Annotated in this window: 96 protein-coding genes (1 of these 96 only partly in view); 64 read left to right on the top strand and 32 right to left on the bottom strand. The window is 67.0% G+C overall.

Features of this window, described 5'->3' with window-relative positions:
* Nucleotides 1-78 precede the first annotated feature (78 nt).
* The gene (locus BRO63_RS14265; protein WP_088140429.1) at nucleotides 79-807 is read right to left on the bottom strand and encodes an IclR family transcriptional regulator; all 729 of its coding nucleotides are present in this window, start codon (nucleotides 805-807) and stop codon (nucleotides 79-81) included.
* A gap of 200 nt (nucleotides 808-1,007) precedes the next feature.
* On the opposite strand from BRO63_RS14265, the gene BRO63_RS34480 reads away from it, so the two are divergent.
* The 3 genes from BRO63_RS34480 to BRO63_RS14255 all read left to right on the top strand — a co-directional run bounded on the left by BRO63_RS34480 (nucleotide 1,008) and on the right by BRO63_RS14255 (nucleotide 4,222).
* Nucleotides 1,008-1,946, top strand: a complete 939-nt coding sequence (locus tag BRO63_RS34480; RefSeq protein ID WP_256943310.1) for a hydroxymethylglutaryl-CoA lyase — start codon at nucleotides 1,008-1,010, stop codon at nucleotides 1,944-1,946.
* A gap of 90 nt (nucleotides 1,947-2,036) precedes the next feature.
* Nucleotides 2,037-3,233 (top strand): CaiB/BaiF CoA transferase family protein, encoded by a 1,197-nt coding sequence (locus tag BRO63_RS34475; protein WP_256943309.1) that lies wholly within the window; start codon nucleotides 2,037-2,039, stop codon nucleotides 3,231-3,233.
* Nucleotides 3,234-3,235: 2 nt separating this feature from the next.
* The gene (locus tag BRO63_RS14255) at nucleotides 3,236-4,222 is read left to right on the top strand and encodes a Bug family tripartite tricarboxylate transporter substrate binding protein (protein WP_088140428.1); all 987 of its coding nucleotides are present in this window, start codon (nucleotides 3,236-3,238) and stop codon (nucleotides 4,220-4,222) included.
* Nucleotides 4,223-4,258: 36 nt separating this feature from the next.
* Here BRO63_RS14255 and BRO63_RS14250 read toward each other — a convergent pair whose 3' ends face one another.
* The 5 genes from BRO63_RS14250 to BRO63_RS14230 all read right to left on the bottom strand — a co-directional run bounded on the left by BRO63_RS14250 (nucleotide 4,259) and on the right by BRO63_RS14230 (nucleotide 13,144).
* Nucleotides 4,259-7,354 (bottom strand): efflux RND transporter permease subunit, encoded by a 3,096-nt coding sequence (locus BRO63_RS14250; RefSeq protein WP_088140427.1) that lies wholly within the window; start codon nucleotides 7,352-7,354, stop codon nucleotides 4,259-4,261.
* Nucleotides 7,351-10,431 carry a multidrug efflux RND transporter permease subunit gene (locus BRO63_RS14245; RefSeq protein ID WP_088140426.1) on the bottom strand — a complete coding sequence of 1,027 codons (3,081 nt, stop codon included), beginning with the start codon at nucleotides 10,429-10,431 and terminating at the stop codon, nucleotides 7,351-7,353. The genes BRO63_RS14250 and BRO63_RS14245 overlap by 4 nt, the downstream gene beginning before the upstream one ends.
* Nucleotides 10,428-11,594: an efflux RND transporter periplasmic adaptor subunit gene (locus tag BRO63_RS14240; protein WP_088140425.1), complete on the bottom strand. Its 1,167-nt coding sequence runs from the start codon at nucleotides 11,592-11,594 to the stop codon at nucleotides 10,428-10,430. The genes BRO63_RS14245 and BRO63_RS14240 overlap by 4 nt, the downstream gene beginning before the upstream one ends.
* Nucleotides 11,595-11,792: 198 nt before the next feature.
* Nucleotides 11,793-12,494, bottom strand: coding sequence for a hypothetical protein (locus BRO63_RS14235; protein ID WP_256943308.1), 702 nt, complete (start codon nucleotides 12,492-12,494; stop codon nucleotides 11,793-11,795).
* Nucleotides 12,495-12,580: 86 nt separating this feature from the next.
* Nucleotides 12,581-13,144, bottom strand: coding sequence for a hypothetical protein (locus BRO63_RS14230; RefSeq protein WP_088140423.1), 564 nt, complete (start codon nucleotides 13,142-13,144; stop codon nucleotides 12,581-12,583).
* Between the two features lie 369 nt (nucleotides 13,145-13,513).
* Here BRO63_RS14230 and BRO63_RS14225 point away from each other — a divergent pair, with 369 nt between their 5' ends.
* Nucleotides 13,514-14,362 (top strand): DUF4189 domain-containing protein, encoded by an 849-nt coding sequence (locus BRO63_RS14225; protein ID WP_088140422.1) that lies wholly within the window; start codon nucleotides 13,514-13,516, stop codon nucleotides 14,360-14,362.
* A 9-nt stretch (nucleotides 14,363-14,371) separates the two neighbouring features.
* On the opposite strand, the gene BRO63_RS14220 is transcribed toward BRO63_RS14225, so the two are convergent.
* Nucleotides 14,372-15,115 (bottom strand): hemerythrin domain-containing protein, encoded by a 744-nt coding sequence (locus BRO63_RS14220; RefSeq protein WP_088140421.1) that lies wholly within the window; start codon nucleotides 15,113-15,115, stop codon nucleotides 14,372-14,374.
* Nucleotides 15,116-15,346: 231 nt separating this feature from the next.
* Between BRO63_RS14220 and BRO63_RS14215 the strand changes: the two genes are divergently transcribed.
* The 7 genes from BRO63_RS14215 (at nucleotide 15,347) to BRO63_RS14185 (ending at nucleotide 24,152) form a co-directional block, all read left to right on the top strand.
* Entirely contained in the window at nucleotides 15,347-15,838 is a 492-nt protein-coding gene (locus BRO63_RS14215) for a hypothetical protein (RefSeq protein ID WP_088140420.1), read from the top strand.
* The gene (locus BRO63_RS14210) at nucleotides 15,835-17,199 is read left to right on the top strand and encodes a GAF domain-containing protein (RefSeq protein ID WP_088140419.1); all 1,365 of its coding nucleotides are present in this window, start codon (nucleotides 15,835-15,837) and stop codon (nucleotides 17,197-17,199) included. Before BRO63_RS14215 ends, BRO63_RS14210 begins: the two co-directional genes overlap by 4 nt.
* A gap of 111 nt (nucleotides 17,200-17,310) precedes the next feature.
* The gene (locus BRO63_RS14205) at nucleotides 17,311-17,778 is read left to right on the top strand and encodes a YMGG-like glycine zipper-containing protein (protein ID WP_088140440.1); all 468 of its coding nucleotides are present in this window, start codon (nucleotides 17,311-17,313) and stop codon (nucleotides 17,776-17,778) included.
* Nucleotides 17,779-17,885: 107 nt separating this feature from the next.
* Nucleotides 17,886-18,554 (top strand): RNA polymerase sigma factor, encoded by a 669-nt coding sequence (locus BRO63_RS14200; RefSeq protein WP_088140418.1) that lies wholly within the window; start codon nucleotides 17,886-17,888, stop codon nucleotides 18,552-18,554.
* Nucleotides 18,551-19,615 (top strand): FecR family protein, encoded by a 1,065-nt coding sequence (locus tag BRO63_RS14195; RefSeq protein WP_088140417.1) that lies wholly within the window; start codon nucleotides 18,551-18,553, stop codon nucleotides 19,613-19,615. The genes BRO63_RS14200 and BRO63_RS14195 overlap by 4 nt, the downstream gene beginning before the upstream one ends.
* 120 nt (nucleotides 19,616-19,735) lie before the next feature.
* Nucleotides 19,736-22,210 (top strand): TonB-dependent siderophore receptor, encoded by a 2,475-nt coding sequence (locus BRO63_RS14190; RefSeq protein ID WP_088140416.1) that lies wholly within the window; start codon nucleotides 19,736-19,738, stop codon nucleotides 22,208-22,210.
* 70 nt (nucleotides 22,211-22,280) lie between these two features.
* On the top strand, nucleotides 22,281-24,152 hold the full coding sequence (locus BRO63_RS14185) for a PepSY-associated TM helix domain-containing protein (RefSeq protein WP_088140415.1): 1,872 nt from the start codon (nucleotides 22,281-22,283) through the stop codon (nucleotides 24,150-24,152).
* A 38-nt stretch (nucleotides 24,153-24,190) separates the two neighbouring features.
* Here BRO63_RS14185 and BRO63_RS14180 read toward each other — a convergent pair whose 3' ends face one another.
* Nucleotides 24,191-25,108 (bottom strand): LysR family transcriptional regulator, encoded by a 918-nt coding sequence (locus tag BRO63_RS14180; protein ID WP_088140414.1) that lies wholly within the window; start codon nucleotides 25,106-25,108, stop codon nucleotides 24,191-24,193.
* Between the two features lie 138 nt (nucleotides 25,109-25,246).
* Here BRO63_RS14180 and BRO63_RS14175 point away from each other — a divergent pair, with 138 nt between their 5' ends.
* The 6 genes from BRO63_RS14175 to BRO63_RS14150 all read left to right on the top strand — a co-directional run bounded on the left by BRO63_RS14175 (nucleotide 25,247) and on the right by BRO63_RS14150 (nucleotide 29,667).
* Nucleotides 25,247-26,470, top strand: a complete 1,224-nt coding sequence (locus BRO63_RS14175) for an FAD-dependent monooxygenase (RefSeq protein WP_088140413.1) — start codon at nucleotides 25,247-25,249, stop codon at nucleotides 26,468-26,470.
* Nucleotides 26,471-26,527: 57 nt separating this feature from the next.
* A complete protein-coding gene (locus tag BRO63_RS14170) occupies nucleotides 26,528-26,992 on the top strand; it encodes a low affinity iron permease family protein (protein ID WP_256943307.1) in 465 nt (154 codons plus the stop codon).
* Complete coding sequence (locus BRO63_RS14165; protein WP_088140412.1) at nucleotides 26,989-28,071, top strand: flavodoxin family protein; 1,083 nt, start codon at nucleotides 26,989-26,991, stop codon at nucleotides 28,069-28,071. The genes BRO63_RS14170 and BRO63_RS14165 overlap by 4 nt, the downstream gene beginning before the upstream one ends.
* A gap of 39 nt (nucleotides 28,072-28,110) precedes the next feature.
* Nucleotides 28,111-28,377 carry a hypothetical protein gene (locus tag BRO63_RS14160; protein ID WP_088140411.1) on the top strand — a complete coding sequence of 89 codons (267 nt, stop codon included), beginning with the start codon at nucleotides 28,111-28,113 and terminating at the stop codon, nucleotides 28,375-28,377.
* An 84-nt stretch (nucleotides 28,378-28,461) separates the two neighbouring features.
* Nucleotides 28,462-28,668 carry a hypothetical protein gene (locus BRO63_RS14155; protein ID WP_143219475.1) on the top strand — a complete coding sequence of 69 codons (207 nt, stop codon included), beginning with the start codon at nucleotides 28,462-28,464 and terminating at the stop codon, nucleotides 28,666-28,668.
* A 171-nt stretch (nucleotides 28,669-28,839) separates the two neighbouring features.
* Complete coding sequence (locus BRO63_RS14150; protein WP_088140409.1) at nucleotides 28,840-29,667, top strand: hypothetical protein; 828 nt, start codon at nucleotides 28,840-28,842, stop codon at nucleotides 29,665-29,667.
* A gap of 3 nt (nucleotides 29,668-29,670) precedes the next feature.
* Here BRO63_RS14150 and BRO63_RS14145 read toward each other — a convergent pair whose 3' ends face one another.
* The gene (locus tag BRO63_RS14145; RefSeq protein WP_088140408.1) at nucleotides 29,671-30,921 is read right to left on the bottom strand and encodes an NnrS family protein; all 1,251 of its coding nucleotides are present in this window, start codon (nucleotides 30,919-30,921) and stop codon (nucleotides 29,671-29,673) included.
* Nucleotides 30,922-31,155: 234 nt separating this feature from the next.
* Here BRO63_RS14145 and BRO63_RS14140 point away from each other — a divergent pair, with 234 nt between their 5' ends.
* From BRO63_RS14140 to BRO63_RS14065, 16 genes are all read left to right on the top strand, one after another.
* Complete coding sequence (locus BRO63_RS14140) at nucleotides 31,156-32,433, top strand: MFS transporter (RefSeq protein WP_256943036.1); 1,278 nt, start codon at nucleotides 31,156-31,158, stop codon at nucleotides 32,431-32,433.
* A 10-nt stretch (nucleotides 32,434-32,443) separates the two neighbouring features.
* Nucleotides 32,444-33,832 (top strand): NarK family nitrate/nitrite MFS transporter, encoded by a 1,389-nt coding sequence (locus BRO63_RS14135; RefSeq protein ID WP_088140406.1) that lies wholly within the window; start codon nucleotides 32,444-32,446, stop codon nucleotides 33,830-33,832.
* 154 nt (nucleotides 33,833-33,986) lie between these two features.
* Entirely contained in the window at nucleotides 33,987-37,730 is a 3,744-nt protein-coding gene (locus BRO63_RS14130) for a nitrate reductase subunit alpha (RefSeq protein WP_088140405.1), read from the top strand.
* Complete coding sequence (gene narH, locus BRO63_RS14125; protein WP_088140404.1) at nucleotides 37,727-39,292, top strand: nitrate reductase subunit beta; 1,566 nt, start codon at nucleotides 37,727-37,729, stop codon at nucleotides 39,290-39,292. Before BRO63_RS14130 ends, narH begins: the two co-directional genes overlap by 4 nt.
* A 14-nt stretch (nucleotides 39,293-39,306) precedes the next feature.
* Nucleotides 39,307-39,954, top strand: a complete 648-nt coding sequence (narJ, locus tag BRO63_RS14120; protein WP_088140403.1) for a nitrate reductase molybdenum cofactor assembly chaperone — start codon at nucleotides 39,307-39,309, stop codon at nucleotides 39,952-39,954.
* Between the two features lie 18 nt (nucleotides 39,955-39,972).
* On the top strand, nucleotides 39,973-40,656 hold the full coding sequence (gene narI / locus BRO63_RS14115; protein WP_088140402.1) for a respiratory nitrate reductase subunit gamma: 684 nt from the start codon (nucleotides 39,973-39,975) through the stop codon (nucleotides 40,654-40,656).
* A gap of 28 nt (nucleotides 40,657-40,684) precedes the next feature.
* The gene (locus BRO63_RS14110) at nucleotides 40,685-41,446 is read left to right on the top strand and encodes a peptidylprolyl isomerase (protein ID WP_088140401.1); all 762 of its coding nucleotides are present in this window, start codon (nucleotides 40,685-40,687) and stop codon (nucleotides 41,444-41,446) included.
* On the top strand, nucleotides 41,443-42,441 hold the full coding sequence (gene moaA, locus BRO63_RS14105; RefSeq protein WP_088140400.1) for a GTP 3',8-cyclase MoaA: 999 nt from the start codon (nucleotides 41,443-41,445) through the stop codon (nucleotides 42,439-42,441). Before BRO63_RS14110 ends, moaA begins: the two co-directional genes overlap by 4 nt.
* A 1-nt stretch (nucleotide 42,442) precedes the next feature.
* Nucleotides 42,443-43,102 (top strand): carbonic anhydrase, encoded by a 660-nt coding sequence (locus BRO63_RS14100; protein ID WP_088140399.1) that lies wholly within the window; start codon nucleotides 42,443-42,445, stop codon nucleotides 43,100-43,102.
* The gene (gene mobB / locus BRO63_RS14095) at nucleotides 43,099-43,596 is read left to right on the top strand and encodes a molybdopterin-guanine dinucleotide biosynthesis protein B (RefSeq protein ID WP_088140398.1); all 498 of its coding nucleotides are present in this window, start codon (nucleotides 43,099-43,101) and stop codon (nucleotides 43,594-43,596) included. The genes BRO63_RS14100 and mobB overlap by 4 nt, the downstream gene beginning before the upstream one ends.
* A gap of 79 nt (nucleotides 43,597-43,675) precedes the next feature.
* Nucleotides 43,676-45,613 (top strand): type IV pili methyl-accepting chemotaxis transducer N-terminal domain-containing protein, encoded by a 1,938-nt coding sequence (locus tag BRO63_RS14090; protein ID WP_088140397.1) that lies wholly within the window; start codon nucleotides 43,676-43,678, stop codon nucleotides 45,611-45,613.
* A gap of 11 nt (nucleotides 45,614-45,624) precedes the next feature.
* A complete protein-coding gene (locus BRO63_RS14085; RefSeq protein ID WP_088140396.1) occupies nucleotides 45,625-46,296 on the top strand; it encodes a response regulator in 672 nt (223 codons plus the stop codon).
* A gap of 78 nt (nucleotides 46,297-46,374) precedes the next feature.
* Complete coding sequence (gene ubiU, locus BRO63_RS14080) at nucleotides 46,375-47,391, top strand: ubiquinone anaerobic biosynthesis protein UbiU (RefSeq protein WP_088140395.1); 1,017 nt, start codon at nucleotides 46,375-46,377, stop codon at nucleotides 47,389-47,391.
* Entirely contained in the window at nucleotides 47,388-48,281 is an 894-nt protein-coding gene (locus tag BRO63_RS14075) for a U32 family peptidase (protein WP_088140438.1), read from the top strand. Before ubiU ends, BRO63_RS14075 begins: the two co-directional genes overlap by 4 nt.
* Entirely contained in the window at nucleotides 48,278-48,700 is a 423-nt protein-coding gene (gene ubiT / locus BRO63_RS14070; RefSeq protein WP_088140394.1) for a ubiquinone anaerobic biosynthesis accessory factor UbiT, read from the top strand. Before BRO63_RS14075 ends, ubiT begins: the two co-directional genes overlap by 4 nt.
* Before the next feature lie 125 nt (nucleotides 48,701-48,825).
* Nucleotides 48,826-49,542: an SDR family oxidoreductase gene (locus BRO63_RS14065; RefSeq protein ID WP_088140393.1), complete on the top strand. Its 717-nt coding sequence runs from the start codon at nucleotides 48,826-48,828 to the stop codon at nucleotides 49,540-49,542.
* Nucleotides 49,543-49,576: 34 nt separating this feature from the next.
* Here the strand turns inward: BRO63_RS14065 and BRO63_RS14060 are convergent, their stop codons facing one another.
* Both BRO63_RS14060 and BRO63_RS14055 read right to left on the bottom strand, forming a co-directional pair.
* Nucleotides 49,577-51,730: an ABC transporter permease subunit gene (locus BRO63_RS14060; protein ID WP_088140392.1), complete on the bottom strand. Its 2,154-nt coding sequence runs from the start codon at nucleotides 51,728-51,730 to the stop codon at nucleotides 49,577-49,579.
* A 71-nt stretch (nucleotides 51,731-51,801) separates the two neighbouring features.
* Nucleotides 51,802-52,824, bottom strand: coding sequence for an amino acid ABC transporter substrate-binding protein (locus tag BRO63_RS14055; RefSeq protein WP_088140391.1), 1,023 nt, complete (start codon nucleotides 52,822-52,824; stop codon nucleotides 51,802-51,804).
* 168 nt (nucleotides 52,825-52,992) lie between these two features.
* On the opposite strand from BRO63_RS14055, the gene BRO63_RS14050 reads away from it, so the two are divergent.
* The 4 genes from BRO63_RS14050 to BRO63_RS14035 all read left to right on the top strand — a co-directional run bounded on the left by BRO63_RS14050 (nucleotide 52,993) and on the right by BRO63_RS14035 (nucleotide 57,533).
* Nucleotides 52,993-54,132, top strand: coding sequence for an aminotransferase class V-fold PLP-dependent enzyme (locus tag BRO63_RS14050; RefSeq protein ID WP_088140390.1), 1,140 nt, complete (start codon nucleotides 52,993-52,995; stop codon nucleotides 54,130-54,132).
* 37 nt (nucleotides 54,133-54,169) lie between these two features.
* Nucleotides 54,170-55,465: an O-acetylhomoserine aminocarboxypropyltransferase/cysteine synthase family protein gene (locus BRO63_RS14045; protein WP_088140389.1), complete on the top strand. Its 1,296-nt coding sequence runs from the start codon at nucleotides 54,170-54,172 to the stop codon at nucleotides 55,463-55,465.
* A gap of 3 nt (nucleotides 55,466-55,468) precedes the next feature.
* Nucleotides 55,469-56,296 (top strand): alpha/beta fold hydrolase, encoded by an 828-nt coding sequence (locus BRO63_RS14040; RefSeq protein WP_256943306.1) that lies wholly within the window; start codon nucleotides 55,469-55,471, stop codon nucleotides 56,294-56,296.
* Between the two features lie 124 nt (nucleotides 56,297-56,420).
* Nucleotides 56,421-57,533 carry an acyl-CoA dehydrogenase family protein gene (locus BRO63_RS14035; protein ID WP_088140388.1) on the top strand — a complete coding sequence of 371 codons (1,113 nt, stop codon included), beginning with the start codon at nucleotides 56,421-56,423 and terminating at the stop codon, nucleotides 57,531-57,533.
* 29 nt (nucleotides 57,534-57,562) lie between these two features.
* Here the strand turns inward: BRO63_RS14035 and BRO63_RS14030 are convergent, their stop codons facing one another.
* Nucleotides 57,563-58,120 carry a surface-adhesin E family protein gene (locus BRO63_RS14030; protein WP_088140387.1) on the bottom strand — a complete coding sequence of 186 codons (558 nt, stop codon included), beginning with the start codon at nucleotides 58,118-58,120 and terminating at the stop codon, nucleotides 57,563-57,565.
* 119 nt (nucleotides 58,121-58,239) lie between these two features.
* The gene (locus tag BRO63_RS14025) at nucleotides 58,240-58,929 is read right to left on the bottom strand and encodes a GntR family transcriptional regulator (RefSeq protein WP_088140386.1); all 690 of its coding nucleotides are present in this window, start codon (nucleotides 58,927-58,929) and stop codon (nucleotides 58,240-58,242) included.
* Nucleotides 58,930-59,052: 123 nt separating this feature from the next.
* On the opposite strand from BRO63_RS14025, the gene araD reads away from it, so the two are divergent.
* Genes araD through BRO63_RS14010 form a run of 3 tightly spaced genes read left to right on the top strand, consistent with a single transcriptional unit; the run spans nucleotide 59,053 to nucleotide 62,596 of the window.
* Nucleotides 59,053-60,783: an L-arabinonate dehydratase gene (gene araD, locus BRO63_RS14020; RefSeq protein ID WP_088140385.1), complete on the top strand. Its 1,731-nt coding sequence runs from the start codon at nucleotides 59,053-59,055 to the stop codon at nucleotides 60,781-60,783.
* Nucleotides 60,784-60,837: 54 nt separating this feature from the next.
* Nucleotides 60,838-61,548 (top strand): ribonuclease activity regulator RraA, encoded by a 711-nt coding sequence (locus BRO63_RS14015; RefSeq protein ID WP_088140384.1) that lies wholly within the window; start codon nucleotides 60,838-60,840, stop codon nucleotides 61,546-61,548.
* 58 nt (nucleotides 61,549-61,606) lie between these two features.
* A complete protein-coding gene (locus BRO63_RS14010; RefSeq protein WP_088140383.1) occupies nucleotides 61,607-62,596 on the top strand; it encodes a Bug family tripartite tricarboxylate transporter substrate binding protein in 990 nt (329 codons plus the stop codon).
* 52 nt (nucleotides 62,597-62,648) lie between these two features.
* Here BRO63_RS14010 and BRO63_RS14005 read toward each other — a convergent pair whose 3' ends face one another.
* Both BRO63_RS14005 and BRO63_RS14000 read right to left on the bottom strand, forming a co-directional pair.
* Nucleotides 62,649-63,614, bottom strand: coding sequence for a Bug family tripartite tricarboxylate transporter substrate binding protein (locus tag BRO63_RS14005; RefSeq protein ID WP_088140382.1), 966 nt, complete (start codon nucleotides 63,612-63,614; stop codon nucleotides 62,649-62,651).
* Nucleotides 63,615-63,630: 16 nt separating this feature from the next.
* Nucleotides 63,631-64,533, bottom strand: a complete 903-nt coding sequence (locus tag BRO63_RS14000; protein WP_088140381.1) for a dihydrodipicolinate synthase family protein — start codon at nucleotides 64,531-64,533, stop codon at nucleotides 63,631-63,633.
* 278 nt (nucleotides 64,534-64,811) lie between these two features.
* Here BRO63_RS14000 and BRO63_RS13995 point away from each other — a divergent pair, with 278 nt between their 5' ends.
* On the top strand, nucleotides 64,812-65,540 hold the full coding sequence (locus tag BRO63_RS13995; RefSeq protein ID WP_256943305.1) for a GntR family transcriptional regulator: 729 nt from the start codon (nucleotides 64,812-64,814) through the stop codon (nucleotides 65,538-65,540).
* Here the strand turns inward: BRO63_RS13995 and BRO63_RS13990 are convergent.
* Genes BRO63_RS13990 through BRO63_RS13980 form a run of 3 tightly spaced genes read right to left on the bottom strand, consistent with a single transcriptional unit; the run spans nucleotide 65,537 to nucleotide 68,729 of the window.
* Nucleotides 65,537-66,487: a PDR/VanB family oxidoreductase gene (locus tag BRO63_RS13990; protein ID WP_088140380.1), complete on the bottom strand. Its 951-nt coding sequence runs from the start codon at nucleotides 66,485-66,487 to the stop codon at nucleotides 65,537-65,539. The two genes, BRO63_RS13995 and BRO63_RS13990, sit on opposite strands and share 4 nt — an antisense overlap.
* Before the next feature lies 1 nt (nucleotide 66,488).
* Nucleotides 66,489-67,556, bottom strand: a complete 1,068-nt coding sequence (locus BRO63_RS13985; protein WP_088140379.1) for an aromatic ring-hydroxylating dioxygenase subunit alpha — start codon at nucleotides 67,554-67,556, stop codon at nucleotides 66,489-66,491.
* A gap of 15 nt (nucleotides 67,557-67,571) precedes the next feature.
* Complete coding sequence (locus BRO63_RS13980; protein ID WP_088140378.1) at nucleotides 67,572-68,729, bottom strand: ABC transporter substrate-binding protein; 1,158 nt, start codon at nucleotides 68,727-68,729, stop codon at nucleotides 67,572-67,574.
* Nucleotides 68,730-68,836: 107 nt separating this feature from the next.
* On the opposite strand from BRO63_RS13980, the gene BRO63_RS13975 reads away from it, so the two are divergent.
* Nucleotides 68,837-69,781: a LysR family transcriptional regulator gene (locus BRO63_RS13975; RefSeq protein WP_256943304.1), complete on the top strand. Its 945-nt coding sequence runs from the start codon at nucleotides 68,837-68,839 to the stop codon at nucleotides 69,779-69,781.
* Nucleotides 69,782-69,791: 10 nt separating this feature from the next.
* Here BRO63_RS13975 and BRO63_RS13970 read toward each other — a convergent pair whose 3' ends face one another.
* The gene (locus BRO63_RS13970; RefSeq protein WP_088140376.1) at nucleotides 69,792-70,778 is read right to left on the bottom strand and encodes a Bug family tripartite tricarboxylate transporter substrate binding protein; all 987 of its coding nucleotides are present in this window, start codon (nucleotides 70,776-70,778) and stop codon (nucleotides 69,792-69,794) included.
* Nucleotides 70,779-70,971: 193 nt separating this feature from the next.
* Between BRO63_RS13970 and BRO63_RS13965 the strand changes: the two genes are divergently transcribed.
* From BRO63_RS13965 to BRO63_RS13930, 8 genes are all read left to right on the top strand, one after another.
* Complete coding sequence (locus tag BRO63_RS13965; protein ID WP_088140375.1) at nucleotides 70,972-71,853, top strand: LysR family transcriptional regulator; 882 nt, start codon at nucleotides 70,972-70,974, stop codon at nucleotides 71,851-71,853.
* Nucleotides 71,854-71,870: 17 nt separating this feature from the next.
* On the top strand, nucleotides 71,871-72,782 hold the full coding sequence (locus BRO63_RS13960; RefSeq protein ID WP_088140435.1) for a LysR family transcriptional regulator: 912 nt from the start codon (nucleotides 71,871-71,873) through the stop codon (nucleotides 72,780-72,782).
* 120 nt (nucleotides 72,783-72,902) lie between these two features.
* Nucleotides 72,903-74,102 (top strand): CaiB/BaiF CoA transferase family protein, encoded by a 1,200-nt coding sequence (locus BRO63_RS13955; RefSeq protein ID WP_088140374.1) that lies wholly within the window; start codon nucleotides 72,903-72,905, stop codon nucleotides 74,100-74,102.
* Nucleotides 74,103-74,160: 58 nt separating this feature from the next.
* Complete coding sequence (locus tag BRO63_RS13950; RefSeq protein ID WP_088140373.1) at nucleotides 74,161-75,120, top strand: Bug family tripartite tricarboxylate transporter substrate binding protein; 960 nt, start codon at nucleotides 74,161-74,163, stop codon at nucleotides 75,118-75,120.
* A 53-nt stretch (nucleotides 75,121-75,173) separates the two neighbouring features.
* On the top strand, nucleotides 75,174-76,379 hold the full coding sequence (gene acdA, locus BRO63_RS13945; protein ID WP_088140372.1) for a 3-sulfinopropanoyl-CoA desulfinase: 1,206 nt from the start codon (nucleotides 75,174-75,176) through the stop codon (nucleotides 76,377-76,379).
* A gap of 66 nt (nucleotides 76,380-76,445) precedes the next feature.
* Nucleotides 76,446-77,183, top strand: a complete 738-nt coding sequence (locus BRO63_RS13940; RefSeq protein WP_088140371.1) for a 3-oxoacyl-ACP reductase family protein — start codon at nucleotides 76,446-76,448, stop codon at nucleotides 77,181-77,183.
* A gap of 34 nt (nucleotides 77,184-77,217) precedes the next feature.
* Entirely contained in the window at nucleotides 77,218-77,535 is a 318-nt protein-coding gene (locus BRO63_RS13935; protein ID WP_179215096.1) for a DMT family transporter, read from the top strand.
* The gene (locus BRO63_RS13930; protein WP_143219474.1) at nucleotides 77,532-78,161 is read left to right on the top strand and encodes a TetR/AcrR family transcriptional regulator; all 630 of its coding nucleotides are present in this window, start codon (nucleotides 77,532-77,534) and stop codon (nucleotides 78,159-78,161) included. Before BRO63_RS13935 ends, BRO63_RS13930 begins: the two co-directional genes overlap by 4 nt.
* A 46-nt stretch (nucleotides 78,162-78,207) precedes the next feature.
* On the opposite strand, the gene BRO63_RS13925 is transcribed toward BRO63_RS13930, so the two are convergent.
* Both BRO63_RS13925 and BRO63_RS13920 read right to left on the bottom strand, forming a co-directional pair.
* Nucleotides 78,208-78,468, bottom strand: a complete 261-nt coding sequence (locus BRO63_RS13925; protein WP_088140369.1) for a DUF2798 domain-containing protein — start codon at nucleotides 78,466-78,468, stop codon at nucleotides 78,208-78,210.
* Nucleotide 78,469: 1 nt separating this feature from the next.
* The gene (locus BRO63_RS13920) at nucleotides 78,470-79,366 is read right to left on the bottom strand and encodes an NmrA/HSCARG family protein (RefSeq protein ID WP_088140368.1); all 897 of its coding nucleotides are present in this window, start codon (nucleotides 79,364-79,366) and stop codon (nucleotides 78,470-78,472) included.
* A 109-nt stretch (nucleotides 79,367-79,475) separates the two neighbouring features.
* Between BRO63_RS13920 and BRO63_RS13915 the strand changes: the two genes are divergently transcribed.
* Together BRO63_RS13915 and BRO63_RS13910 are read left to right on the top strand one after the other, a co-directional pair.
* Nucleotides 79,476-80,369 carry a LysR family transcriptional regulator gene (locus tag BRO63_RS13915; protein ID WP_088140367.1) on the top strand — a complete coding sequence of 298 codons (894 nt, stop codon included), beginning with the start codon at nucleotides 79,476-79,478 and terminating at the stop codon, nucleotides 80,367-80,369.
* 72 nt (nucleotides 80,370-80,441) lie between these two features.
* Nucleotides 80,442-80,852: a VOC family protein gene (locus tag BRO63_RS13910; RefSeq protein ID WP_088140366.1), complete on the top strand. Its 411-nt coding sequence runs from the start codon at nucleotides 80,442-80,444 to the stop codon at nucleotides 80,850-80,852.
* A gap of 26 nt (nucleotides 80,853-80,878) precedes the next feature.
* Here the strand turns inward: BRO63_RS13910 and BRO63_RS13905 are convergent, their stop codons facing one another.
* A complete protein-coding gene (locus BRO63_RS13905) occupies nucleotides 80,879-81,781 on the bottom strand; it encodes an alpha/beta hydrolase (protein ID WP_256943303.1) in 903 nt (300 codons plus the stop codon).
* A gap of 326 nt (nucleotides 81,782-82,107) precedes the next feature.
* A complete protein-coding gene (locus BRO63_RS34195) occupies nucleotides 82,108-83,163 on the bottom strand; it encodes a hypothetical protein (protein ID WP_179215095.1) in 1,056 nt (351 codons plus the stop codon).
* 403 nt (nucleotides 83,164-83,566) lie between these two features.
* Between BRO63_RS34195 and BRO63_RS13895 the strand changes: the two genes are divergently transcribed.
* On the top strand, nucleotides 83,567-83,749 hold the full coding sequence (locus BRO63_RS13895; protein WP_088140364.1) for a hypothetical protein: 183 nt from the start codon (nucleotides 83,567-83,569) through the stop codon (nucleotides 83,747-83,749).
* 42 nt (nucleotides 83,750-83,791) lie between these two features.
* Nucleotides 83,792-84,310, top strand: a complete 519-nt coding sequence (locus BRO63_RS13890) for an O-acetyl-ADP-ribose deacetylase (protein ID WP_088140363.1) — start codon at nucleotides 83,792-83,794, stop codon at nucleotides 84,308-84,310.
* Nucleotides 84,311-84,343: 33 nt separating this feature from the next.
* Here BRO63_RS13890 and BRO63_RS13885 read toward each other — a convergent pair whose 3' ends face one another.
* From BRO63_RS13885 to BRO63_RS13845, 9 genes are read right to left on the bottom strand one after another with little or no spacing between them, the layout of a single operon-like run.
* Entirely contained in the window at nucleotides 84,344-85,123 is a 780-nt protein-coding gene (locus BRO63_RS13885; RefSeq protein WP_088140362.1) for an SDR family oxidoreductase, read from the bottom strand.
* On the bottom strand, nucleotides 85,120-86,664 hold the full coding sequence (locus BRO63_RS13880; protein ID WP_088140361.1) for a class I adenylate-forming enzyme family protein: 1,545 nt from the start codon (nucleotides 86,662-86,664) through the stop codon (nucleotides 85,120-85,122). The genes BRO63_RS13885 and BRO63_RS13880 overlap by 4 nt, the downstream gene beginning before the upstream one ends.
* 24 nt (nucleotides 86,665-86,688) lie before the next feature.
* Nucleotides 86,689-87,570, bottom strand: coding sequence for an ABC transporter permease (locus BRO63_RS13875; RefSeq protein WP_088140360.1), 882 nt, complete (start codon nucleotides 87,568-87,570; stop codon nucleotides 86,689-86,691).
* A gap of 1 nt (nucleotide 87,571) precedes the next feature.
* Nucleotides 87,572-88,543 carry an ABC transporter permease gene (locus tag BRO63_RS13870; RefSeq protein ID WP_088140359.1) on the bottom strand — a complete coding sequence of 324 codons (972 nt, stop codon included), beginning with the start codon at nucleotides 88,541-88,543 and terminating at the stop codon, nucleotides 87,572-87,574.
* A 9-nt stretch (nucleotides 88,544-88,552) separates the two neighbouring features.
* Nucleotides 88,553-90,196, bottom strand: coding sequence for an ABC transporter substrate-binding protein (locus BRO63_RS13865; protein WP_088140358.1), 1,644 nt, complete (start codon nucleotides 90,194-90,196; stop codon nucleotides 88,553-88,555).
* A gap of 28 nt (nucleotides 90,197-90,224) precedes the next feature.
* Entirely contained in the window at nucleotides 90,225-90,674 is a 450-nt protein-coding gene (locus BRO63_RS13860; protein WP_088140357.1) for a PaaI family thioesterase, read from the bottom strand.
* Nucleotides 90,671-91,684: a quinone oxidoreductase family protein gene (locus BRO63_RS13855; RefSeq protein ID WP_088140356.1), complete on the bottom strand. Its 1,014-nt coding sequence runs from the start codon at nucleotides 91,682-91,684 to the stop codon at nucleotides 90,671-90,673. The genes BRO63_RS13860 and BRO63_RS13855 overlap by 4 nt, the downstream gene beginning before the upstream one ends.
* A 31-nt stretch (nucleotides 91,685-91,715) precedes the next feature.
* Complete coding sequence (locus BRO63_RS13850; RefSeq protein ID WP_088140355.1) at nucleotides 91,716-92,825, bottom strand: DUF2817 domain-containing protein; 1,110 nt, start codon at nucleotides 92,823-92,825, stop codon at nucleotides 91,716-91,718.
* Entirely contained in the window at nucleotides 92,825-93,694 is an 870-nt protein-coding gene (locus tag BRO63_RS13845; RefSeq protein WP_088140354.1) for a VOC family protein, read from the bottom strand. Before BRO63_RS13845 ends, BRO63_RS13850 begins: the two co-directional genes overlap by 1 nt.
* Nucleotides 93,695-93,813: 119 nt before the next feature.
* Here BRO63_RS13845 and BRO63_RS13840 point away from each other — a divergent pair, with 119 nt between their 5' ends.
* The 10 genes from BRO63_RS13840 to BRO63_RS13795 form a co-directional block, all read left to right on the top strand.
* The gene (locus tag BRO63_RS13840; RefSeq protein WP_088140353.1) at nucleotides 93,814-94,716 is read left to right on the top strand and encodes a hypothetical protein; all 903 of its coding nucleotides are present in this window, start codon (nucleotides 93,814-93,816) and stop codon (nucleotides 94,714-94,716) included.
* Nucleotides 94,713-95,405, top strand: coding sequence for a hypothetical protein (locus BRO63_RS13835; RefSeq protein WP_088140352.1), 693 nt, complete (start codon nucleotides 94,713-94,715; stop codon nucleotides 95,403-95,405). Before BRO63_RS13840 ends, BRO63_RS13835 begins: the two co-directional genes overlap by 4 nt.
* A gap of 195 nt (nucleotides 95,406-95,600) precedes the next feature.
* A complete protein-coding gene (locus BRO63_RS13830; RefSeq protein WP_088140351.1) occupies nucleotides 95,601-96,437 on the top strand; it encodes a transporter substrate-binding domain-containing protein in 837 nt (278 codons plus the stop codon).
* Nucleotides 96,438-96,450: 13 nt separating this feature from the next.
* Nucleotides 96,451-97,188: an amino acid ABC transporter permease gene (locus tag BRO63_RS13825; RefSeq protein WP_088140350.1), complete on the top strand. Its 738-nt coding sequence runs from the start codon at nucleotides 96,451-96,453 to the stop codon at nucleotides 97,186-97,188.
* On the top strand, nucleotides 97,178-97,987 hold the full coding sequence (locus BRO63_RS13820) for an amino acid ABC transporter permease (protein WP_088140349.1): 810 nt from the start codon (nucleotides 97,178-97,180) through the stop codon (nucleotides 97,985-97,987). Before BRO63_RS13825 ends, BRO63_RS13820 begins: the two co-directional genes overlap by 11 nt.
* Nucleotides 97,974-98,840 carry an amino acid ABC transporter ATP-binding protein gene (locus BRO63_RS13815; protein ID WP_088140348.1) on the top strand — a complete coding sequence of 289 codons (867 nt, stop codon included), beginning with the start codon at nucleotides 97,974-97,976 and terminating at the stop codon, nucleotides 98,838-98,840. The genes BRO63_RS13820 and BRO63_RS13815 overlap by 14 nt, the downstream gene beginning before the upstream one ends.
* A 62-nt stretch (nucleotides 98,841-98,902) precedes the next feature.
* Nucleotides 98,903-100,117, top strand: a complete 1,215-nt coding sequence (gene metC, locus BRO63_RS13810) for a cystathionine beta-lyase (RefSeq protein WP_088140347.1) — start codon at nucleotides 98,903-98,905, stop codon at nucleotides 100,115-100,117.
* 122 nt (nucleotides 100,118-100,239) lie between these two features.
* Nucleotides 100,240-100,590 carry a hypothetical protein gene (locus BRO63_RS13805; RefSeq protein WP_088140346.1) on the top strand — a complete coding sequence of 117 codons (351 nt, stop codon included), beginning with the start codon at nucleotides 100,240-100,242 and terminating at the stop codon, nucleotides 100,588-100,590.
* Nucleotides 100,591-100,598: 8 nt separating this feature from the next.
* Nucleotides 100,599-101,528, top strand: coding sequence for a CysB family HTH-type transcriptional regulator (locus BRO63_RS13800; RefSeq protein WP_088140345.1), 930 nt, complete (start codon nucleotides 100,599-100,601; stop codon nucleotides 101,526-101,528).
* A gap of 82 nt (nucleotides 101,529-101,610) precedes the next feature.
* Nucleotides 101,611-102,762, top strand: the 5' portion of a protein-coding gene (locus BRO63_RS13795; protein WP_256943302.1) for a rhodanese-like domain-containing protein. It continues 993 nt past the right edge of the window; the window shows 1,152 of its 2,145 coding nt (coding positions 1-1,152); the start codon lies at nucleotides 101,611-101,613; its stop codon lies beyond the right edge, outside the window.

Here is a 102,762-nt window from a genome sequence, read left to right as displayed (position 1 = left end):
GGCGAGCATCGGAATCCCGCAGTCCGGACGCCGGCGACTCAAGAACCCTTCCTCAGTGGAGCTCCGGCTCCGGGGCCACTAACCGACTTTCCCCGTCAGGCGCCGCGCCGCGTCCTGTACCGCTGCCAGATGGGCGGCAACGTAACGATGGACGGGCGCGGTCAGCGTCACTGCCGCCGCGATCTCGCCATTGAGCAGAAAGACGGGAGCGGAAATGCCCGCCACTTCCGCCAGACGATCGCCCATGGCTGCGAAATAACCGTCGGCGCGGATGCGCGCATGCAGTTCCTGGTCCGGTCCCGGCGCCCGCCCCAGCACGGGATCGTAGGCCGTCAGGACGCGTCCGCCGCTGCCGCGGTCCAGCGGCAGCAGATCGCCCGCACGGATGTGGTCGCGCACCGGATGCGGCGAATCCACGCGGTAGAGGCACAGGCGCGCATCGCCCTGGCGGACGTGATAGGCCGCGCTTTCGCCGGTTGCGGCGACCAGGTCGCGCAATACCGGCATGACCACATTTTCCAACGAAAACGAGGCGGCGTAGATGCCGTGCAGGCGCGCGATTTCTCCGCCCAGGGCATAACGGCCGTCGTCCAGACGCTGGATCCATCCGGCATGCTCCAGCGACGCCAGCAGTCGCAGGACCGTGCTCTTGTACAGGCGCGTGCGCTCGGCCAGTTCCCCCAGTGACAGGGCCTTGTCCCCAGGCGCGTAAACCGACATCAGGCTAAGCGCGCGGTCCACTGCGGCCACGCCGCCCTGGGCGGCATCGCTATCGGCCAGGGATTCGGTGGCGGCTTTACGGGGCATGCGCGGCTCCGCGGGGTTGACTCCAGGGCAGGGCCATATTCCATCCTTTAGAACGAATGACGGCATTGTAGGCGCGGGCTGGCGTGCGGCTCGTGGTTTTCCCGGGCGAGCCGGCGCTTGACACTTGCGGCCGGTGAATTTCATAATTCTATCTAAAGAAACAGCGTTCTATAAGATAGAATTTTTGGAGACATCAGACCATGGCCCATCCCTGCGACCGAAACCCCGACGTCTTGATCAGTGAAGTGGGCCCGCGCGATGGCTTGCAGTCCGTCAAGGCGACCATGCCCACCGCCGACAAATTGCGCTGGATCGATGCGCTGGTCGCGGCCGGCGTGCGCGAAATCGAAGTGGCTTCCTTCGTGCCGGCGCGCCTGTTGCCGCAGATGGCGGATGCGGCCGAGGTGGTGCGCCATGCGGCGGGACATCCCGGCGTCACGGTGATGGCCCTGGTCCCCAATGTGCGCGGCGCCGAAGCGGCGCTGCGGGCAGGCGTGCACAAGCTGACCCTGCCGGTCTCGGCCAGCCGCGAGCATTCGCTGGCGAATGTGGGCAAGACGCCCGAAGAAATGGTGGATGAGGTCCGCGCCATCGCGCGGCTGCGCGACGAGCTGGCTCCCGCCGTCAAGTTGGAGGCCGGCATTTCGACGGCTTTCGGCTGCACCTTGCAGGGCGCGGTGCCGGAAGACGAGGTCATCCGACTGGCCGCGCTGTGCGTGGCCGCGGGCGCCGACGAGTCCGGGCTGTCGGACACCGTGGGCTATGCCAATCCCGCGCAAGTGCGCAGGTTGTTCCGCCGCTTGCGCGCCGAAATCGGCGAGCAGGCTGGCGCGGCGCACATGCACAACACGCGCGGCCTGGGTCTGGCCAACTGCCTGGTGGCCTGGGAAGAGGGCGTGCGCACGTTCGACAGCTCCCTGGGCGGGCTGGGCGGATGCCCGTATGCACCAGGCGCGTCCGGCAATGTCGTGACGGAGGATCTGGTCTTCATGTTCGAGGCGATGGGCGTGCGTACCGGCATCGACCTGGATGGAATCATTGCCGCGCGCGCGCCGCTGGCCGCCGGCCTGCCCGGCGAGCCGTTGTATGGCATGACCCCCGACGCCGGCTTGCCCAAGGGATTCGTCCAGCGGACCTGATCGGCCATTCCCCGCGAGTCCACACACCAGATACATGCGGCCGAACCGGCCTTGGCCGGATCAGCCCTTACTTGCAGAAGATTCACGCCCATGTCCAGCCACGTCCATCCGCGCCTTCCGTACGAACATATCCGCGTCGTCGAATTCACCCACATGGTCATGGGTCCCACTTGCGGCATGCTGCTGGCGGATCTGGGCGCCGAAGTCATCAAGGTCGAACCGGTAGGCGGCGACAGCACGCGCCGGCTGCTCGGGTCGGGCGCGGGCTTCTTCCCCATGTTCAACCGCAACAAGAAAAGCATCGCCCTGGACCTGAAGCAGCCCGAGGGCATAGAGGCCGCGTTGCGCCTGATCGATTCCGCCGACGTCGTGAGCGAGAACTTCAAGGCCGGCGTCATGCAGAAGCTGGGCCTGGACTACGCCACGCTCAAGAAGCGCAATCCCCGCCTCATCTACGTGAGCCACAAGGGCTTCCTGCCCGGACCCTACGAACACCGCACGGCGCTGGATGAAGTCGTGCAGATGATGGGCGGCCTGGCCTACATGACGGGGCGCCCCGGCGATCCGCTGCGCGCGGGCGCCAGCGTCAACGACATCATGGGCGGCATGTTCGGCGCCATCGGCGCCATGGCGGCGCTGGCCCAGCGCGAACAGACGGGCGAGGGCACGGAAGTGCAGGCCTCGCTGTTCGAGAACAACGTCTTCCTGGCGGGCCAGCACATGATGCAGTACGCCGTCACCGGCCGGGCCGCCGCGCCCATGCCCAGCCGCATTTCGGCCTGGGCCATCTACGACGTTTTCACCGTCAAGGGCGGCGAGCAGATCTTCCTGGCCGTGGTCAGCGACAAGCAATGGGGCATCTTCTGCCGCGCTTTCGGGCTGGGCGAACTGCTGGCCGACCCCCGCCTGGCCAGCAACAACGATCGCGTGCAGGCGCGCGATTGGTTGATGCCGCAGTTGCGCTCGCATCTGGCGGACCGCAGCGCGGCCGAGCTGGCGGCGGTATTCGAGCGTGAAGGCCTGCCTTTCGCGCCGATCACGCGGCCCGAACAGCTGTTCGATGATCCCCACCTGGCGGCCACCGGCGGCCTCGCGCCCATCGTCTTGGAAGACGGCCGCGAGTCCCGCGTGCCGCTCGCGCCCTTCACGCTGGGCGGCGCCCAGCCCGGAATACGCCTGCAGCCACCGGCGGTGGGCGAACACACCGACGCGCTGCTGCGCGGCGTCGGCTATCGCGACGATGAAATCGCGGCCTTGAAAGCAAGGCAAATTACACAAGGAGACTAACCATGATCACGCTATCCCGCCGCGCCTTCCTGGGCGCCGCGCTTTGCGCCGCCGCCTTGCCGCTGCGCGCCCAGACCGCGGGCGGCTATCCGAACGGCCGGCCCGTGCGCCTCATCGTGCCCTATACCCCGGGCGGCGGCACGGACTCGGTGGCGCGCGCCATCGCGGCCAAGGTCACGGCGATGGTCGGCTGGTCGGTGGTGGTGGAGAACCGTCCCGGCGCCGGCGGCAACATCGGGATGGACTTCGTGGCCAAGGCCAAGCCGGACGGCTACATGCTGGGCTTGGGCCAGACCGCCAACCTGGCCATCAATCCCGCCCTGATGCCGCAGATTCCCTTCGACGCGGAAAAAGACTTCGCGGCGGTTTCCCTGATCGCATCGCTGCCAGTCGTGCTGGTGGTAAAGGCCAACGCGCGTTGGCAGACCTTGGCCGACCTGATCAAGGATGCGCGCAGCGACCCCGGCGCCATCAAGCAAGCCTTGGCAGGTTCCGGAACGGTAGGCCATCTGGCGGGCGAACTGCTCGCCTATCAGGGCAAGTTCCAGGTGCTGAACGTGCCATACCGGGGCGCTGCGCCCGCGCTCAACGATCTGCTGGGCGGCAATACCGACTATATGTTCGCGACGCCGCAGGCCGCCCAGGAAATGCTCAAGGGCAAGGTGCTGCGGCCCTTGGCGGTCAGCTCGCGCGCGCGGCTGGCGATCCTGCCCGATGTGCCCACCGTGGCCGAGTCCGGCTACGAGGGATTCGAGGCGTTGGATTGGAAGGCGCTGGTGGCGCCGGCCGGCACGCCGTCCGAGGTCGTCCGGGCCGTCAATGCGGTCGTGGAGAAGGTGTTGGCCGATCCAGCCACCGTGGCCATGTTCACCGCCGAGGGCAGCACGGCCATGGGCGGTTCGCCCGAGGCCGCGCAGCGCTACATCCAGGAAGAGCAGAAGAAGTGGGCGCGCCTGATCCGCGAAGCCGGCATCCAGACGGCGGCGTGAGGCGTTCGTTCGTTGCGCGCAACGGGGGGCGGACGATCATGGCGGCGGATAGCCTGCGCGGCCGGGCTTGGCCGCCTTCCATTTCAACCGCAACCGCTCCAACGCCAGATACACGATGGGCGTGGTGTACAGCGTCAAGAACTGGCTGATCATCAGCCCGCCGACGATGGCGATGCCCAGCGGGCGGCGCAGCTCCGAGCCTTCGCCCAGGCCCAGCACCAGGGGCAGGGCGCCCAGCAGCCCCGCCAGGTTGGTCATGACGATGGGCCGCAGCCGCAGCATGGCGGCGCGGTGGATGGCCTGTTCCGGCGTCAACCCTTCGCGCCGCTCCAGGCTGAGCGCGAAGTCGATCATCAGGATGGCGTTCTTCATGACGATGCCCACCAGCAGGAACAGTCCCAGGAGCGCGATTAGCGTGAATTCGATGCCGGCCAGGCGCAGCGCCAGCAGCGCGCCCACGCCGGCGGAGGGCAGGGTCGACAGGATGGTGAGCGGATGCAGCGGGCTCTCGTACAGGATGCCCAGCACCAGGTAGATCGCCACCAGCACTGCCAGGATCAGCCAGGGCTGGTCCTGCAGGCTTTGCTGGAAGTTGCGCGCGTCGCCGCCCAGGCGGGTCTGGATGTACGAGGGCACCATCAGCTCGGCCATGGTCTTGTCGATGGCGGCCAGGGCCTGTTCCAGCGACACGCCCTCGGCCAGTGAAAAGCCCACGCCCACGGCGGCGAACAGGCCGTCGTGGAACACGCGGTCGTTCACCAGTCCGTAGTCATAGGTGGCGAAGGCCGTCAGCGGCACGCGGGTGCCGTCCGCGGCGACGACCTGCACCTGCTCCAGCACCTCGGGATCCTCGGTGTAGCGCGGGTCCAGCTCCAGCACCACGCGGTACTGGTTCATGGCGTCGTACAGCGTGGCGACCTGGCGCTGGCTGAAGGAGTTGCTGAGCACGCTGCTGATGGTGCCCATGTCCACGCCCAGGCGCTGCGCGGCGGCGCGGTCTATGTCGATCACGACCTGTTGGGTGGCGCCGTCGCCTTCCGCGTCGACGTCGCGCAGTTCCGGGATCTCCTGCATGGCCTTGGAGATCTTGCGCGACCATTGCCGCAGCGCCGGCACGTCGCTGGCCATGATGGCCAGTTCATGGTCGCCGGAGTTGCCGAAGCCGCCGGGCATGCGCAGGTCCTGGTCCACGTTCAGGAAGAACATGCCGCCCGGCACGGCCGGGGCATGGGTGCGCAGCCAGTTGATGACCTCGGTCGACGATTCGCGGCGCTCGGCCGCGGGCTTCAGGCGGATCAGGAACAACGAATTGCTGATGCCCAGGCTGCCGCCGTTATAGCCGATGACGTCCTGCACCGCCGGATGCTTGAGCACCAGCTGGCGGTACTGGTCGATCTTGGGCTGCATCACCTGGAACGAGAAACCGTCGTCGCCGCGCACGAAGCCCACCAGCTGGCCGGTGTCCTGCACCGGCAGGAAGCCCTTGGGCGCCTGCACGTACAGATAGACGTTCAACCCGACCACGCCGGCCAGCAGCAACAGCGTCAGGCGGGCATGGCCCAGCACCCGCCACAGGGTGTTGCCGTACCAGGCGTGCAGGCGTTCGAAGGCCGCCTGCATGCGCGAGGCGCGTCCGCCCGCTTTGGGAGCGGCCGGGCCGGCGGGCTTGAGCCAGCGGGCGCACAGGCTGGGAATGATGGCCACCGAGACCACCAGCGAGATGACGGTGGCGGCGACCAGGGTGATGGAGAATTCGCGGAACAGCCGCTCGACCAGGCCGCCCATGAACAGGATGGACACGAAGACCACGCTCAGCGCCACGGTCATGGCCACCAGCGTGAAGCCGACTTCGCGCACGCCGCGCAGCGCGGCCTTGCGCGGCGAGAGGCCGCGCTCGATATGGCGCGAGATGTTCTCCAGCACCACGATGGCGTCGTCCACCACCAGGCCGGCCGCGACGATCAGCGCCATCAGCGACAGATTGTTCAGCGAGAAGCCCCACAGGTACATGACGGCGAAGGTGGCGATCAGGCATACCGGAATCGCCACGCTGGGGATGGCCGCGGCCCGCGCATTGCCCAGGAACGCCCACACCACCAGGATCACCAGCGCGGTGGCCAGCCCCAGCGTGATGTGCGCTTCGCGCAAGGTGGCGTTGATGCCGGGCGAACGGTCCAGCGCCACGGTCAGGTCCACGTCGGCCGGCATCAGCGCGCGCAGGCCGGGCAGGGCCTGGTTGATGGCGCCTATGGTTTCGATGATGTTCGAACCGGGCTGGCGGCTGATGGTCAGGACCACGGCCGGGTTGCGGTTGTGAAAGCCGCTGCTGTAGCGGTTTTCCACCGAGTCGCTGACGCGGGCGATCTGCGACAGCCGGATCACCGCGCCGTCCTGGTGGCGCACGATCAGGCTTTCGTAGTCGCGCGCGGCGCGGGGTTGTTCGGGCGTGCCGACTTCCCAGCGCCGGCTGGCGGAATCCAGCTGGCCTTGCGGCCGCATGGGCGCGGCGTCGGCGATGGCCTGGCGCACTTCATCCAGCGCCACGCCGTAGTGGGCCAGCGCGTTGGAATTGACCTGCACGCGTACCGCGGGCAGCGAGCTGCCGCCCAGGGTCACTTCGCCCACGCCGTTGATCTGCGAAATCTTCTGCGCCAGCACGGTCGAACCCAGGTCGTAGAGTTCGCCTGCGGGACGGGTGGGCGAACTGAGCGCCAGCGCCATGATGGGCGCCTGGGACGGGTTGACCTTGCGATAGCTGGGATTGCCCGGCATGCCGGCGGGCAGCTCGGCGCGGGCCGCGTTGATGGCCGCTTGCACGTCGCGCGCGGCCTCGTTGATGTCGCGGTCCAGGTCGAATTGCAGCTGCACGCGGGTCGCGCCCTGGTTGCTGGAGGACGTCATGGCGCTGACGCCGGCGATGCTGCCCAGCGCGCGTTCCAGCGGCGCGGCCACGGTGCTGGCCATGCTTTCGGGACTGGCGCCCGGCAGCTCGGCGCGCACCTCAATGGTGGGAAAGTCGACCTGGGGCAGCGGCGCCACGGGCAGCAGCCGCCACGCGACCGCGCCCAGCAAGGTCAGCGCGATCGCCAGGAAGATGCAGGCGATCGGGCGGTGCAGCAAGGCGCGGATCATGGCGCCGGGCCTTCAATCCCGGGTTGCGCGGCCGCGGCGCCGCGGCGCTGGCCCAGGCGGTGGAAGAACAGGTATACGGCGGGCGTGGTGAACAGGGTCAGCACCTGGCTGACCAGCAGCCCGCCCACCATGACCCAGCCCAGCGGCTGGCGCAGTTCCGCGCCCGAGCCCGTGGCCAGCATCAGCGGCAGCGCGCCGAACAGCGCGGCCAGCGTCGTCATCAGGATGGGACGCAGGCGCAGCAGCGCGGCTTCGCGGATGGCGGCCTGCGGCGTCAGGCCGCGCGAGCGCTCGGCCTCCAGCGCAAAGTCCACCATCATGATGCCGTTCTTCTTCACCAGCCCGATCAGCAGGATGATGCCGATGACCGCGATCAGGTCCAGCGGACGCCCCGTAAGCAGCAGCGCCAGGAAGGCGCCGACCGCGGCCGAGGGCAGGGTGGACAGGATGGTCACCGGATGGATGGCGCTTTCATACAGCATGCCCAGCACCAGGTACATGGTGACCACCGCGGCCAGCATCAGCCACAGCGTGTTCGACAGCGAGGCCTGGAAGGCCGCCGCGGCCCCCTGCAAGCTCAGCTCCACGCTGACCGGCATGCCGATCTCCTGCCGCGCCGATTCTATGGCCGCGATGGCCTCGCCCAGCGAGCCGTCCGCGGGCAGGTTGAAGGACAGGTTGACCGCGGGGAACTGCGACAGGTGGTTCACGGCCAGCGGCGCCGTCCGCTCGCTGACGGTGGCCAGCGCCGACAGCGGGATCGCCTGTCCGTCTTCGGTCTGCAGATGGATGCGTTCCAGCGCATCCGGGTTCAGCGCCAGCTTGCGGTCCACTTCCAGCACGACCCGGTACTGGTTGGACTGCGTGAACAGCGTGGCCACCTGGCGCTGGCCGAAGGCGTTGTAGAGGGTCTGCGCCACGTCGTCCATCGTCACGCCCAGGCGGGCGGCGGCGTCGCGCGAAACCTGCAGATAAGCCTGGCGGCCATCGCCTTGCAGGTCGGTGGAAACGTCGGCCAGCTCGGGCGCTTGCGCCAGGCGTTCGGCCAGCGCATGGGTCCAGCGCGTCAGCAGCGCGCTGTCCGGCGAGGTCAGGGTGAACTGGTACTGGCCGCGGCTCACGCGGTCCTCGATATTGAGTTCCTGCACCGGCTGCAGATAGAGCGAGATGCCCTGGACCTCGCGGGCGCGCCCATCCAGCCGCGCCATGATGTCCGTCAGCGGCGCGCTGCGCTCCGACCAGGGTTTCAGGTTGATCAGCAGCCGGCCGGTGTTCAAGGTGGTGTTCATGCCGTCGATGCCGATGAAGGACGACAGGCTGGCCACGTCGGGGTCCGTCAGCAGTGCCTCGGCCACCGCCTGCTGGCGCCGCGACATGGCGTCGAACGAGGTGCTCTGGGACGATTGCGTCACCCCTTGCAGCGTGCCGCCGTCCTGGGTCGGGAAGAAGCCCTTGGGCACGGCCAGGTACAGCAATCCGGTCAGCGCCACCGTCGCCAGCATCACGGCCAGGGTCAGCCGTTGATGGCGCAATGTCAGGTCCAGCAAGCCGGCGTAGCGCGCCTGGACGCGGTCCAGCAGCCCCGGGCGGGTCGCTTCGTGCGCGGGCAGCAGCCGTGCGCACATCATCGGCGTCAGCGTCAGCGACACCGCCAGCGATATCAGGATGGCGACCGCCAGCGTGACCGCGAACTCGCGGAACAGCCGGCCCACCACGTCCTCCATGAACAGCAGCGGGATCAGCACCGCGATCAGCGACAGCGTCAGGGACACCAGCGTGAAGCCGATCTGGCCGGCGCCCTTGAGCGCGGCCGACATGGGGCTGTGGCCTTGCTCGCGGTAGCGCGCAATGTTCTCCAGCATCACGATGGCGTCGTCCACCACGAAGCCCGCGCCTATCGTCAGGGCCATCAGCGTCAGGTTGTTGGTGGAGAACCCCGCCAGGTGCATGAAGCCGAAGGTGCCGATCAGGGACAGCGGCACCGCCAGGCTGGGGATCAGCGTGGCGGGCAGGTTGCGCAGGAACAGGAACGTCACCAGCACCACCAGGCCCACGGCGAAGGCCAGTTCCCATTGCACGCCGCGCACCGACGCGCGGATGCTCTCGGTGCGGTCCGTCAGCACGCGGACCTGGGCGGCGGCCGGCAGGCTGGCCGTCAGCTGCGGCAGCAGCGCCTTGACCTGGTCGGCCACGGCGATGACGTTGGCGCCCGGCTGGCGCTGGATGTTGACGAGCACGGCCGGCTGCTTGTCGACCCAGGCGGCCAGGTAGCGGTCCTCGGCCCCGTCCTCGACCGTGGCGACCTGGCCCAGCCGCACCGGCGCGCCGTTGCGCCAGGCCACGATCAGCTCGCGGTATTCCTCGGCGCTCTGCAGCTGGTCGTTGGCGTCCATGATGACCGAGCGCACCGGCCCGTCGAAGCTGCCCTTGGGCTGGTTCGAATTGGCCTTGGAGATGGCTTCCTGCACGTCGGCCAGTTGCAGGCCGCGCGCGGCCAGCGCCATGGGATTGACCTGCACCCGCACCGCCGGCCGCTGGCCGCCGGCCAGGCTGACCATGCCCACGCCGGACAACTGCGACAGGCGTTGCGTCATGCGGGTGTCGACCAGGTCGTAGACCTGGGGCAGGGGCAGGGAATCGGACGTGACCGCCAACGTCAGGATGGGCACGTCGGCGGGGTTGACCTTGCGGTACACGGGCGGCGTCGGCAGGTCATTGGGCAGCAGCGCGCCGCTGGCGCTGATGGCCGCCTGCACTTCCTGCTCGGCCACCCCCAGCGATACGTCCAGCGAGAACTGCAGCGTGATCACCGAGATGCCGCTGCCGCTAGTGGAGGACATCTGTTTCAAGCCCGGGATCTGCCCGAAGCGCCGTTCCAGCGGCGCGGTGACGGTGCGCGCCGTCACGTTCGGACTGGCGCCGGGATACTGCGTGGTCACCTGGATGATGGGATAGTCCACCTGCGGCAGCGCCGCCACGGGCAGCATGCGCCACGCCAGGATGCCCGACAGCAGCAGGGCGATCATCAGGAAGGACGTGGCGACGGGGCGCAGGATGAAGGGGCGCGACAGGCTCATGATTTCTGCGGTTCGACAATTTGCACGTCGCGGCCGTCATGCAGGCGGTCCACGCCTTCGACCACCACGCGTTCGCCTTCGGCCAGGCCGGCCTGCACCACGATGCGGCCGGCATTGGCCGGGCCCAGCTCCAGCACGCGGCGCGTGGCGCGCGTGTCCTCGCCGATCACGAACACGAAGGCGCCCTCGGAGCCGTATTGCACCGCGGCCGTGGGAATGGAAATGACGTTGTCCTGCTGCACCACCGCCAGCCGGATGTTCACGAACTGGTTCGGAAACAGCGATTCGTCGGCGTTGGCAAAGCGCGCGCGCAGCCGGACAGTGCCGCTGGCGGCCTGGATGCGGTTATCCAGCGCCTCCAGAGTGCCTTCGGCCAGCAGGCGGCGGTCGTCCGCGTCCCAGGCCTGGACCCGCAGCGCGGCGTCGCGCGCCTGGGCCTGGCGCAGGATGTCCAGGCGCGTTTCGGAAATGCTGAAGAGCGCCGAGATCGGCCGGGTCTGCACCAGCGTGGTCAGGCCCTCGGCGTCGGCCGCGCGCACATGGTTGCCGGCGTCGATGCGGCGCAGCCCGATGCGGCCGTCATGCGGCGCGACGATACGCGTGTGGTCCAGCAGCCGCGTGGCATCGGCGACCTGGGCCTGGTTGCGCAGCCGCTGGGCTGCATAGGCGCGCACCTGCGCTTCGGCGGTATCCAGCTGCTGGCCCGATACCGCTTCCTGGCGCGCCAGTTTGCGGTAGCGCTGCAGGTCGGCCTCGGCGTTCTCCAGCAAGGCCTGGGTGCGCGCCAGTTCGCCTTCGGCCGAGGCCAGCGCCGCAAGATAGGGACGCGCATCGATCTCGGCCAGCAACTGGCCGCGCGTCACGGCCTGGCCCTCGGTGAAATGCAGCTTCAGCAGTTCGCCATCGACCTGGCTGCGCAGGGTCACCTGCGCCAGGGGCGTAATGGTGCCAAGCGCGTGCAGGTCGCGCTGCAGCGGACCGGCGCTGGCGGCCTCGACCGCGACGGCAACCGGAATCTGCCCGTACTCGGGCGGACGCGCCGTGGGAGAACCCTTGGATCCGGCATACCAGAGCGCCAGGGCAGCCAACATGGCCAGCGCGGCGGCGATCAGGACCAGGCGTTTGCGTGGGAAATGAGGGCCCGTGGAAGGGGGCAGGGACATCGGGACTGCCAGTCTAGGGGGTTACGGACAGTCCGGATTCTATATGAATAATAACTATTCGCGTTTTTGCGTCAGTGAAATGTCAGCTTCGAGCAGATTCGCGATCAGGGCTCGCAGCAGTCCCCGCGGTAATCGGCTCGCGGCGCGCGTTGGGATGAAGGCGTGCCTTACGCCTCTTTGGCCGGCCTGCGCTCGGGTTCAAGGACGGCTGGGGAGCGCCTGCGCGGCGGGTTCGCAGGAATCGCGATAGGCAACCGCATACATCGCCGTCACCACAAATACGAGCGGGACGCAGGGCAGGGCGCTCATCGCTGCCCGCGCGAATCCAACATCCGGGTAGCCGTACGCGAGCATGCCCAGGATGTAGGCGGCATGGCCGGCCGCCGCGATCAACATGAGCAGCGCCAGCATCAGCGGCCAGGGTTTGTATGGCATGGCGGCGCGCGCGGCGTGGAAACCGTACTCGCCGGTTGCCGCCGCGCGCGGCAGGCTCAGGCCATACATCGCCAGCGCGTACAGCGTTGGCACCCAGATCAGCGCCAGCGCGGCGCACAAGGCGCTCCAGAACACAGCGTCATTCGATCCGGCCAGCACCATGTAGATCACATAGGGCAGGTCCCCGGTGGCGCGAGCCATCGCAGTGGCTGCAATGACGAGCGCGCTGAGCAAGGCCAGATGACGGGCCTGCGCCGCGCTGCCGCGGGTGGCGCCGCCGCCCCTCAGGTCGCCTGGCTTGACGGCGCGATGCCAGGCGCAGGTCATGCGCGCCAACGCAATCAGGTTGATCAGCGCCAGCGCCATGAACAGCCCATTCCCGTACGGAAACAGGTTGGCGATCAGCAAGGCGAAAGGCAGCGACACGATGAACAGCGCCAGCGACCAGGGGGCTGCGGCCAGCATGGCGCGGCCTCGCTGGCGTATGGCGTCAGCCGTCGCCGCAACGAATTGGCGGGCTCCGAGTTTGCTCGACAAGAGGATGCGCTGCCTTACTTGCTGCGATAGTTGTTGGCTTCGCGCTCACCCGCCCACTTGCGCAGCGCGGCGATGAACTCGGGGCAGACGTTGCCGTCCACCTGGCTGTCGATGATGACGCTGTTCTGCATGCGCATCACCACGCTGCACTCGTAGACCTTGGTGCGGCCGCTGTAGTAGCCGTGGTTGGTATTCTGGAACACCGGCGTGGCGGCGCTGGTCGAGGTGGCCGGGATCATGCCGACCACCTGCTGCGAGGTGCCGGTAGAGACCCATTCGGTATAGGGCGCAGTCTGGTAGTCGGACCAGATCAGCTCCATGGTGTTGCCGACGCCGCGCTTTTTCGACGGTTCGCCCAGCGCCGTGATGGCGTCGGCCACCGGCCGGCCCTTCATGTTCTTGGCCACGTTCACGCTGGGTGAGAACGACAGCCCGGACGAGAAGATATTGGTCAGCGACGGCAGCGTCGAACTGCCGCCCGTGGGCATCGGCGCGCAGCCGGCCAGGGCGGCCAGGGCCAGCGACACCGGCAGGGCGCGGCCCAGCAACCAGGTCGAACGGAGTCGCAATTTATTCATGCTGAGCCCTAGCTCCCTCAAAGATCCGGCGTGCCGCAACATAATTCAGCGGCCGCAAGATTTTGTCTTGTTTTGGTTTCGGTTCGTGACGAGTCGTATCGTGGTGCCGGGAGCCTTGCACGGGCGGCGGATGTGTCCGCTCGCCCGAATTGCCTTGCGCCGAGAGGGGCCGATGTTACCGAAAAAATAGTGGCGCATCAGCTTCGGGGCGCTGAAAAATTGGTTACGTTATGGGCGGAAACGCGTTCACACAGGGCATAGAAGACAAACTGTAACGTGCTACGATCCGCGCGTTCTGCGCCCCGGGGCGCCTTGGCGATCAGGCATCGCGGGGCGCGCGGCGCCACCACCATTGGATATTGCACACCCATGATGCTCGCGCGATTGCTGGTTCAGTTCCGTTCCACCGTGGCCGCACTGGCCGGCGCAGGCGCGCTGGCCCTGGGCCTCGCCGCCGCGCCGGCGGCGCACGCCGACACGCTGTACGGCGCCGTGGCCACCGACGAAGCTCACGCCAAGCTGTATTGGGTCATGCCGGAAACCTCCACCAAGGAAGCGCAGGACGCCGCGCTGGCCAAGTGCAACAAGGCGGGCGGCAAGGGTTGCAAGAGCGTCACGTCGTTTTCGGACAGCTGCGTGGCGTTCTCGCGGAATTCGCGTAGCGACCTGTTCTGGGGCACCAGCGTGTCGTCCGAGGTCGCCGCGAAGAAGGCCATCCGCACCTGCACCAACGACAGCGCCGACGGCAAGTGCAAGCTGGCCGTCATGCCCTTGTGCGTCGGTCCAGGCTACAGCGAAGCTGAACTGAAAGCGCCCGACACCGCCACGCCCGCCCAGCTCGAAGCCCTGTCGGCCAAGCTGGACTCGCGCGGCTACTGGGGCTCCGTGGCCGAGAAGGAAACTGGCCAATTGACGTACGCCGACGGCTATCCGAGCGAGAAAGAGGCGGTCGACGCCTTGCTCAAGTGGGAAGACTGCGTCGGCTGCCGCACCGTGCTGACCTATACCGACACCTGCGTCGGCATGGCCTGGGGCAAGGGCAGCAAGGGCCGCGGCACCAGCTTTACCGCGAAGAATCCCGATCCGGTGGCCGCGCGCAACGAAGCGCGCGCCACCTGCGACGCCAAGAGCGGCGGCCTGACCTGCGTGGCCTTCGTGCGCTGCTCGGGGCGGGCTTATATCAGCGGCTACAAGGGCGAGGACGAAAAGGCGAATTGATCGCGGCCTTCAGGCCACGATCCGGACGGGAGCCTCGACCGGTGTCGGGGCTCGGGTCAGCTTGACCCAGTCCTCGTGTGCCAGGTGGGGCCGCACCGCGTCGAGCACGGCGGCGTAGACCGGGGCGGGGGCGACCGCCTGTACGCCTGCCAGCAATTCGGCGCGTTCGGCGGGCGTCATGGCCGGAATCATCCAGCGCATGATGCAGAGGTTCTCGGCCGGCGGCAGCGATGCCACGATGGCGCCCTCCAGCGCGCGCAGTTCCTCGTCGCTGTAACAGGACCATAGCACCTGGTTGTGCTGCGTTTCCTCGACGTGCATATGGGCGAAGTTCTCGCCGACGAACAACGCCAGTTGCCGGTACAGCCGCAGCGCGGCCTGGGCCTGGGTGGCGCCGCAGCCGGCGGCGAGCAGCGCGGATGCCGCGGCGCGCAATCCGGCGATCGCCGCGAGGTGCTCGACATGCTCCGCGGCGATGCGCCCGCTGGCACCTGGGCGGCGCGCTTCCATCGCCGCGTGCACAAAATCGTTTTCATGCCCCAGATGGCTGACGCAGATGTCGGCCAGTTCCTGCACGCGCTCGCATGCCGTTCGCGTTTCGGCGGGGTCGTCAACGTCGACGCGGCCCACGGCCTGCAAGGTATCCAGCATCATGGCGCGCAATGCCTTGTGGATGCCGACATAGATGTCCATGCGCGGCGCCGCGCCGGCGCTGGAGGTAGGGAAATACTGGGCTTCGGTAATGCAGTTCATGGTGCAGGCCTTGATAAGTGGAATGGCGAGGCGTTTGCCGGCTTCCCCGGCAATGGCCGGATTCGGTGTGGAAACCGGGCAAGGAAAGTGTAGGAACGCCGCGGCGCGCGCGTTGCTAAGAGTTTGTTAATCAAGCGCTAAAAAATCGCTAAACGGCATGCGATCCGGGCGCGGGCCTTGGGCTATGATTTCTGGCACCGTCGAGCTTCAACAGCCCTGAGGTTTCCTGCCGTGCCCATACTGCCCGCCGAATGGAGCCTGTGCCTGCCCATGCTGCCTTCGCTGCGGCTGGGAAGCTGCGATCGGGACGGCAATCCCCACGTTTGCCGGGCCTTGGCCGCGGATATGCTGCCGGATGGCCGCATACTGGTGCTATTGGCCGAGCATGCCGCGCCGCTGGTCGTGGCCGCCATCCGCGAGACCGCCCAGGTCGCCATGCTGGCCACCTCGCCGCGCACCAACCGCACGCTGCATCTCAAAGGCCGCGATGCGCGCGTCGAGCCCGCCCTGGCCTCCCATGCCGAACTGCTGGCGTTGCGGCGCCATACGCTGACGCAGGAACTGGCCGAAGTCGACGGCTTCGCCGGAGCCCCTTTCCTGGATCATTGGTACGGGGTAGCGGTGCATGAATTGGTGGCGCTGCGCTACACCGTGGCGGGAGCCTGGAACCAGACGCCGGGCCCGCATGCCGGGCAGGCCGTGGAACTGGAGCCTGGCCCATGAGCGCATTGACCCTGCTGGCCGTTCGCCGCGTGCTGGATGGCGGCATTCCGCCCACCTTGTGCAGCGTCTCGGCCGACGGCATCCCCCATGTCAATCTGCTGTCGCACGTGGAGTACGTGGATGGCGGCCACGTGGCGTTGACCTTCCAGTTCTTCAACCGCAGCCGGGAGAACATTCTCGCCACGGGACGCGCCAGCCTGATGGTGGAAGACCCCTGCACCGGGGGCAGCCTGGCCCTGCAATTACGCTATCTGCGCACCGAAACCGAAGGCCCGGTGTTCGAGCGCCTGCGCGCCAAACTGGCCGGCATTGCGGCGCATACCGGCATGGAGCATGTGTTCCGCCTGCGGGGCGCCGACATCTACGAGGTGCTGGATATCCGGCCCATGCACAGCGGCGCGCCGCTATCCACGCTGCAGCCGCGCTGCGACCTGGCTGCCGGCGCGAGGGCAGTGTCGGCGCGGCTTGCCGAGTGCGGCGAGCTGAGCCTGTTGCCTCAGGTCGCCATGGACGGCTTGCGCCGCGACCTGGCCGTGAACCACGCCATCCTTTGGCTGCTGGATGAGCAGCGCCAGACCCTGTATACCCTGGCCAGCATGGGTTATGCCCAGCAGGGCGTCGGTGCCGAAGTGCCGCTGGCCGAGGCCGGCCTGGCAGGCGTGGCCGCGCGCGAAGGCGTGGCGCTGCGCATCGGCCATATGGCGCGCATGTACCGGTATGGCCGCACCTTGCATCAGATGGCCAGCGGCCAGGGGCCGATCGAAGGCGAACCCATCGCGTTGCCAGGACTGGCCACTCCCTGCAGCCAGTTGGCCGTGCCGTTGCGTGCGCGCGGGCGCACCGTGGGCGCGCTGCTGGTCGAAAGCGAGAGCGACCAGTTCTTCGGATATGACGACGAGGACGCATTGGCGGTGTTGTGCGCGCAGCTGGCTCAGGCGCTGCTCACGCTGCAAGGCGCCGAGCTGGATGCGGGTGCGCCGCTGCCGGACGATGCGCGGATTGGTCCGCTGGCTCAGCCGGGCGCGCCCCTCAGCCTGCGCTACTTTCCGCGCGATGGCACGGTCTTCATCGACGGGCAATACCTGATCAAGGGCGTGGCGGGAGCGATCCTGTGGAAGCTTGCCTGCGATGCGCAGCGTCACGGCCGCTGGGGCTTTTCCACGCGGGAACTGCGGTTGGCCGGAAGCGCTTTGGGACTGCCCGACGTGCAGGACAACCTCGGCGTGCGCCTGCTGCTGTTGCAGCGTCGCCTGGCTGACTGGGGGGGGGCCCTGCAGATCCGCAAGCTGCGCCGGGGCTGCTATGAACTGGTGCCGGGCAGGGCGCTGTTGCTGGAGTCCGCGGGCGGGCTAGCGGCTTGATTCCTGCCGGGGAGGTATCAGCCTTTTGGCTGCGAATCACAGGTGATCGCGACCCGGAATGCGGCGCTACACTGAAAGATCCAGGGTCCCTCGACATCAATGGAGTTTTTCATGAAAAAGTCCATACGCCCCTGTACCGCGACGCTTCTTTCCCTGTTCTGCCTGTGCGCTGCCGCACAGACGGTAACGCCGCTCAAAGGGCAGTCGCCCCAAACCACCCAGCAAGACATCAGCGCATGCCAGGCTCTGGCGGGCAGCGGCGCCAGCACCAGCACGAACGATCCTAAATCTGGCGGGCGCGTCCGTGGCGCAGCAGCCGGCGCGGCAGCGGGCGCGGCGGTAGCCGGCGCGCGCGGCAATCAGCACGAGGAGGTCTACGACCGGATGAGCGATGACGCCAAGCAGCAATACCGGCAGAACCAGGCCAAGGACGCGGCGGCGGCAGGGATGGTCGTGGGCGGTTCGCGGCAACGGCAGGACCGCCGCCAGGATCGAGCCGAAGCGTCGCAGCAGAACGCGGCAGCCGCCTCCACGTATAGCACTTGCATGCAGCAGCGCGGGTATCAAGTGGCGCCGTGATCCGCGAGGGTTGCAGGACTGACCGATGAACGGCGCGGGGCGGCTTTGAATTGCGACTGAGAATAAATCTCAGTACAATCCGGCCACTTTCAAACGACCTGCGCCGCATGAGCCGCAACCCTTTGCTGGCGTCCAACACGACGCCCGCATCCGCCGACGACACGAACGGAAACGCCAGCGCGATCGCCAAAGCCTACGCGCGCTGGCGGCTGCCGCTCATGCGCGGCCTGGCCCGATTCAAGGGCAGCATTGGCAGCGCCGAAGATGCGCTGCACGATGGCGTCGTCAAATGGGTGGCGGCCAGTCCTGCGTTGGAGTCCACGGATGAGCAGGGAGCCTACTTGCGCAGGACGGTGTTGAACGGCGTGGCCGACGAGTTCCGCGAGCGCAAGGCGGGCCGGCGGCTGCAGACGGTGTCGTTCGATGAGGCCGAAGAGAACGTGCAGGCGCTGGCGGCGGGCGAAGCTTCGTGTCCCATGCGCGCGGCGGCGCATCAACAGCGCCTGGAGCGGCTGGGCGCTGCCTTGCAGGAACTTCCCGAGCGCCAGCGCGAAGCTTTTGTGCTGTGCCGTTTCGACGGGCTGACACAGGACGAAGTCGCGGCCCGCATGCAGATATCGCGGCGCATGGTCGTCAAGCATCTGGCGCGCGCCATCGCCTACTGCGAGGTCCGGGTGCACTATGCTACGGTTGCGCAGATGCAGCAATTGCATCGGCCCGCTGGCGATGACGCCGGCCTGGACAATAACAACAATAGCGATTCCGCCTCGTCATGACCGACCCGTCTTCCTCCGCTACGCCGGACACGCTTGCCTTGCACGAGGCGGCGGCCGAGTGGCTGGTGCGCCGCCAGGACGCCAGCTGGTCGGACGCTGACGAGCAGGAGTTGCATGCCTGGCTGGCTGCCAAGCCCGCGCACCGGCAGGCGTATTCGCGGGTATCGCGCACCTGGGAGGATCTGTCGCAGGCGCCCCGGCCCGCGCTGGCCTCCGACGGGCAGGCGGCTGCCCGGCCGTCCAGGCCCTTGCCACGCAAGACCCCGCGGACGGCGTCTGGCCGCCGCGCCGTCCAGCCGGGGTTCTGGGGGGCGCTGCTGGGGCAGCCCGTGTTTTCCAAGACCTTCGCCGCCGCCTGTGCGGCGCTGATCGTGGGCGGCGGCTACGGCTGGTATCGCTGGGACAACACGCCGGGCTATGTGCTGAGCGTGAGCACGGCGGCGGGAGAGGTGCGTCAGCTGGACCTGCCCGACGGCTCCCATGTTGCGCTGAATTTCGGCAGCACGCTGGAGGTCCGCTACTACCCGCGGCGCCGCGAGCTGGTGCTGAACCAGGGCGAAGGGTTTTTCGACGTGGCGCCGGACACAGATCGGCCATTCACCGTCGATGCCCGCCAGAGCCGGATCACGGTGGTGGGCACGGCTTTCAACGTGCGCAACACGCCAGAGGACGTCATCGTCAAGGTGTCGCACGGCCGGGTGCGTGTGCAGCCCGACCGCGACAAGTCCACGCCGGAACTGTCGCTAGGCGCCGAACAAGGCGTGACCGTGAATGCGCGAAACGCCACCTATCAGGCGGTGGCGGCGGTGCCGGACGGCGTGGGCGGATGGCGCAATGGCCGTCTGGTGTACCGGCGCACGCCGCTGGGCGAAGTGGCCCAGGAAGTCGCCCAGTACCTGGGCAAGCCGGTGGCGCTGGGCAGTCCGGGCCTTACGTCCCTGCCGGTCTCGGGCTTTGCCGCGACCAATGCGCCCGCTGCGTTCCTGGAAGCCCTGCCGGATCTGCTGCCGGTGCAGGTCAAGCGCGCGCCCGGCGGCGGCTACCTGATCCTGGATCGCTGAGCTTCCAGGCGTCTACCTGAAAATTATTTTTATTTACATGCGGTGCGCGGGTTCCCAATCCCGTCCCGGAATCCGTTTACTCCCGCAAGGCCGGTAGCGGCCAACAACGATGGAGCGGGAATGGCACGGGGATTGTTGAAGGACGCGCTTGCTGGCGGCGCGTTGACGGCGGGCATGCAACTCAGGGCCATGCCGGTGATGGTGGCATGCGCGCTGGCAGCGCTGGCGTCGCCCGCCGCGGTGCACGCGCAGCAGCAGGCGGCGCAAGTGGATTTCAGCATTGCGGCTCAGCCGCTGGAACATGCCTTGAGGCTGTTCTCGGAACAGTCCCGGCATCAGGTGCTGTTCGATGAAGCCGTGGTGGCGGGCAAGCGCGCGCCGGCGGTCAACGGCCGCTACACGCCGCGGGAAGCGCTGGATCAGTTGCTGGCCGGCGCCAACGTGCGCGTGAACAGCGCCAGGCCGAACGTGTACACCTTGACGGCCGTCGGGCAATCCTCGGGCGATGCGGTGACGCTGCAATCGGTGACGGTCAGCGGCAGCGGCGTGGGCAATCCGACCACCGAAGGAACCGGCTCGTACACCAGCGACGCCATCACGATCAGCAAGATGACGCAGTCGGTCCGCGAAACGCCGCAGTCGGTCAGCGTGCTCACGCGCCAATTGCTGGACGACAAGAACCTGACCACGCTGGACGAGGCGCTGGCGCAGACCACCGGCGTGACGAAGACGGCAAGAAACTTCGGCAACCACAAATTCTCGATCCGCGGCTTCACGGTGGACGACAACAACTATCTGGTCGACGGCGTGGCTGGCGTGGTCTATGCACCGGTGGGCTGGCTGCCCATCGACACCGCCGTGTTCGACCGGGTCGAAGTGCTGCGCGGCGCGGCAGGCTTGATGCTGGGCTCGGCGGACCCCAGCGGCGCGATCAACATGGTGCGCAAGCGTCCGCGCGGCGAAGGCCATTTCGAGGGCGCCACCACGGTGGGATCCTGGGACAACTACCGCATGGAACTCGATGGCGGCGGCCCGCTCAACGAGTCCGGCACGGTGCGCGGCCGCCTGGTGACCGCGTACCAGGACCGCCATTACTTCTACGATGGCACGAAGTCGAAATCGCCCCTGGTCTACGGCGTGATCGACGCCGATCTGGGGCGCGACACGACGCTGACGTTTGGGGCGCGCCATCAGGCCACCGACACGGACGGCTATTGGCTGTTCGGTCTGCCGCGCTATACCGATGGCGGCGCGCTGGACGTTTCGCGCTCAACCTCGCTGATCCAGGATTGGAACCGGCAGAAAGGCCAGGTGAACGAAGTATTCGCCGAAGCCGAGCACCGGTTCAACCAGGACTGGAAGGCGCGCCTGTCGCTCAACCATACCGAGGTCGACCTGGATCAACGTGTGGCCATTCCGATCGGCGGCGTGGATCGGGCGACCGGCGTGGGCTCGCGTTTCTACACCATTTATTTCAACGATGCGCGCGTGAAGAGCGATGGCATCGACCTGAACACCACGGGTGGTTTCCAGGCGCTGGGGGGCACGCACCAGGTCCTGCTCGGCGCCAGCTGGTCGCGCCAGCGCACCAACCAGAAATGGGCGTATCTGGACAGCGACACGCCCATCAATGTGTATGACCCTGACCATTCCTCCATTCCGCAACCGGCGCGTCCGGCCTGGGACGGCGGGGAAACGTCGCGGTTGGAGCAGACAAGCCTGTACGGCAGCATGCGGCTGCAACTGGCGGATCCGCTGCACTTGCTGCTGGGCGGCAAGTTCAGTTGGCTGAAGTACCGGTCGGACGATGGGCTGACCGGCAAGAGAACCCGGGACTATGAGCAGAAGCACGAATTCACGCCCTATGCCGGACTGGTCTATGACCTGGACCAGCAATGGTCCGTCTACACCAGCTATGCGGACACCTACCAGCCGCAGAGCACCTACGTAACGTCTTCGGGCAAGCCGCTGGACCCGTCCATCGGCGCCAACTACGAGGCGGGCGTGAAGGGCGAGCTCTACGACGGACGCCTGAACGTGTCCGCGGCGGTGTTCGCCGTGAAGAAGTCCGGCATTGCGGTGGAAGACATGGCGGCGACGGGCAGCTGCCCGGGCTCGCTGGCTTCGCCCAACTGCTATCGCAACGGCGGCACGCTGCGCAGCAAGGGCTTTGAGCTGGAAGCCAGCGGCGAACTGTCGCCGGGCTGGCAGGTGATGGCCGGCTACACCTACGTCACCAGCCGCGACGACGAAGGCGAGACGATCAGCGCGGAAACCCCGCGCCATCTGTTCCGCCTGTCCACCACGTACCAGCTGCCCGGCCGCTGGAATGCCTTCAGCGTCGGCGGCGGCGTGTCGGCGCAAAGCGGCTACTCGTACAAGGCCTACGACGACATGTCGGTGCGGATGGGCGCGCCCGGCCGCGCCGTGTGGGACCTGCGCGCGGGTTATCGCATCAACAAGCACTGGTCCGCCAGCCTGAACGTGGCGAACGCGTTCGACAAGGACTACTACGGCATGGTCAGCCAGATCCGGCGCGGCAACCACTATGGCGAGCCTCGCAACGTGATGCTGACCTTGCGGGGAACGCTGTGACCGGCAATGCCGCAGGCGAGGCTTGCGGCCGCTTGCGGATCCAGTCGTGAAGGGGGGATTCCGACAGAGCATGTCCTGGCTGCACACCTGGTGCGGCCTGACCTGCGGCTGGCTGCTGTGCGCGATCTTCCTGACCGGCACGCTCAGCGTGTTCCGGGAACCCATCACGCGCTGGATGGAAGCGGGGCCGCCGGCCAGTCCCGCCGCCGAGAGCGCGGACGCCCGGCAGTGGCTGCCGCGCGCCACGCAGGAGCTGTCGTCCCGCGCCGCGGCGGCCGCCGAGTGGGACATTTCCTTGCCGGCCCGGCCCGGCTGGCCCGTGCAGCTGTCCTGGCGCACCGACGACGGCGCACGCCACGATATCTGGCTGGACTCGCGCACAGGCGCGGTGCAGCCGCCGCCCCAGATACGCGAGACCGAGGGCGGTCGGCATTTCATGTCCTTCCATTACACCTTGCACGGCGGCCTGCCGGGCTACTGGCTGGTGGGCTGGATATCCATGTGCATGCTGGTCGCGCTGGTCTCGGGCGTGGTGGTGCACAAGCGCATCTTCAAGGACTTCTTTACCTTCCGTCCGGGCAAGGGACTACGCAGCTGGCTGGACGCGCACAATGCCACGGCGGTGCTGACGCTGCCGTTCCTCTTCATGATCGGCTACACGGGGCTGGCGTTCTTCTACACCAGCTACATGCCTTGGCCGTTGCACGCGGTGTATGGCGGGGATGCAGGCGCCTATCGCCGCTACCAGGCCGAGCTGGCGCCTGCGCCGGCGGAGCCTCGCATTGCGGGGCCCGGTTTGAGGGGAGTTCCGGATCTGTACCCCTTGCTGTCGCAGGCGCGCGCGCTGACCGGGCAGGAGGCGGCGCGCATCACCATCGATCGTCCGGGTGACGCGGGCAGCATCGTCCAGGTGTTCGGCCGCAAGCCCCTGGCCGGCGCGGCGCCGCACCTGCTCACCGACGCCAGCCGCGTCGCATTCGATGCGGCAAGCGCAGCGGTCCTGCAGGTCGCGCCCGCGCATCACGAGGGGTTTGAAGCCAGGCAGGTCCACGAGACCATCGAAGCCCTGCACAAGGCGGACTTCGGCGGATGGACCATCAAGTGGCTGTACTTCTTCAGCGGCCTGATGGGCACCGCCATGATCGCCATCGGCACGTTGCTGTACTCCATCAAGCGGCGCAAGAAGAGCGAGCATGAGTTCGGCGCGGCCACGGCGCGGGTCTATCGGTGCGTGGAAGCCCTGAACGTTGCGGCGCTGGCGGGTATTGCCGTGGCAAGCATCGCCTACTTTTACGGCAACCGCCTGATCCCCGCCGCCTGGCCGGAACGCAGCGTCTGGGAGATCCGAGTTTTCTTCGCCGTGTGGGCCGCGACCCTGGTCCATGCGCTGTGGCGCGCGCCACGCAGCGCGTGGATCGAGCAACTGGCCGCGGCAGCGGTGCTCTGCCTCGGACTGCCGATACTGAACTGGGCGACGACGGGCCGGCACGCCTGGGCCCATGCCGCCCATGGAGAATGGCAGCAGGCGGCGGTGGAGATCACCGCGCTGGTATTTGGCCTGCTGCTGGCCTGCATGGCCCACGCGTTGCGGTGGCGCTGGAAGACTGCGCCGACGGCCGCCGCGCCGCCGTCGCGCAAGGCGCCGCCCGCCAGCCACGATGATGCAGCCCATCGTTGGGGGATCGCCAGCCGCGTGATGGCCGCGGCTGCAGGCGGCTACCTGCTGTCCGCCCTGGCGATGTCGGCCCTGGCGCTGGCGTGGCCCGCCATGGCCGGCGCATCGCCGGCCGTCGGCGTGCTGGCCGGAACGCTCTTGAGCTTTGTCGTCTACACGGCAATCGGCGTGGGCGTGTTCGGCGCCGGCAGCGCGGGACGGGCGTGGGCGCTGATGGCGTTGGCCAGCCTGGCGTCCGGCGCGGTGGTACTCGGTCTGCGCGCATAGAGGCGAGTTGCGCTATCCGTGGCTACCAGCGGGAAACGTCAGGAACGGTCGCCTATCGATCCCAACCGCGCCTGCATCAACTCCAGCAAGGCCCGAACCCGCGCAGTCACCGAATGCCGGTGGCTGTAAGCCCCCAGCAATTGCAGCGGCGCGGGCCGCAGATCCAGCGGCACTTCCACCAGGCGGCCCGCTGCAAGGTCTTCCTGGCAGCCGAAGGCCGCCAGTATCGCGAAACCTATGCCTTGCCGGGCGCCCGCGCCTGCCAGTTCGCCGCTGTTGACACGGTAGCGGCTGCGGACCGGCACTTTGACGATCTCGCCGGCGGCGTCGATGAATTGCCAGGGCTGTCCTTTCAGCGCGCTCAAGGTGGTGATGCAGGGCAGGGATCTGAGCTCCCTCACGTGGCGGGGCGTGCCGGTCCGGGCCAGCAAGCTGGGCGCCGCGACCACGATGCTGGGCAGGGTGGCCAGTTCGCGCGTGATGAAGGCGCTGTCGTCCTGGCGGCCGCGATGGAAGACGATGGCCAGGTCCACGTCCTCGTCGCGCAGCGATTCCAGACCGCTCATGCGCGTGTCGCATTCCAGTTCCACGCCGGGATGCAGGCTGCAGAACTCGGCAAGAATGGGCGCCAGCAGCCTGGGGGCTTCGCCGGGCATGCACATTCTCAACGGGCCGCGCAGCTCGCGTTGCACCGCGCCCAGCTCTTCCTCGGTGGCGAGCAGGGCGTCGAGCAGGGGTTTGGCGCGTTCGTACAGCAGCCTGCCGGCTTCCGTCATGCGCAGATGGCGGGTGCTGCGCTCCAGCAGGCGCACGCCCAGCCTGCGTTCCAGCGAGGCGACGTGGCGGCTGACGTTGGACGAGGGCAGGGCCAGCAGGCGGGCGGCGCCGGCGAAGCTCTGTTCATCGACGACCGCCGCATAGACGCGGACGGTGTTCAGGTCTAGGGCATCGCGCATGATTGTCCCGAATGAGGTAATAAATCAGCCTATTTTTACATGCTAGTTCTCAAAAATGGCGGAATCTAAGATGCCGTCAACGCCAGATAAACCGCCGCCGGCGGCGCGTCGAGGCGGGTTTTACAGGAGAGCGGCAGCGTGGAAATAGGAATACTGGGCGGCGGCATTGCAGGCTTGAGCGTGGCGCTGGCCTTGCGCAAGCAGGGGCACAGGCCCCGGGTGTATGAACGCAGGGCCGAGCCCGCGACTATGGGAGCCGGCGTGACGCTATGGCCCAATGCCGGCTTCGTGCTCCAGGAGCTGGGCTTGCTGCAGGATGTCGCGGCTGCCGGAGGCCGGCCGGTCGCGATGCACCGGCAGGACGCGGCGGGCAATCCGCTGGGCGGCCTGGATATCGCGCTGCTGGACCGGATGATGGGATATCCGACCCATACGATATTGCGCCGGGATCTGCTGGCGGTGCTGCTGGAAGCCGTGGCGGCGGCCGGAATTCCGGTCGCATATGGACACCGGGCGGTGGCAATCGATCCGGATGGCGACGGCCGGGCCGTGGCGCGGTTCGAGCATGGGCTGCACATCCGCCCGGACCTGCTCATCGGCGCCGACGGCCGCATGGATTCGGTGGCGCGCCGTTACGTCGCGGGCGATAACGCGCCGGTCTATCAGGGCTTCGTGAACTGGATCGGCGTGGCGCAGGCGGATGAGGCGCTGGTCGATGAAATCGCCATCCGGGACTATTGGGGCGCGGGCGAGCGCTTCGGCGCCGTGGCGGTGCGGCCCGGGCTGGTCTATTGGGCGGGAGCGCAGGCGCGGCCCTTGCGCGCGGCGGCGCCTGCCGCTGACCTGCGCAATGAGGTCGAGACCTTGTTCGGAGGATGGCCCGAGCCCGTCGCCCGCATCATCCGCGCGACGCCGGCCCATGCGGTCCGTCTGATCGCCGTGCATGACCTCGAGCCCCTGACAACCTGGAGCCGGGGCAACGTGCTGCTGGTGGGCGACGCGGCGCACGCGCCCTTGCCGACCTCGGGGCAGGGGGCATGCCAGGCCTTGGAGGATGCCTGGCATCTGGCCCGCTGCCTGGACGGCGCGGGCGATGGACTGGACGCGGCCTTGCTGCGCTTTGCGCAGATGCGCGCTCCCAAGACGGCGCAGTTGATCGAGCAGGCGCGGGTGTTCGCGCGCGGCCTGTTCGCCATCGATCCCGCGACCTGCCGCGAGCGGGACGAACGCGCCAAGGCCGGCGATCCCGTGCGTGACGCGCAGGCCCTGGCGGCAGGGTGGGCGCAGGGCCTGCCGATGCCGGGCCGAGGGCTGGGGGCTGTCCCGGGCGACGTAGGTTCCGGCAGTTTGTACCGGGTCTGATCGTCTTGGGCACGCGGCTTGCTGAGCGGACGGTCTGCCAGGACTGGAAGCAACACCATGCCGAGCACCAGCATTCCCCGCCGCCAGGCATCCCGGGCGCGGCCGCGCCGCGCCTCAGCCGGCCGCGCCAACCCGATCTTCCGCTTCTTTGACCATTTCGCCGCGCACGTGACCAGATGGGTGGGATCGCCCATTGCGTTCGGACTGGCGCTGATCGCCGTCATCGCCTGGGCCGCGTCGGGCCCGGCCTTCGGATACTCCGAAATCTGGCAGTTGGTGATCAATACCGGCACGACCATCGTGACGTTCCTGATGGTGTTCCTGATCCAGCAGAGCCAGAACAAGGACAGCGAGGCGCTGCACCTGAAGCTGGACGAGTTGCTGATCGCGCTGAAGGGCGCGGACGAGGGGCTGGTCGACGCCGAACGCCTGGACGAAGACAAGCTGCTGGCGTTGGCTGCAGCCTGCACCGCCCGCGCCCGGCGGGAACGCCGCCGCAAACGCACAAGGAGGGAGACATGAACGGAAACGGACCCTTGGTGCGCAAGGGGCAGTATGACGGTCCCCTGGCGCGAGGAGAGTTCCGCCTGCGTTTCATGCGGCGCTTTTACGATCCGGCATTCCTGGCCGAGCGTGACGCCCTGGAGCGCCTGGAGGCGATCGCCTGGGACGCCTACGAAACAGGCCGCAAGGCGCCCGTCACGGTCAAGGCCGGCGCGGCCTATGCCGATCCCGATTACGACCTTTCCGTGGAGTGGAAGGAAACGCGCGACCGCCTGGAGCGCGCCGCGGCGGCGCAACGGGATCCGCGGACGCCTTCGCGCGTCCTGGTCATCGTGGGCGCCGCGCGCAATGACGGCACCTGTCCGGGGGAGGTCTCCAAGAGCTGGCGTCTGGCGCGCATCGTCGTCAACGAGTTGCAGGCCGGCGCGATACAGACTGACATGCTGGACCTGAGCCGTTTGGTCTCGGAGTACGAATACCAGATCCATCCCTGCAAGGGCTGCGTATCGACCGCGATGCCCTTGTGCCATTGGCCGTGCAGTTGCTACCCGAATCACTCGCTGGGACAGTCCAATGACGCGATGGCGGGGATCTACGAGCAATGGGTCGCGGCCCATGGCGTGATCCTGGTGGCGCCCACGTACTGGTACCAATCGCCCAGCCCCTTGAAACTGATGATAGACAGGCTGGTGTGCGCCGACGGCGGCAATCCCGACCCCACCTTGACCGGCGGCAAGGATCCACTGAAGGCCAAGCAGGTCGAACTGGCCGGCTGGCCCTATCCCAAGCATCTGGCCGGCCGCGCCTACGGCCTGGTGGTGCACGGGGATGTGGCCGGCATCGAGGCGCAGCGGCGCGGGCTCGCCGACTGGCTGGACTGGATGGGGCTTGTGGACGCCGGCGCGGCGTCGCGCTTGGACCGCTACATCAGCTACTACCGTCCCTACGCCACCAGCCACGACGACCTGGACCAGGACCAGGCGGTGCAGCAGGAAGTGCGCAACGTGGCGCGGGCCATGGCTGATTTCCTGCCGCGCCTGCGGCGTGGCGACTTCCAAGGACTGGACCAGGGCATCCGCGATCCCAGGCCGAAGTAAACCGCAGTAGCATGAAGGCAGGATTCGACAGGAGGCCCCATGGAACACGCCAGATGGGATTTCGAGCTCGAGCGTCCGATCGAGGACCAGGGCAGTTGGAGCATAGGATACGTGCTGGTTCCGCCGGTCGCGGGAGAGCCCGAGGAACGCATCGCCGTCGAGGAGCGCTTCTCCTCGGCCCAGGTCGCGATCGACGAGGCGACGCGGCTGGCCCAGATCCACGTGGCGGACTTGAACGGCGATACAGCGTCGTTCGAGAAGCCAACGGACACGGAAGTGCCGTTCGGCAAGAATCCGCGTTTCTGAAGGCGCTTGAGCCGGCTTGCGGGCATGGCGCTTGCTGATGCCAGGCTGCGGTGGATTTCGCCGCGTTTCCTGACAGGTGCCGCGATGCCCCAGATCCAATTCGAGTTGGCCTTGCATCCGATAACGATGGCGTCGGCGCTGCCGCCCGGGACCGCGCCACGTCGCCCGCCGCCGCAGAACCCGGACGACGCCGGCGACAGCGCCCAGGGCGACGAGGTGCCCGACGAGGACATCGAGCCTGCCGACACGACGTCCGAGGACAACGCCGCCGAGGGGCCGGCCGACAGATAGTCTCGATACCCGAACTGCGCGCGGGCGCAATGCCGGCGCGCAGGGGCGGTTGCGGCCGCGCGGGCGCAGGCCCGGAACAGCGCGTCGGGGATCGGCGGGCGCCGCCGCGTCTAAAATGGCGCTCCCAATCGTTTCAAGGCGCGCCTTGCGCCGCCTGCCCAGGTTCCCGCCATGCAAGAAAACACGCCCGCCGCGCAACCGGCATCCGCAAAGCCGCAACGCCAGAGATTCGAGTCGCTCGCGGGTACGCTGCAAGCGCAGCGCGCCCGCCTCAGCCGCTGGCAGGCCGTGCTGCCGGAATACCAGAAGAAATACGAGGACGTGTTGGCGCCGCTGGAGACGGTAGAGGTCGAGCTGAAGGCCAAGCTGGTGGCCTGCTTCGACCACGCCTGCAAGCAGAAGGAGCTGACCAAGGCGGAGCGCGCCCTGGCGTCCGAGATTGCGGCACAGCTGGCGCAGGAGACGCTGGACGCCATCGTGCTGGACGGCACGCCGGCCGAGTGCGACACGGCCAGGTTGCAGGCCCTGTATCTCAAGCATGCCGGCTCGGACTACGACGGCGGCCTGGAAGACGGGCAGGACGAGGACGCCGAAGCGCCGCTGGCCAAGCCGGCGGACGGCGGAGCCGTGCCGGCTCCCGAGGTCCTGGCGGAAATCGAGGCCCTGGCCGCTGCCGGTCCCGACCAGCTGGCAGGCGTCGATGAAGACCGCTACGCCCAGTACAACCAGGCGCTGGACGCGCAACTCGCCAGGCTGGCCGGCGACATTGCGGCCGAGGAAAACGGCTTCAAGGCCAAGTACCATTTCGATCCCGCGCAATCCATAGACCCTTCCGAACTGATGGAAGACCTGGACGCGGAGATCGCCGACGCCGAGGAATACATAGGCGAACTCGAATTCGAGCTGTCGCAGTTCGTCGACATGCAGCAGGTCAAGGCCTGGCTCAAGGCCATGAAGCAGCAGCTGGCGGCCACGCGCCGGCGCGAAGGGCGCGGCTGAGGCCTACGCGGCCGGACGCCGCGCGACCGGCACCACCTTCATCACCGGCGCGGCCGTCTTGCCCGCGTCGGCTCGCGGCCGGATCATCATCGGGAAGAAGCGCCACAGGTACAGCGCGAAGGCCAGCGCCCAGGCGGTCGCCGACGCATGCAGGAAGCCGATGGTGGCGGCGGTCGGGAGCAGGGCGGCCAGGCGCAGCAGGGCTGCCAGGATCATCAGCGCATAGCTCAGCACCATGCTGCGGTCGGTCTGCAGCGGCCGGCCCAGGTGGCCGAGCGCGGTGCGCGTGACCATGCCCAGGATCAGCACCGAGAATCCGGCCACGCCGATCACGTGGGCGGGCCAGGCGGGCCGCAGCACATAGCCGGCCAATTGCGCCGCGCCCACCAGCAGGCCTATGCCCAGGCCGCCATAGCCCGCGTACAGGATCCATAGCAACGGCACCTTGCGCACCGCCCAAGGCTTCCACGATATCCATTGCGCCAGGGCGATCACGCCGGTAGCAGCCAGCGCCAGCGCGGCAGCCTGCGGCTGGCCGGCAAGCAGGCAGGCGATGGCGACGACGCCCGTGCCCAGCTGCCAGTGGCCGCTGCGCGTGTGCGGCGGAATGTCCAGCCCCGCCACGGCGCGCTTGGCGAAGAAGGGGATGACGCGGCGCGCGATCAGCAGCGTCAGCACCGCCATGCACAGCAGGCCCGCGTTGAAGTAGCGCATCAGCGCGAAGTAGTCGCCCTGGACCGAGGCCCAGAGGTAGAGCGCGTTGGTCGCGGCCAGGCCCAGCAGCAGGAAGGGAATGCCGTAATTGCGCTGATTGCGCGTGACGGCGACGGCGCGGCCCAGCGCGCCCGCGGCCCACAGGAAGAACAGCAGGTCCGCCGACGCAGCCACCACGAAGGCCGGGCGTCCGGGCACGAGATAGCCCGCGCGCGCCACGATCCACACCGCGCACAGGACCGCCAGCGGCGTGCCCCGCAAGGGATTCTTGCCGGTCCAGTTGGCCCCGGCTGTCAGCAGGAAACCCACGGCGATGGTGGCGACGAAACCCCACAGCATCTCGTGCGCATGCCAGAACATGCCATTCAACACGCCGGTCAGGCGAGCAGGGGCATGCACCCACAGCAGCACGGACGCCAGCGCCCAGAAGCAGCCGGCCAGATACAGCGGCCGAAAGCCCATTTCCGTGAAGGCGCTCCATTGGGGCCGCGCGCGGCGCGGGGCTGCGGCGGGTTCTTCGATGCTAAGCAGCGTGCTCATGAGGGTCGTCGCGGCGCCGTTTCGGTTTCGCGTTTAAAGGTGTATTTGAAATGCATATTAATGCGTCCAGCGCCTTGCCGCCAGCGCGGCCGCTTGATCCAGCGCAAGCCGGGCCGGCAAGAAAGGGGTGACTAGTCACATCGGCAAGGGGCTTCTGGTCGGCTGGCGAATGGTCCTGGAGGCGCGCCGTCCCTAGGCTAGCCACATGTCTTCGTGAGTAAAGCGAGAGTAACCATGGCAGCAAGTCAACCTTCCGCCGGCGCGCCGATGCGGGTCCTGATTTCAAGCACGTTCGCCTTCACCATCTGTTTCGCGGTGTGGATGATCTTCGCGGTGCTGGGCATACCCATCAAGGCGCAGCTGGGCCTGTCCGAAACCGAGTTCGGCCTGTTGGCCGCCATGCCGGTGCTGACCGGTTCGCTGGTGCGGGTGCCGCTGGGCATCTGGACGGACCGCTACGGCGGCCGGCCGGTGTTCTTCATCCTGATGCTGTTGGCGGTAGTGCCGATCTGGCTGCTGTCCTATGCCACCGAGTATTGGCAGTTCCTGGTGCTGGCGCTGTTCGTCGGCCTGACGGGAGGCTCGTTCTCGGTCGGCACGCCCTACGTGGCGCGCTGGTTCCCGCGCAACAAGCAGGGCCTGGCGATGGGCGTGTTCGGCGCCGGCAATTCGGGCTCGGCCATCACCAAGTTCGTGGCTCCCGCGCTGATCGCGGCGGCCGGCGGCGCCTGGGTCATCGTGCCCCAGGTCTATGCCGTGGCGCTGCTGGTCACCGCCATCCTGTTCTGGCTGTTCTCCTCTTCGGATCCCGCACATCGCGTCAAGAGCGGCGCCAGCCTGTCGGCCCAGATGGCCATGCTGAAGGACCCGCGCGTCTGGCGTTATTGCCAGTACTACTCGGTGGTGTTCGGCGGCTACGTGGCGCTGGCGCTGTGGATGACCAAGTACTACATCGGCGAATACGGCTTCGACATGAAGCTGGCCGCGCTGCTGGCGGCCTGCTTCTCCTTGCCCGGCGGCGTGCTGCGCGCGGTGGGCGGCTGGATCTCTGACCGCTACGGCGCCTACAAGACCACCTGGTGGGTGATGTGGGTGTGCTGGGTCGCGTTCTTCCTGCTGAGCTACCCGCAGACCGAATTCACCATCGTGACGGCCAACGGCCCGCGCAGCTTCGGCATCGCGCTGGGACCGGTCACCTTCACCGTGCTGCTGTTCGTGGTCGGCATCGCCATGGCCATCGGCAAGGCTTCGGTCTTCAAGTTCATCTCGGACGAGTTCGGCGAAAACATCGGCGCGGTCTCGGGCATCGTCGGCCTGGCTGGCGGCTTGGGCGGTTTCGTGCTGCCGATCATGTTCGGGGTCCTGCTGGACCTGACGGGCATCCGCTCCAGCGCCTTCATGCTGCTGTACGGCACCGTCTGCGTCTCCCTCATCTTCATGCACTTCAGTTTCCGGCCGGAAAGCGCGGCCATCGCCCGGCAACACGCCGTCTCTCCTTCCACCACCTCCTGAGAGTATCCCTATGTCTTCCACTCAAGTCCTTGCGCGCTGGGAGCCGGATAATCCGGGCTTCTGGAAGCAGACCGGCGCCCGCGTCGCCAACCGTAATCTCTGGATCTCCATTCCGGCGCTGATGCTGGCGTTCAGCATCTGGATGCTGTGGAGCGTGGTCGTCGTCAACCTGGACCGCGCCGGCTTCATGCTGTCCAAGAACCAGATGTTCTGGCTGACGGCGCTGCCCGCGCTGTCGGGCGCGACCCTGCGCATCTTCTATTCCTTCCTGGTGCCGGTCTTCGGCGGGCGCAAGTGGACGGCCATCTCCACGGCCTCGCTGCTGATTCCGGCGCTGGGCATGGGCTTCGCGCTGCGCGACCCGACCACCACCTTCCCGACCCTGCTGATCCTGGCGCTGCTGTGCGGCCTGGGCGGCGGCAACTTCAGCTCCAGCATGGCCAATATCAGCTTCTTCTTCCCCAAGGAGAAGAAGGGCCTGGCCACCGGGCTGAACGCCGGCATCGGCAACCTGGGCGTGTCCCTGGTGCAGTTCGTGGTGCCGGTGGTCATTTCCATCGGCGTATTCGGCGTGGCCGGGGGCGAGCCGCAGGTGATCAATGCCAACGGCGCGCAGCAGAACCTGTGGCTGCAGAACGCCGGCTTCATCTGGGTGATCCCGATCGCGCTGGCCTCGATTGCCGCCTGGTTCGGCATGAACGACATCGCCGACGCCCGCGCCTCGTTCGCGGACCAGGCCGTCATCTTCAAGCGCAAGCACAACTGGCTGATGTGCTGGCTGTACGTGGGCACCTTCGGCTCCTTCATCGGCTTCTCGGCGGGCTTCGCCATGCTGACCAAGACCTTGTTCCCGCAGGTCGATCCCATGGCCTACGCCTTCCTCGGTCCGCTGGTGGGTTCGCTGACCCGGCCTTTCGGCGGCTGGGTGTCGGACAAGCTGGGCGGCGCGCGGGTCACGCTGTTCACCTTCGCGGCCATGATCGTCGCGGTGCTGGGCGTGGTGATGTTCCTGCCCGTAGCCGGACAGGTCGGCAATTTCCACGGTTTCCTGGCCATGTTCATCGTGCTGTTCGCGCTGACCGGCGTGGGCAACGGTTCGACCTTCCGCATGATCCCCGTGATCTTCCTGCGCGAACGCACGCAGGCCGCCGAAGGGCGGGGCGCCGCGGCGCAGAAGCAGGCCCTGGCGGACGCGGCCAAGGAATCGGCCGCGGTGCTGGGCTTTTCGGGTGCCATCGGCGCATATGGCGGCTTCTTCATTCCCCGCAGCTTCGGCACCTCGCTGGAGATGACGGGCAGCGTGCAGGCCGCCCTGTACTGCTTCATCGGGTTCTACGCCACCTGCATGGTCATCACCTGGTGGTACTACGCCCGCCGCAATGCGCCGGTGCCTTGCTAGAGCGAAACGGATGCGGCCGGAGTGACTAGTCATTCTGCCGCGCCCGGCCTGTGCCACCGGCGAATGGTCCGGCAGGCGGGCCGAGCCCACAATGGATTCAACAGCATTGATCGCAGTACGCGCCGGCCGGACCGGCGCTCTTGGAGAATAGAGAATGAGCCATTTTCTGGACCGCTTGAAGTTCATGTCGCGGGTGAAGTCCACCTTCGCGGACGGTCACGGCGAGACGGTCAACGAGGACCGCAAGTGGGAGAACGCCTACCGCGCCCGCTGGCAGCATGACAAGGTGGTGCGGTCGACGCACGGCGTGAACTGCACGGGCTCCTGCTCCTGGAAGGTCTACGTCAAGAACGGCCTGATCACCTGGGAAACGCAGCAGACCGACTATCCGCGCACGCGGCCGGACCTGCCCAACCATGAACCCCGCGGCTGTCCGCGAGGCGCCTCCTACAGCTGGTACGTCTACTCGGCGCAGCGCGTGAAGTATCCGATGATCCGCGGCCGCCTCATGGAAATGTGGCGCGAGGCCCGCAAGACCATGGACCCGATCGCGGCCTGGGAATGGATCAGCCAGGACCCCAAGCGCGCCAAGCGCTACAAGGCCGTGCGCGGCCTGGGCGGCTTCGTGCGCGCCGACTGGGATACGGCGATGGAGATCGTGGCCGCCGCCAACGCGTTGACGATCAAGAAGTTCGGCCCTGACCGCGTGATCGGCTTTTCGCCGATCCCGGCCATGTCCATGGTCAGCTATGCGGCCGGCGCACGCTACCTCAGCCTGCTGGGCGGCGCCTGCCTGAGCTTCTACGACTGGTACTGCGACCTGCCGCCCGCCAGCCCGCAGATCTGGGGCGAACAGACCGACGTGCCGGAATCGGCCGACTGGTACAACTCGACCTACCTGATGGTGTGGGGCTCCAACGTGCCCCAGACCCGCACGCCGGACGCGCACTTCTACACCGAGGTGCGCTACAAGGGCACCAAGACGGTGGCCGTGTCCAGCGACTTCGGCGAAATGGTCAAGTTCGGCGACATCTGGCTGGCCCCCAAGCAAGGCACCGACGCCGCGCTCGCCATGGCCATGGGCCATGTGATCCTGAAGGAATTCCACCTGTCCGGCGCTTCGGATTACTTCCGCGACTACGTGCGGCGCTACACCGACATGCCCATGCTGGTGCTGCTGAAGGAGCGCGACGGCTTTTACGCGCCGGACCACTTCCTGCGCGCCTCGCACCTGGACGGCGCGCTGGGCGAGCAGAACAACCCCGACTGGAAGACGCTGGTGCTGGACGCCAAGAGCGGCGACCTGGCCGCGCCCAATGGCAGCATCGGTTTCCGCTGGGGCGAGGGCGCGGTCAACGGCGGCGAGAAGGTCGGCCGCTGGAACCTGGAATCCAAGGACGGCGGCAGCGGCCGCGAAATCGAGCCCACGCTGAGCCTGCTGGAGCAGTCCGACGCCGTGGTCGGTGTGGGCTTCCCGTACTTCGGCAGCGAGCATGGCGAGCTGCAGGTGCGCAACGTGCCGGCGCGCCGCATCCGCCTGGCCGACGGCAGCGAAGCCCTGGTGGCCACGGTGTACGACCTGCAGATGGCCAACTACGGCCTGGACCGGGGCCTGGGCGGCAGCAACGTCGCCAGCTCCTATGACGATGACGTGCCTTACACGCCCGCCTGGCAGGAAAAGCACACCGGCGTGCCGCGCGCGCAGGTGATCCAGGTGGCGCGCGAGTTCGCGCAGAACGCCCACGACACCGAAGGCAAGTCCATGGTGATCGTCGGCGCTGGCCTGAACCACTGGTACCACATGGACATGATCTACCGCGGCATCATCAATATGCTGATGATGTGCGGCTGCGTGGGCAAGAGCGGCGGCGGCTGGGCGCACTACGTGGGCCAGGAAAAGCTGCGTCCGCAGTTCGGCTGGGCCCCGCTGGCCTTCGCCGCGGACTGGGTCCGCCCGCCGCGCCAGATGAACGGCACCTCGTTCTTCTACGCGCACACCAGCCAGTGGCGCCACGAAAAGCTGAACGTCCAGGAAATCCTGGGCCCGACCGCGGACCGCGGCCGCTACGGCGACCTCAGCATGATCGACCTGAACGCCCGCGCCGAGCGCATGGGCTGGCTGCCGTCGGCGCCGCAATTGCGCACCAACCCGCTGGACGTGGTGGCGCAGGCCGAAAGCCAGGGCAAGGACCCGGTGGCGTTTGTCGCCGAACAGCTCAAGTCGGGCGAACTGCGCATGTCCTGCGAGAACCCCGACGACCCGGCCAACTTCCCGCGCAACATGTTCGTGTGGCGCTCCAACATCCTGGGCTCCAGCGGCAAGGGCCACGAGTACTTCCTGAAGTACCTGCTGGGCACGCAGAACGCGGTGTTCGGCGACGAAGCCGAAGCGATCAAGCCCACCGAGGTGACCTACCAGGAGGACGCCGCCGAAGGCAAGCTGGACCTGCTGACGGTGCTGGACTTCCGCATGAGCACCACCTGCCTGTACGGCGACATCGTGCTGCCCACGGCCACCTGGTACGAGAAGGACGACCTCAACACCTCGGACATGCATCCGTTCATCCATCCGCTGAGCGAAGCCGTGCAGCCCTTGTGGGAAAGCAAGACCGACTGGGAGATCTACAAGCTGCTGGCCAAGAAGTTCAGCGAGATCGGCGGCCCCTACCTGGGCAAGCGCCGCGACGTGGTGCTGACTCCGCTGATGCACGACACCCCGGGGGAACTGGGCCAAGCCTTCGAGCCCAAGGACTGGAAGCTGGGCGAATGCGACCTGGTCCCGGGCAAGACCGCGCCCAACATGACCGTGGTCGAGCGCGACTACAACGACATCTACCGCAAGTTCACCTCGGTGGGTCCGTTGCTGGACAAGCTGGGCAACGGCGGCAAGGGCATCAACTGGAACACCGAGCACGAAGTCCATGAACTGGCCGGCATCAACGAAAGCGTGACCGAGCCGGGCGTGAGCCAGGGCCGGCCGCGCCTGGACACTGCCATCGACGCCGCCGAGATGATCCTGACCTTCGCGCCCGAGACCAACGGCCACGTGTCGGTCAAGGCCTGGGAAGCGTTGAGCAAGATCACGGGGCGCGAGCACGCGCATCTGGCCATCGGACGCGAGCACGACAAGATCCGCTTCCGCGACATCCAGGCGCAGCCGCGCAAGATCATTTCCGCGCCCACCTGGTCGGGCCTGGAAAGTGAGGAAGTCAGCTACAACGCCGGCTATACCAACGTGCACGAGCTGATCCCATGGCGCACGCTGACCGGCCGCCAGCAGTTCTACCAGGACCATCGCTGGATGCTGGACTTCGGCGAAGGCTCCTGCGTGTACAAGCCGGCCATCGACACCAAGACGGTCGCGCCCATGCTGGGCCGCTACCCGAACGGCGAAAAGGAACTGGTCCTGAACTGGCTGACGCCGCACCAGAAGTGGGGCATCCACAGCACGTACTCGGACAACCTGCGCATGCTGACGCTGAGCCGCGGCGGTCCCCACGTGTGGATTTCCGAAGCCGAGGCCAAGCAGGCCGGGCTGGTCGACAACGACTGGGTCGAAGTCTTCAACGTGAACGGCACCCTGACGGCGCGGGTGGTGGTCAGCCAGCGCGTGCCGGTGGGCATGTGCCTGATGTACCACGCGCAGGAAAAGATCGTGAACGTGCCTGGCGCCGAAACCAGCGGCAAGCGCGGCGGCATCCATAACTCGGTCACGCGCACGGTGCTCAAGCCCACGCACATGATCGGCGGCTACGCCCAGCAGGCCTACGGCTTCAACTACTACGGCACCGTGGGCGCCAACCGCGACGAGTTCGTGGTGCTGCGCAAGATGAAGAAGGTGGACTGGCTGGAAGGTCCGCTGGTTGAAGCAACGCAACAAGAAGAGAAGCAATCATGAGGATACGCGCCCAAATCGGCATGGTGCTGAACCTGGACAAGTGCATCGGCTGCCACACTTGCTCGGTCACCTGCAAGAACGTCTGGACCAGCCGCGACGGCGTCGAGTACGCCTGGTTCAACAACGTGGAAACCAAGCCCGGCATCGGCTATCCCAAGGAATGGGAGAACCAGGAGAAGTGGAAGGGCGGCTGGAAGCGTACCACCGCCGGCAAGCTGGAACCGCGCCAGGGCGGCAAGCTGCGCATCCTGGCCAATCTCTTCGCCAACCCGAACCTGCCGCAGATCGACGACTACTACGAGCCGTTCACCTTCGACTACGAGCACCTGCAGAAGGCGCCGCTGTCGCAGACCCCGCCCACCGCGCGTCCGGTGTCGGTGCTGACCGGCAAGAAGATGGACAAGATCCATTGGGGCCCGAACTGGGAAGACGACCTGGGCGGCGAATTCAGCGCGCGCAGCCGCGACGCGCTGTTCGAGGGCGTGCAGAAGGAGATGTACTCGACCTTCGAGAACACCTTCATGATGTACCTGCCGCGCCTGTGCGAACACTGCCTGAACCCGGCCTGTGTCGCCAGCTGCCCGTCCGGTTCCATCTACAAGCGCGAAGACGACGGCATCGTGCTGGTCGACCAGGACAAGTGCCGCGGCTGGCGCATGTGCATCTCCGGCTGCCCGTACAAGAAGATCTATTACAACTGGAGCAGCGGCAAGGCCGAGAAGTGCACCTTCTGCTATCCGCGCATCGAGGCCGGCCAGCCCACGGTGTGCTCGGAAACCTGCGTGGGCCGCATCCGCTACCTGGGCGTGATGCTGTATGACGCCGACCAGATCGAGCACGCCGCGTCCACCGCCAACGAGCAGGACCTGTACCAGTCGCAGCTCGACCTGTTCCTGGACCCGCATTCGCCCGAGGTGATCGCCGCCGCGCGCGAACAGGGCATCCCGGAATCGTGGCTCGAAGCCGCCCGCAAGTCGCCGGTCTACAAGATGGCGGTGGAGTGGCGCGTCGCGTTCCCGCTGCATCCGGAATACCGCACCTTGCCCATGGTCTGGTACATCCCGCCGCTGTCGCCCATCCAGACCGCCGCCGAGTCCGGCCAGATGCCGAGCCGCACGGTGGGCAAGAGCGCCATGATCCCCGACGTGTCCAGTCTGCGCATCCCGGTGCGCTACCTGGCCAATCTGCTGACGGCGGGCAAGGAAGCGCCGGTGTTGCAGGCGCTGGAACGCATGCTGGCGATGCGCGCCTACAAGCGCTCGGAGACCGTGCACGGCGAACGCGACACGGCCTTGCTGGAGCAGGTGGGGCTGACGGAGGCGACGGTGCAGGACATGTACAAGATCATGGCCATCGCCGACTACGAGGATCGCTTCGTGGTGCCCAGCAGCCACAAGGAAGTGGTCGAGGACAGCTTTAACGAGAAGGGCAGCTGCGGCTTCACCTTCGGCAACGGCTGCTCGGGCGGGGTGTCGGAAGGCACCTTGTTCGGACGCAAGCCCCAGGGCAGCGAGATCTTCATCGAGATGCCGAAATCCCGCAAGAAGGCCGCTTCGGTCTAGGCAAGGAGAAAACCATGAGTCTGTACCGCCTGCTTTCCGCCTTGCTGTGCTACCCCGAGCCCGAGCTGCTGGACGCGCTGGGCGAGGTCGAAGCCGCCTTGGCCGACCATCCCGACGCGGAGGAAACCCTGCAGCCGCTGATCGGTTACCTGGCCACCCACGACCTCATCGCGCTGCAAGAGAACTACGTGGCCACCTTCGACCGCAACCGCTCGCATTCGCTGCACCTGTTCGAACACGTGCACGGCGAAAGCCGCGACCGCGGCCAGGCCATGGTCGACCTGCTGGATACCTACCGCGAGCACGGCTTCGAACCGGTGGTGTCCGAGCTGCCTGACCATGTGCCGCTGTTCCTGGAGTTCCTGGGCGTGATCGACCCGGCTCAGGCCCAGGACCTGCTGGATGAGGCCATCCACGTGCTGGCCGCCATCGGCGCGCGCCTGGCCAAGGGCGAAAGTCCCTACGCCTGCATCTTCGCGGTGCTGCGCGCCCAGTCCCGCGTGATTCCGCGCGAGCAGACCGAGGCGCCCGTGCGCGACATGGACGAGGCGATGGAAACGTTCGGCACCGGACCGGACGGCGTGGAACCGCTGCTGCGGCCGTTCTCGGGCGATGGCGCGCAGACCGTGCGCTTCTATCCCCGCGCGCCCGCGGCTCATTAATCTTCAGGACGACGCATCATGAACTCCCTGAATCAGTTCTTCTTCGGCATCTATCCCTACATCGCGCTGACGATCTTCCTGCTGGGCAGCCTCGTGCGCTTCGAGCGCGAGCAATACACCTGGAAGACGGATAGCTCGCAGCTGTTGCATCGCGGGCAATTGCGCCTGGGCAACATCCTGTTCCATATCGGCATCCTGGGCCTGTTCTTCGGCCACTTGGCCGGTTTGCTGACGCCGGTGGTGGTGTGGGACACGCTGGGCGTATCGCACACGCTCAAGCAGACCGTGGCCATGGTGGCCGGCGGCGTCATGGGCGGGCTGTGCCTGATCGGCCTCCTGATCCTGATCCATCGCCGCCTGAGCGATCCGCGCATCCGCGCCACCACCCGGCCCGGCGACAAGCTGCTGCTGCTGTGGATCCTGGTCACCTTGCTGCTGGGCCTGTCCACCATTGTGCTGTCGGCCGGCCACATGGATGGCGAAATGATGGTGCGCCTGATGACCTGGGCGCAGCACATCGTCACCTTCCAGGGTGACGCCGCCAGCCATGTCGCCGACGTGCCGCTGTTGTTCAAGGCGCACCTGTTCATGGGCCTCACGCTGTTCGTGATCTTCCCGTTCACGCGCCTGGTGCACGTCTGGAGCGGCTTTGCTTCGGTGGGCTACCTGGGCCGCGCCTGGCAGCTGGTCCGCCCGCGTTGATTCCATGCACCAGGACTAGGAGCCGAACATGCCTGTCATCGTCAATGGCGTCGAACTGAACGACGCGGATCTGGAACGCGAACTGCCGCTGCACGCCGAGGCCGGCAATCCCATGCGCGAGGCGATCACCGCCCTGGTGCTGCGCCGCGTGCTGCTGGACGAGGCCGGCCGGCTGGGGCTGGACGCCGCGGACGAGGAGGGCGCCATCGGCGCCTTGCTGTCTCGCGAGGCGCCCGCGCCCGAGGCCGACGAGGCCGCCTGCCGCCGCTTCTATCAGATGCATCCGCAACGCTTCATGGTGGGCGAGCTGATCGAGGCCGACCACATCCTGTTCCAGGTCACGCCCGGCGTGAACCTGGACATGCTGCGGGCCCACGCCAACGTGGTGTTGGCCGAGCTGCTGGAAGATCCCTCGCGTTTTGCCGAGGTGGCGCGGGAGCAATCGAACTGTCCGTCCGCCGCCCTGGGCGGCAGCCTGGGCCAGCTGGGCCGGGGCGACACGGTGCCGGAGTTCGAGCGCGCGGTGTTCGCGCTGCCCGCCGGCGGCCTGCTGCCGCAGCTGCTGGAAACCCGCCACGGCCTGCATATCGTGCGGGTGACGCGCCGTATCGAAGGCCGCATGCAGCCCTACGAGCATGTGGACAAGCAGATCGCAGCCGCGCTGTCGTCCATGAGCCGCGACACCGCCTGGCGGCAGTACACCAAGCTGCTGGTCGAGCGCGCCGATATCCAGGGCATAGACCTGCAAGGCGAAGAGCCCGAGCGCGTCTACAGCGGGAGCGCCGCATGATGGACGAGCCGGCTGCGGGACCTCTAACGGATGGCTACGGGCGCCGCATCGACTATTTGCGCGTCTCTGTCACGGACCGCTGCGACCTGCGTTGCAGCTACTGCCTGCCCAAGGATTTCAAGGGCTTCGAAACCCCCGCCAATTGGCTGCGCCACGAGGAAATGGCGCGGCTGGTGGGGCTGTTCGTCGGCCTGGGCGTCAGCAAGGTCCGGTTGACCGGCGGCGAGCCCCTGCTGCGCCGGGGCGTGGCCGGACTGGCCGGCGTCATCGCCGCCATGCCGGGCTTGCAGGACTTGTCCGTGTCCACCAACGGCACCCAACTGGTCCGCCATGCGCAGGAACTGCGCGCCGCCGGCGTGGACCGGCTGAACATCAGCCTGGACACGCTGGATGCCGCCGCCTTCAGCCAGATCACCGGCCGGGATTGCCTGGAATCGGTGCTGGCCGGGCTGGCCGCGGCCAAGGAGGCGGGCTTTGCGCCGATCAAGCTCAACAGCGTGGTGCACGCGGCCACGCCCGAAGCTGAAGTGCGCAGGCTGCTGGACTACGCGGTGGCGCAGGGCTTCGTGCTGCGCCTGATCGAGCCCATGCCCATGGGCAGCTGCGGCCAGGGCTACGCCCACACCGACTTGAACGCCATGGGCGCGCGGCTGGCGGCCGACGCCGGCCTGGTGCCGGCCCTGGGCGGCGCGGGCGCGGGGCCGGCGCGCTACTGGACCACGGGCCACGGCACGCCCGTGCTGGGCGTGATCACCCCCATGTCGCGCCATTTCTGCGCGAGCTGCAACCGCGTCCGCCTGGGCGTGGACGGCACCTTGTACCTCTGCCTGGGCCAGGAAGACCAGGTGCCGCTGGGCCGCCTGCTGCGCGCGGGAGCCAGCGACGCCGAGCTGATCCAGGCGATCCGGGCCGGCATCGCCGCCAAGCCCGAGCGCCATGATTTCGTGGCCCGCCCGGAACGCATCGTGCGCTTCATGGCTCAGACGGGAGGCTGACATGCGCGATATCGAACGGCTGGTCGACGGCTTCCAGCGCTTTCAGCAGCAGTACTACGAGGACGCGCCATCGCTTTACCGCAATCTCTGCGAAGGCCAGCATCCCAGCACCTTGCTGGTGGGCTGCTGCGATTCGCGGGTGGACCCGGCCATGCTGCTGGGCTGCGACCCCGGCGACATCTTCACCGTGCGCAACGTCGCCAACCTGGTGCCGCCGGCCAGCACGGATCGCGGCCTGCAAGGCGTGCTGGCCGCGATACAGTTTGCGGTGGAGCAGTTGCAGGTCAGCCGCATCATCGTGCTGGGCCATGCCCACTGCGGCGGCATACGGGCGCTGATGGACCGGCGCACCCGGGGCGACGGCGAGACCGACTACCTGGAGCGCTGGATGGACATCGCCGAACCGGCCCGCAGGCAGGTGCTGCAGCAGATGCCGCAGGCGACCGCGGCCGAACGCCGGCGCGCCTGCGAGCAGGCCTCCATCCTGATTTCCTTGCGCAACCTGGAGGAGCTGCCTTTCGTGCGGCGCGCGGTGGAGGCGGGCAGCCTGACCCTGCACGGCTGGTATTTCGACCTGGTAGCGGGCGCTTTGCTGGCATACTCGGCGCGGGCGGACGCGTTCCTGCCCATCGTATGCCCATTGTTCACGGAGCTTGCATGACCCCAGTTTTCGGCATCGCCGGCCGTTCCGGCAGCGGCAAGACCACCCTGATCGAGGCCATGCTGCCCCTGCTGGCCGCGCGCGGCCTGCGGGTCAGCGTCATCAAGCACAGCCACCACGATTTTCAGATGGAGCCGCCCGGCAAGGACAGCGCGCGCTTCCGCCAGGCGGGCGCGCTGGAGGTGATGGTGGCCTCGCCGTTCCGCTACGCCATCGTCCACGAACTGCGCGACGCGCCAGAACCCACGCTGGAGGAACAGCTGGCCCGCCTGTCGCCGGCCGACCTGGTGCTGGTCGAGGGCTTCAAGCAGGCCGCGATCCCGCGCCTCGAGGTGTATCGGCCCGCGCTGGGCAAGCCGCCGCTGCATGCCGAAGACAGCAGTTTCCTGGCGGTGGCCACCGACGCGCCGCTGGATACCGGCTTGCCCTGCCTGCCGGTCAACGAACCGGCGCAGATCGCGGATTTCATCTGCCGCGCCGTGGGGCTGGCCTGAAGGTCAGCGGCCGTGGCGGGGCGCGCAGCGGCTACACTGGAACCCGCAGCATTCCTAGAGCAATACCGCGTTGAAAGCCATGAAGCCTACCGATACCGCCGCCGGCACCGACGGCCTGCCTTCGCCCCGGCATCGCCTGTCCACGCGCATCGTCATCAGCTCCCTGGTGGCGCTGGTGGTGGTGCTGTCCATGGTCAGCTGGACGCTGTGGCTATCCTGGCAGCTGGAAGGCGCGGGCGCGGCCATCAACGACACGGGCAGCCTGCGCATGCGGGCCAACCGGGTGGCGGTGGAGCTGATGCGGCCGCAGGCCGGGCGCGAGTTCCGCACCAATGAGCAAGTTCAGCTCATGGACGACACGATTGCGCGGCTGGCGCGGGGCAATCCGGCGCGCCCGTTGTTCATTCCCAACGACGAGGCGATCCGCAAGCAATGGCATGACGTGGCCGCCTATTGGTACGACATCATGAAGCCGGCCGCCAAGCGCGCCCTGGCGCAGCCGGATGCCGCCACCTATCTGGAAACCCTGCCGGAATTCGTGGCGCGCGCGGATACGCTGGTGCGCATGATCGAACAGGACAACGCCGGCAAGACCACCTCGCTGCGCCTGTCGCAAGGCGTGCTGGCAGCCATCGCCAGCGCCGGCACGCTGGCGATGATCTACCTGCTGTATCTCTGGATCATTTCGCCGGTGCTGCGCCTGCGCGACGGCCTGCAACGCATGGCGGCCAGGGAATTCAGCACCCGGCTGCCGGTGGAAAGCCAGGACGAGTTCGGCGTGCTGGCGCGCGGCTACAACCGCATGGCCGACGAATTGCAGGATCTGTACACCGGCCTGGAGCGGCGCGTCGAAGAAAAGACCGCGCAACTGGCGGCGCAGAACCGCGATATCGGCGCGCTCTACGACATGGCCGCCTTCCTGAACCAGCCCAACGAAATCGAAGCGCTGTGCGACGGCTTCCTGCGGCGCGTGATGCTGCAGTTCGACGCCGAGGGCGGCAGCATCCGCGCGCTCGACCCCAACAATGAGAAGCTCAACCTGATGGTGTCGGTGGGGCTGTCCGACGAACTGGTCGAGTCCGAGCATTGCATGCGGGTGAACGACTGCTATTGCGGCGTCGCCACGCGGCAGGCCGGGGTCATCGTCATCCAGGATTTCCGCGAGTCGCCGCCCTCGATGGAACTGAACTGCCAGCGCGACGGCTTCGCCAGCGTGGCCGTGTTCCGCATCGTCACGCGCGACGAGGTGCTGGGCTCGTATTCCCTGCATTTCCGCCAGCAGCGCCGCTTGTCGCCGGCGGAATCGCAATTGCTGGAAACGCTGGGCCAGCATCTGGGCGTGGCCCTGGACAACCGCCGCCTGAGCGCCCAGGCGCGCCAGCTGGCGGTGGTGCGCGAGCGCGGCCTGGTGGCGCAGGGGCTGCACGACAGCCTGGCGCAGGGGCTGAATTTCCTCAACCTGCAATTGCAGATGCTGGACGCCGCCGTCAAGCGCGGCGATCAGGCGGAGATCGACGAGATCCTGCCGCTATTGCGTACCGGCGTGGACGAAAGCTACCAGGACGTGCGTGAGCTGCTGACCAACTTCCGCACCAAGCTGTCGCAGGGCGACTTGCAGGCCGGCATCGAAGACACGGTGGCGCGCTTCCGCCGCCAGACCGGAATCGAGACCGAACTGCGCTTCGGCCGGGGCGAGGGCGCGCCGCTGCCGCCCGACGAGCAGCTGCAGGTGCTCTTCATTCTGCAGGAAGCGCTGTCCAACGTGCGCAAGCATTCGGAAGCCAGCCACGTGCGCATCGACGTCGCCAATGACCGTGACTTCAGCCTGGTCATTGCCGACGATGGCCAGGGCTATGACCCCGCCGAGGTGGCCGAACGCGGCGAATCGCATGTAGGCCTGCACATCATGCGCGAACGCGCCGCACGCATGCGCGCCGTGATAAAACTTGAATCGCAGCCCGGCGCCGGTACGCGCGTCGCGCTGACCTTGCCCGGCAGCGAACGCCAGGCCGCTTGAACATTCCGACCATGCCCATCCGTATCCTCCTCGTCGACGACCACACCCTGTTCCGCTCGGGCGTGCGCCTGCTGCTGCAACGCCAGCCCGACTTCGAGGTCGTGGCCGAGGCCGGCGACGGCGTCGAAGGCCTGAAACGCGCCAAGGAACTCAAGCCCGACGTGGTGCTGCTGGACCTCAACCTGCCGGGTCTGTCGGGGCTGGAAACCTTGCAGCTGCTGACGCAGGAGTTGCCGTCCTGTGCGGTCATCATCCTGACGGTGTCTGAAGAGGCCGACGAACTGGGGCAGGCGTTGCGCGACGGCGCGCGCGGCTATCTGGTCAAGAACATCGACGCCGAGGCGCTGACCGCCGCGATCCGCCGCGCCGCGGGCGGCGAGCCGGTCATCGCCGAGAGCATGACGGCCAAGCTGGTCGAGCAGTTCCGCGGGCAGGCCAGCCTGGCCGCGCAAGCGCCGCAGCCGGGGGGCAGCGGCGAGCGCCATCGCCTGACCGCGCGCGAGACCCAGATCGTGCAATGGCTGGCGCGCGGCGCCAGCAACAAGGTCATCGCGCGCGAACTGGACGTCAGCGAGAGCACGGTCAAGATCCACGTGCAGAACGTCTTGAAGAAACTCAATCTCACCAGCCGGGTGCAGGTTGCGGTGTACGCGGTCGAACACGGCTTGTACACGGAAGAATAGGGCGACATGCGGCGTTCGGCATAGGCCGTTTGATCTGCGACAAGGCCAGGGGCGTGGCGGCCCCATAGACTGGCCGGCATGGAAACTCGAACCTCTCCCCTGGAGCTCGTGGCCCCCGCCGGCAGTCTGGCCGCGCTGAAGGCCGCCATCGACGCCGGCGCCGACACCGTCTATCTCGGGCTCAAGAACGCCACCAATGCCCGCAACTTCGCGGGACTCAATTTCACCGAAAGCGATATCCGCGCGGGTGTCGAACTGGCCCACAGCCGCGGACGGCAGGTGCTGTTCGCCATCAACACCTTTGTGCAGGCCGGCAGGGCGCCCCAGTGGCGCGCCGCCGTGGACGCGGCTTACGGGCTGGGCGCCGATGCGGTCATCATGGCCGACGCGGGGCTGCTGGCCTACACCAGCGACCGCTATCCCGACCTGCGCCTGCACCTGTCGGTGCAGGGTTCCGCCACCCATGCGGACGCCATCGAGCTGATGAAGGAGCAGTTCGGCATCCGCCGCGTGGTGCTGCCGCGCGTGCTGACGCTGGCCGAGATCGCGCGCATCTGCGCCAACGTGAGCGTCGAGGTCGAGGTGTTCGGCTTCGGCAGCCTGTGCGTCATGGCGGAAGGCCGCTGCCTGCTGTCGTCCTACGCCACTGGCGATTCCCCCAACAACAAGGGCGTCTGTTCGCCCGCGCATGCGGTACGCTGGTCGGAACAGAACGGCCGCATGGACGCGCGCCTGAACGGCATCCTGATCGACCGCTACGAACCGGGCGAACCCGCCGCCTATCCCACCCTGTGCAAGGGCCGCTTCGATGTGGACGGGCAGGCCGATCATGCGTTGGAAGAACCCACCAGCCTGAACGCCATCGGCCTGTTGCCGCGCCTGGCGGAGATGGGCGTTTCCGCCATCAAGATCGAAGGACGGCAGCGCAGCCCGGCCTATGTCACCCAGGTGGTGTCGACTTTGCGCGCCGCATTGGACAGCGCGCATGCGGACGCCTCCCGCTTCTCGCCCCGTCCCGAGTGGAACGCCATGCTGGCGCGCCATTCCGAGGGTTCCCAAGTCACGCAAGGCGCATTCGAACGTCCATGGAAATGACATCTAGCACTTACCGGATATCGGTCGCACCGCTGCAGTACTACTGGCCGCGCCAGCACACGCTGGATTTCTACGCCGCGCTGGCCGACAGCCCCGCCGACATCATCTATGTGGGCGAAACCGTCTGTAGCCGCAGGCACGAGCTGCGGGCCGAGGACTGGATGGAGCTGGCACGCGACCTGCGCGCCGCGGGCAAGACGGTGGTGCTGTCGGGCCGCACGCTGATCGAGACCGGCGCCGAGGCCAGCGCGCTGAAAAAGCTTTGCGGGCAGGACGACTTCATGGTCGAAGCCGGCGAGCTGGGCGCGGTGCGGCACCTGAACGGCCGTGCCTTCGTGGCGGGGCCCCATGTCAACGCCTATCACGGCGGCACCCTGGAATGGCTGGCTGGACGCGGCGCCGCGCGCTTCGTCGCGCCGCTGGAAATGGACAGCAAGACGCTGGCTCTCCTGATGGCGGAAAAGCCCGCCGGCCTGGAGGCGGAAGTCATGGTCTGGGGCCGCATGGCGCTGGCGTTCTCGGCGCGCTGCTTCACGGCGCGGCATTTCCGCTTGAAGAAGGACGACTGCGGTTTTCGCTGCATTGAACATCCGGACGGGCTGGACATGCGCACGCGGGAAGCTAGCGATTTCCTGGCGATCAACGGCATCCAGGTGCAATCCGGGGCCTGCCTGGACCTGCTGTCGCAGGCGCCGGCGCTGGCGGCCATGGGCGTGGAGGTGTTGCGCGTGAGTCCGCAATCGGCCGGCACGCTGGAAGCGATCGCCGCGCTGGATGCGATGCGGCGCGGACTGGCGCCGATAGAGGCGCAGCCGCCTGCGGGCATGGCCCGCTGCAACGGCTACTTCCATGGCAAGCCGGGCATCGACCTGTTGGAGGCCGTGGCATGAGCGCGGCGATCCAAGTACCCGGCATGATTGCCAGGCTGGGGCGGCGTTTGCCCGCGCCGTTCGTTTCGCTGCACTTCACCGCTGGACTGGAACTGGCGCGGCGGCTGAAATGGCTGACGCCGCCGCCTGAACTGGAAGGCCGCAGCTTCGCCATCACGGTCGAGGACCTGGGCCTGCGCAGCAGCTTCGCGGTGCGCCAGGGCGCCTTCCGGCCGCTATGGAACGGCGCTGCCGCCGAACTGGAGCTGGGCGCGAAGCTGGTCGATCTGCTGGCCTTGATGCGCTCGGAAACGGACGCCGATACCTTGTTTTTCCAACGCCGGCTGCGGATCTCGGGCGATACGGAGCTCGGGTTGATCGTGAAGAACTGGCTGGATGCCGCACCGCGGCCGGCGTGGCTGCAGGGCGCGGTGCGTTGACCGAGCAATGCCCGCCGTCGCCTGCGGGCATTGCGTGAATTCGCCAGGGATCGTGCTATACCGGGCGTCGTTGCCGCGGGGGAGCTTGGCGCTTTCCCGGGCGTGATCGGATGGAGGTAGCAGCAATGCGGATCATGGTGGTGGGCGCCAGCAAGGGGCTGGGCAGGGCATTCGTGGAGGGACTGGGCCAGGATGCCGCGCTGATCGTGGGCGTGGCCCGCCGCGCGCCGCAGGATGTCGCCGTAGCGCCTGGCTGCGAACTGCGCTGGATCGAGGCCGACCTGTCACGGCCCGAGGCCGCCGTCGAGCAGATCGCCGCGCAGGCGCCGGATGAACTCGATGCCATTCTCTACAACCTGGGCGTGTGGGAAGAACACGCCTTCAGCGAGCACTACGACTTCCTGGCGGACTCGCCCAAGGAAATCGCGCGCATGGTCGACATCAATGTCACCGCCACCATCCTGTTGCTGCAACGGCTGATTCCCCGCGTCCTCGGCGCGCGCAAGCCGCAGGTCATCCTGACCGGCTCCACCTCGGGACTGGCCGGCAGCGGCCGCCCCGAAGTGACTTTCGGCGCATCCAAGTATGCGCTGCGCGGCATCGCCGACGCCTTGCGCGAGAGTTTCAGGGCGCGAAGGCTGGCGGTGACCTGCCTGCAATTGGGCTACCTGAACACGCAAGACGGCATGGACCTGCCGCGCGACGAAGCCAGCCAGCGGGGAGAGGGCGGCCTGATACCCGTGCACGACGTGGTGGCGATGACGCGCGCGCTGCTGAATCTGTCCGATGCGTCGTTTGTGCGGGAATTGGTGATGCCGGCGCTGATGGACGAACGGTTCTGAGGCGGGTCCGGCAGCCTGCGGCGGCATGCCGGCTTCAAGCGCGGCCGCTCTTGCCCTCCATGGCGCGGGCCACGCGCGATAGCGCCACGCTGGCCGCGAAGTACAGGGCGGCCACGGCCAGGTAGACCTCGACGTGGTATGGCCGCCAATCGGTGCCGGCGACCACCGCCTTTGCCGCGCCCAGCACGTCGAACACGCCGATGATGCTGACCAGCGAGGTGTCCTTGACCGCGCCTACAAATACGCCCAATGCGGCAGGCGCGGCAATGCGGCGGGCCTGCGGCCAGATCACCGAACCATAGGCCATGGCTGCGGGCATGCCCAGCGCGCGCGCGGCCATCATCTGGCCGGGCGGTATGGCTTGCAGCGCGCCGCGCAGCACCTCCGCCAGCAGGCAGGCGGTGTGCAGCGTCAGCGCGGCCAGCGCCATGGCGAACTTGGACACGCCGCCGCCCAGCAGCATGGGCAGCACGAAGGACGCGAACAGCAGCTGTGTCACCAGCGGCACGCCGCGCACGGCTTCGATCAGGCCGGCGGCGGCCAGCGAGGCGCTGCGGTTATGGCTGCGGCGCAATAACGCAAGCGCGAAAGCCAGCGGCACCGCCGCCAGCAGGGCGGAGATGGCCAGGATCAACGTGACGAGCAGCCCGCCCCAGCGTTGCGGACCGATGGCGGCGCCGCCCCAAGGCCAGCCGGACAGTGCGCTGATGGCCGCGCCCAGCAGGACGGCGAACAGCGCCGCGCGTGTTGTGGGGCGGATGCGCGAGGGAGTCAGCGCCAGCGCAACCCCGGCAAGCAGGGCTGCGCAGGCGGCCAGCGCCGGCGCCCGGTCGACCTGGGCCATGGTGCCGAAGAACAGCAAAGGCAGGTTCTCGCCCACGGCGGCCCAGCATGCGCCGGCGGCGGCTGCGCAGGCTGCGGGATCGCCGCGCCATACCGCGCCGAGCAGCGCCCATTCCAACAGGCGCCATAGAATCAGACCCAGGACGGCGGCCAGCGCGGCCGATGGCAGCCAGCCGCTGCGTTCGCCGGCAGCGTTCCAGGAAGGCCGTTCGCCCAGGCGCGCGCCATGCGTGTCGCCAGGGCCGTGGCGGGTATTGCGCGCGTTCCAGGCGGATAATCCGCCGCCCAGCGCCAGCGCCAGGCCCAGATAGACCATGACGGCCAGCGCGATGCCTTCAAGCGCCAAGCCGGTCTGGGTGATGGCGGTGTTGATCACCGCCATCAATTCCTGATAGCCGATGGCGATTGCCAGGGTGCTGTTCTTCACCAGCGCCAGGCACTGGTTGGCATAAGGCGGCAGGGCCACGCGGGCGGCATAGGGTGCGATCACCAGCCGCAATACGCTGCGAGGCTTCAAGCCCAGCGCCTGGCCGGCCTCCACCAATCCGAGCGGCACGGCGCGCACCGCCGCGCGTGCGATGTCGGCGATATAGGCGGCATGGAACACCACCAGGCCTATCGTCAGTGCCGCGAATTCGATGCTGGGCTGCCAGCCGCCCTGCAGGCCCAGGCCGCGCCTGACCGGCAGGTCGATGCGCATGGGCGGCAACAGGATCCATGCCAGCAGCGCGCCGGCCAGCGCGGCATACAGGGCAGGATTGCCCCAGCGGCGGCGGGCGAACCCGCCCAGCGCCAGCGCGGCGGCCGCCGCGGCCGCGTAGGGCAGCCAGCCGTGCACCGCTGGCAAGGCCAATCCGCGATTGGACAGCAGCAGGTGCGGCAGCGGCGACCAAGCCTGGCGCAGGTCGGGCAGGCGCAGCAGCAGCCCGTACCAGACGAACAGTTGCAGCAGGACTGGGGTATTGCGCAAGGGCGCGATGATGGCGGCGGCGCAACGCGCGGACCAGGGGTTGCGCGACAGGCACAACAGACCCAGTCCCAGCCCCAGCACCGTAGCCAGCGGGATCGCCACGGCGGCGACGGTCAAGGTGTTGACCAGGCCGGCTGCTATCGACATCCAATAGGGATCTTCCGGCGTGATGTCCAGCAGGCTTTCCGAAATGCGGAAGCCCGCGGGCTGGAACAGGAAGCCGAAGCCGCCCTGGATGCCGCGCGCGGTCTGCACCGATTCGATGTGCCAGAGCAGGATGGCAGCCAAGCCGCCAAGCGCGAGCGTCCACGCCAGCGCAGGCAGCCAGCGCCGCCACCGGCCGGTGGAGGGAAAGGGGAGAGTGGTCGCAGCCATGGTGGAGAAGGAGGGGGCAAATGCAAGAAAGGCGGGCTCAGGGCCCGCCCGTGGCGCTCATGCTGCCAGTGTCACTGGAACGGCGGCGAGTACAGCAGCCCGCCCTGGTTCCACTGCGCGTTCAGGCCGCGCTCCAGCTTCAGCGGCGTCGCGGCGCCCAGATTGCGGTTCCAGACTTCGCCATAGTTGCCCACGGCCTTGATGGCGTTGCGGGCCCAGCCTTCGTCCAGGCCGAAGCTCTTGCCTATGCCGGGGTCCACGCCCAGCAGGCGGCGCACCTGGGCGTCGCTGCTTTGCGTCTGGCTGTCGGCGTTCTGCGCGGTGATGCCGAGTTCCTCGGCCGCCACCAGCGCGTTGATGGTCCAGCGCACGATGGCCGCCCAGTTGGCGTCGTCCTGCCGCACGAAGGGGCCCAGCGGCGACTTGTTGATGCGTTCAGGCAGGATGACGAAGTCGTCGGGCTGGCTGGCGCGCGCTGCGCGGCTGGCGGCCAGGGTGGACGCGTCCGACAGGTAGACGTCGCAGCGCCCCGCGTAGAAGGCTTGCTCGAGTTCGACCAGATTCTCGATGACGACCGGACGATAGCTGAGCTTGTGCTTCTTGAAGTAGTCGACCAGATTCTGCTCGTTGACCGTGCCAGGCTGCACGCAGACCTGCGCGCCGTCGAGCTCGGCCGCGCTCTTGACGCCCAGCTTGCGCGGTACCAGAAAGCCCTGGCCGTCATAGAACACGATGCCGGCGGAGGCAATGCCCAGGCCGGCGTCGCGGCTGGAGGTAATGGTGGTGTTGCGGTTCAGCACGTCGATCTCGCCCGACTGCAGCGCGGGAAAACGCTGCTGCGAACTCAGCGGCACGAAGCGCGTCTTTTCCGGATCGCCGAGCACCGCCGCGGCCAGTGCGCGGCAGAGGTCCGCGTCCAGGCCGGTCCAACGGCCTTGCTTGTCGGCGATGGACAAGCCCGCGGATCCCTGGCTCACGCCGCAGACCAGCTCGCCGCGTTTCTTGATGGTATCGACCGTGCCTGCATGAGCCGCACCGGCCAGCGCCAGCATGGCGGCGATGCCCGCGATCTTCAGTTGTTGAGTCAAACGCATGCCGTTCCTTTATTCGATGCCGTCTGGAAAGGCAGGAATTCTATGGGTGCGACGGCGTGGCGCGAGCGACTATATGGTCATATGGATATAAAAACTAAGCCTTACTCAAATTCGCGTCATATACCTAGAATTCCCGCATACCAAGTTGAAATGACGGAGCGGTGGCGCATGAGCTGGCAGGACGAATTCAGGCAGTTGTTTCCGATCACGCAAGACCAGGCCTACGCCAACATTGCCTATACCAGCCCGCTGGCGCCCAAGGTGGCCGAGGCGGTCGGCGCATTCTTCGATGGCATTACCCACGCGCGCAGCGACAAGCCCCAATGGCTGCGCGATGCCGATGCGTTGCGCTTGCGGCTGGCCCGCCTGATCGGCGGCGACGCCAAGCGCCTGGCCTACACCAAGAACACGACCGAAGGGCTGAACATCGTTGCGCAGGGGCTGGCCTGGCAGGAAGGCGACAACCTGGTGGTGGACGACCAGGAACATCCCACCAATGCCTTGCCCTGGCTGAACCTGCGGCGCCGCGGCGTGCAGGTGCGCGTGGCGCGGGCGAATTCGCATCGCTACACGGTGGATGAGCTTTGGCAGCATGTGGATGCGCGCACGCGGCTGATCGCGGTGTCCTGGGTGCAGTACGGCACCGGCCTGCGCACCGATATCGCCGAACTGGGCCGGCGCTGCGCCGAACGCGGCATCTGGCTGGTCGTCGACGGCATTCAGGGCGCGGGGCTGCTGCGCGCCGCCGTGGATGAATGGGGCGTGGATGCCTTTGCTTGCGGCGCGCACAAGGGCATGCTCGGACCGCTGGGCGTGGGTCTGCTGCATGTATCGCCCAGGCTGCTGGACGCCCTGGATCCGCTGTACATCGGACCTTCGGGCGTCAACACGCTGGACAAGTCCGGACTGCAATGGCAGCTGGGCATAGCCGATGCTGCTGACGCCCGCAGGCTCGAATCGGGCAACCTCAACTATCCGGGCATCGCGGGCTGGGCCGCCGCGCTGGACCTGATCGAAGGCGCGCGGCCGGAGCGTATCGAGCCCTGGGTGCTGGAGCTTTCGGAAGCGCTGGGCACGGGCCTGCGCGGCCTGGGCCTGCGGGTGGTGTCGCCGGCCGGTCCCGAATTCCGCAGTACGACAACGGCGCTGCGCGTGCCGGATCCCGCCGCCGCGCTGGCGCATCTGACACAATCGGGGATCGTGGCCAGCATAGTGGAGTATGGTTACGTGCGTTTGTCCGTCGGCGCCTATAACAATCATGCGGACGTGGAACGCATCCTGCGCGCGGCGCGGACGCTGCCCGTCTGAGAAGAATCATTGATAAGCAACCCTTCAGGAGATACTGATGACCGAAGCGAAGAAGCCCCAGTGGCGGCTTGAAACCGTGGCCGTGCATGGCGGCTATCGCCCCGATCCGACCACGCGCGCCGTGGCCGTGCCCATCTACCAGACCGTGGCCTACGCGTTCGACGACACGCAGCATGGCGCCGACCTGTTCGATCTCAAGGTGCCGGGCAACATCTACACCCGCATCATGAACCCGACCACCGACGTGCTGGAGCAGCGCGTGGCGGCCCTGGAGGGCGGCATCGCCGCGCTGGCGCTGGCTTCGGGCCAGGCCGCGGTGACCTACGCCATCCTGACCATTGCCGAAGCGGGCGACAACATCGTGTCGTCCAGCACGCTGTACGGCGGCACCTACAACCTGTTCGCGCACACGCTGCCGCAATACGGCATCACCACGCGTTTCGCCAATCCTTCCGACCTGGCCGCCTTCGAGGCCCAGATCGATGACCGCACCAAGGCCATCTTCGCGGAATCCGTGGGCAATCCGCTGGGCAACATCACCGACATCGCTGCGCTGGCCGAGCTGGCGCATCGCCACGGCCTGCCGCTGATCGTCGACAACACCGTGCCGTCGCCTTACCTGCTGCGTCCCATCGAGCACGGCGCCGACATCGTGGTGCAGTCGCTGACCAAGTACCTGGGCGGCCACGGCACCAGCCTGGGCGGCGCCATCATCGACTCGGGCAAGTTCCCCTGGGCTGAGCACAAGGAACGCTTCAAGCGCCTGAATACGCCGGACGTCAGCTATCACGGCGTGGTCTACACCGAAGCCTTCGGTCCGGCCGCCTACATCGGCCGCGCCCGCGTGGTGCCGCTGCGCAATACCGGCGCGGCGATTTCGCCGTTCAACTCCTTCCAGATCCTGCAAGGCATCGAGACCCTGGCGCTGCGCGTGGACCGCATCGTCGAGAACACCGTCAAGATCGCCAAGTACCTGCGCGAACACCCGAAGGTCGAGTGGGTCAATTACGCCGGCCTGCCGGATCATCCCGACCATGCGCTGGCGCAGAAGTACCTGGGCGGCAAGGCGCCGGGACTCTTCACCTTCGGCGTGAAGGGCGGCCGGGAGGCCGGCGCGCGCTTCCAGGACGCGCTGCAGCTGTTCACCCGGCTGGTCAATATCGGCGACTCCAAGTCGCTGGCCACGCACCCCGCGTCCACCACGCACCGCCAGCTCAATCCCGAAGAGCTGCAGAAGGCGGGCGTGCGCGAGGAAACCGTGCGCCTGTCCATCGGCATCGAGCACATCGACGATCTGCTGGCGGATCTGGATCAGGCGCTGGCGCAGGTGTAAGCCATGACGATGCTTCCCCGCAGAACCTTGTTGAAGCTGGCCGCGGGCTTGCCCGCGCTGGCAGCCGCGGGAGCGGTCGGGGCGGCAGCTCCGGCTGCCCCGACCGCAAAGGCCCGCAACTACGTCCTGGCCCATGGCTCGTGGCATGGCGGCTGGTGCTGGCGTCCGGTGGCGGACCGCCTGCTGGCGGCCGGCCACCGCGTGTACGCGCCCAGCTACACCGGCATGGGCGACCGCGCCCACCTGCTGAGCAAGAACATCACCATCGATACCTTTGTCGAGGACCTGGTCCAGGTCATCGAGACCCAGGAATTGAAGGACGTGATCCTGGTGGGCCATAGCTTCGGCGGCATTCCCATCACGGGCGTGGCCGACCGGATTCCGCAGCGGCTGGCGCATCTGGTGTACTTCGACGCCATCGTGCTGCAAAGCGGCCAGAATGCGTTCTCGGTGTATCCGAAGGCGGATGCCGATGCCCGCATCGCCGCGGCCTCGAAGGCCACCGATGGACTGGCCGTGCCGATTCCCGATCCGATGCCCGCGGCCTGGGGGTTCACGCCGGGCAGCGCGGACCATGACTGGGTCAAGCGCCGCCTGACCGCGCATCCGCTGGCCAGCTACACCACGCCGCTGAACCTGAAGAACCCCATCGGCAATGGCGTGGCCCGCACCTACATCCATTGCACCCAGCCCGAGCTGGCGGTGCTGGACGAATCGCGCAAGCTGGTGAAGTCCCAAGCGGGCTGGAACTGGGTCGACATCGCCGCGCCGCACGAAGCCCACATCACGCATCCGGCCTTGCTGGCCGATCTGCTGCTGGGCCTGGGTTGAACCGGCAAGGCCCAGGATGGGTGGCTGATACGGTCGCTCGGGCATCGCAGTTTGCGGGCATCATGCGGGATCGCGCCGGGCCGCCAGTGCCGGCGCATCCGATGCCGACCCGCAGGAGACACCCATGGTCCGTACGCCCGTCCACGCCGCGCTGCCCGCGAATCTGAAAGCCTGGCTGCGACAGCACGCCGATGCCCTGGACGACGGCAGCCTGGACGCTGCTGCGGTGCTGCCGCAACTGGCCGCCGCCGACGTATTGCGCCATGGCGTGCCCGTAGCGCAGGGCGGCTTGCCGGGTACGGATATCGGCGACGCCATCGAAATGATCGCGCAATTGGCGGAGCTTTCCGTTGCCGGAGCCTTCGTGGCCTGGAGCCAGCGCGTCTTCATCGAGTATCTGCTGCGCAGCCCCAACACCGGCCTTGCGGATGCATGGCTGGCGCCGCTGCTGAGGGGCGAGCAGGCCGGCGCGACCGCGCTGTCGAACGCCATGAAGTTCCTCAGCGGCATCGAGTCGCTGCAGATCGCCGCGCGCGAGGCGGACGGCGCATGGGTGCTGGACGGCCAGATGCCCTGGGTCACCAACCTACGGCCGCAGGGCTTCCTGGTGGCGGCGGCCGTTGCCGCGCCCGATGGCACGCCGGCGGTGGTGGCGCTGCCGCACGATATTGCGGGACTGGAACGCAGCGCGGACCTGCCTTTGCTGGCGCTGCAATCGACCAATACCGCTGCGCTGGAACTGCGTGATGTGCGCATTGGCCCGGCGTGGCTGATCCATCCCGACGCACGGCTATACCTGCCCCAGGCCAGGCCGGCTTTCGCCGGCATGCAGTGCGGCCTGTCCATCGGCCTGGCGCGAGGCGCCTTGCGCGCCGCGCTGGATGCCGGGCAGGGCCAGGCCTCGCGCGGCATCCTGGGCGAGCCGCTGCAAGCGCTGGGCGCGCAGCTGGATGCATTGACCGCGGGCTTGATCGAAGGCGTGCGTAGTGGAAGCTTCGTGGCGCAGCCCTGGCGGCTGTTCGAGATCCGCATTGCCCTGGCCGAAGCGGCCCAGCAGGCGGTGCAGCTGGAGTTGCTGGCCAGCGGCGGCGGGGCCTATTTGCGCCAGGCAGGCTCGGGCTTTGCCCGGCGTTGGCGGGAAGCGGCCTTCTTGCCCATCGTTACGCCCAGCCTGGTGCAATTGAAAACCGAGCTGGCCAAACGCCAGGCGCGGCTGGCGGCCGAAGCGGCGGGATAGGCGCGCGGCACGGCCGCGACGGCCGGCTGCTACTTGCGCGCGCCCTTGCCGTTGGCCGGGCAGACGATCTCGCGCAGCTTGCGCTGCACAGGGTCCTGCGCGATCGGCGCATTGCGGATGCCGGGCGGAGGCAGGGATTCGACGATGGGGCCGGTGGCGTTCTCGCCCGCATGGTGCACGACCTGGCTGACGGTATAAGTGCCGGCGGTGCAGTTCATGGTGACCGGCTGGGTCACGGAGCGGTAGGGTTGCCCATTTGCCGCGGAGATCTTGGGCTGGGCATAGAACCAGGCGACGTTCACGGCCATGACCGCCGGGCGCTCCGATACTGCCTTGATCGACGCGCTGTCGTAGAACACGCCAGGCATGGCCTGGGGGTCCACCGGTACCCAATCTGGTCCGCCGGACAGCATGCCGCCGGGCCCAGGGTCGCGCGGCACGATGTTCACGGCGCAGGCGTCGGCGGGCACCGGATCGCCCTCGCGGACCGTGATGGTCTCGCAGGCGCCGGGGGGCGGCGCGGCCTGCGCGGGGTGGACCCAGGCGGTCACGGCCAGGGCGATCAGGAATGCGTGCCTTGCGGTCATTGGTGTTTTCCGGTGGTGGCGCGGCGCGCCGGCGCCAGGCTCGTGACCGTGGCGTGTACCCGATCATACCGGGCAGGGCGCGTCCGGGCGGGACGAATACGCCTTAGGGGCAACGGCGCCTAGGCCGTCAGCACATAGTCCGGATAGCGCTTGCAGATCTCAGCCACCTGGCTGAGGGTGCCCGAAAGGTGTTCGCGCAACACCTTTTGGGCGCGCTGCGGATCCTGCGCGACGATGGCGTCCAGCAGGCGCTGGTGATCGTCCAGGATGCGCTCGGCCTTGCCGGCTTCAGGCAGATGCAGGCGGCGCAGGCGGTCCAGGTGGCCGCTGTAGCGTTGCGCCAGTTCCCACAGCCGGATCACGCCCGCGGATTCGTGCATATCGCGGTGGAAGGCTTGGTCGGCGTCGATGAAGCGCTGGTACTGGCCACTGGCATGGCTGGCGCGCTGCAGGTCGATGCTGGCCTGCAAACGCTGGAAGAGCAGGGGATCGGGGCGCTGCGCCAGCATCTGCACGATTTCGAGTTCCAGCGAGCGGCGCAGGAAGTGCGCTTCGCGGGCGGCGGCCACGTCGATGCGGCTGACCACCGTGGTGTGCTGCGGATAGATCTCGACCAGCGCTTCCTCGGCCAGCCGCATGAGCGCGTCGCGGATCGGGGTCTGGCTCAGGCCGTAGGTCTCCGCCAGCGTGATGCGCGACAGGGGCGCGCCGGGAGCCAGCTCCAGGGACAGGATCTGTTCGCGTAGATGTTCGAAGACTTGCGGCGCGGCGTGGCGCGAGCGGTCCAGTCTGAGCTTGGTGCTTTGCATCGGGTCGCGTGCGAAGTGGGGCCTGAAGAGTAACGGAGTTTAGCGGGTTTTTACCAGGCTGACGTACTAATGTATTAGTGTTTAAATGGCTCGGTCGCCATTACGAAACTTCGCCCAGCCCCTATGAAACGCTCTTATGAAAGCCTGCGCAGCGCCGCCTGGATGGCCCGGGACGACCTGCGCTCCTTCGGCCACCGTTCCCGCATGATGCAGATGGGCTATGGCCCCGACGACTGGGCGGGCCGCCCCATCATCGCCATCATCAACACCTGGTCGGACCTCAATCCCTGCCACAGCCATTTCAAGCAGCGCGTCGAGGACGTCAAGCGCGGCGTGTTCCAGGCGGGCGGCTTTCCGGTGGAGCTGCCGGCGATCTCGGTGTCGGAATCCTTCGTCAAGCCGACCACCATGCTGTACCGCAACTTCCTGGCCATGGAGACCGAGGAGCTGCTGCGCAGCCATCCGGTCGACGGCGCCGTGCTCATGGGCGGCTGCGACAAGACCACGCCGGGCCTCATCATGGGCGCGGTCAGCGCCGGGCTGCCCTGTGTCTACGTGCCCGCCGGCCCCATGTTGCGCGGCAACTGGAAGGGCAAGATCCTGGGGTCCGGGTCGGATGCCTGGAAGCTCTGGGACGAGCGCCGCGCCGGCAAGATCACGCAGGAGCAATGGACCGAGGTCGAGGGCGGCATCGCCCGCAGCTACGGCACCTGCATGACCATGGGCACGGCCAGCACCATGACCGCCATCGCCGAGGCCATAGGCATGACGCTGCCTGGCGCGTCCTCGATCCCCGCGGCGGACGTCAACCACATGCGCATGTCGGCCGAATGCGGCCGGCGCGTGGTGGAGATGGTCTGGGAAGACCTGACGCCGCAGCGCATCCTGAGCCTGGCGTCCTTCAAGAACGCCATCAACGTGGCCATGGCCATGGGCTGCTCCACCAACGCCATCGTGCACCTGGTCGCCATGTCGCGTCGCGCGGGCTGCGCCGTGGGCCTGGACGACTTCGACGCCGCCAGCCGCAAGGTGCCGGTGATCGCCAACATCCGGCCCAGCGGCGACACCTATCTGATGGAAGATTTCTTCTACGCGGGCGGGCTGCCGGCGCTGATGTCGCGCCTGCAAGACCATCTGGATCCGTCCGCCATGACCGTCACCGGCAAGACGCTGGGCGAGAACATCGCCGGCGCCGAGGTCTACAACGACGACGTGATCCGCCCGCTGGACCGGGCCATCTACGACGAAGGCGCGCTGGCCGTGCTGCGCGGCAATATCGCGCCGGACGGCTGCGTCATCAAGCCCAGCGCCTGCGCGTCGCAGTACCTGCGCCACACCGGTCCGGCCCTGGTGTTCGACGACTATCCCAGCATGAAGGCCGCGGTGGACGACGAGAACCTGGACGTCACCGCGGACCACATCATGATCCTGCGCAACGCCGGCCCGCAGGGCGGCCCCGGCATGCCGGAATGGGGCATGCTGCCCATCCCGACCAAGCTGGTGAAGCAGGGCGTGCGCGACATGCTGCGCCTGTCCGACGCCCGCATGAGCGGCACCAGCTATGGCGCCTGCATCCTGCACGTAGCGCCGGAAAGCCATATCGGCGGCCCGCTGGCCTTGGTGAAGACGGGCGACTTGATCACCGTGGACGTGCCCGCCCGCAGCATCCACCTGAACGTCAGCGACGAAGAGCTGGCCGCGCGCCGCGCCGCCTGGACGCCTCCGCCCAGGCGCTACGAACGCGGCTACGGCTGGATGTATTCGAAGCACATCCTGCAGGCCAACGACGGCTGCGATTTCGATTTCCTGGAAACCGGTTTCGGCGCGCCCGTGCCGGAGCCCGAGATTTTCTAACGCGCCGTCCGCGCCCCTCCCATTGCCTTCAGCCCCGGAGCCATCGTGTCCCAAATGAATCCCGAAACCCGCGCCCGCCTGGCTGGCGTCAGCACCGCCACCCTGTGCACCGCCTTGTTCAAGCGCGGCCTGCGCAACCAGTTCATCCAGGACGTGCGTCCGCTGAACGCCACGCTGCCCAATATGGTCGGCCCGGCATTCACCCTGCGCTACATCCCCGCGCGCGAAGACCTGAACACCATCAAGGTGTTCGAGGACCGCGCCCATCCGCAGCGCGTTGCGGTCGAAACCTGCCCGCAAGGCGCGGTGCTGGTCATGGATAGCCGCAAGGACGCGCGCGCCGCTTCCGCGGGCTCCATCCTGGTCACGCGGCTGATGAAGCGCGGCGTGGCCGGCGTGGTGACGGACGGCGGCTTCCGCGATTCGCCCGAGATCGCCGAGCTGGGCTTTGCCGCCTATCACCAGCGGCCTTCGGCTCCCACCAACCTGACCCTGCACCAGGCCTTGGACATCAACGCGCCCATCGGCTGCGGCGACGTGGCGGTGTGGCCGGGCGACATCGTCGTGGGCGACCGCGAGGGCGTGGTGGTGATACCCGCCAACATCGCCGACGAGATCGCGGTCGAAGCCGTGGAGATGACGGCCTTCGAGGACTTCGTGACCGGCGAGGTGCAGCAGGGCGCATCCATCCTGGGGCTGTATCCGCCCACCGACCCCGGCACCAAGGACAAGTTCGCCGCATGGCGCAAGCAACAGGGCCGCTGAGCCTTGCCGCCGGCGTTGCCGGCAACCCCACAAGCCAAACAAGAGGCAGGAGACAACCATGAACACGCAACGACGCGGCGCATTGGCCGCGCTGCTGGCCGCCGCCACGCTGGGCACGCTGGCGGCGCCCGCCCAGGCCGCCGACTGGCCGGCGCAGAAGCCGATTTCCTACGTGGTGCCGTTCACCGTGGGCGGCTCGACCGACGTGGTGGGCCGGGTGCTGGCCCAGAAGCTGGGCGACCGCCTGCACCAGAACGTCATCGTCGAGAACAAGCCAGGCGCCGCAGGCGGCATCGGCGCGACCTATGTGGCCAAGGCCCCGCCGGATGGATACACGCTGTTCGGCGGCACCATCAGCACGCACGCCATCAACGCCAGCCTGTACAAGAACCTGAAGTACGACCCGGTCAAGGACTTCGAGCCGGTCTCGTTGATCGCCTACCTGCCCAACGTGCTGCTGGTGGATCCCAACCTGGGCGTGAATTCCGTGGCCGACCTGATCGCGCTGTTGAAGCGCGACCCGGCCAAACGGACCTTCGCGTCCTCGGGCGCGGGCACCTCCACGCACCTGGCCGGCGAACTGTTCTCCAGCATGATAGGCGTGCCGCTCACGCACGTGCCGTACAAGGGCACGCCGCCCGCCATGGTGGATGTGTCCTCGGGCGCGGTGACCTTCATGTTCGACCAGATGACGGCGGCCTTGCCCCTGCTGCAGACCGGCAAGCTCAAGCTGCTGGCCGTGACCACCAAGGACCGTATCGCGCTGGCGCCCGAGGTGCCGACCATGCAGGAAGCCGGCGTGCCGGGCTTCCAGATGGCGTCCTGGCAGGCGGTATACGCGCCCAAGGGCACGCCCAAGCCCATCCTCGACAAGCTGGCGCAGGAAATCGCGGTGATCCTGAAAGAGCCGGACGTGCAGGAGAAACTGGGCAAGACCATGGGCATGGAACTGGTCGGCAGCACGCCGGAACAGCTGCGCGACCTGATGGCGACGGAAATCCCGCGCTGGGCGGAAGTCGTGAAGAAGTCGGGCGCGACGGTGGAATAGGCGGATCAGCGCAGCGGGCGCGCCGCGCCCGCCGCCCTTCAGGACTACACGCTCAGGGCTTCAGATTGAGCTTGGGCACCAAGGCCTTGAACGCTTCCTCCTGGCGTGCCACGTCGGCCGTGAACTGCGGCAGGTCGGCGTAGGAGGGCGTCAGGTTCTGCTTGCGCATCAGCGCCTGGAAGTCCTGCGATTGCGCCACCTGGCGGGCCGCGGCGCGCCATTTCTCGACCGCGTCCGCGGGCGTGGCCTTGGGCAGGCCGATGCCGCGCCAGACGCTGAACTGCAGGTCCGCGCCTTTTTCCTTCATGGTCGGCACCGCCGGCAGGTTGTCCAGGCGCTTGGCCGCCATGACGGCCAGGGTGCGCAGCTTGCCGGTCTCGACGTGCTGCTGCAGTTCGGCGTAGGCGACCGTCGTGGCCTGCACGTCGCCCGCCAGGAGGCCCATGATGGCCGGGGCCGAGCCCTGGTAGGGCACGTGCACGAACTTCACGCCGGCCTGCTCGCCCAGCGCCGCCGCCGCCATGTGCGGCACGGTGCCGATGCCGGCGTTGGACACGGCGACGCGCTCGGGATTCTTCCTGGCGTCCGCCAGGAATTCCTCCACCGTCTTCCAGGGCGCGTCGGCGCGCACCGTGACCGACGAGGGATCGTCGGTGAAGCGGGCGATGGGTTGGAAGTCGCCGACCGTGGTCTTGCCTATGCCCATCAGGGGCACCACCAGCATTTCAGGCGTCATCAGCACCAGCCGGTAGCCGTCGGGCTGCGCGTTGGCCACGTAGGCCCAGCCGATGGAGCCGCTGGCGCCGGGCTTGTTGATCACCACCGTGGGCTGCGCCAGCATGGGCGGGCGCACCGCCTCGGCGATGGCGCGCGCGGTGTTGTCGCTGCCGCCGCCGGGCTGGTAGGCGACCACCAGTTCCATCGAGCGGGCGGGGTAGTCCGCGGCGTGCGCGGCGGACAGGACGGAAACTGCGGACAGGGCGCTGACAAGCAGCGCGGACAGGCGGTAGGGGCGCATGGTGGCGGCTCCGGTATCAGTAACCCAGGGCGGAAAGATCCGCGAGCGTCTGCTTGGTGATGGCGATGGTGCGTTCGCGTTCGGCCCCGGCCAGGTCCAGGCGCGGGGGCTTGACGGTTTCGGCGCTGCCGGTGATCAGATGTTCGGCCAGCTTGATGTGCTGCACCAGCTTGACCACCGTGTCCAGGTGGAACAGCGGCGTCAACGCGGCGTAAAGCTTGCGGGCCCGCGCGAAATCGCCCTCGACGGCCAGCTTCAGCAGGTCGACGGAAGCCTTGGGCACCGCGTTGGCCATGCCCGACACCCACGCGGTCACGCCCAGCGCGGCGCTTTCCAGGATCAGGTCGTCCACGCCGCAGACCACGGCCAGACGGTCGCCAAAGCGCGTGATCAGGTCGGTCACGCGGGTGGTGTCGTAGGACTCTTCTTTGATGGCGACGATGGTCGGCTCTTCCAGCAATTCGGCCACCAGGTCCGGCGTCAGGTCCACGCCGTAGCCGCGCGGGTTGTTGTAGAGCAGGATGGGCAGGGCGCTGGCGCGCGCCACTGCGCGGTAGAAGGCCACGGTCTCGCGGCCGTCGGATTTGTAGGTCAGGCCGGGGAATACCATCAGGCCGTTCACGCCGATGCGCTCGGCTTCCTGCGCAAAGGCGGCGGCGCGCGCGGTGCCGGTTTCCGCCACGCCGGAAATCACCGGCACCCGGCCGCGCACGGTGTCCACGGCGGTGCGCAGCACCTGCAATTTTTCTTCGGGCGAGAGCTGGGCGTTTTCGCCCACCATGCCCATCATCACCACGCCGCCCACGCCGTTCTCGATCAGGCGTTCCAGCCCCTGGCGGATAGCCTCCAGGTCCAGCGAAAAATCGGGTTTCAGCTTGGTGGTGACGGCGGGGAATACGCCTTGCCATTGAATGCTCATGCTGCGGCTCCTGATGCGTGGTCCGTCCGGTTGTAATGGAGCGGATTCTGGTTATTGGATATTGGATCCAAAAATATGGGGCTTAAAAAAACGAGGCGGAGGCCTCGGACCAGTCCCTTGGGGGCGCTGGCTTGAACTGGATCATGGATCCAATATACTCACATTAAAAGGGCTGTGGGCGCCGACTGTCTCTCGGGGTTTTCCTGGGCATGGCGGCCCTGTTTTCCACTCAGTCCTGCCGTGCCGCTCCCGCCGCACGGTGCAACCAGGCAGGTTTCATGTCCCAGAATTCGCCGCTTTCCGCCTCCAACCCGTCCCGTTCCCAGGCCGCCAGTCCCGGCCGCCTCGTGCGCAAGACCGCTGTCGAACTGGTGGTCGACGAACTGCGCGACCGCATCCTGTCCGGCGCGATTCCCCCCGGTTCCGCGCTGCGCCAGGAACTGTTCGCCGAGGAACTGGGGGTGAGCCGCCTGCCCGTGCGCGAGGCCATCCGCCAGCTCAGCGCCGAAGGGCTGATCGACATGATTCCGCACCGCGGCGCCTACGTCTCCATGCTGTCGCGCGCCGAGGTGCAGGAGTTCTTCGACATCCGCCTGCGGCTGGAGCCGTGGCTGTTGCGCCTGGCCGTGCAGCAACGCGAGACCCAGGACCTGGACCTGGCGAGCCAGGTGGTGGCGCAGATGGACACGGCCGAGCCCGAGCAATGGGGGCGCCTGAACTGGCAGCTGCACGAACTGCTGTACCGCTCGGCGCAACGGCCCGCGGCGCTGGCCATGGTGCGCGCGCTGCACGAAAAATCCGAACGCTATTTCCGCTTCCAGATCGTCAACGCGCCGATCCGCCAGCAGGCCCACGACGAGCACAGCCAGCTGATCGCGCTGGCGCGGCAGGGCCGGGCCGAAGACGCCGAGGCCGCGCTGGAGCGGCACATCGGCGAAGCCGCCGAGCAGATACTCGCCATCGTCGACCATCTGCTGGATGCGTCGGCCCTGCAGCAACCTGCCTAGACGTCCAGCTCCAGCGTGCCGCAGCCGCGCGACACGCAAACCATCATGCTGCGGTTGGCGGCGCGTTCCTCGTCGCTGAGCACGTAGTCGCGGTGGTCGACCTCGCCGGACAGCACGCCCGCTTCGCAGCTGCGGCACAGGCCTTCGCGGCAGGAGTACGGCCAGGCGACGCCGGCCGCTTCCAGCACGTCCAGCACCGACTTGTCCGCGGGCACTTCGTGGCAGCCGCCGCTGCGCGCGAGCCGCAGCATGAAAGCCGAGCCGGGTTCGGCCGTGGCGGGCGCGCTGGCGGCAAAGCGCTCGAAATGCACGCGCGCCGGGGCGATGGCGCCGCGTGCACAGGCTGCGGCCACCGCATCCATCAACGGCCCGGGCCCGCAGCAATAGACATGCATACCCGGTTCCGCCAGCGCGCCCAGATAGGCGTCGAGGTCGCAGCGCGCGCCGCCTTGTTCGCTGTCGACATGCAGCGCCACGCGCTCGCCGTGGCTGGCGAGTTCAGGCAGGTAGGCGGCCGCGTCGCGGTCGCGCACGCAGTACAGCAGCCGCCAGGGCTCGCCGCGCCTGACGCATGCATGGATCATGCTGAGGATGGGCGTGATGCCTATGCCGCCCGCGATGAAGACATGGCCGGCGGCCTGCGCGTTCAGCCCGAACAATTGCCTGGGCTCGCCGATATCCACCAGGTCGCCCTCGCGCAGCTGTTCATGGACGTAGCGCGAGCCGCCGCGCGTATCGGCCGCCAGGCCTATGCCCAGCCGGTAGACGCCCAGTTCCGTCGGGTCGCCGCAAAGGGAATACTGCCTGACCAGGCCATTGCCCAACGCCACATCCACATGCGCGCCGGCCTCGAAGGCCGGCAGCATGGCGCCGTCGGGACTGCGCAGATGCAGGCCGAGCACGCCGCGCGCCTCGCGCACGATGCGGCTGACGACTAGTCGCCGCATCTCAGGCCACCGCCTGTGCGGCACGCGCGCCCGACGCGCCAGCCGCCGCCTGCTGCTCTTCCTCGACGCGGCGCGCCACCACCCAGCGGAACTGGGACAGCGCGGCGTCGATGGACAGCGGCACCATCTTGAAGTCCGGCGCCAGGGACAGGGAGCGCTGCTGCGCGGTGATGATGTCGCGGTCTTCGTCGAAGGCATCCACCACGCTCTGGTGGATCGACGCGGTGATTTCCGGCCGGTCGATCGAGAAGTTGTGCGGATGCGCGAAGAAGTAATGGGTCGAGGTCGCGGTTTCGGGCGTCAGGGCCTGGCAGCCGCGGAATTCGATCGCGCCGGCGCGATTGCCTTCCTGCGCGCCGCCGCCGGCCGGGGCCATGCCCGAATCCATCAACAGGATGCCGGGCAGCGTGAAGTTGTAGATGTTCCAGCGGTCCACCAGGCCCGGCCACTCGCGGACTTTCTTGGCGAAGGCGGGCGCCTCGGTATTGAGCGTCCAGCGCGTGATGCGCACGCCGTCGGGCAGCCGGTCGACCTTGGGCGAGACCGAGGCATAGTCTTCGCTGCCGCCCAGCGTGGTCGGGTGCACGAAGGGCAGGTGCGAGAAATCGAGCAGGTTGTCGGCGATCAGCAGATAGTTGACGTCGTAATGGATATAGCCGTCCAGGCTGCGCCAATCGGGATGGTCCAGCCATTGCGTGTCGGGGATGAGGGCCGGATCGGCGCGTTCCGGATCGCCCATCCAGATCCAGATCCAGCGGTGCCGTTCCACCACCGGAAAGGTCCGCACCCTGGCCTGCGGCGGAATGCGGGCCTGCGCCGGGGCCTCGACACAGGCGCCGGTGGGGTCGAACTTCAGGCCGTGGTACATGCAGCGCACGCAATCGCCTTCGCGCCGTCCCACCGACAAGGGCGCGCCGCGATGGCAGCAGCGGTCTTCCAGCGCCACCAGCCGGCCGGCGCCGTCGCGGTACATCAGCACGGGCACGCCGGTGATGGTGCGCGAGAACAGGCCGTCGGCGCTGACTTCCTGGTCCCAGGCCGCGACGTACCAGGTGTTTTTGATGAACATGGGTTTGCTCCTGTGTTATTTGACGTAGCGCCAGGCGCCGTCCTTGATCTGCACCATGACAGCGGCGCGCTCGTCATAGCCCACGTGGTCGGCGGGCGACATGGTGGACACGCCTTGCGAGGTGACGGCGTCGCGGGTGGCCTCCAGCGCATCGCGCAGGCCGGCCCGGAATTCCGGCGTGCCCGGCCTGGCCTTGGGCAAGGTGGCCTTCAATGCCTGTTGCAGCACGATGCCGGCATCCCAGGCATTGGCCGCGAACACCGACATGGAGTCCTTGCCGTGGGCGGCTTCGTAGCGCTGCGTCAGGTCCAGGGCGACGGCGCGTATCGGGTTGGCCTCGTCCAGCTGGCTGGCAACCACGACCGGGCCCACGGCGAACAGCGCGCCCTCGGCGTCCTTGCCTGCGATGCGCAGGAACTCGCGGTTGGCGATGCCGTAGGTCTGGTAGATGCGGCCGGCATAGCCGCGCTCGCGCAGGGACTTCTGCGGCAGCGCCCCAGGCGTGCCGGACGCCGCCACGATGACCGCGTCCGGCCTGGCGGCCAGCAGCTTCAGGGTCTGCGCCGTGACGCTGGTGTCCGTTTTTACGTAGCGTTCCGTGGCGACCAGCTTGATGCCGGCGCGCTGCGCCTGCGCGGAAACTTCGGCCAGCCAGCTGTCGCCGTAGGCGTCCGCAAAGCCGATGTAGCCCAACGTCTTCACGCCGGCGGCCTGCATGTGCGCGACGGTGCTGGCGACCATCAGGTTTTCGTTCTGTACCACCTTGAACACCCAGTGGCGCTGCGGGTCCATGGGTTCGACTAGCTTGGCCCCGGCCGCCAGGCTCATGAGCGGCACCTTCTTCTCCTGGGCGATGGGCAGCAGCGTCAGGGTGGCGGGCGTGACCGAGGTGCCCAGCACCACGTCCACGTTGTGCTCGTCGACCAACCTGCGGAAGGCGCGGGCGGCGCCGGTGGCGTCCGAGGCGTCGTCCAGCACGATGTAGCGCACCGCTTCGCCCGCGATCTCGCGCGGCAGCAGGTCGATGGCGTTCTTGGCCGGGCCGCCCAGCGAGGCGGCCGGGCCGGTGAGCGACAGGATGACGCCGACGCCGACATCGGCCGAGGCGGCGCTACAGGACAGCAGGGCGCACGAAACCAGCACCGCGCGCACGGGGTGTAGAAGGGGTTTCAAGATTTTGTCTCCTTGTGGAAACGCCGGTCTGCGCGGCGTTTGACAAGACGATAGATAGCGGCGGAATATGCGTCAATGTCATGAGCCTGATTCTGGAAATGCACGCTATGCATAACGAGAAACTAGATCTCAACCTGCTTGCCGTCTTCGACAGCTTGATGCGCGAGCGCAGCGTGACCCGCGCCGGCGAACAGCTCGGCCTGTCGCAAAGCGCCATGAGCCACGCCGTGAACCGCTTGCGCGCGTTCTTCGACGATCCGCTGTTCGTGAAGACCGGCCAGGGCATGCAGCCCACGCCCAAGTCCGAGAGCCTGGCGCCCACCATCCTGGCGCTGATGGCGACCATACGCGGACAGGTGCTGTCGCAGGCGCAGTTCGATCCGGCCTCGGCCATGCGCGTGTTCACCTTGTGCATGACGGACATGGGCGAGCTGGTGTTCCTGCCGCCGCTGATCAAGCGCCTGCGGGAACTGGCGCCGCACTGCACCCTGCGCACGCGCCAGGTGCCGCTGCAGCAGGTCGAGCCGCTATTGGCCTCGGGCGAGGTGGATCTGGTGCTGGGATCGCTGCGCGCGGCGCCGCAGGGCCTGTTCCAGCAGCAGCTCTTCATGCACCGCTTCGTGACCCTGGTCAGCGTGAAGAACAAGGAGGTGGGCGACGAGCTGACGCTGGAACAGTTTCAGCGCATGCCGCAGATCGTGGTGACCTTGGCCGGACGCTCGTCCGAAGCCTATGACAGCGCGCTGGAAGAGCAGGGCGTCAAGCGCAACGTCTTCCTGTCCACGCCGCACTTCCTGGTGGTGCCGCTATTGCTGGACCAGCACCCGGACCTGATCGCCACCGTGCCGCAGGAATTGGGCAATGTGTTCGGCGGCTACGGCGTGGTCAAGGTGCTGGAGCCGCCGCTGCCGCTGCCGTCCTTTGCGCTGCGCCAGCATTGGCATCCGCGCTTTCACCAGGATCCGGCGATCATCTGGCTGCGGGAGCTGGTCAAGGACACGTTCGATGGGTATCCGTGGGACGCCATGCCTGTCGCGGGCCGGAAGGCATGAGCTGGCGCCCTCAATTGATCTTGATGCCGCGTTCCTTCACCAGCGTCTTCCATTGCGCGGTCTCGCGCGCCAGGTGGTCGCGCAGTTCGTCCGGCGTGCCGCCGATGGGCTCGGCGCCGATGGAGTCCAGCGTGGCGCGCACCTTGGCGTCGTTCAAGGCGGCGCGCATGGCGGCATTCAATTTCGCGACCACTTCCGGCGGCGTGCCGGCGGGGGCGAAGGCCGCGAACCAGGGCATCAGCTCGTAGCCGGGCAATCCGCTTTCCGCCACGGTGGGCACATCGGGCAGGGCGGCCGAACGCTTGCTGGTCGTCACCGCCAGCGCGCGCAGCTTGCCGGCTTCGATATGCGGCTTGGCGGAAGTGATGCTGTCGAACATGTAGTCCACCTGTCCGCCCAGCAGGTCGGCGACGGCGGGGCCGCTGCCCTTGTAGGGCACGTGCAGCATGTCCACCTGGGCCATGGACAGGAACAGCTCGCCCGCCAGATGGATGGACGTGCCCACGCCGGCCGAGGCATAGGTGTAGTGGTTGGGCTGCGCCTTGGCCTTGGCGATCACGTCCTGCACGCTGGTGGCGCCGGTGCGCGCGGGATTGGTGACCAGCACGTTGGGCACCACGGCCAGCAGCGAGATCGGCGCGAAGTCCTTGATCGGGTCGTAGTTCAGGTCCGCATACAAGGCCGGGTTGACGGCCATGCCGTTGGCGACGATCAGGATGGTGTAGCCGTCGGCCTTGGCGCGGGCCACGCTGGCCGCGCCGATATTGCCGCCTGCGCCCGCGCGGTTTTCCACGATGAAGGTGGTGTTGAGCTGCTTGCCCATGGATTCGCCCAGGGTGCGGGCGATGCTGTCCATCGCGCCGCCGGGCGGGAAGGGCACGATCCATTTGACCGGGTGATCCGGATAGGTTTGCGCCAGGGCGGCGGACCCGCCGCCCAGCAGCGCCAGGCCGACACAGGCCCGGGCGAGTCGTTGGAATGCAGAGCGCAAGCGCATGATGGTCTCCGTAATGCTGGAATTATTGTGTCGCCGCGCGCCGATGGTCCGCAGACCACGGGAAGATGTCCCGCGATTCATACTTTCCACGATCAGGTTCGAGCGATGGCTCAGTATGGCTTGCGTTTTCCCCGTGAGTCCAAGACTATATGGGTTCTGATTGATACCTTTATGGTATGTATAAGGCCATGCCATGCAACTGAGGCAACTGCGTTATTTCCAGGCCGTGGCGGAAGAAGGCAGCTTCACCCGCGCGGCCGCCCGGCTGCACATGGCCCAACCGCCGCTCAGCCGCCAGATCCGTCTGTTCGAGGAAGAACTCGGCGTGCAGCTGTTCGAGCGCACCACGCGGGCGCTGCGCCTGACGGAAGCGGGCCGCTTCCTGCTGGAACAATCGCGCCTGTTGACCGCGCGCCTGGAAGAGGTGCTGGAGGGCACGCGCCGGCTGGGGCAGACCCAGCGGCGCTGGTTCGGCATAGGCTTCGTGCCGTCGACGCTCTACGGTTTCGTGCCGGAGCTGATTCGGCAACTGCGCAACGCCGATCCGCAGGTCGAGGTGGGTCTCACGGAAATGACCACCTTGCCCCAGCTGGAGGCGCTGAAGGCCGGGCGCATCGATCTGGGCATAGGCCGCATCCTGTTCGACGATCCCGCCATCGAGCGGCGCGTGCTGATGACCGAAGCGCTGATGGCGGCGGTGCCGCTGGGCCATCCGATAGCGCGGTTGCGGCGGGTATCCGTCGAGCGCCTGGCGCGCGAACCCTTCGTGCTGTATCCGGCGCGCCCGCGCCCGAACTTCTCCGACCATGTACTGGGCTTGTTCCGCGCGGCGGGACATGCGCCGCAAGTGGTGCAGGAGGCCAACGAACTGCAGACCGCCATCGGCCTGGTGGCGGCGGGGCTGGGCGTGACGGTGGTGCCGGCGTCGGTGCAGCGCTTGCAGCGGCAGGATGTGGCGCACGTGGCGATCGACGCCGATACCTTTGTGTCGCCGGTGATCGTCAGTTACCGCAAGGATGACACGTCGGCGTTTCTGGCGCGGGCGTTGGAGCTGGCGCAAGCGCTGGCGACTTAGACCAAGGAAACATGGCCATGCCGGATCAGGCAGCAAAATCCCTCTCTCTCAGACAGCTGGAACTGTTGATTTCCCTGGCGTCGGCCGACAGTATCGCGGGTGCCGGCGCGCGGCTGGGCATGACGCCCTCGGCCACCAGCCACGCCCTGCGCACGCTGGAGGCCACGCTGGGGGCGCCCTTGCTCGACCGCAATGCGCCGGGCGTGCTGCTCACCTATGCCGGGCAGCAGATCCTGCCGCATGTCAGGGACGTGTTCGCGTCCCTGCAGATCGTGCGGGCGACGGCCAGCGCCAGCGCGGGCCTGCGTTCGGGCTTGCTGAATCTCGGTTCGCTGGGCGCGAGTTCCTCCTTGAACATCCTGCCGCAGATGCTGGAAATGTTCAAGGCGCGCTATCCGGGCGTCGACGTCTTCGTCACTGAAAAGCCGGACCCCGAACTGGAGCGCGCGCTGGTCGAGCGCCGCATCGAGATCGGCGTGGTGGCCTTGCCCAAACCGGATTTCGACACGCTGCCGCTGGTCAGCGATGAACTGATGGTGGTGCTTCCTGCCGGCCACCCGCTGGCCGAACGCAAGACGATCGGGGTGAAGGATCTGATCGACTATCCCCTGATCATGACGCGCGCCGGTTCGCAGCCGGTCATTACGCGCATGTTCGAGCGCGCCGGCGCCAAGCCGCATATCGCGCACGACCTCTCGCAGATCATGTCCATCCTGGAGTTCGTCAGGCGCGGGCAGGGCATCTCCGTGCTGGCGTCGCTGGTGCTGCCGCAGGCCTACGACGGGCTGGTCTACCGCAAGATCAGCCCCGCCTCCAAGCGCAGGATCGGTTTGGCCTGCCTTAATGAGCGCAAGCTGTCGCCTGCCGCGCATGCCTTCTGGGCCATGGTCAGGGAGGCCGCGCCCAAGCTGAAGTTTCCGGTCAAGTAGCGCCGCGCGTCGCCCGTCCCGCCCAGGCGCCAAGCGTTCCTTCATGTTGAAAAAAAACTCAATTGAAGGTGAGGATTGCGAATTTTAGACTGCATCGATCGACTCTGATGGAGAAGGCGTATGCAGTCAGTGGAAGCCTCCGCGCTCAAGGGCGTGCGTGTCCTGGACCTCTCGCGCATCCTGGCGGGCCCCAGCGCGACGCAGCTGTTGGGTGACCTGGGCGCGGACGTGGTCAAGGTGGAAAAGCCCGACGAGGGCGATGACACCCGGAAGTGGGGGCCGCCGTACATCAATGGCCAGGACGGCCGCGCGACCGGCGAAAGCGCCTACTACCTGAGCGCCAACCGCAACAAGCGGTCCATCGCGCTGGATATCGCCACCGAGGCCGGCCGGGACGCGCTGCATCAGTTGCTGGCCCATGCCGACGTGCTGGTCGAGAACTACAAGGTCGGCGGCCTGGCCAAGCACGGGCTGGACTATGCGCAGCTCAAGCACAGGTATCCGCGCCTGGTGTGTTGCTCCATCACCGGATTCGGGCAGACGGGTCCGTACGCCAAGCGCGCGGGCTACGACTTCCTGATCCAGGGCATGGGCGGGATCATGAGCCTTACCGGCGAGCCGCAGGGCACGCCCATGAAGGTGGGCGTGGGCATCGCCGACGTCATGACCGGCATGTACGCCGCGGTCGGCATCCTGGCGGCGCTGCGCCACCGCGACCTGACCGGGCAGGGGCAGCACATCGACATCTCGCTGCTGGACAGCCAGATTGCCTGGCTGGTGAATGCCGGAACCAACTATCTGGCAGAGCAGGAGCCGCCCGCGCGGCTAGGCAACGGCCACCCCAACATCGTGCCTTACCAGGTGTTCGACGCCGCCGACGGTCCCATGATTCTTGCCGTGGGCAACGATGCGCAGTTCCGGCGCTTCTGCGAGATTGCCGGCCTGGCCGGGCTGGCGGATGACGAGCGCTACGCCTCCAATGCGGCCCGCGTCGCCCACCGCGCCGAACTTTGCCAACGGGTACAGGACGCGCTGGCCCTGCGCCCCAGGAAAACCTGGCTGGAACAGCTGGAAGCCGTGGGCGTGCCTTGCGGCCCGGTCAACGACCTGCGCGATGTGTTCAATGATCCGCACGTCCAGGCGCGCGGCGCGCATCTGCGCATGCCCTGCGAGTGGGCGCAAGGCGGCGAGCTGAACCTGCTGGCAAACCCGCTGAAGCTGTCCGCCACGCCGGTTTCGTACCGCAGGCCGCCGCCCCGTCTGAACGAGCACGCGCAGCAAATCCTGGGCGATTGGACGGCGGGTGGCTCGCCGGGCTGACGTCACGCACCTTAGACAACACCGTCCCGCACGAGGGCGGACACAAGAGGAGAGAGGCATGGATAGGAGACAGTTGTTGGCGCTGGCCGCATTGGCGCCATTGAGCCGCGCATTTGCGCAGGGCAAGTATCCGTCGCAGAGCATCAGGTTGATTGCGCCCTATGCGCCGGGCGGTACCGTGGACATCCTGTCGCGCCAGCTGGCCGAGCCGATGCGCGCGAGTCTGGCCCAGTCGGTCATCGTGGAAAACCGCGGCGGCGCCGGCGGCACGCTGGGCGCGGACGCCGTGGCCAAGGCCCGCCCCGACGGCTACGCGATCCTGTTCGGGGCGGTGCATCACGCGATCGCCCAGTCGGTGTATCCGAAGCTGGGATACGACATCCGCGAAATGACGGCAGTGGGCTTTCTGGGGCGCGTCAACCATGCGCTGATCGTCAACAAGGATCTGCCGGCGCAGAATGTGCAGGAGCTGGTGGCGCTGCTGAAGGCCAATCCGGACAAGTACAGCTATGCCACGCCGGGCGCGGGCACCATGCAGCACCTGATGGCCGAGTACTTCAAGAACGTCACTGGCACCCAGATGATGCACGTGCCTTACCGCGGCTCGGCGCCGGCGATCGTGGACATCATTGCCGGGAACGTCCACATGATGTTCGAAACCATGCCGTCGGCCATCCAGCACATCAGGGCCGGCAGCGTGCGCGCGATCGCCGTGACCTCGAAGGTGCGTTCGCCCAGCCTGCCCGACGTGCCCACGGCGGCGGAGAGCGGTGCGGCCAATTACGACGCGACCAGCTGGTACGGCATCTATGCGCCGCCGTCCACGCCGGCGGACGTGGTGCGCGTGCTCAACGCGGCGGTCAATGCCGCGTTTGCCGACCCGGTTTTCGTGCAGCGCTGGATAGCGTTGGGCGCGGATGCGGGCGGCGGCACGCCGCAGGAACTGGCCGCGCTCACGCGCAGCGAAGTCGAACGCTGGGCCGAGGTGGCGCGGCGCGCGGATATCAAGGTGGGTTGATGCCGGCGGGCCAAATGGCCCGGCCGGAGTTTTGCACGTAGCAAGGATGAACCATGACTGAACTTTCCCAAGAGCAATTGGCGCTGCAGCAGCGCGCGCGCGAACTGGCGCAGACCGTTTTCAAGCCGACGGCCGCGGCCACCGACCAATCCGAACAGTATCCCTGGGCCAATGTGGGCCAGCTGCGCGAGGCCGGCTTCATGGGCATGACGATCCCGCGCGAGTACGGCGGGCAGGGACTGGGCTATCTCGATACCGTCCTGGTCGTGGAAGAAATGGCCAAGGCTTGCGCCACCATGGGACGCATCACGGTCGAAGCCAATATGGGCGCAATCGGCGCCATCATGCAATACGGCAGCCATGAGCAGAAGACGCTGGCCGCCGGCTGCGTGCTGGCGGGAGACAAGCCCGCCATCTGCATCTCGGAGCCCCAGGCCGGCAGCGCGGCCAGCGAAATGGGCACTCGCGCAGTGCGCATGGGTGACGATTACCTCATCAACGGCGAGAAATACTGGATCACCGGGGGCGGAGTGTCGCGCCTGCACCTGATCTTTGCGCGCGTGTTCGACGAGGGCGTGGACCTGGGCATAGGCGCCTTCATCCACGTGCGCGAGCCGGACGCCGCGGACGATGGCCTGGAGATCGCCAAGCGTTCCTACGCCATGGGCGTGCGGGGCATACCCGAGACCTACATCAAGTTCCGCGACCTCAAAGTGCACAAGTCCATGCTGGTGGTTCCACCGGAGGGCTTGAAGCGCGGCTTTGCCGGCCTGATGCAAGCCTACAACGCCCAGCGCGTGGGCGCGGGCACCGTGGCGCTGGGCATCGCGCAGGGCGCCTTCGAAGAGGCCGTGGACTACGTCAAGCAACGCCAGCAGTTCGGCCGGCCGATAGCGGAGTTCCAGGGCTTGCAGTGGATGGTCGCCGACATGGCGATCCAGCTGAATGCGGCGCGGCACATGCTGCATGCGGCCGCCAGCAGCGGCACGCCGCGGACTTTCGGCTTCCCGGATCTGTCGCTGGCCGCGCAGGCCAAGATCTTCGCGGCCGAAACCGCGCAGCGCGTGACCAATGACGCCTTGCAGTTGCATGGCTCGTCCGGCTACGGCCGCGACCTGCCGATGGAACGTCACGTGCGCGACGCGCGCATGTTCACCATCGCGGGCGGCACGGCGCAGATCCTGCGCACGCAGGTCGCCTCCGCCGTGCTGGGGATGAAGCTGCCGCAGACGCGGGATGGGTATATCCGCGGGAAGTGATGCTTGACGACGAACTCCGCTGCGCGTAGCATCTTTTGAACCGATCGGTATAAAAGGAGCTTGGCGATGGAATTCCAAGGCAAGGTTGCGCTGGTCACCGGGGGTACGCGCGGCATCGGCGCCGCCATCGTCCGAAGGTTCGCTGAACGGGGCGCTGATGTCGCGTTCACTTACGCCAGATCTGATCAGGCCGCGAAAGACTACGCCCAGGAACTTGGTGTAACCGGCGCCAAGGTCCTGGCCATCAAGGCGGACAGCCGCGACCCGGCCGCGGTCCGGGCGGCGGTAGAGCAGACTGCCGGGGAACTGGGCAGGCTGGACATACTCGTCAATAGCGCCGGCGTGTTCCCCTACGGACCCGTCGAGAACGCCACGCTCGAGGAAATCGACGACACCCTGGCGATCCACGCCAGAGCGGTGTTCGTGGCCTCGCAAGCCGCGCTGGCTTACATGGGAACCGGCGGGCGCATCATCTCCATCGGCTCCTGCTTCGCCCAAAGGGTGCCTTACGCGGGCGTGACGCTCTATGCGATGAGCAAGTCCGCGCTTATCGGATTCACCAAGGGCCTGGCGCGCGAGGTCGGCGGCCGCGGCATTACGGTCAATATTGTCGATCCGGGATCGACCGACACCGACATGAACCCTGCCGACGGCCCGACTGTGGCCGCCGAGCTGGAACTCATGGCGGTTAAACGCTACGCCCAACCCGAGGAAATTGCGGCCGCTGTGGGTTATCTTGCGGGGGCCGAGAGCCAATTCATCACCGGCGCATCGCTCGCCATCGATGGAGGCTTCACCGCCTAGGGTTTCGGGAAGGCGAACAGGAATGGGGACTCGGATGGCCTGGGGATTCTTGGTTCTGGCCGGCATGCTTGAAATCGTCTGGGCATTGGCGCTGAAGCAGGCAGACGGATTGACGAGGTTTTGGCCAAGCCTGATCGGCATAAGCGTCGCCATGCTAAGCCTGGTGTTGCTCGCCTTGGCTCTGAAGCATCTGCCGGTGGGCACCGCTTACGCCATCTGGGTGGGCATAGGCGCTTTTGGCGTAGCGGTTTTCGGTACCTTGGTGCTCGGCGAACAGATGTCATCGGCCAAGCTGTTGTTCCTGGGGTTGATAGGTGTTGGTGTGGCGGGGCTGCGGATCATTGAATCGTGAATTCTGGCAATCAAGCAAAATCGGCCTCCGCGCCGAAAATCGGGCGTCCGAAAGCGTTCGACAAAGACCTGGCCTTGCTGGCAGCCATGCGCACCTTCTGGGCGCAAGGTTATGAAGGTACCTCGATCCAGGATCTCGTCAGCGCCACCGGCGTCAACAAGCCCAGCCTTTATGCGACCTTCGGTTGCAAGGAAGAGATCTTCCGGCAGGCGGTCGAGCTTTACGACCGGGTCGAGGGGCGTGCGACGTCGCAGAGCCTCAGCGTAGCCCGGACGGCCCGCGAGGCCGTCGAAACCATGCTGCGATCAAATGCACGGGCCTATGCCGTCGCCGAGGGGCCGCGTGGTTGCATGATCGTGTTGTCTTCGCTGCTGGGCGCGCCCGAGAACGAAAGCGTACGCGCGTTTCTTGCCGCCAATCGAGAGGACGGGGAATCGATGCTGAGGAAACGCCTCTCGCAAGGCATTGCGCAGGGCGACCTCCCGCCGTCCGCCGATGTCCATCAGCTTGCCGCCTTCTACACGACCGTGCTCGAAGGCCTGTCGATCCAGGCCCGCGACGGCGCGGGCGTGAAGAAGCTCAACATGATCATCGATGCCGCGATGCTTGCGTGGCCGGCCGCTTGACGCACGCCGACGCGGCCACGCAGGGTTCATGCTGGCGCTGCCCAGCCTAGGGCTGGGCCACCATCCAGGCGACTATTCGCCGCACGACGGGCAGCAGCAGCAAAAGGCTGGGAAAGGCCACGATCCAGGAGGCCCCCCAGGCGCTGGGCCAGCTGACGACAAAGTCGGGGCCCACACCCACGCTCGCGGCGGTCGCCACCGCTGAAACGATGGCCGACATGAACACCGAAAGAACCAGCGGCATCAGGAAGGGGGCATAGCGCTGGGGGAGTTTTTTCAGGGCGGGTCTTGATGAGCGGTCAGCCATTTCAACACTCCCTGCGGCTGCGCGCCGCTTGTTTCTCGGCCACCAGGTCATTGATGTACTCGCGCAGCGAACGCGGATCCCGGCCCAGCGCTGCCTTCAGCGCAAGACTGTTTCCTCCGAGCCCGCAGGCGCGATAGTGATCGAAAACCCTGGACAACAGAAGCAACTGCTGATCGCCATAAGGCAACTGCGCGCTTTCCGCCCATGCGTCGAAACCGGGCTCCAGCGCCGCGACCGGAAGTCCCAGCGCCTCGCCCAGGGCTGCCACGATGTCCATGCGGCTGTACATGCCGGCGCACAGCTCCAAGGTTGCGTAGGCCAGCGTCTCTTCGGTCAGGGCAATGGCGGCAACTTCCGCCACATCGCGATAGTCCACGCGAGCGATGCCTGTGTCCTTGGGAAAGGGTTCGCCGAAACTGGCATGCTCGCGGATCGATGGCCAGGCCAAGCCGATGTTCTGCATGAAGTTCGCGGGATGCAGAATCGTGTATTCCAGGCCCGACGAGTAAAGCGCATCCTCCACCGGGATCTTGCTGGCGTGATTGGCCAGGCGCACGTTGGTCGGCTGGATGACCGATGAAAAGACGAATTTCCTCACGCCGCTGCGCCTGGCCGCGTCGACCAGGGCGACGCCCATGGGCGCTTCGTCGGCGGTGAACGCGGGGCCGATATGAAAGACGCCGTCCACGCCTTGCGTAGCGGCTGCGAGGCTGTCGACGTCGCGGAGGTCGCCGATGGCGGTCTCGGCCGCTCCCAGTGAGCGGGCCTGGGCGGCGCGTGCTTCGTCGCGCACGAGCGCCCGGACCGTGACCTTGCGCCGCTGCAATTCAGGAACCACCAGGCTGGCGAACTTGCCGCTGGCTCCGACCACCAAAACGATAGGCTGAGTGCCGTTCACAGGGTTTCTCCTTCGTGTGCGTGTGAGTACGAAGGCAGTGTATTTTCTACCGATTGGTGGAACAATACGCGTGGAAATTGAAAATGAATCACGCTATTCGAGATAAATAATGAGCCGCCTCGAAGACCTGGAAGCGTTTATCCACATCGCTGAAACGGGAAGCCTGACGAAAGCCGCGCGCCATCTCGGCCGCTCGCTGCAGGCCGTCAGCCGTTCTCTTGCCGCGCTGGAAGAAGACGTCGGCGTGCAACTTGTCCATCGCACCACGCGGCATTGCTCTCTCAGCGAAGCCGGCGAGGCGTTCTTCCGGCGGGTCAAACCGGCGATGGAGGAAATAGGCGAGGCCCGGCTGGAGGTCGCAGACCGCCGGGCCGCGCCGTCGGGCATATTGCGTGTCGGCGCCCCGGTGCTGTTCGGCCCGGACTTCCTGGTTCCGATCATCGCGCAGTACATGCGCGCATACCCGCAGATCGAAGTCGATCTGCAACTGACGGATTCCTTTGTTGACCTTGCCGCGGAAGGCCTCGATCTGGTCGTGCGCATCGCAGACCTGCCGGATTCGGGTTTGCAAGGAAGACGATTGGGAGCCTTGCGCAGAGTCGTATTCGGCGCGCCTTCGTATTTCGAAGAGCGTGGCCGTCCCGCGCATCCTTCGGAACTGCGGCAGCACGACTGCATTGTCAGGACCATCGATCAACGCTCGGGGCAATGGGCCTTCGAGATAGATGGCAAGCGGCGCAGCGTCGGGGTTCGTGGTCCGTTCCGGACCAACACGATGGCGGCGATCTATTCCGCGGTCGGCGCCGGGCTCGGCATCGGTTATTCGCCGCTATGGCAGATCAGGCACCTGCTGGATGCGGGGCAGGTGGAAGTCATACTCGAAGCGTTCGAGTCCAAGCCTGTGCCCATACACGTGCTTTGGCAGGAGCACAGGCTTCCACCCGCCAAGGTACGGGCTTTTATTGATTATCTTGCGGCGGGGCTGAAGCTCGATCGGTTCTAGCTGGCACGCTAGACTGATACGTCCGGAGCAGGCCAACGCCGCCCGTATCACTCTCGGCCCAGGAGGATCATCATGCCGGCATTTCAGATCAAGCACTTGGACCATGTCGTGCTCAGGGTTCAGGACCTGACGCGTAGCGTGGACTTCTATACGAAAGTACTAGGCTGCCAGATCAAGAAGAAGAACGACGAGTACGCAATGATCCATCTGAGCGCCGGTGGCTCCATGATCGATCTGGTCGATGTACAAGGGCCTTTGGGCGCCGCGGGCGGGGAAGCGCCAGGGAAAGACCGGCACAACCTGGACCACTTCTGCCTGCGGGTCGATCCGTTCGATGAAACGGCCATCCTGGACCATCTGCGGGCTTTCGGCATTACGGCGGACAAGGCCGTGTTGCGGTATGGCGCGGAAGGCGAAGGACTTTCGATCTATTGCTTCGATCCGGACGGCAACCAGATCGAACTGAAGGGGCCTGCGATCTAGAGCAGGCGCAAGTCGCATCTTCGTATTTAGTCACGCACCGGCAGCAGATATCTCAGGGCCTGCATAAAGCCGCGCGGCGCCACGGTGAGATGGTCCTCGTCATTCAGGACGACGGACTTCAGTTTCAAGCCTGGATATTTCCGGCTTTGCAGCGCCGCCTCCAGCGCCCGGTTGTCGGCGACCATGTCCACCGTCTGGTTGTAGCGCCGGTCGCCTTTGCGCAGGGCTTCGTAGGCGCCGACGTAAAGATAGACATTCGCCGTCAGGTCCCGATGCTGCTGGGCATAGCGCGCTTCGAGCTTCATGGCATGCCGTTTGTCGTACCAGAGGGACGGGCTGCCGAGGACATAGCCGTTGAACATGCCGGGCTCGGTGAACAGGATCTGTGTCCCCAGCAGCGCCCCATAGGAGTGGCCGAGAAAAAGGGCTCTGGCCGGGTCGGTCCGGTAGCGGGCGGTGATGTAAGGCTTTACCTGATCGCGCAGATACGCTTGATAGGCGCGCGCCTGGCCATGGACCGCATTGGCCGGCGCGGTGCTTGGGCCGTTCGGTGTAGGCGTGTAGTCGCGCTGGCGGCTGACTCCGCCATCCTCGCCTTTGCCATATGACAGGCCGACAAGAATGAATTCCTCGATCCGCGGTCCTTCCACGTTCAGGCGGCGCGCCAACTGCCGGATGATAGGGAAGGCGTAGTCGGCGTCGGTCACATACAGCACGGGGTAGCGCCGCTGCGGCTGCTTGGCATAGGACGGCGGCAACGCGACATAGACCTGGTAGCCCCGGCCCGACACCGGATCGGGCACGTCCCATACTTCGCTGTCGGCGATTTCGTATGGGCGGCCCTCGCCAGCTTGTATCTTTGGCGTCGATTGGGGCTGGGCTTGCGCCCGACTGCCAGGCACGCTGACGCTGACGAGGAGGGCAATCAACAGGGCATTCAGAAGGCATCGTTGCATGTGAGGAAGCGGTGTCAACCAGCGAATTCTTGAGCGCATGAGGTGGGCGGAATCGTAGTCTGACCCCTATGCTCAAGAGGGGACTGAAATTTTGAACGAGCCCATTGTCTGGTTTTTCTTCACACAATGACCTGGTTGCTTGCCAACGTCTTGTGATGGGTGATGCCGGGCGGGAAAATTTCAGATATTCAGAGAAAAACTCTGGAAAATAATATCAGACTACTTATTCTCCCCAATTGGACTCTAAATCCCTTAGTCCAAATGGTCGAAAGATTAATCGGTGCGAGCAGGTGGCTGGTTCAAGGCCATAGGTCACCATTGTTTCGCTCTAGACGGAATGTGTCGCCATCTACTCCATGAAGAGCGGAAACAGGGCCAGGCCCGCGCGTCGATGGTGTAGGCTCAGTTCCATCCCCTTTCGATCCTCCGCCAACTGTGCAGCATTTGCACTGATATCCGCCGCCGCCGCCTCCGCCCCATTTACCAGGTCCACCTGCGAGTCCGGGATTTCCTGGTGCTCCGCCCTTTTGCGCCACTCCGAAATAGCCGGTCTTTGCCAGATCCGGTTTCGGTCCTATAAACCAAACATCTCCTGCATTGCCACCGGCAGCGGCGGCACCACCCCGTCCGCCAATTCCGCCATTACCGCCACGGCCACCGTCGCCAGGGCCTGCGACGCATTCGTAGCAATGATTAATGGGAAAAGTTACATTCCGGCATTGCGAAGACGTGCCGCTGCCGCCATGGCCGCCATCTTGTCCCGGTCCGCCATTCCCTCCGTTACCTCCTTTGGGGCCATCGGCGATAATCCGAATGTGGACTCCCCCAGCCGGAGGGTCTTGCGTCGCTACGTCGATATTCTGAAAAAAGAAGAATATTTTTGGTGTATGAACAGTGAGTCCATCGCCGCCCCAGACACCTTCGGCGCCGCTGCCTCCCTCTTGGCCGCTTCCATCTGCCCCGTCGCGCGCGCGACTTGGATATGGATCTCGATTTGCACCATTAACATACTTCTCTAGCGAGCTATCGAGAGCGCGCAATATGATTGCCTTGTCATTGATCGTTGGTGCGTTTTCTATGCTCAAGTTTTTTACTGCAATTGCAATCCAGGGTACTGAGAAATTCGTAAGAACCATTCTTCCTTTTGCATTGATTGTTAACCAATCATACTTAAGAATTTGATTCGAAAAGGATTTCGAAGATTCGTCTATGCTCTCTCCAAATTTGGTTAACGGGGCGGCTTTGACTGCGTTGATTACTTCGATGGGAACCGCAACCTGCATTGCAGTGAGCGGTTTATGAGATTCGCCGGCGTTTAAGATTCCTTCAACCAAAATTTCATTTTCGTCGTTCATTTTTAACTCCATTTTTTTGATGGCTTTTTGATGGGAATTATTTTGCTACGAAATTATTGATTTTGAATTTGTCTCTTAAAACTTAATGATATCGAAAGCTCCTCCTTTGGCTTCATCGCGCGCTGTATGGCGTGGCTGAAAAATATTTCGGCTGCGCATTATGTCGAACTGGACGCAGTTACAAAGCATTCGCCTGATAATTTTTCTTAAGTTTGGTGGGATCTTAAATCGACCTTCGTGAGGAGATTTACCCAATATTGGGTACGCCATTCGATGATGATCTCGCCATAAGCTGAATTGCAGCGCCGGGACCGCGGGCTCTCATGCGAGAGTCCTAATCTGCACTGCCAAAAAGAAAAACGATAAGCCAGGATGATTTATCCATGCATCGCCAGGCCCTTGCTTGTCTGAGCAAAAGCGGCTTGTCGATGGCACGCAGGCGCGCTATTTTTGGAAGGGCTACCACCCGAGCTTTGAGCAGAGGCTATTTACCGATTTCGGCTGCGCGGATCTGCAATCCGTTCTGACCGATAAGCGTGATGCGTCCTTCGCGGTGACACTTGCTGCGAGCAAGCTCACGCCGTAAACACGCTGCGGCAACGGCGCTCGCACCGCTAGGAGCAAGATCATGTCCACAAGCCTGCGCGCAATCCGTTCAGATATCACGAAGCTCCAGGTGGACGCCATCGTCAACGCCGCAAACTCCTCGTTGCTGGGTGGGGGCGGCGTCGATGGCGCCATCCATCGCGCGGCGGGTCCGGATCTTCTGCATGAATGTCGCTTGCTGGGCGGCTGCAAGACGGGGGATGCGAAGGTGACCAAGGCCTATCGCCTATCCGCGCAGTACATCATCCATACTGTGGGCCCGGTATGGCGGGGCGGCGATAGCGGGGAACCGACGCTGCTGGCCAGCTGCTATCGCCGGTGCATGGAACTGGCGCAAGAAAGGGCGGTCAAGTCGATTGCGTTCCCCAGCATCAGCACGGGGATATACGGGTATCCCATCGAATTGGCGGCGGAGGTGGCCGTCGCAAGCGTCCGTACAAGCCTGGTTGAGGATTCCTCCATGCTGGAGGTGATCTTCTGCTGTTTTTCGGCGGAAGACCTGCTTCAGTACGAAAGCATCTTGAACCGGCCGCTTGCATGATTCGATGCAGGGGCGCGGCCAGCGGAGCGCGACTTACAGCCGCTGTCCGCCCGTCGCATCGATACGCTGCCCCGTGATCCAGCGCCCCTCATGCGACGCCAGAAAGGCGACGATGTCCGCAATATCCTCGGGCTGTCCCACGCGTCCCAACGCAACCGTCTTGGCGATGACCTTGCTCTGCTCGGGATCGCGGGCGCGCGCATTGAGGTCCGTGGCCGTGGCGCCGGGCAGCACCGCATTGATGGTGATGCCGCGCGCGCCGAGTTCGCTCGCCAGCAGCAGGGTCAGCGCTTCCAGCCCGGCCTTGGCGGGCGCGTAGACGCTCATTTCCGGATAGGCGGCGCGGGTGCCCATGGAGGACACGTTGACGATGCGGCCATGGTCGCGCAGGAAGGGCAGGGTCTGCTGGATCAGGAAGAACGGGGTCTTCAGGTTGACTTGCAGCACCCGGTCGAACGCGTCCGGCGTGACTTCCGGCAGGCGCGCACGCAGGCCCACGCCGGCGTTGTTGACCAGGATGTCCAGGCCGTCGTCGGCGTAGCGTTCCTTGAGCGAGGCGCGCAAGTCCCGCGCCAACACTGCTGCGGCGTCCGCTTGCGCCAGGTCGGCCTGCAAAACCCAGGCTTGGCCGCCTGCCGCCTCGATCTGGCGCACGACGTCGTCGGCGGCATCGCCTGCGCTGTGGTAGTGCACGGCGACGCGCGCGCCGCGCCGGCCCAGGGCCAGCGCGATGGCGCGGCCGATGCCGCGGCTGGCGCCGGTGACGAGCGCAGTCTTGCCGGCGAGGCTGTCGGGGAATTCAGTCTGGCTCATGCCGCCTCCGTTTCGGCTTGGGTCCACGCATGTTGCGCTTCCAGTTGGCGCGCGGCAAGCAGCAGCGCGTTGCGGTCGACCTTGTTGGTGCCGGCCCAGGGCAGTTCATCCACGAAGCGGATGCGGCGCGGGTGCTGGTAGGCCGGGCCGTGCGCGAGCGCGTGGCGCTTGAGCGCGTCGGCGTGCAGTCGGCTGCCGTCGCGGCGCACGACGAAGGCGACGGGGATATGGCCGCGTTCCTCGTCGGCCAGCGGCACCACGCAGCTCTGGCGCACGTCGGGGTGGGATTCCAGCAGCTTCTCGACCTCGACGGGATAGATGTTTTCGCCGGAGCAGACGAACATGTCGTCGGCGCGGCCCACGAAGTAATAGAAGCCGTCGGCGTCGCGCCGCAGCACGTCGCCGCTGTGGTACCAGCCGTCCTTGAGCACCTGGGCGCTCTTTTCCGGGAGGTTGTGATAGCCCGCGAGCACGGCGGGGTTCTTCATCAGCAGCACGCCCTGGTCCGGGCCAGGGCCATCCGCGAGCCGCACCTGCGCGGGATCCAGCGGGTAGCCCAGCGCCAGCGCGGGCGTGGGCAGGCCATCGGGATGCGGGCCGAACACCGCCGGGCCGGCCTCGGTAGTGCCGTAGCCGTGGGTCACGCGCACGCCGGGCAGGGCGCGCTGGATGCGTTCCAGCAACGCCACGGTCATGGGGGCCGAGCCCAGCATGACCCGGGTCAGCGCCGACAGGTCGCGTCCTTGCAGCAGCGCCGGATCCTTGACCAGCCGGGCGAACATGGTGGGCACGGCGGTCAGGACGGAGATGCGGTAACGCTCCAGCGCGTCGGCGTAAGCGGCGACGTCGAACGAAGGCTGGATCACCAGCAGGCTGTTGCTGGCGAAGGCGCGCTTGGCCATGAACAGCCCGTTCATGTGGAAGAGCGGTTGGGCCAGCAGATAGCGTTCCTGCGTGCCTGCACGGGGGACGACGGCGGCCGAGGTGGCGGCCAGCGCCCACAACTGGCCGCGGTGCGTGAGCGGCACGCCCTTGGGCTTGCCGGTGGAGCCCGAGGTGTACAGCATCTGCGCGATGTCGTCGGCCTGCGGGGTGACGAAGCCGAAGTCCGTGGGCGCGATCTGCGCGGCAAAGCCCTGCGGACCGGCGTCGTCGAAGTCCAGCACTGGAACCTTGGCCTCGAAGGCGGCGCGGCGCGGACCATCCACCAGCGCAAGCGCGATGTCGGCATCGCGCAGCACGTAGTCGATGTTCTCTTGCGACTGCTTGATGTTGATGGGCACCGCCACATGGCCCGCCCGCATGATGCCGAAGTAGGCGATCAGGTACTCGGCCCGGTTCAGCGCGGCGATGGCGATGCGGCTGCCCGGCGGCAGGCTGCGCGCGGACAGCCAGGCGGCCACGCCGCCCGCCAGCAGGCGGACCTGGACGTGGGTGTAATGCCGCGGCGCGTCGGGCAGGCGCAGGTCGATGATGGCGGGCAGATCGGAAGACAGTTCCGGCTCGGCCAGATGGCCCAGGTTGAGTAGCGAATGCGTCATGGAGTTTTCCGAAGAGAATGCGGCTCAGCGTTTTTGCAGCTTGGGATTGAGCGCGTCGTTCAGGCCGTCGCCGACCAGGTTCAGCGAGAGCACGGCAAGCATGATGGCCACGCCCGGCACGGCGCAGATGTACCAGGAGGAACGGATCAGGCTGCGGCCTTCGCCGACCAGCCGGCCCCAGCTGGCGATGTTGGGGTCGCCCAGGCCCAGGAAGGACACCACCGATTCGTAGAGGATGGCGCCGGCCACCACCAGCGAGGACATGACGATGACGGGCGGCAGGGCGTTGGGCAGGATTTCGGCGGCGACGATGCGCAGCGGGCTCATGCCCAGCGCCCGGCAGGCCTGCACGAATTCGCGTTCCTTGAAGGACAGGAACTCGGCCCGGGTCAGGCGCGCGATGGGCGGCCAGGACACCAGCCCCACGGCCAGCGTGATGTGCTCGATGCGCGGCCCCAGGATGGACACCACCGTCAGCACGAACACGACGTTGGGAATGATCTGGAACAGTTCGGCCACGCGCATCAGGCCTTCGTCCACCCAGCCGCCGGCCCAGGCGGCGGCCGCGCCCACGCTCACGCCGATCAGCGTGGCGGTGGCCGCGGCCACCAGGCCGATCAGCAAGGTGGCGCGCGCGCCATGGGCGATCATGGCGGCGATGTCGCGGCCCATGGAATCAGTGCCCAGCGGATGGCGCCAGGACTCGAACGGCCAGATCTCGGGAGCGCCGACGATGCGCAGCGGGTCGGTCGGATACAGCCAGCTGGCGCCCACCGCCAGGAAGGCGACCAGGGCCAGCAGCGTGGCGCCCGCGACGGCGCCCCGGTTGCGCGCAAAGCGCGCGGCGAACGAGGCGCGGCGGTGGGAGGATGCCGTGGGAAGGGCGAGGGTAGGGGATGCGGACATGTCAGGCAGCCTTGATGCGCGGGTCCAGCCGCGTGTAGATCAGGTCGACGGCGATGTTGGCGATGATCACCACGAAGGAGCTGAGCACCAGGATGCCCAGGACGACGGGATAGTTGCGGCTCATGACGCTGTCGAACAGCACGGCGCCGATGCCGGGCCAGCTGAACACGGCCTCGACCACGATGCTGCCGCCCAGCACCGCGCCCAACTGCAGGCCCAGCAGCGTGACGATGGGCAGGAAGGCGTTGCGCAACACATGGCGCAGCACCACGGCGCTGCGCGTCAGGCCCTTGGCATATGCGGTGCGCACGAAGTCCATGCGGCTGACTTCCAGCATCGAGGCGCGCATCACGCGGGCATAGGCGGCGGAATAGAACAGCCCCAGGGCCAGCGCCGGCAGCGCCAGGTGATGCAGCACGTCCAGCGCCTGGCGCCAGGCGCCGCCGGACAGGCCGATGGTGACCATGCCGCCGACCGGAAACCAGCCCAGCTTCACCGAGAACAGCACGATCAGCATGATGCCCAGCCAAAAGCTGGGCGCCGCGAAGCACAGCACCGCGAACACCGACACGGCGCTGTCCCACCAGGTGTTGACCTTGACGGCCGACACGATGCCCGCCGCCATGCCCACCAGCACCGCGATGGCCAGGCTTGCGCCCATGAGCAGCAGCGTGGCCGGCAGGTGCGCCAGGATCACGTCCAGCACCGGCAGGTTGTGGCGGTAGGAGTAGCCCAGGTCGCCGCGCGCCACCGAGCCTATGTACTTCAGCAGCTGCACCGCGGGCGGCTGGTCCATGCCGTAGGTCACGCGCAGGCGCTCGATGAGCGCCGGATCGGTGACCTGCTGCTCGGCCGTCATCACGTCCAGGAAGGTGCCGGGCACGGATTGGATGAGCGCGAAGTTCAGCACCACCACGCCCAGCAGCAGCGGCACGGCCTGGGCCAGCCGGCGCAAGATCAGTCGGATCGGCATGCGCGCGCCTCAGGCCTGCAGCCAGACGTCGGCCAGGCTTTCGCCCTGGACGTTGGCGCCGGTGGTGAAGTTGCGCACGTTCTTGCCCGCCAGGGTGAACGACTGGATCTCCACCAGCGGCACGTGGGGCACGTCGGTCGATGCCAGGCGGGCGAACTGGTGCGCCAGCGCCCGCCGCGCGTCCGGGGAGGTTTCCTGGGTCAGCTTGGCGACCAGCGCGTCCATCTCCGGGTTGGAGTAGCCGGTAGCATTGCGGAAGGCGGCGCCCTTGACGATGCCGTCGGTGGTGTAGAACTGGGTGACCGTGGGCACCAGTTCCAGCGGCGAGGTGAAGTTGGAGACGGCGATGTCGTAGTCGTAGTCGCCATAGATGCGCTTGAGCGCCGTGGCCCGGTCCACGGAATCCAGCTTGACCTCGATGCCCACGTCCTGCAGCGCCTGCTTCAGGTACTGACCTAGCTTGGCGTTCTCCTCGAACCAGGCGGCGGCCACCAGGTTCACGGTGAAGCGCTTGCCGTCCTTGACCGGCAGGCCGGCGGCGTCCAGCAGCGCGGCGGCCTTCTTCGGGTCGAACGGGTAGCGCGGCACGTCCTCGGTGTAGAACAGCGGGTTGCTGCTGAAGACCGGCGCGATGGCGGGCTTGCCGCGGCCGTAGTAGATGGTGTCGACGATGAACTGGCGGTCGATGGCGTGCAGGATGGCCTGGCGCACCTCGCGGCGGTTGACGATGTCGCGGCGCTGGTTGAATTCGGCGGTCACGGTCCAGGCCGAGTTCTGGTAGCCGCGCGTGTCCACCACCACCTTGCCGGTCTTGAGCAAGCGGTCGATGTCGCGGGCGGGCACCGGGTTGGAGTAGGCCAGGCCTAGCTCGCCGGTCTCCAGCGCCGCGCCGCGGGTGGCGGGGTCGCCCCACCAGCGGATGATGAGGCGGTCCAGGTTGGGCTGGCCGGCATTCCAGTAGCTGTCGTTGCGCAGGTATTCGACGTGGCTGCCGCGCACCCACTTGCCGTACTTCCAGGGGCCGGTGCCGACCGGCGTGTTGTTCAGCGGGTTGGTGATGATGTCGCGGCCGTCGTACAGGTGCTTGGGCACCAGCAGCTGGAACTGGCCGGCCAGGGTGGACTTCAGGAAGAACTCCGGCACCGGCGCGTCGAAGTTCAGCACCACGGTCAGCGGATCGGTCGCGGTGGCGCCGGTCAGCGACTTCAGCGCGATGCCGGCGGAGACCGGCTTCCAGTGCTGCAGCACGTTGTAGACCACGTCGGCGGACGTGAACGGCGCGCCGTCGTGCCAGGTGACGCCCTCGCGCAGTTTGATGGTGTAGCTGCGGAAGTCCGCGGCCGGCGTCACGGACAGGGCCAGCGCGGGTTGGAACTTCAGGTCGGCGTCCAGCTTGAGCAGGCGTTCCAGGATCTTGGTCGCGGTCTGGAACGGGCTGGACCCGCCGCCGCCGGGCACGAACAGGGCCTGGGGCTCCAGGCCGCCCCAGCTTGCGACCAGGGTGCCGCCCTTGCGGGCGGGGCCGGCGTCGGCGCCGGGTTGGGAGGCCGCGGCCAGCAGCGCCTGAGGCGCAATGCCCAGGCCGGCGGCCAGGCCGCCCGCGGCGGTACGGGTTAGGAAAGTGCGCCGTCCGGGGCGCTGCGCAGTGGTCATGATGGTGTCCTTGAAGATGAGCGTTCGCTCAGCCCTGGTTGAGCGTGGCGTAGGTGGCGCGGCCGATGGCTACCAGCGCGCCCTGGTCGTTGTAGAGATCCACGTCGGCCACGCCCACGCTGCGGCCGTTGCGGCGCACGCGGGCCACGGCGGTCAGCGCGGTGTTGACAGCCGGACGCAGGTAGTCGACACGGAAGTTGATGGTCGGCAGGCCCCGGCCCAACAGCATGCCCACGGCGAAATCGCCCACCGTGTCGATCACGGCGGCCAGCGGTCCGCCATGCCATTGGCCGCTGGCCGCGCCGCGCTCGAACTCCGGGCGCATGGGGGCCAGCACGGTCAGTTCGCCCTGGTCATGGTTCACGTCGCGCACCGACAGGCCGAGCCAGGCGATGAACGGCGAATCGTCGAACCTGGCCTGGATGGCCGCGGCGTCGAGGGTGGCGGCAGGCGTCAGCGCCTTCGGATTCGCGCTCATGCCGACACCAGAACTTTGCCGACGATCTTGCGATCTTCCAGCGAGGCCAGAGCCTGCGCGCCTTGTTCCAGCGGCCATTTGCGGTCCACGTGAACGCGCAGCCGGCCGTCGCGCACCAGCGCCAGCAGCTCGTGCAGGTCCTCGCGTTCCCAGCCGTTGGAGCCGCGGATCTGCAGCTCGAAGGTCCAGATGTAGCGCAGGTCTTCCTTGGGGTCGAAGCCCGCGGTGGCGCCGCAGGTCAGCAGGCGGCCGCCCAGGCGCAGGCAGCGCAGGGATTTGACCCAGGTGTCCCCGCCCGTGAAGTTGACCACCACGTCCACGCCGCCAGACTTGCCGCTGCGGCGGCGCGACGGCTTGCCGAAACGCTCCTGGACCGCCTTGAGGAAGTCTTCCTCGGTGTAGAGGATGACGTGGTCGGCGCCCAGGGCGCGCAGCGCCTCGGCTTTTTCGGGGCTGCCGGCGCAGGCGATGACTTCGGCGCCAGCCAGCTTGGCCAATTGCACGGCGCACACGCCCACGCCGCCGCTGGCGCCCAGGATCAGCACTTTTTCGCCGGGCTGCACCTGGCCGATGCGGTTCATCATGCGCAGGGCGGTGCCGTAGGCCACGGGCAGGGCCGCCGCCTGGTCGAAGCTGACCTCGTCGGGCAGGCGCAGCAGCTGGTGCGCGGGCACGCGGCACAGCTCGGCCAGGCCGCCGTGGATGGTCTCGCCCACCAGGCCGCCATCGACCCGGTCTATCGGGTCGACCAGCACGCGGTCGCCCGCCTTCCAGTCGCGCACATTGGCGCCGGTCTGCACCACCACGCCGGCCACGTCCAGGCCGATGATGACGGGAAAGGGCAGCTTGATGCCGGGCATGCCGCGGCGGGTGAACACGTCGTGGTAGTTCAGGGACGAGGCCCCGACGCGGATGACCACGTCATCGGGACCGGCGACGGGATCGGGGAATTCGGTTTCCAGGCGCAGCTTGTCGCTGCCGCCGTGTTCACGCAAAACAATGGCTTTCATGGGTGTCTTGAAGTATGGGTAAAGGAAAAAGTCACCACGCGGCGAGGCCGGCTATCGCCTGGCGCGTGATCTGCAGGCCATGGGCCACGACGTTGCGGCGCCAGACGCTGGACACGGGTACGAAGGCATCGACCAGGTCCGCGCGCAGCTGCGCATCGCGCGCGGCGTCGGGGGCGGCCGGGGCCTGGAAGCGCAGCCATTGGTCCAGCCTCAGGGCCGGACGCATCTGCAGCCCGCGAGTGCCGAATTCGACGACCGCGCCGGCCAGCGGGCGCGCGCCCAAGGCCTGCTGCACGCCGCGGAACACCAGCCCCTGGTAGTCGGGGCGAGCCAGGCCGTGCGGCCGCTGTCCCAGCACGCGGTCCTCGCCCCACCAGGCCGCGGCCTGCGCCTGCTCGGCGCTGCCGTCGGGGTTGAAGCAGAGGAAGAAGGGTTCGCCGTATTCGCCGATGCCGGTGTGCCAGTCGATGAAGGCCACGCGCTCGCTTGCGCCCAGGTGCTCGTCGACGATGCGGCGCAGCGTGCGGTTGGACCATTCGGGGCCATTGCCGCCGTAGACCAGGCCGTCCGGATGCGTGTACTGGCCGCTGGCCGTGACGTTGAACAGCGCGTCCGCGCCATGCTCCTGGCGGAAGCGCTCCAGCGCCTCGGCGCCGGCGTCCAGCGCGGCTTCGGTCCAATGCCGTGGAATCAGGTGGGGATGCAGGCTGGCGTAGTGCGGATTGGCCGGCGCGGGCCGGGTGTGGTCGATGAAATTTCGGTTCAGGTCCACGTTGTTTTCGGTGGTGCGCGTGTCATGCGCATAGCCGTAGGGATTCAGCGCATGCACCAGCACCACGTTGACGTCGTCCGGTAAGGGCTGGCCGCCGTCCGCCTGCAGCCACGCGAGCTGCACCGCCGAGCCGGCCGCCCCTTCGAGGCCATGGGTGCCGCTGATGGCCAGATGCGTGCGGGCGGCGCCGGGGCGGCCCAGCACCGCCATGTCCACCGTCAACGGCCGGCCCTGCGGGTCGCGCGCCGTGGGATGTTCGTGACGCGAGAGCGCAGCACCGCGCGCGGCGGCAGCAGCCACGAAGGCCTCGCGCGCCGCCGCGTAGTCGGTGGAAAAGCAGGTCCAGTAGTCGGGCAGGGGCTGGCCCATCATGCCTCCTGCACGAAGACTTGCAGCGCGCCCGCCGCGTGCTCGGGCGCCACCGCCAGTTCGCCCTGTGCGTTGGCGCGGTAGGGGACGTTGTTGGCGTCGAACCACGCGCGCGTCTGCCCGATATCGCGCACGCCGATGACCGAGCCCGCAAACCAGCCGCCCTGGCTGCTGGCGGGCAAGCCCGCAGGCACGCGCACATGAGGGAAGCGCTGCTCGAAGGCCGCGGGCGCAAGGAAGTCGATGCGCAGGCTGCCTCGCCGCACTTGCAGGCCCTGGTCGGGAAGTTCGCTGATCGCGATCGGGCCGAGCACGCGTTCATACGCGGCGCGCAGGGCGCGCGGTTCGGGATGCACGGCGATCAGGAACTCGATGCGGCGGGCGCCGTTGGCGTGTTCCTGCCATTCGGGGCGGTAGACCAGATGGCGTGTCAGGTGGCCGCAGGTGAAAAAGTCCGGCACCGCGAACAGGCCCGCGGGAAACTGGGTGTTGTTCCAGGCCGCGTCCTCGTTGCCTTCGGGTAGGTGCACCGGGCGGCCGCCGCGTTGCGGCGCTTCGGCCTCTATGCCCAGGCGGGCAAGCTCGGCGTGCACGGCACTGCTGTCGGTGGTCTGCAGCGCGACCGAGACCGGGCCTTCATAGGCGTCGTCAAATCCCGCAAAGCGCGACTGCTCGCGCAGTTCCGGCGGAAAGGCCAGCAGTTCCAGGTAGTTGGCATCCAGGATCAACGTCTGGTTGCGCGTGCCGCGATGGTGCCGGCCCTGCGGCGCCAGGGCGAAGCCCAGCTTCTGGTATTGCTCGGTTGCGGCCTGCAGGTCGCGCACCCGGATGATGTAGTGGTCCAGTCCGGTGACTGAGGGTAGGGACATCGGATTTCCTGATTGCGCTTGAGTGAAAGGGCAGTCTGGCCGATGCAGGGCCCTGCTAGAACGATTGAATTCGCATGTGGATATCTGTTTTCTGATGACAAAGCGCAGGCGGAGATAGAATGCGCACTTCCACATGCGTCATGACATACAGGACCACCGTGCCCGTTTCCCGCCCACCCGCGTCACGTTGCCGCGCAACGCGCGCCAGCATTGCGCTGACGCTCGCGTTGCTGATTGCCGGCGGCGCACAGGCGCAGGGCGCGGCGCCCGCGCCGGGCAAGGTCAGCGAGGCCATGGGCGATTTCCGGATAGAGGGATACGAAGGTTCGCGGCTGCGCCAGATCAAGTACCGCGGCAAGACGTATCGGCCGCTGAACGCGTACGAGTTCATCCGCGTGCAGGCGTTGGGGCCGAAGATGGGCGGCCAGCCGGTGCTGCTGGCCGTGTCGAACGATTTCATGGGCGTGGGTACGATATTGATCGCGGTACAGAACGACACGCCGCTGGCGCGGGTGCTGAGCCCCACCATCGACATACGCGATCCCGACCTGGGGCTGCCGCAGCCCGGGCGGCAGGACCTGCTGCTGTTCACGGCGGGCTCTCGCGCGCTGGTAACGTCGACCGGACAGGTGCTGTGGTTCGAACACCTGCTGCCCAAGGAGTATCAGCCGTCCGGAGTCAGGTTGGTGTCGGTAGCGCCCGACAACCGCAGCGGCGCCTTGCTGCTGGACAACGAGATCCGCCTGAGCACGCAGGACGACGGCGTCTATGCGCGCGTGCCGTTCACGAGGGCGATGCAGGGCAAGGCCTTCAAAACCCTATGGGACGAGAGCTATGCGACGGCGGGCAAGGCGCTGGACGAGGGCAAGCGCATCGATCAGCGGCGTCTGTACGACAACCTGAAAGCGGAATGGATCAACCGCAATTTCAGCTGGCACGAGACCAGGCAAGGCTGGCAGCTGCGAGGGCAGGGGCTGGATTCATCGCCCGTCCTGGCCCAGGAACGCGGAGAACTCCGATGACGGCGCGCGCCATGTTCCGGCTCGCTGCGAGGCGGGCCTCGCGCTGGGCGGCGCCCGCGCTGCTGGCAGGGTTGCTGGCGGGGTGCGCGACGCAGGCCGATGTTTTTGAAAAGCACTTGCGCAGCGAAGATGCGAATCCGGCGGACGCCGCGCTGACGCTGGACGTCACTTTCGCGCGCGCGCCCGACTACAACCCCAAATCGGATGTCTACGGCGCCGCGCAGCGCGTCGAGTATTCGGGCTATCCCAGTATTGACGTGCCCTTCTACAAGAAGGGCCTGGGTTTCGAGCTGGGCGTGCTGGGAGATCCGCGAGCGCTGCTGGCATTGCCCTATCCGTCGCCCAAGACGGATGCCTCGTCGGCCCGCCTGAAGATCTTCGGCCAGCGCGTGGATGCCAGGCACTATCGTTTTCTGGTCCTGCCTCGGCCGGGATGGCGCAGCCTGGACAGCTTCCAGGTATCGTTTTCTCTTAAGGGCCGGCGCGAAGGCATGACGTTCGCCTACAGCACCCAGACCGTATGCGACAGCAGCTTCGAGGTGACAACGCCCACCTACGGCTTCGGCATGTCGGTGTCGGCGAGCTTCCCTGGCGGCAAGCCGGGCTGCCTGAAAGCATGCGACGCGCGGCCGGGCTACCCGGGCCATTGCGCTTTCTTCTCCGGTTTTGAGACTGTGTCCGGCCTGTAGCGCTGGTTTTCTGCCGGGCATCCGCACTTTTCGAATGCGCGGCGATGGCCGTGCCTCAGCGCCGGATGCGGTTGTCTCGGCCGGTTTCAGGCGGTATCGGCCGTCCGCATATTGATATCTGAAAGTCTTCTTTGTCGTGGACTGCGCGGACACGCAGCATGGAGGTCCGTTCAAAGCACATCCATCGACAACGACATGGCAACTCGCAAGACTCCGGGCGGCGCCCGCATCGCAATCACCCTGGCGCTGGCTTTGGCCGCCGGCGCGGCGCAGGCCGACGCCACGCTGGACAAGGTCAAGGAACGCGGCACCATCACCATAGGCGTGCTGGCCAATGGCGGGGTGTTCGGTTCGCTGGATCCCGCCACGCAGCAACTGGTGGGCTGGAACCCGGAGCTGGCGCGCGAGCTGGCCAAGGGCCTGGGCGTAAAGGCGGAACTGGTGCAGGTGCAGACGGCAACGCGCACGCAGTTCCTGATCTCCGGCAAGGTCGACCTGCTGATCGCGTCCATGGAACTGAATCCCGAACGCGCCGAGATCCTGGGCTATGCGCCCACGCCGTTCTTCCGCGTGGGCGGCACGGCCGCCACCCTGAAGACCAGCGGCATCGCCAAGTGGGAAGACCTGCGCGGCAAGCCGGTGTGCGTATCGCAGGGCAGCAGCTTCGCGCGGCCGCTGTCGGCCGACTATGGCGCGGTGGTCAAGGGGTTCAAGAGCTCGTCGGATTCGCTGCTGGCGTTGCGCGGCGGCCAGTGTGTCGCGGCGGTGCACGATTCGACCTTGATCCAGCCGCTGCTGCGCAGCAACCCGGAGTGGAAGGACTACCACGCGCCCATCGCCACCGAGGTGCTGCCGGCCAATTCGGTGGTCTGGGCCCGCAAGGGCGAGGCCGACACCATCGCCGCCGTCGACAAGGTGGTGCAGGACTGGCACCGCACGGGCTGGCTGATCGCCACGGAAACGCGCCTGGGCATCGCGCCGCCGCAACCACTGCTGCAGGAACTGCACGCGAAGTACAAGCAGGGAAGCTGAGGCGGGCCGGGGCATGTTCGAATCGGCACTGCAAGCCTGGGTCGGCTTCTTCAAGCCGCTGGGCCTGAACTACAGCTTTGTGCTGGACGCGGGCGAGCTGTCCGCGTTCGGCCGCGGGCTGCTGGTCACGCTGCAGCTGTGCGCGTGGACCATACCAGCAAGCCTGTTGTTCGGCGTCCTGGTCGCGGCGGGCCTGACCAGCGGCCGCGCCTGGCTGGCCCGGCCGCTGCAGGCGTTTGTGGAAGTCACGCGCAACACGCCCACGCTGGTGCAGCTGTATTGCGCCTTCCTGGTGCTGAACATGCTGATCACGCAAAAGCTGGGCGGCGGCAGTCCGATAGCGCCGTTCGCCTGGGTGGTGATCGTGGTGGCCCTGCACAAGGGCGTGTTCCATGCCGAGGCCCTGCGCGCGGGTATCGAAGCGGTGCCCGCGGTGACGATGGAGGCGGCGCGCTCGCTGGCGTTTTCGCGGCGCCAGATACTGACCCAGGTGCAATTGCCGCTGGCGCTGCGCTTTGCCTTGCCAGCGCTGGTCAACAACCTGGTGGACCTGGTGAAGATGACCGCCATCGCCTCGGCGATCGCGGTGGGCGACGTGACCTATGAATCCATCATGATCTGGTCGTACCGCGACAACGTGCTGGAGCTGTTGCTGCTGATCCTGCTGTACTTCGGCCTGCTGACCTGGTTGGTCGGCCTGGGCGGGAGATGGCTGGAAGAACGTTTGAGGATGCCTGGCTATGGCCAATGACCTGGTCCTGGGCGCGCAGGCCGCAGGGCGGCGGCTGCCGTCGGCCTTGCGCGATCCCTGGCTCGCGGTGCTGCTGGCGCTGGCGGCGCTGAACCTGGCGTGGGCGGCTACCGGCTCGGCGCCCGCCGCCGTGCAGGCGCTGTGGCATTGGTCGCCCGCCTTGCTGCGCGGCTTGGCGATGAACATCCAGATCAGCGTGCTGGCCATGGCGCTGGGCACGCTGGCCGGGCTGGTGGTGGGCGCGCTGTCGCTGTCGCCGTCGCTGCTGCTGCGCCGCCTGACGCGCGCCTACGTGCTGCTGTTCCGCAATGCGCCCATCCTGGTGCTGGTGTACTTCACCACCTATGTATTTCCCTTCGAGCTGAGGCTGGGGGGATGGAACCTGCCGTTTCCGGACTGGATCAAGGTCGTCATCGGGCTGGGCCTGCCGGCCAGCGCCAACGTGGCGGAGATCTTCCGGGGCGCGATCCAGTCCATACCCAGCGCGCAATGGGAGGCCGCGCAATCGCTGGCGTTCCGGCGCGCGCAGATATTCCGCATGATCGTGTTGCCGCAGTGCCTGCGGCGGATGCTGCCGTCGTGGATGAACCTGTACGCCAGCATCACCATGAGCACCTCGCTGGCCTCGCTGGTGGGCGTGCACGATCTGGTCGACGCAGCCACGGTGGCCAGCAATACCGTGTCGCGCACCGACTTCACCATATTGGTCTACTTCGCGCTATTGGCGCTTTTCTTCGCCTATTGCTACCCCATCGCGCGCTGGACGCGGTATCTGGAAAAACGCCATGAGCATCATTGAATTCGAGGCGCGCGCGGCCGTCGTCAAGGACGGGGCTACGCAGCCGCTGGTCAGTCTGCGGGATGTGCATCTGGCTTTCGGCCAGGCGGAGGTGCTCAAGGGCATCGACGTCGAGATCCAGCAGGGGCAGGCGGTGTCGATCATCGGGCCCTCGGGGTCGGGCAAGTCCACCATCCTGCGCTGCATTGCCGGGCTGCTGCGCCCGCAGCGCGGCCGCATCCAGGTCGGCGGCGTGCGCGTCGACGCCTTGAAGACGGAGGCCGAGCTGATCGGCCTGCGCAAGCGCGTGGGCTTCGTGTTCCAGCAGTACAACCTGTTCCCGCACCTGAGTGTGCTGGAGAACCTGACGATCTCCCCCATCAAGGTGGGCGGCGTGCCGCGGGCGCAGGCCGAGGCGCGGGCGCGCGAGCTGTTGGCACAGGTGCGGATGGAGCACAAGCAGGACGCCTATCCCGGCGAGCTGTCCGGCGGCCAGCAGCAGCGCGTGGCGATCGCGCGTGCGTTGGCCTTGCAGCCGGAGCTGATCCTGTTCGATGAAGTGACTTCCGCGCTGGATCCGGAGATGGTCGGAGAAGTACTGACGGTGATCCGCGAACTGGTGGAGGACGGCCTGACCTGCGTGCTGGTGACCCACGAAATGCGTTTTGCCGAAGAGGTCAGCGACGTCGTGTATTTCACCGAGGCCGGCCGCATTGTCGAATCGGGGCCGCCGGCGCGCCTGTTCGGAGCGCCGGCCAGCGAGCGCACGCGCGCCTTCCTGCAACGCGCGGTCGGCGCGGCGCCGCTGCGAGAGCGCGTGCCTGATCCCATGGAGAGCTACCTGAATTTCGACCCGCTGCGCTTGGCGGTGTGAACCTTGATGGAGTTGTGCATGACTGTCGTATCCCTGATTCCCGACCGCAACGAGGTGCCCGCATGAGCCTGGCAGATGCCCGCGTCCAGACCCGGTTGGTGCATGCCGGATCGCCCAGCTTGAAGCAGGGTTCCGGTCCGGTGAACGTACCGGTGGTGCGCACCAGCACCGTGCGCTTTGCCGACACCGCCGCGCAGGCGGCCCTGGGCCGGCAGCGCGCGGCGGGCGAGCGCGTGGCGACCTATGGCCGCCATGGTCTGGACACCCATCAGGCGCTGGAAGAGGCGGTGGCGTCGCTGGAGGGCGGCCATCGCACCGTGCTGGCGCCGTCGGGCCTCTCGGCCATTGTGCTGACGCTGCTGGCGACCCTGGCGCCGGGCGAGCACGCCTTGGTGGCTGACAGCGTCTATTCGCCGGTGCGCAAGGTGGACCGCGCGCTGTTGCAGCGTTACGGAATCGAGGTGGAGTATTTTTCTGTCGCGCGCGACGACCTGGAGCCGCTGATCCGTCCGAACACGCGGCTGCTGTACCTGGAATCGCCCAGCTCGCTCCTGTACGAGGTGCAGGACCTGCCGGCGCTTGCCGCGGTGGCGCGGCGGCATGGCGTGCTGGTGGCGGCGGACAATACCTGGAGCGGCGGCCTGTACTATCAGCCGCTGGCGCTGGGCGCGCACATTTCCATCCAGGCAGCCACCAAGTATCTGGCAGGGCATTCCGACGTGATGATGGGCGTGGTCACCGTGGACAGTCCTGAGCTGGCCAGGCAGCTGGGCGCGACCCATGACGCCCTGGGCCTGTCGGTGGGCGCGGACGACGCCTACCTGACCTTGCGCGGCCTGCGTACGCTGGACGTACGATTGGCGCGCCATCATGAAAACGCGCTGGCCGTGGCCGAGTACCTGGCGCGGCATGAGGACGTCGCCAAAGTCTATTACCCCGCGTTGGCGCAGGACCCCGGCCATGCGCTGTGGCGGCGGGATTTCAGCGGCGCCAGCGGCCTGGTGTCGTTCGCTTTCCGCCACTCCGATGCAGCCGCCGCCGCGCGCTTCATCGATGCCTTGCGCTATTTCTCCATCGGCGCGTCCTGGGGCGGTTACGAGAGCCTGGCGTTGGAGGCCGCGCCCGAGCGCCTGGCCGAGCACAGTCTGTGGCGGGACGGCCCCGAGGCGCAATCGGTGGTGCGCCTGCACATCGGCCTGGAAAGCCCGTTGGACCTGATAGGCGACCTGGAGCGCGCCTTTGGGGCCACGCGCGAGGCGCTGCGGCGCAGCGCCTGATGCATATGCAAATAAGCGGTTTTCTTTAGGGTTTCCGGCTATGTAGAAGCAACGTTTACCTCTTTGTCCGCCAGTACCCGCGACCACTAGAATTTGCCCTGTTCCATGATAGGCGGCAGGGCATGTCCACTATTCTTTCCATCGGATCGGTACAGCTTCCATTTCTTGTGCAGCGGCAGGAAGCGGTACGCGAGTTCTATAGTCACATCATCGGCCTGGACGAAATGGCCGGGGCTGGCGGCCAGCGGCTGCTGTTCGCGCTGGGTGAGGCGACCTTGTCGCTGTCTCCCGTGGAGGAAGTCAGCCGGGAAGTGAAGCCCGACTACCTGGCCCTCAAGACCGGCGCCTATGACGACATCCTGGCACGGCTGCGCCTGGCGGGACACCATCCGGTCTGTTCCTTGCCCGACGCCGAGCCGCGCGTGATGTACGTGAAAGATCCGTCCGGCAATCAGCTGGCATTCCTGGGCTGAGGCGCGCGATGAACTTCCAGCAATTGCGCTCCGTGCGCGAAGCCGTGCGGCAGGACTTCAACCTGACCGACGTGTCCGAGAGCCTGCATACCTCGCAGCCCGGCGTCAGCCGGCAGATCCGCGAACTCGAGGAAGAGGTGGGCGTGGATATCTTCGTGCGCTCGGGCAAGCGGCTCATCGGCCTGACCCCGCCCGGCGAACTGATCCTGCCCCTGGTGGAGCAGATACTGCAATGCGCGGACAACATCCGTCACGCGGGCGCGGAGTACGCGGACAGCCGGACGGGCGTGCTCTCCATTGCGGCCACTCATTCACAGGCGCGCTACGCCTTGCCGCCCGTCATCAAGGAGTTCCGCGAACGCTATCCCGACGTAGTGCTGCATCTGCATCAAGGCTCGCCCAGGCAGGTTTCGGAGATGCTGCTGGAAGGCGAGGCCGACATCGGCGTGGCGACGGAAGCGGTGGCCGACTATCCGGGCCTCATCAACCTGCCTTGCTACCGCTGGAGCCACAGCATCATCGTGCCTCGCGGACATCCGCTGGAGCGGCAGCAGGACGGGGTGACGCTGTCGCAGCTGTCGCGTCATCCCATCATCACCTATGGGCGCGGCTACACGGGCCGGGCGCATATCGACGAGGCCTTCGCGCGGGCCGGCATCACGCCCGACATCGTCATGACGGCGATGGACGCGGACGTGATCAAGACCTATGTGGAGCTGGGGCTGGGCCTGGGCATCGTGGCCTCGGTGGCCTGGGACGCCGAACGCGACACGCGCCTGTGCGCCATCGACGCCCGCCATTTGTTCGAAATCAACCTGACGCGGCTGGCGATACGGCGCGGCGCATGGCTGCGCGGCTACGCCTTCCATTTCGTCGAGATGTTCGTGCCGACCTTGACGCGCGAGATCGTCGAACGCGAACTCAAGGGCGAAGGTTGAGGCAGGAGGCTGGCCGAGTCGTCGTCCTGCGCATATCCTTAGTTGCATCCCTTCGTTCCCGCCGCGGCGCCGCGCACAGGCCGTGCGCGAGTTCATCGCCCAGGCGCGGCGGCTGGCGCCCGACGGCGCCAGCGCCACGCGCGAACAATTGGCCGAAGTGGCGACGCTGCTGGAAGCGCTGGGACGCCGCCGCGAGCTGTTCCCGGCGGAAGCGTTCGCGGTGGTGCCGGGCAGGCCGACCGCCATCTACCGGCTGGCAGAGGACCTGGATGGCGGCCATGCCTTGTACCTGTCGCTGGGCGAGCCGGGCAAGGCCCAGCCGCCGCATGACCACACGACCTGGGCCATCATCGCCGGCGTGCAAGGCAATGAGCGCAACGAGGTCTATGCGCGCGAACGCAGCGTCGATCCCTTGCGCGACGTGCTGACCCATGTCCAGCGCGTGGATGTGCAGCCGGGCAGCTCCATCGTGCTGGGTCCGGCGGACGTGCACACCATCGAACTGGTGGACGACGAGCCGGGCGCGCACCTGCATTTCTATGGATTGGCGCTGGACCGCCTGCATGGCCGCGTGGTGTTCGAAAGCACGGCGGGCGGCACCTACCGCACATTCTCGCCGCCTGCGGCGATCTACCATGCGCGCATCTCCGCGCAGGCGCTGCAGGATGAACTGCGCGGCTCGGGCGAGATCGCCTTGCTCGACGTGCGCGAGGCTGGTCGCCACGCGCGCCGCCATCTGCTGCACGCCGTGCCCGCGCCCTTGTGGCGCCTGGAACTGCTGATCGACAGGCTGGCGCCGCGCCGCGACGCACGCATCGTGCTGGTGGATGACGACGAGACGCTGGCGCACCTGGCGGCGGCCAAGCTGGCGCGTCTGGGCTGGACCAACATTTCGGTGTTGGCGGGCGGGACGGACGCGTGGGAGCGGGAAGGGCGCGAGGTATTCTCCGGCACCAACGTGCCCAGCAAGGCCTTCGGCGAAGTCATCGAGCACGAAAAGCGCACGCCCTGGATCGACGTGGACGAACTGGATGAGCGCGTGGCGCGCGGCGACGACATCGTGGTGGTGGACAGCCGCACGCCCGAGGAATTCCACAATTTCACGCTGCCCTTCGCGCACAGCCTGCCGGGTGCGGAACTGGTCTATCGCATCCGAGAGCTGGCGCCGGACCCGGCGACCTTTGTGGTGGTGAACTGTGCGGGACGCACCCGCAGCATCGTCGGCGCGCAGACG

This window comes from Achromobacter xylosoxidans (assembly GCF_002192695.1).
Taxonomy (GTDB): domain Bacteria; phylum Pseudomonadota; class Gammaproteobacteria; order Burkholderiales; family Burkholderiaceae_B; genus Achromobacter; species Achromobacter xylosoxidans_C.
Note: the sequence above shows the minus strand (reverse complement) of the source record. Positions and strands in the feature narration are given on the sequence as shown.

Coding starts and splice junctions, on each gene's coding strand:
- BRO63_RS14265 (WP_088140429.1), bottom strand. CDS start 807: ATGCCCCGTAAAGCCGCCACCGAATCCCTGGCCGATAGCGATGCCGCC.
- BRO63_RS34480 (WP_256943310.1), top strand. CDS start 1,008: ATGGCCCATCCCTGCGACCGAAACCCCGACGTCTTGATCAGTGAAGTG.
- BRO63_RS34475 (WP_256943309.1), top strand. CDS start 2,037: ATGTCCAGCCACGTCCATCCGCGCCTTCCGTACGAACATATCCGCGTC.
- BRO63_RS14255 (WP_088140428.1), top strand. CDS start 3,236: ATGATCACGCTATCCCGCCGCGCCTTCCTGGGCGCCGCGCTTTGCGCC.
- BRO63_RS14250 (WP_088140427.1), bottom strand. CDS start 7,354: ATGATCCGCGCCTTGCTGCACCGCCCGATCGCCTGCATCTTCCTGGCG.
- BRO63_RS14245 (WP_088140426.1), bottom strand. CDS start 10,431: ATGAGCCTGTCGCGCCCCTTCATCCTGCGCCCCGTCGCCACGTCCTTC.
- BRO63_RS14240 (WP_088140425.1), bottom strand. CDS start 11,594: ATGTCCCTGCCCCCTTCCACGGGCCCTCATTTCCCACGCAAACGCCTG.
- BRO63_RS14235 (WP_256943308.1), bottom strand. CDS start 12,494: ATGCTGGCCGCAGCCCCCTGGTCGCTGGCGCTGTTCATCGTGTCGCTG.
- BRO63_RS14230 (WP_088140423.1), bottom strand. CDS start 13,144: ATGAATAAATTGCGACTCCGTTCGACCTGGTTGCTGGGCCGCGCCCTG.
- BRO63_RS14225 (WP_088140422.1), top strand. CDS start 13,514: ATGATGCTCGCGCGATTGCTGGTTCAGTTCCGTTCCACCGTGGCCGCA.
- BRO63_RS14220 (WP_088140421.1), bottom strand. CDS start 15,115: ATGAACTGCATTACCGAAGCCCAGTATTTCCCTACCTCCAGCGCCGGC.
- BRO63_RS14210 (WP_088140419.1), top strand. CDS start 15,835: ATGAGCGCATTGACCCTGCTGGCCGTTCGCCGCGTGCTGGATGGCGGC.
- BRO63_RS14205 (WP_088140440.1), top strand. CDS start 17,311: ATGAAAAAGTCCATACGCCCCTGTACCGCGACGCTTCTTTCCCTGTTC.
- BRO63_RS14200 (WP_088140418.1), top strand. CDS start 17,886: ATGAGCCGCAACCCTTTGCTGGCGTCCAACACGACGCCCGCATCCGCC.
- BRO63_RS14195 (WP_088140417.1), top strand. CDS start 18,551: ATGACCGACCCGTCTTCCTCCGCTACGCCGGACACGCTTGCCTTGCAC.
- BRO63_RS14190 (WP_088140416.1), top strand. CDS start 19,736: ATGGCACGGGGATTGTTGAAGGACGCGCTTGCTGGCGGCGCGTTGACG.
- BRO63_RS14185 (WP_088140415.1), top strand. CDS start 22,281: ATGTCCTGGCTGCACACCTGGTGCGGCCTGACCTGCGGCTGGCTGCTG.
- BRO63_RS14180 (WP_088140414.1), bottom strand. CDS start 25,108: ATGCGCGATGCCCTAGACCTGAACACCGTCCGCGTCTATGCGGCGGTC.
- BRO63_RS14170 (WP_256943307.1), top strand. CDS start 26,528: ATGCCGAGCACCAGCATTCCCCGCCGCCAGGCATCCCGGGCGCGGCCG.
- BRO63_RS14165 (WP_088140412.1), top strand. CDS start 26,989: ATGAACGGAAACGGACCCTTGGTGCGCAAGGGGCAGTATGACGGTCCC.
- BRO63_RS14160 (WP_088140411.1), top strand. CDS start 28,111: ATGGAACACGCCAGATGGGATTTCGAGCTCGAGCGTCCGATCGAGGAC.
- BRO63_RS14155 (WP_143219475.1), top strand. CDS start 28,462: ATGCCCCAGATCCAATTCGAGTTGGCCTTGCATCCGATAACGATGGCG.
- BRO63_RS14150 (WP_088140409.1), top strand. CDS start 28,840: ATGCAAGAAAACACGCCCGCCGCGCAACCGGCATCCGCAAAGCCGCAA.
- BRO63_RS14145 (WP_088140408.1), bottom strand. CDS start 30,921: ATGAGCACGCTGCTTAGCATCGAAGAACCCGCCGCAGCCCCGCGCCGC.
- BRO63_RS14140 (WP_256943036.1), top strand. CDS start 31,156: ATGGCAGCAAGTCAACCTTCCGCCGGCGCGCCGATGCGGGTCCTGATT.
- BRO63_RS14135 (WP_088140406.1), top strand. CDS start 32,444: ATGTCTTCCACTCAAGTCCTTGCGCGCTGGGAGCCGGATAATCCGGGC.
- BRO63_RS14130 (WP_088140405.1), top strand. CDS start 33,987: ATGAGCCATTTTCTGGACCGCTTGAAGTTCATGTCGCGGGTGAAGTCC.
- narH (WP_088140404.1), top strand. CDS start 37,727: ATGAGGATACGCGCCCAAATCGGCATGGTGCTGAACCTGGACAAGTGC.
- narJ (WP_088140403.1), top strand. CDS start 39,307: ATGAGTCTGTACCGCCTGCTTTCCGCCTTGCTGTGCTACCCCGAGCCC.
- narI (WP_088140402.1), top strand. CDS start 39,973: ATGAACTCCCTGAATCAGTTCTTCTTCGGCATCTATCCCTACATCGCG.
- BRO63_RS14110 (WP_088140401.1), top strand. CDS start 40,685: ATGCCTGTCATCGTCAATGGCGTCGAACTGAACGACGCGGATCTGGAA.
- moaA (WP_088140400.1), top strand. CDS start 41,443: ATGATGGACGAGCCGGCTGCGGGACCTCTAACGGATGGCTACGGGCGC.
- BRO63_RS14100 (WP_088140399.1), top strand. CDS start 42,443: ATGCGCGATATCGAACGGCTGGTCGACGGCTTCCAGCGCTTTCAGCAG.
- mobB (WP_088140398.1), top strand. CDS start 43,099: ATGACCCCAGTTTTCGGCATCGCCGGCCGTTCCGGCAGCGGCAAGACC.
- BRO63_RS14090 (WP_088140397.1), top strand. CDS start 43,676: ATGAAGCCTACCGATACCGCCGCCGGCACCGACGGCCTGCCTTCGCCC.
- BRO63_RS14085 (WP_088140396.1), top strand. CDS start 45,625: ATGCCCATCCGTATCCTCCTCGTCGACGACCACACCCTGTTCCGCTCG.
- ubiU (WP_088140395.1), top strand. CDS start 46,375: ATGGAAACTCGAACCTCTCCCCTGGAGCTCGTGGCCCCCGCCGGCAGT.
- BRO63_RS14075 (WP_088140438.1), top strand. CDS start 47,388: ATGACATCTAGCACTTACCGGATATCGGTCGCACCGCTGCAGTACTAC.
- ubiT (WP_088140394.1), top strand. CDS start 48,278: ATGAGCGCGGCGATCCAAGTACCCGGCATGATTGCCAGGCTGGGGCGG.
- BRO63_RS14065 (WP_088140393.1), top strand. CDS start 48,826: ATGCGGATCATGGTGGTGGGCGCCAGCAAGGGGCTGGGCAGGGCATTC.
- BRO63_RS14060 (WP_088140392.1), bottom strand. CDS start 51,730: ATGGCTGCGACCACTCTCCCCTTTCCCTCCACCGGCCGGTGGCGGCGC.
- BRO63_RS14055 (WP_088140391.1), bottom strand. CDS start 52,824: ATGCGTTTGACTCAACAACTGAAGATCGCGGGCATCGCCGCCATGCTG.
- BRO63_RS14050 (WP_088140390.1), top strand. CDS start 52,993: ATGAGCTGGCAGGACGAATTCAGGCAGTTGTTTCCGATCACGCAAGAC.
- BRO63_RS14045 (WP_088140389.1), top strand. CDS start 54,170: ATGACCGAAGCGAAGAAGCCCCAGTGGCGGCTTGAAACCGTGGCCGTG.
- BRO63_RS14040 (WP_256943306.1), top strand. CDS start 55,469: ATGACGATGCTTCCCCGCAGAACCTTGTTGAAGCTGGCCGCGGGCTTG.
- BRO63_RS14035 (WP_088140388.1), top strand. CDS start 56,421: ATGGTCCGTACGCCCGTCCACGCCGCGCTGCCCGCGAATCTGAAAGCC.
- BRO63_RS14030 (WP_088140387.1), bottom strand. CDS start 58,120: ATGACCGCAAGGCACGCATTCCTGATCGCCCTGGCCGTGACCGCCTGG.
- BRO63_RS14025 (WP_088140386.1), bottom strand. CDS start 58,929: ATGCAAAGCACCAAGCTCAGACTGGACCGCTCGCGCCACGCCGCGCCG.
- araD (WP_088140385.1), top strand. CDS start 59,053: ATGAAACGCTCTTATGAAAGCCTGCGCAGCGCCGCCTGGATGGCCCGG.
- BRO63_RS14015 (WP_088140384.1), top strand. CDS start 60,838: ATGAATCCCGAAACCCGCGCCCGCCTGGCTGGCGTCAGCACCGCCACC.
- BRO63_RS14010 (WP_088140383.1), top strand. CDS start 61,607: ATGAACACGCAACGACGCGGCGCATTGGCCGCGCTGCTGGCCGCCGCC.
- BRO63_RS14005 (WP_088140382.1), bottom strand. CDS start 63,614: ATGCGCCCCTACCGCCTGTCCGCGCTGCTTGTCAGCGCCCTGTCCGCA.
- BRO63_RS14000 (WP_088140381.1), bottom strand. CDS start 64,533: ATGAGCATTCAATGGCAAGGCGTATTCCCCGCCGTCACCACCAAGCTG.
- BRO63_RS13995 (WP_256943305.1), top strand. CDS start 64,812: ATGTCCCAGAATTCGCCGCTTTCCGCCTCCAACCCGTCCCGTTCCCAG.
- BRO63_RS13990 (WP_088140380.1), bottom strand. CDS start 66,487: ATGCGGCGACTAGTCGTCAGCCGCATCGTGCGCGAGGCGCGCGGCGTG.
- BRO63_RS13985 (WP_088140379.1), bottom strand. CDS start 67,556: ATGTTCATCAAAAACACCTGGTACGTCGCGGCCTGGGACCAGGAAGTC.
- BRO63_RS13975 (WP_256943304.1), top strand. CDS start 68,837: ATGCATAACGAGAAACTAGATCTCAACCTGCTTGCCGTCTTCGACAGC.
- BRO63_RS13970 (WP_088140376.1), bottom strand. CDS start 70,778: ATGCGCTTGCGCTCTGCATTCCAACGACTCGCCCGGGCCTGTGTCGGC.
- BRO63_RS13965 (WP_088140375.1), top strand. CDS start 70,972: ATGCAACTGAGGCAACTGCGTTATTTCCAGGCCGTGGCGGAAGAAGGC.
- BRO63_RS13960 (WP_088140435.1), top strand. CDS start 71,871: ATGCCGGATCAGGCAGCAAAATCCCTCTCTCTCAGACAGCTGGAACTG.
- BRO63_RS13955 (WP_088140374.1), top strand. CDS start 72,903: ATGCAGTCAGTGGAAGCCTCCGCGCTCAAGGGCGTGCGTGTCCTGGAC.
- BRO63_RS13950 (WP_088140373.1), top strand. CDS start 74,161: ATGGATAGGAGACAGTTGTTGGCGCTGGCCGCATTGGCGCCATTGAGC.
- acdA (WP_088140372.1), top strand. CDS start 75,174: ATGACTGAACTTTCCCAAGAGCAATTGGCGCTGCAGCAGCGCGCGCGC.
- BRO63_RS13940 (WP_088140371.1), top strand. CDS start 76,446: ATGGAATTCCAAGGCAAGGTTGCGCTGGTCACCGGGGGTACGCGCGGC.
- BRO63_RS13935 (WP_179215096.1), top strand. CDS start 77,218: ATGGCCTGGGGATTCTTGGTTCTGGCCGGCATGCTTGAAATCGTCTGG.
- BRO63_RS13925 (WP_088140369.1), bottom strand. CDS start 78,468: ATGGCTGACCGCTCATCAAGACCCGCCCTGAAAAAACTCCCCCAGCGC.
- BRO63_RS13915 (WP_088140367.1), top strand. CDS start 79,476: ATGAGCCGCCTCGAAGACCTGGAAGCGTTTATCCACATCGCTGAAACG.
- BRO63_RS13910 (WP_088140366.1), top strand. CDS start 80,442: ATGCCGGCATTTCAGATCAAGCACTTGGACCATGTCGTGCTCAGGGTT.
- BRO63_RS34195 (WP_179215095.1), bottom strand. CDS start 83,163: ATGAACGACGAAAATGAAATTTTGGTTGAAGGAATCTTAAACGCCGGC.
- BRO63_RS13890 (WP_088140363.1), top strand. CDS start 83,792: ATGTCCACAAGCCTGCGCGCAATCCGTTCAGATATCACGAAGCTCCAG.
- BRO63_RS13885 (WP_088140362.1), bottom strand. CDS start 85,123: ATGAGCCAGACTGAATTCCCCGACAGCCTCGCCGGCAAGACTGCGCTC.
- BRO63_RS13880 (WP_088140361.1), bottom strand. CDS start 86,664: ATGACGCATTCGCTACTCAACCTGGGCCATCTGGCCGAGCCGGAACTG.
- BRO63_RS13875 (WP_088140360.1), bottom strand. CDS start 87,570: ATGTCCGCATCCCCTACCCTCGCCCTTCCCACGGCATCCTCCCACCGC.
- BRO63_RS13870 (WP_088140359.1), bottom strand. CDS start 88,543: ATGCCGATCCGACTGATCTTGCGCCGGCTGGCCCAGGCCGTGCCGCTG.
- BRO63_RS13865 (WP_088140358.1), bottom strand. CDS start 90,196: ATGACCACTGCGCAGCGCCCCGGACGGCGCACTTTCCTAACCCGTACC.
- BRO63_RS13860 (WP_088140357.1), bottom strand. CDS start 90,674: ATGAGCGCGAATCCGAAGGCGCTGACGCCTGCCGCCACCCTCGACGCC.
- BRO63_RS13855 (WP_088140356.1), bottom strand. CDS start 91,684: ATGAAAGCCATTGTTTTGCGTGAACACGGCGGCAGCGACAAGCTGCGC.
- BRO63_RS13850 (WP_088140355.1), bottom strand. CDS start 92,825: ATGGGCCAGCCCCTGCCCGACTACTGGACCTGCTTTTCCACCGACTAC.
- BRO63_RS13845 (WP_088140354.1), bottom strand. CDS start 93,694: ATGTCCCTACCCTCAGTCACCGGACTGGACCACTACATCATCCGGGTG.
- BRO63_RS13840 (WP_088140353.1), top strand. CDS start 93,814: ATGCGCACTTCCACATGCGTCATGACATACAGGACCACCGTGCCCGTT.
- BRO63_RS13835 (WP_088140352.1), top strand. CDS start 94,713: ATGACGGCGCGCGCCATGTTCCGGCTCGCTGCGAGGCGGGCCTCGCGC.
- BRO63_RS13830 (WP_088140351.1), top strand. CDS start 95,601: ATGGCAACTCGCAAGACTCCGGGCGGCGCCCGCATCGCAATCACCCTG.
- BRO63_RS13825 (WP_088140350.1), top strand. CDS start 96,451: ATGTTCGAATCGGCACTGCAAGCCTGGGTCGGCTTCTTCAAGCCGCTG.
- BRO63_RS13820 (WP_088140349.1), top strand. CDS start 97,178: ATGGCCAATGACCTGGTCCTGGGCGCGCAGGCCGCAGGGCGGCGGCTG.
- BRO63_RS13815 (WP_088140348.1), top strand. CDS start 97,974: ATGAGCATCATTGAATTCGAGGCGCGCGCGGCCGTCGTCAAGGACGGG.
- metC (WP_088140347.1), top strand. CDS start 98,903: ATGAGCCTGGCAGATGCCCGCGTCCAGACCCGGTTGGTGCATGCCGGA.
- BRO63_RS13805 (WP_088140346.1), top strand. CDS start 100,240: ATGTCCACTATTCTTTCCATCGGATCGGTACAGCTTCCATTTCTTGTG.
- BRO63_RS13800 (WP_088140345.1), top strand. CDS start 100,599: ATGAACTTCCAGCAATTGCGCTCCGTGCGCGAAGCCGTGCGGCAGGAC.